Source organism: Sphingobium naphthae (assembly GCF_043589935.1).
Taxonomy (GTDB): domain Bacteria; phylum Pseudomonadota; class Alphaproteobacteria; order Sphingomonadales; family Sphingomonadaceae; genus Sphingobium; species Sphingobium naphthae_A.
The window spans coordinates 894,300-1,008,153 of record NZ_CP171454.1 but is presented as its reverse complement, the minus strand read 5'-3'; the positions used below and the strand labels follow the sequence as shown (position 1 = coordinate 1,008,153).

Annotated in this window: 100 protein-coding genes, 2 tRNA genes and 1 pseudogene (2 of these 103 only partly in view); 59 read left to right on the top strand and 44 right to left on the bottom strand. The window is 67.0% G+C overall.

Features of this window, described 5'->3' with window-relative positions; genetic code table 11:
- The 4 genes from ACGGKE_RS04930 to ACGGKE_RS04915 all read left to right on the top strand — a co-directional run.
- Positions 1-553: the 3' portion of an alpha-E domain-containing protein gene (locus ACGGKE_RS04930; RefSeq protein ID WP_394440561.1), read on the top strand. The gene continues 380 nt to the left of window position 1, outside the view; 553 of the gene's 933 nt are visible here — the last part of the coding sequence; its start codon lies off the left edge, out of view; its stop codon occupies positions 551-553.
- 21 nt (positions 554-574) lie between these two features.
- Positions 575-1,447, top strand: a complete 873-nt coding sequence (locus ACGGKE_RS04925) for a transglutaminase domain-containing protein (protein ID WP_394440559.1) — start codon at positions 575-577, stop codon at positions 1,445-1,447.
- 25 nt (positions 1,448-1,472) lie between these two features.
- A complete protein-coding gene (locus tag ACGGKE_RS04920; protein ID WP_394440557.1) occupies positions 1,473-2,210 on the top strand; it encodes a peptidase in 738 nt (245 codons plus the stop codon).
- 92 nt (positions 2,211-2,302) lie between these two features.
- The gene (locus ACGGKE_RS04915) at positions 2,303-2,683 is read left to right on the top strand and encodes an excalibur calcium-binding domain-containing protein (protein WP_394440555.1); all 381 of its coding nucleotides are present in this window, start codon (positions 2,303-2,305) and stop codon (positions 2,681-2,683) included.
- A 138-nt stretch (positions 2,684-2,821) separates the two neighbouring features.
- Here ACGGKE_RS04915 and clpA read toward each other — a convergent pair whose 3' ends face one another.
- Together clpA and ACGGKE_RS04905 are read right to left on the bottom strand one after the other, a co-directional pair.
- On the bottom strand, positions 2,822-5,152 hold the full coding sequence (clpA, locus tag ACGGKE_RS04910) for an ATP-dependent Clp protease ATP-binding subunit ClpA (RefSeq protein ID WP_394440553.1): 2,331 nt from the start codon (positions 5,150-5,152) through the stop codon (positions 2,822-2,824).
- A 153-nt stretch (positions 5,153-5,305) separates the two neighbouring features.
- Positions 5,306-5,503, bottom strand: coding sequence for a DUF1192 domain-containing protein (locus ACGGKE_RS04905; protein WP_394440551.1), 198 nt, complete (start codon positions 5,501-5,503; stop codon positions 5,306-5,308).
- A gap of 78 nt (positions 5,504-5,581) precedes the next feature.
- Here ACGGKE_RS04905 and ACGGKE_RS04900 point away from each other — a divergent pair, with 78 nt between their 5' ends.
- Positions 5,582-6,613, top strand: coding sequence for an NAD(P)H-quinone oxidoreductase (locus tag ACGGKE_RS04900; protein WP_394440549.1), 1,032 nt, complete (start codon positions 5,582-5,584; stop codon positions 6,611-6,613).
- Between the two features lie 26 nt (positions 6,614-6,639).
- On the opposite strand, the gene radC is transcribed toward ACGGKE_RS04900, so the two are convergent.
- Entirely contained in the window at positions 6,640-7,335 is a 696-nt protein-coding gene (gene radC / locus ACGGKE_RS04895; protein WP_394440547.1) for a DNA repair protein RadC, read from the bottom strand.
- Between the two features lie 138 nt (positions 7,336-7,473).
- On the opposite strand from radC, the gene ACGGKE_RS04890 reads away from it, so the two are divergent.
- From ACGGKE_RS04890 to trxB, 9 genes are all read left to right on the top strand, one after another.
- Positions 7,474-10,698, top strand: a complete 3,225-nt coding sequence (locus ACGGKE_RS04890; protein ID WP_394440545.1) for a YdbH domain-containing protein — start codon at positions 7,474-7,476, stop codon at positions 10,696-10,698.
- On the top strand, positions 10,695-10,883 hold the full coding sequence (locus ACGGKE_RS04885; RefSeq protein ID WP_394440543.1) for a YnbE family lipoprotein: 189 nt from the start codon (positions 10,695-10,697) through the stop codon (positions 10,881-10,883). The genes ACGGKE_RS04890 and ACGGKE_RS04885 overlap by 4 nt, the downstream gene beginning before the upstream one ends.
- Positions 10,884-10,891: 8 nt before the next feature.
- On the top strand, positions 10,892-11,284 hold the full coding sequence (locus ACGGKE_RS04880; RefSeq protein ID WP_394440541.1) for a YdbL family protein: 393 nt from the start codon (positions 10,892-10,894) through the stop codon (positions 11,282-11,284).
- A gap of 163 nt (positions 11,285-11,447) precedes the next feature.
- The gene (locus ACGGKE_RS04875; protein ID WP_394440539.1) at positions 11,448-11,771 is read left to right on the top strand and encodes an AtpZ/AtpI family protein; all 324 of its coding nucleotides are present in this window, start codon (positions 11,448-11,450) and stop codon (positions 11,769-11,771) included.
- A 47-nt stretch (positions 11,772-11,818) separates the two neighbouring features.
- A complete protein-coding gene (locus ACGGKE_RS04870; protein WP_228166636.1) occupies positions 11,819-12,604 on the top strand; it encodes a F0F1 ATP synthase subunit A in 786 nt (261 codons plus the stop codon).
- 53 nt (positions 12,605-12,657) lie between these two features.
- On the top strand, positions 12,658-12,885 hold the full coding sequence (locus ACGGKE_RS04865; protein ID WP_004207392.1) for a F0F1 ATP synthase subunit C: 228 nt from the start codon (positions 12,658-12,660) through the stop codon (positions 12,883-12,885).
- An 89-nt stretch (positions 12,886-12,974) separates the two neighbouring features.
- On the top strand, positions 12,975-13,469 hold the full coding sequence (locus tag ACGGKE_RS04860; protein WP_394440535.1) for an ATPase: 495 nt from the start codon (positions 12,975-12,977) through the stop codon (positions 13,467-13,469).
- Positions 13,462-14,076: a F0F1 ATP synthase subunit B gene (locus ACGGKE_RS04855; protein ID WP_394440533.1), complete on the top strand. Its 615-nt coding sequence runs from the start codon at positions 13,462-13,464 to the stop codon at positions 14,074-14,076. Before ACGGKE_RS04860 ends, ACGGKE_RS04855 begins: the two co-directional genes overlap by 8 nt.
- A gap of 193 nt (positions 14,077-14,269) precedes the next feature.
- Entirely contained in the window at positions 14,270-15,232 is a 963-nt protein-coding gene (gene trxB / locus ACGGKE_RS04850; RefSeq protein WP_394440531.1) for a thioredoxin-disulfide reductase, read from the top strand.
- Positions 15,233-15,253: 21 nt separating this feature from the next.
- On the opposite strand, the gene ACGGKE_RS04845 is transcribed toward trxB, so the two are convergent.
- Positions 15,254-15,541: an acyl carrier protein gene (locus ACGGKE_RS04845; protein ID WP_394440529.1), complete on the bottom strand. Its 288-nt coding sequence runs from the start codon at positions 15,539-15,541 to the stop codon at positions 15,254-15,256.
- 28 nt (positions 15,542-15,569) lie between these two features.
- Positions 15,570-16,580, bottom strand: a complete 1,011-nt coding sequence (locus tag ACGGKE_RS04840; protein WP_394440527.1) for a GNAT family N-acetyltransferase — start codon at positions 16,578-16,580, stop codon at positions 15,570-15,572.
- A gap of 83 nt (positions 16,581-16,663) precedes the next feature.
- On the opposite strand from ACGGKE_RS04840, the gene ACGGKE_RS04835 reads away from it, so the two are divergent.
- The 19 genes and pseudogenes from ACGGKE_RS04835 (at position 16,664) to ACGGKE_RS04745 (ending at position 41,259) form a co-directional block, all read left to right on the top strand.
- Complete coding sequence (locus ACGGKE_RS04835; protein ID WP_394441736.1) at positions 16,664-18,175, top strand: acyl-CoA ligase (AMP-forming), exosortase A system-associated; 1,512 nt, start codon at positions 16,664-16,666, stop codon at positions 18,173-18,175.
- Complete coding sequence (locus tag ACGGKE_RS04830; RefSeq protein ID WP_394440525.1) at positions 18,172-19,404, top strand: pyridoxal-dependent decarboxylase, exosortase A system-associated; 1,233 nt, start codon at positions 18,172-18,174, stop codon at positions 19,402-19,404. Before ACGGKE_RS04835 ends, ACGGKE_RS04830 begins: the two co-directional genes overlap by 4 nt.
- 129 nt (positions 19,405-19,533) lie before the next feature.
- A complete protein-coding gene (locus ACGGKE_RS04825; RefSeq protein ID WP_228166643.1) occupies positions 19,534-20,178 on the top strand; it encodes an XrtA/PEP-CTERM system exopolysaccharide export protein in 645 nt (214 codons plus the stop codon).
- A gap of 2 nt (positions 20,179-20,180) precedes the next feature.
- Positions 20,181-21,698 carry an XrtA system polysaccharide chain length determinant gene (locus tag ACGGKE_RS04820; protein ID WP_394440522.1) on the top strand — a complete coding sequence of 506 codons (1,518 nt, stop codon included), beginning with the start codon at positions 20,181-20,183 and terminating at the stop codon, positions 21,696-21,698.
- A gap of 14 nt (positions 21,699-21,712) precedes the next feature.
- Positions 21,713-22,633 carry a P-loop NTPase gene (locus ACGGKE_RS04815; protein ID WP_394440520.1) on the top strand — a complete coding sequence of 307 codons (921 nt, stop codon included), beginning with the start codon at positions 21,713-21,715 and terminating at the stop codon, positions 22,631-22,633.
- Complete coding sequence (locus ACGGKE_RS04810) at positions 22,630-24,234, top strand: hypothetical protein (RefSeq protein ID WP_394440518.1); 1,605 nt, start codon at positions 22,630-22,632, stop codon at positions 24,232-24,234. Before ACGGKE_RS04815 ends, ACGGKE_RS04810 begins: the two co-directional genes overlap by 4 nt.
- Positions 24,235-24,258: 24 nt before the next feature.
- Positions 24,259-25,374, top strand: a pseudogene (locus tag ACGGKE_RS04805) (XrtA/PEP-CTERM system-associated ATPase); the annotation flags it as partial.
- A gap of 619 nt (positions 25,375-25,993) precedes the next feature.
- The gene (locus ACGGKE_RS04800; protein WP_394440516.1) at positions 25,994-26,839 is read left to right on the top strand and encodes an XrtA system polysaccharide deacetylase; all 846 of its coding nucleotides are present in this window, start codon (positions 25,994-25,996) and stop codon (positions 26,837-26,839) included.
- Positions 26,836-27,906: a FemAB family XrtA/PEP-CTERM system-associated protein gene (locus ACGGKE_RS04795; RefSeq protein WP_394440514.1), complete on the top strand. Its 1,071-nt coding sequence runs from the start codon at positions 26,836-26,838 to the stop codon at positions 27,904-27,906. Before ACGGKE_RS04800 ends, ACGGKE_RS04795 begins: the two co-directional genes overlap by 4 nt.
- On the top strand, positions 27,903-29,138 hold the full coding sequence (locus ACGGKE_RS04790) for a TIGR03087 family PEP-CTERM/XrtA system glycosyltransferase (RefSeq protein ID WP_394440512.1): 1,236 nt from the start codon (positions 27,903-27,905) through the stop codon (positions 29,136-29,138). Before ACGGKE_RS04795 ends, ACGGKE_RS04790 begins: the two co-directional genes overlap by 4 nt.
- Positions 29,135-30,667 (top strand): exosortase A, encoded by a 1,533-nt coding sequence (gene xrtA / locus ACGGKE_RS04785; protein WP_394440510.1) that lies wholly within the window; start codon positions 29,135-29,137, stop codon positions 30,665-30,667. The genes ACGGKE_RS04790 and xrtA overlap by 4 nt, the downstream gene beginning before the upstream one ends.
- Before the next feature lie 11 nt (positions 30,668-30,678).
- Entirely contained in the window at positions 30,679-32,574 is a 1,896-nt protein-coding gene (locus ACGGKE_RS04780; protein WP_394440508.1) for an XrtA/PEP-CTERM system amidotransferase, read from the top strand.
- Between the two features lie 468 nt (positions 32,575-33,042).
- On the top strand, positions 33,043-34,374 hold the full coding sequence (locus ACGGKE_RS04775) for a sugar transferase (RefSeq protein ID WP_394441734.1): 1,332 nt from the start codon (positions 33,043-33,045) through the stop codon (positions 34,372-34,374).
- Positions 34,375-34,376: 2 nt separating this feature from the next.
- The gene (locus ACGGKE_RS04770; RefSeq protein WP_394440506.1) at positions 34,377-35,510 is read left to right on the top strand and encodes a glycosyltransferase family 2 protein; all 1,134 of its coding nucleotides are present in this window, start codon (positions 34,377-34,379) and stop codon (positions 35,508-35,510) included.
- Between the two features lie 62 nt (positions 35,511-35,572).
- Positions 35,573-36,310: a class I SAM-dependent methyltransferase gene (locus ACGGKE_RS04765; RefSeq protein ID WP_394440504.1), complete on the top strand. Its 738-nt coding sequence runs from the start codon at positions 35,573-35,575 to the stop codon at positions 36,308-36,310.
- Positions 36,307-37,629: a hypothetical protein gene (locus tag ACGGKE_RS04760; RefSeq protein ID WP_394440502.1), complete on the top strand. Its 1,323-nt coding sequence runs from the start codon at positions 36,307-36,309 to the stop codon at positions 37,627-37,629. The genes ACGGKE_RS04765 and ACGGKE_RS04760 overlap by 4 nt, the downstream gene beginning before the upstream one ends.
- Positions 37,626-38,771, top strand: coding sequence for a glycosyltransferase family 4 protein (locus tag ACGGKE_RS04755; RefSeq protein WP_394440500.1), 1,146 nt, complete (start codon positions 37,626-37,628; stop codon positions 38,769-38,771). The genes ACGGKE_RS04760 and ACGGKE_RS04755 overlap by 4 nt, the downstream gene beginning before the upstream one ends.
- Positions 38,768-39,514: an FkbM family methyltransferase gene (locus ACGGKE_RS04750; protein WP_394440498.1), complete on the top strand. Its 747-nt coding sequence runs from the start codon at positions 38,768-38,770 to the stop codon at positions 39,512-39,514. The genes ACGGKE_RS04755 and ACGGKE_RS04750 overlap by 4 nt, the downstream gene beginning before the upstream one ends.
- A 2-nt stretch (positions 39,515-39,516) precedes the next feature.
- Positions 39,517-41,259, top strand: a complete 1,743-nt coding sequence (locus ACGGKE_RS04745; protein ID WP_394440496.1) for an MFS transporter — start codon at positions 39,517-39,519, stop codon at positions 41,257-41,259.
- 15 nt (positions 41,260-41,274) lie between these two features.
- Here the strand turns inward: ACGGKE_RS04745 and ACGGKE_RS04740 are convergent, their stop codons facing one another.
- Positions 41,275-42,993, bottom strand: a complete 1,719-nt coding sequence (locus ACGGKE_RS04740; RefSeq protein ID WP_394440494.1) for an amidohydrolase family protein — start codon at positions 42,991-42,993, stop codon at positions 41,275-41,277.
- Complete coding sequence (locus ACGGKE_RS04735) at positions 42,990-43,859, bottom strand: NAD(P)-dependent oxidoreductase (protein WP_394440492.1); 870 nt, start codon at positions 43,857-43,859, stop codon at positions 42,990-42,992. The genes ACGGKE_RS04740 and ACGGKE_RS04735 overlap by 4 nt, the downstream gene beginning before the upstream one ends.
- 98 nt (positions 43,860-43,957) lie before the next feature.
- Here ACGGKE_RS04735 and ACGGKE_RS04730 point away from each other — a divergent pair, with 98 nt between their 5' ends.
- From ACGGKE_RS04730 to ACGGKE_RS04720, 3 genes are all read left to right on the top strand, one after another.
- Positions 43,958-45,205: a threonine ammonia-lyase gene (locus ACGGKE_RS04730; protein WP_228166659.1), complete on the top strand. Its 1,248-nt coding sequence runs from the start codon at positions 43,958-43,960 to the stop codon at positions 45,203-45,205.
- Positions 45,206-45,319: 114 nt separating this feature from the next.
- Positions 45,320-46,138 carry an arginyltransferase gene (locus tag ACGGKE_RS04725; RefSeq protein ID WP_394440489.1) on the top strand — a complete coding sequence of 273 codons (819 nt, stop codon included), beginning with the start codon at positions 45,320-45,322 and terminating at the stop codon, positions 46,136-46,138.
- A 115-nt stretch (positions 46,139-46,253) separates the two neighbouring features.
- Positions 46,254-48,752 carry a putative bifunctional diguanylate cyclase/phosphodiesterase gene (locus ACGGKE_RS04720; protein ID WP_394440487.1) on the top strand — a complete coding sequence of 833 codons (2,499 nt, stop codon included), beginning with the start codon at positions 46,254-46,256 and terminating at the stop codon, positions 48,750-48,752.
- A 14-nt stretch (positions 48,753-48,766) separates the two neighbouring features.
- Here the strand turns inward: ACGGKE_RS04720 and ACGGKE_RS04715 are convergent, their stop codons facing one another.
- Positions 48,767-49,909: an aspartyl/asparaginyl beta-hydroxylase domain-containing protein gene (locus ACGGKE_RS04715; protein ID WP_394440485.1), complete on the bottom strand. Its 1,143-nt coding sequence runs from the start codon at positions 49,907-49,909 to the stop codon at positions 48,767-48,769.
- Positions 49,910-49,950: 41 nt separating this feature from the next.
- On the bottom strand, positions 49,951-51,147 hold the full coding sequence (locus ACGGKE_RS04710; protein ID WP_394440483.1) for an MFS transporter: 1,197 nt from the start codon (positions 51,145-51,147) through the stop codon (positions 49,951-49,953).
- 172 nt (positions 51,148-51,319) lie between these two features.
- Between ACGGKE_RS04710 and ACGGKE_RS04705 the strand changes: the two genes are divergently transcribed.
- Complete coding sequence (locus ACGGKE_RS04705; RefSeq protein ID WP_394440481.1) at positions 51,320-52,204, top strand: EamA family transporter; 885 nt, start codon at positions 51,320-51,322, stop codon at positions 52,202-52,204.
- Here the strand turns inward: ACGGKE_RS04705 and ACGGKE_RS04700 are convergent.
- Genes ACGGKE_RS04700 through ACGGKE_RS04690 form a run of 3 tightly spaced genes read right to left on the bottom strand, consistent with a single transcriptional unit; the run spans position 52,201 to position 56,168 of the window.
- A complete protein-coding gene (locus ACGGKE_RS04700; protein ID WP_394441731.1) occupies positions 52,201-52,920 on the bottom strand; it encodes a L,D-transpeptidase family protein in 720 nt (239 codons plus the stop codon). The genes ACGGKE_RS04705 and ACGGKE_RS04700 overlap by 4 nt on opposite strands.
- A gap of 40 nt (positions 52,921-52,960) precedes the next feature.
- Positions 52,961-55,234 carry an NADP-dependent malic enzyme gene (locus tag ACGGKE_RS04695; protein ID WP_394440479.1) on the bottom strand — a complete coding sequence of 758 codons (2,274 nt, stop codon included), beginning with the start codon at positions 55,232-55,234 and terminating at the stop codon, positions 52,961-52,963.
- Between the two features lie 10 nt (positions 55,235-55,244).
- A complete protein-coding gene (locus ACGGKE_RS04690; protein WP_394440477.1) occupies positions 55,245-56,168 on the bottom strand; it encodes a LysR family transcriptional regulator in 924 nt (307 codons plus the stop codon).
- A 132-nt stretch (positions 56,169-56,300) separates the two neighbouring features.
- Between ACGGKE_RS04690 and ACGGKE_RS04685 the strand changes: the two genes are divergently transcribed.
- From ACGGKE_RS04685 to alaS, 5 genes are all read left to right on the top strand, one after another.
- A complete protein-coding gene (locus ACGGKE_RS04685) occupies positions 56,301-58,412 on the top strand; it encodes a malate synthase G (RefSeq protein ID WP_394440475.1) in 2,112 nt (703 codons plus the stop codon).
- 73 nt (positions 58,413-58,485) lie between these two features.
- Positions 58,486-59,112, top strand: coding sequence for a glutathione S-transferase family protein (locus ACGGKE_RS04680; protein WP_394440473.1), 627 nt, complete (start codon positions 58,486-58,488; stop codon positions 59,110-59,112).
- On the top strand, positions 59,105-60,358 hold the full coding sequence (locus ACGGKE_RS04675) for a M24 family metallopeptidase (protein ID WP_394440471.1): 1,254 nt from the start codon (positions 59,105-59,107) through the stop codon (positions 60,356-60,358). The genes ACGGKE_RS04680 and ACGGKE_RS04675 overlap by 8 nt, the downstream gene beginning before the upstream one ends.
- Positions 60,359-60,457: 99 nt before the next feature.
- On the top strand, positions 60,458-60,937 hold the full coding sequence (locus ACGGKE_RS04670) for a PilZ domain-containing protein (RefSeq protein ID WP_394440469.1): 480 nt from the start codon (positions 60,458-60,460) through the stop codon (positions 60,935-60,937).
- A gap of 82 nt (positions 60,938-61,019) precedes the next feature.
- The gene (gene alaS / locus ACGGKE_RS04665) at positions 61,020-63,674 is read left to right on the top strand and encodes an alanine--tRNA ligase (protein WP_394440467.1); all 2,655 of its coding nucleotides are present in this window, start codon (positions 61,020-61,022) and stop codon (positions 63,672-63,674) included.
- Between the two features lie 59 nt (positions 63,675-63,733).
- On the opposite strand, the gene ACGGKE_RS04660 is transcribed toward alaS, so the two are convergent.
- Positions 63,734-64,456 carry a GIN domain-containing protein gene (locus tag ACGGKE_RS04660; protein WP_394440465.1) on the bottom strand — a complete coding sequence of 241 codons (723 nt, stop codon included), beginning with the start codon at positions 64,454-64,456 and terminating at the stop codon, positions 63,734-63,736.
- Positions 64,408-65,151, bottom strand: coding sequence for a head GIN domain-containing protein (locus ACGGKE_RS04655; RefSeq protein WP_394440463.1), 744 nt, complete (start codon positions 65,149-65,151; stop codon positions 64,408-64,410). Before ACGGKE_RS04655 ends, ACGGKE_RS04660 begins: the two co-directional genes overlap by 49 nt.
- Positions 65,152-65,265: 114 nt before the next feature.
- On the opposite strand from ACGGKE_RS04655, the gene ACGGKE_RS04650 reads away from it, so the two are divergent.
- Positions 65,266-66,867, top strand: coding sequence for a M28 family metallopeptidase (locus ACGGKE_RS04650; protein WP_394440461.1), 1,602 nt, complete (start codon positions 65,266-65,268; stop codon positions 66,865-66,867).
- A gap of 41 nt (positions 66,868-66,908) precedes the next feature.
- Here ACGGKE_RS04650 and ACGGKE_RS04645 read toward each other — a convergent pair whose 3' ends face one another.
- A complete protein-coding gene (locus ACGGKE_RS04645) occupies positions 66,909-67,967 on the bottom strand; it encodes a hypothetical protein (RefSeq protein ID WP_394440459.1) in 1,059 nt (352 codons plus the stop codon).
- 136 nt (positions 67,968-68,103) lie between these two features.
- On the opposite strand from ACGGKE_RS04645, the gene ACGGKE_RS04640 reads away from it, so the two are divergent.
- Positions 68,104-69,036, top strand: coding sequence for a nitronate monooxygenase family protein (locus ACGGKE_RS04640; protein ID WP_228166677.1), 933 nt, complete (start codon positions 68,104-68,106; stop codon positions 69,034-69,036).
- On the opposite strand, the gene ACGGKE_RS04635 is transcribed toward ACGGKE_RS04640, so the two are convergent.
- Both ACGGKE_RS04635 and ACGGKE_RS04630 read right to left on the bottom strand, forming a co-directional pair.
- Positions 69,026-69,940 carry an alpha/beta fold hydrolase gene (locus ACGGKE_RS04635; protein WP_394440457.1) on the bottom strand — a complete coding sequence of 305 codons (915 nt, stop codon included), beginning with the start codon at positions 69,938-69,940 and terminating at the stop codon, positions 69,026-69,028. The two genes, ACGGKE_RS04640 and ACGGKE_RS04635, sit on opposite strands and share 11 nt — an antisense overlap.
- A 152-nt stretch (positions 69,941-70,092) precedes the next feature.
- The gene (locus tag ACGGKE_RS04630; RefSeq protein WP_394440455.1) at positions 70,093-72,054 is read right to left on the bottom strand and encodes a PAS domain S-box protein; all 1,962 of its coding nucleotides are present in this window, start codon (positions 72,052-72,054) and stop codon (positions 70,093-70,095) included.
- Positions 72,055-72,222: 168 nt separating this feature from the next.
- Here ACGGKE_RS04630 and ACGGKE_RS04625 point away from each other — a divergent pair, with 168 nt between their 5' ends.
- A complete protein-coding gene (locus ACGGKE_RS04625; protein WP_394441728.1) occupies positions 72,223-73,131 on the top strand; it encodes a sugar kinase in 909 nt (302 codons plus the stop codon).
- 47 nt (positions 73,132-73,178) lie between these two features.
- Positions 73,179-73,252: transfer RNA gene (locus ACGGKE_RS04620), tRNA-Gly, on the top strand.
- An 11-nt stretch (positions 73,253-73,263) separates the two neighbouring features.
- On the opposite strand, the gene ACGGKE_RS04615 is transcribed toward ACGGKE_RS04620, so the two are convergent.
- From ACGGKE_RS04615 to cyoA, 8 genes are all read right to left on the bottom strand, one after another.
- On the bottom strand, positions 73,264-74,295 hold the full coding sequence (locus ACGGKE_RS04615) for an alpha/beta hydrolase family esterase (RefSeq protein ID WP_394440453.1): 1,032 nt from the start codon (positions 74,293-74,295) through the stop codon (positions 73,264-73,266).
- A 71-nt stretch (positions 74,296-74,366) separates the two neighbouring features.
- Positions 74,367-74,900 carry a response regulator transcription factor gene (locus tag ACGGKE_RS04610; protein WP_317515399.1) on the bottom strand — a complete coding sequence of 178 codons (534 nt, stop codon included), beginning with the start codon at positions 74,898-74,900 and terminating at the stop codon, positions 74,367-74,369.
- Positions 74,890-76,215, bottom strand: a complete 1,326-nt coding sequence (locus tag ACGGKE_RS04605; RefSeq protein ID WP_394440450.1) for an ATP-binding protein — start codon at positions 76,213-76,215, stop codon at positions 74,890-74,892. Before ACGGKE_RS04605 ends, ACGGKE_RS04610 begins: the two co-directional genes overlap by 11 nt.
- A complete protein-coding gene (locus ACGGKE_RS04600) occupies positions 76,212-76,940 on the bottom strand; it encodes an SURF1 family protein (RefSeq protein ID WP_394440448.1) in 729 nt (242 codons plus the stop codon). The genes ACGGKE_RS04605 and ACGGKE_RS04600 overlap by 4 nt, the downstream gene beginning before the upstream one ends.
- The gene (gene cyoD, locus ACGGKE_RS04595) at positions 76,937-77,383 is read right to left on the bottom strand and encodes a cytochrome o ubiquinol oxidase subunit IV (RefSeq protein ID WP_394440446.1); all 447 of its coding nucleotides are present in this window, start codon (positions 77,381-77,383) and stop codon (positions 76,937-76,939) included. Before cyoD ends, ACGGKE_RS04600 begins: the two co-directional genes overlap by 4 nt.
- Positions 77,380-77,982, bottom strand: a complete 603-nt coding sequence (gene cyoC / locus ACGGKE_RS04590; protein WP_394440444.1) for a cytochrome o ubiquinol oxidase subunit III — start codon at positions 77,980-77,982, stop codon at positions 77,380-77,382. Before cyoC ends, cyoD begins: the two co-directional genes overlap by 4 nt.
- A gap of 32 nt (positions 77,983-78,014) precedes the next feature.
- On the bottom strand, positions 78,015-80,015 hold the full coding sequence (gene cyoB / locus ACGGKE_RS04585) for a cytochrome o ubiquinol oxidase subunit I (protein WP_394440442.1): 2,001 nt from the start codon (positions 80,013-80,015) through the stop codon (positions 78,015-78,017).
- A gap of 5 nt (positions 80,016-80,020) precedes the next feature.
- The gene (gene cyoA / locus ACGGKE_RS04580) at positions 80,021-81,148 is read right to left on the bottom strand and encodes a ubiquinol oxidase subunit II (RefSeq protein ID WP_394440440.1); all 1,128 of its coding nucleotides are present in this window, start codon (positions 81,146-81,148) and stop codon (positions 80,021-80,023) included.
- 188 nt (positions 81,149-81,336) lie between these two features.
- Here cyoA and ACGGKE_RS04575 point away from each other — a divergent pair, with 188 nt between their 5' ends.
- The gene (locus tag ACGGKE_RS04575; RefSeq protein WP_228166688.1) at positions 81,337-82,668 is read left to right on the top strand and encodes an MFS transporter; all 1,332 of its coding nucleotides are present in this window, start codon (positions 81,337-81,339) and stop codon (positions 82,666-82,668) included.
- Between the two features lie 113 nt (positions 82,669-82,781).
- Here ACGGKE_RS04575 and ACGGKE_RS04570 read toward each other — a convergent pair whose 3' ends face one another.
- From ACGGKE_RS04570 to ACGGKE_RS04530, 9 genes are all read right to left on the bottom strand, one after another.
- Entirely contained in the window at positions 82,782-83,627 is an 846-nt protein-coding gene (locus ACGGKE_RS04570; protein ID WP_394440438.1) for a glycosyltransferase, read from the bottom strand.
- Positions 83,628-83,632: 5 nt separating this feature from the next.
- Positions 83,633-84,904: an ammonium transporter gene (locus ACGGKE_RS04565; RefSeq protein WP_394440436.1), complete on the bottom strand. Its 1,272-nt coding sequence runs from the start codon at positions 84,902-84,904 to the stop codon at positions 83,633-83,635.
- A 294-nt stretch (positions 84,905-85,198) separates the two neighbouring features.
- Positions 85,199-85,275: transfer RNA gene (locus ACGGKE_RS04560), tRNA-Arg, on the bottom strand.
- Between the two features lie 74 nt (positions 85,276-85,349).
- Positions 85,350-85,739, bottom strand: a complete 390-nt coding sequence (locus ACGGKE_RS04555; protein WP_394440434.1) for a hypothetical protein — start codon at positions 85,737-85,739, stop codon at positions 85,350-85,352.
- A 52-nt stretch (positions 85,740-85,791) separates the two neighbouring features.
- Entirely contained in the window at positions 85,792-86,499 is a 708-nt protein-coding gene (gene nth, locus ACGGKE_RS04550) for an endonuclease III (protein WP_394440432.1), read from the bottom strand.
- The gene (gene dapB / locus ACGGKE_RS04545) at positions 86,500-87,264 is read right to left on the bottom strand and encodes a 4-hydroxy-tetrahydrodipicolinate reductase (RefSeq protein WP_394440430.1); all 765 of its coding nucleotides are present in this window, start codon (positions 87,262-87,264) and stop codon (positions 86,500-86,502) included. It abuts the gene before it with no gap.
- A gap of 75 nt (positions 87,265-87,339) precedes the next feature.
- Positions 87,340-87,867: a molybdenum cofactor biosynthesis protein B gene (moaB, locus tag ACGGKE_RS04540; RefSeq protein ID WP_394440428.1), complete on the bottom strand. Its 528-nt coding sequence runs from the start codon at positions 87,865-87,867 to the stop codon at positions 87,340-87,342.
- Entirely contained in the window at positions 87,867-89,654 is a 1,788-nt protein-coding gene (locus ACGGKE_RS04535; RefSeq protein WP_394440426.1) for a lytic transglycosylase domain-containing protein, read from the bottom strand. The genes moaB and ACGGKE_RS04535 overlap by 1 nt, the downstream gene beginning before the upstream one ends.
- A complete protein-coding gene (locus ACGGKE_RS04530) occupies positions 89,651-90,382 on the bottom strand; it encodes a uracil-DNA glycosylase family protein (protein WP_394440424.1) in 732 nt (243 codons plus the stop codon). Before ACGGKE_RS04530 ends, ACGGKE_RS04535 begins: the two co-directional genes overlap by 4 nt.
- A 130-nt stretch (positions 90,383-90,512) precedes the next feature.
- Here ACGGKE_RS04530 and ACGGKE_RS04525 point away from each other — a divergent pair, with 130 nt between their 5' ends.
- The 7 genes from ACGGKE_RS04525 to ACGGKE_RS04495 are packed head-to-tail and all read left to right on the top strand — an operon-like array spanning position 90,513 to position 98,352.
- Complete coding sequence (locus tag ACGGKE_RS04525; RefSeq protein ID WP_394440422.1) at positions 90,513-92,165, top strand: 4Fe-4S dicluster domain-containing protein; 1,653 nt, start codon at positions 90,513-90,515, stop codon at positions 92,163-92,165.
- A 28-nt stretch (positions 92,166-92,193) separates the two neighbouring features.
- Entirely contained in the window at positions 92,194-93,810 is a 1,617-nt protein-coding gene (locus ACGGKE_RS04520) for a tetratricopeptide repeat protein (RefSeq protein ID WP_394440420.1), read from the top strand.
- Positions 93,797-94,678 carry a 4-(cytidine 5'-diphospho)-2-C-methyl-D-erythritol kinase gene (locus ACGGKE_RS04515; RefSeq protein WP_394440418.1) on the top strand — a complete coding sequence of 294 codons (882 nt, stop codon included), beginning with the start codon at positions 93,797-93,799 and terminating at the stop codon, positions 94,676-94,678. The genes ACGGKE_RS04520 and ACGGKE_RS04515 overlap by 14 nt, the downstream gene beginning before the upstream one ends.
- Entirely contained in the window at positions 94,675-95,391 is a 717-nt protein-coding gene (locus ACGGKE_RS04510) for an N-formylglutamate amidohydrolase (RefSeq protein ID WP_394440416.1), read from the top strand. Before ACGGKE_RS04515 ends, ACGGKE_RS04510 begins: the two co-directional genes overlap by 4 nt.
- Positions 95,388-95,750, top strand: coding sequence for a hypothetical protein (locus ACGGKE_RS04505; protein WP_394440414.1), 363 nt, complete (start codon positions 95,388-95,390; stop codon positions 95,748-95,750). The genes ACGGKE_RS04510 and ACGGKE_RS04505 overlap by 4 nt, the downstream gene beginning before the upstream one ends.
- Positions 95,747-97,138, top strand: coding sequence for an NAD(P)H-hydrate dehydratase (locus tag ACGGKE_RS04500; RefSeq protein WP_394440412.1), 1,392 nt, complete (start codon positions 95,747-95,749; stop codon positions 97,136-97,138). Before ACGGKE_RS04505 ends, ACGGKE_RS04500 begins: the two co-directional genes overlap by 4 nt.
- Entirely contained in the window at positions 97,135-98,352 is a 1,218-nt protein-coding gene (locus ACGGKE_RS04495) for a class I SAM-dependent RNA methyltransferase (RefSeq protein ID WP_394440410.1), read from the top strand. Before ACGGKE_RS04500 ends, ACGGKE_RS04495 begins: the two co-directional genes overlap by 4 nt.
- A 49-nt stretch (positions 98,353-98,401) precedes the next feature.
- On the opposite strand, the gene ACGGKE_RS04490 is transcribed toward ACGGKE_RS04495, so the two are convergent.
- From ACGGKE_RS04490 to ACGGKE_RS04460, 7 genes are all read right to left on the bottom strand, one after another.
- Positions 98,402-99,610 carry a type III PLP-dependent enzyme gene (locus tag ACGGKE_RS04490; protein WP_394440408.1) on the bottom strand — a complete coding sequence of 403 codons (1,209 nt, stop codon included), beginning with the start codon at positions 99,608-99,610 and terminating at the stop codon, positions 98,402-98,404.
- Positions 99,611-99,760: 150 nt separating this feature from the next.
- Positions 99,761-100,933: a carboxynorspermidine decarboxylase gene (locus tag ACGGKE_RS04485; RefSeq protein WP_394440406.1), complete on the bottom strand. Its 1,173-nt coding sequence runs from the start codon at positions 100,931-100,933 to the stop codon at positions 99,761-99,763.
- A gap of 7 nt (positions 100,934-100,940) precedes the next feature.
- Entirely contained in the window at positions 100,941-102,032 is a 1,092-nt protein-coding gene (locus ACGGKE_RS04480) for an alpha/beta fold hydrolase (protein WP_394440404.1), read from the bottom strand.
- Between the two features lie 116 nt (positions 102,033-102,148).
- A complete protein-coding gene (locus ACGGKE_RS04475; protein WP_394440402.1) occupies positions 102,149-103,354 on the bottom strand; it encodes a saccharopine dehydrogenase family protein in 1,206 nt (401 codons plus the stop codon).
- Positions 103,355-103,522: 168 nt separating this feature from the next.
- Entirely contained in the window at positions 103,523-103,870 is a 348-nt protein-coding gene (locus ACGGKE_RS04470; RefSeq protein WP_394440400.1) for a GFA family protein, read from the bottom strand.
- A gap of 27 nt (positions 103,871-103,897) precedes the next feature.
- On the bottom strand, positions 103,898-105,481 hold the full coding sequence (locus tag ACGGKE_RS04465; RefSeq protein WP_394440398.1) for a cisplatin damage response ATP-dependent DNA ligase: 1,584 nt from the start codon (positions 105,479-105,481) through the stop codon (positions 103,898-103,900).
- A 94-nt stretch (positions 105,482-105,575) separates the two neighbouring features.
- Positions 105,576-106,568: a ligase-associated DNA damage response exonuclease gene (locus tag ACGGKE_RS04460; protein ID WP_394440396.1), complete on the bottom strand. Its 993-nt coding sequence runs from the start codon at positions 106,566-106,568 to the stop codon at positions 105,576-105,578.
- 145 nt (positions 106,569-106,713) lie between these two features.
- On the opposite strand from ACGGKE_RS04460, the gene ACGGKE_RS04455 reads away from it, so the two are divergent.
- Together ACGGKE_RS04455 and ACGGKE_RS04450 are read left to right on the top strand one after the other, a co-directional pair.
- Positions 106,714-107,946, top strand: coding sequence for a DUF3419 family protein (locus ACGGKE_RS04455; protein ID WP_394440394.1), 1,233 nt, complete (start codon positions 106,714-106,716; stop codon positions 107,944-107,946).
- Positions 107,943-108,587: a class I SAM-dependent methyltransferase gene (locus ACGGKE_RS04450; RefSeq protein WP_394440392.1), complete on the top strand. Its 645-nt coding sequence runs from the start codon at positions 107,943-107,945 to the stop codon at positions 108,585-108,587. The genes ACGGKE_RS04455 and ACGGKE_RS04450 overlap by 4 nt, the downstream gene beginning before the upstream one ends.
- 180 nt (positions 108,588-108,767) lie before the next feature.
- Here the strand turns inward: ACGGKE_RS04450 and hemA are convergent, their stop codons facing one another.
- The 3 genes from hemA to ACGGKE_RS04435 all read right to left on the bottom strand — a co-directional run bounded on the left by hemA (position 108,768) and on the right by ACGGKE_RS04435 (position 111,484).
- Positions 108,768-109,994: a 5-aminolevulinate synthase gene (gene hemA / locus ACGGKE_RS04445; RefSeq protein WP_394440389.1), complete on the bottom strand. Its 1,227-nt coding sequence runs from the start codon at positions 109,992-109,994 to the stop codon at positions 108,768-108,770.
- Positions 109,995-110,175: 181 nt separating this feature from the next.
- The gene (gene murI / locus ACGGKE_RS04440; RefSeq protein WP_394440386.1) at positions 110,176-110,979 is read right to left on the bottom strand and encodes a glutamate racemase; all 804 of its coding nucleotides are present in this window, start codon (positions 110,977-110,979) and stop codon (positions 110,176-110,178) included.
- Positions 110,980-111,037: 58 nt separating this feature from the next.
- Positions 111,038-111,484 (bottom strand): DUF4126 domain-containing protein, encoded by a 447-nt coding sequence (locus ACGGKE_RS04435; RefSeq protein WP_394440384.1) that lies wholly within the window; start codon positions 111,482-111,484, stop codon positions 111,038-111,040.
- A gap of 109 nt (positions 111,485-111,593) precedes the next feature.
- On the opposite strand from ACGGKE_RS04435, the gene ACGGKE_RS04430 reads away from it, so the two are divergent.
- From ACGGKE_RS04430 to dprA, 3 genes are all read left to right on the top strand, one after another.
- A complete protein-coding gene (locus ACGGKE_RS04430) occupies positions 111,594-112,136 on the top strand; it encodes a sugar O-acetyltransferase (RefSeq protein ID WP_394440382.1) in 543 nt (180 codons plus the stop codon).
- A 131-nt stretch (positions 112,137-112,267) separates the two neighbouring features.
- Positions 112,268-112,897, top strand: a complete 630-nt coding sequence (plsY, locus tag ACGGKE_RS04425) for a glycerol-3-phosphate 1-O-acyltransferase PlsY (RefSeq protein ID WP_394440380.1) — start codon at positions 112,268-112,270, stop codon at positions 112,895-112,897.
- On the top strand, positions 112,894-113,854 hold the 5' portion of the coding sequence (gene dprA, locus ACGGKE_RS04420) for a DNA-processing protein DprA (RefSeq protein ID WP_394440378.1). Its footprint extends 122 nt past the window's final position; only the first 961 of its 1,083 coding nucleotides appear in the window; the start codon lies at positions 112,894-112,896; the stop codon falls past the right edge of the window. Before plsY ends, dprA begins: the two co-directional genes overlap by 4 nt.

Sequence of the window (113,854 nt, the reverse complement as noted above, 5' to 3'; positions counted from 1 at the left end):
GCCCGCGCTGATCGACTGGGTGAAGACGCGCGTCATGACCTTTCGCGGGGCGGCGCATTCGGGCCAGCTGCGCAACGAGGGGCATGATTTCCTCCGCGCGGGCTCGGCGCTGGAGCGGGCGCAGATGACGCTGCGGCTGCTCGACGTCAAATATTATGTCCTGCTGCCCGAAACCGAAGTGATCGGCGGCAATCGCGACCATTATCAATGGACGTCGGTGCTCTATGCCCTGTCAGGCGCGCGGGCCTATCACCATGTCTATGGCGGCACCTACACGCCCTGGCAGATCACCGATTTCCTGATGCTCAACCGCCTGTTCCCGCGCAGCGTCGCCTATTGCTACGACCAGCTCGCCTATCGGCTCAACCGGCTGGCGGGCTGGCATGACGCCAAGGGGCCGTGCCATGACACGGTCAAGGATCTGGTCGCCGGGCTGGAGAGCCAGGACAGCGGCGAGATCTTCCGTCGCGGCCTGCATGAAACGGTGCAGAACGGGCTTATGATGACCAACAGGCTGGGCGCGGAAATCGCCCAGACCTATCATTTCGGCTGAGGCGGGACGGGAGCCGCTGCGATGAAGCTGATCGTCCGCCACCAGACCGTCTATCGCTACGCCACCTGCGCGGGGCGCGTGGCGATGCGCCTCAAGCTGATGCCGGTCGATACGCCCGCGCAGCAGGTGCTGGACTGGCAGGTCAGCATCAATGACGAGCCGCTCGCCGGCTTTCGCCCCAACAGCTACGGCGAAATGGAGGCGATCTGGATCCGGCACGACCGGCTGGACCATGCGGTGATCGTGGCCGAAGGGCTGGTGGAGACGCGGGAAAGCCATGGCGTCGTCGGTCATCTCAACAGCAAGGTCGATCCGCGCTATTTCCTGCGCGACACGCGGCTGACGCGCGTGTCGGACGCGATCGCGGCGATGGCGTGCGGTCTGCCGACCAGCGACGGGCCGCTGGCGACGCTGCACGCCCTGTCGGCGGCGGTCAGCGACGCGGTCCAGTATCGCGCCGGCGTCACCACGTCCGACACCTGCGCCGCCGACGCCTTCGCGCTGGGGGCGGGCGTGTGTCAGGATCATGCGCAGATATTCATCGCCGCCGCCCGGAGCCTGGGCATGCCGGCGCGCTACGTGTCGGGCTATCTGCTGGCGGGCGATGAAGAGGCGTTGCACGAAACCCATGGCTGGGCCGAAGCCTGGCTGCCCGACCTGGGCTGGATCGGTTTCGACCCGTCCAACCGGGTCTGCGTCACCGAACGCTATCTGCGCGTCGCCAGCGGCCTGGACGCGGACGAAGCCGCGCCGATCCGTGGGTCGGTGACGGTGGCGGGCGACATATGGATTGACGCCGACGTCCGTATCGCGCAGGCGCAGGACGGAGTCGAGGAACGGCAGCTGCAAAGGCAGCAGCAACAAAGCACCCCGCCGTCAGACTCAACGGGCTAGGTTTATTGCAGGAGGCCGGGGGGCCGTGACTTATTGTGTGGCCGTGCGCGTCGACCAGGGGCTGGTCATGCTGTCCGACACCCGCACCAATGCGGGCATGGACAATATCGCGCGCTTTCGGAAGAGCTTCACCTATCATGTGCCCGGCGAACGGGCCATCACGCTCCTCTGTTCGGGCAATCTGTCGATCACCCAAGGGGTGAAGTCGATGCTGAGCAAGGCGATCAAGGAATCGGGGCTGGACCCCGAGGTCGAGACCATCCTCAATTGCGAGAGCATGCACCGTGTCGCCCAGATTGTCGGCGCGGCGATGCAGAAGATGCAGCAGCGTTATCGCGAGAATATCGAGATGGGCGGATCGGGCGCCAGCGCGTCGATCATGGTCGCGGGCCAGCGCCGCGGCGGCAAGCCGCGCCTCTACCTCATCTATTCCGCCGGCAATTTCATCGAGGCGACGGAGGACACGCCCTTCTTCCAGATTGGCGAGCATAAATATGGCAAGCCGATCCTGGATCGGATCATCGCCCGCGAAACAAGCCTGGAGGATGCGACCAAGGCGGTCCTGGTGTCGATGGATTCGACGCTGCGCTCCAACCTGTCGGTCGGCATGCCGCTCGACCTGGTCGTGATCCCGACCGACGCCTATGATTTCAGCGTCCGCACCCGGATCGAGGCGGACAATGAGCAGTTCGCCATGATCTCCCAAAGCTGGAGCGCGGCGCTGCGCAAGGGGTTTGAGGATCTGCCGAACGTGCTGGATTGAGGGCGCGGGTAGCCGGCGAATGGGTTGAACCCTGCGCTATCGCTAGATCCTCGCTTAAGGTGCCGTTTACAAATTTCGTCTAAGTCGTCTCGATGTCGTTCCGCAAGCTGAACCAGACAAGGTCAATCAGACCGTCGCGTCGATATCCGCAAGGATACGCATCGCTTGGAAGTAACGAGACTCTGGGCGTTTTGGCAATTGCCGCCGTGGCCGGCCTCTTAGCGGGCGTCGCAAGTTTCGCTGCAACGGCAGAGGGGCGCACGCAGATCGCCAAAATGGCCGGAACTATGGCTGTCCGCTTGGGCGTTGTGCGAGCACGAACACCGCAAGTTGGTGACTACTGGCCCAATTGCGCATCGGCACGCGCGGCCGGCACCACGCCAATCTATCGCGGGGAGCCGGGCTACCGATTTGAAATGGACGGCGACAGCGATGGCGTGGCTTGCGAGCCCTATCGTGGCATGCGACGTTGACCTACGGCAGTATGGCTGTCGCTAGCCAGTTGGTTGGATTACGCACTGGCTGCAGATATCAGATGCATTCGCTACTCTGTTGCCCATAAAAAAGGCGGCCCGATCGAGCCGCCTCTTCTTCCACGCCGCTGATGGCGATTATTTCGTGCCTTCGGCGGCCTTCGCCTTGCCGCCCTTCTTGCCCTTCTTGGGGGCGGCGGGGGTGATTTCGAAGGCGAGGGCTTCGACGCCGTCGCTGTCCTTCATGCGGACATGGACTTCGCCGCCATGGACCAGCTTGCCGAACAGCAGTTCCTCGGCCAGCGGCTGCTTGATCTTTTCCTGCATCAGGCGGCCCATCGGACGAGCGCCGTACAGCTTGTCATAGCCCTTCTTGGTGAGCCACGCCTTGGCGTCCTCGTCCAGCGTGATGTGGACGTCGCGGTCGGCCAGTTGCAGCTCCAGCTGGAGCACGAACTTGTCGATGACGCGGGCGACGATTTCCGGCGGCAGATAGCCGAAGGGCACGATCGCATCGAGGCGGTTGCGGAATTCGGGGGTGAAGAGCTTCTTCACCGCATCCTCCTGCACGTCCTCGCGCGTCAGTTCGCCAAAGCCGATCGACTCCTTCGCCATGTCCGACGCACCGGCATTGGTGGTCATGATGAGGATGGTGTTGCGGAAATCGACCGTCTTGCCGTGGTGATCGGTCAGGCGGCCATTGTCCATCACCTGCAGCAGGATGTTGAACAGGTCGGGATGCGCCTTCTCAATCTCGTCCAGCAGCAGCACGCTGTGCGGATTCTGGTCGACCGCGTCGGTCAGCAGGCCGCCCTGATCATAGCCGACATAGCCCGGAGGGGCGCCGATCAGGCGGCTGACCGAATGGCGTTCCATATATTCCGACATGTCGAACCGCTGCAGCGGGATGCCGAGCAGGGTCGCGAGCTGCCGCGCCACTTCCGTCTTGCCGACACCGGTGGGGCCGGAGAAGAGATAGTTGCCGATCGGCTTGTCGGGATCGCGCAGGCCGGCGCGCGATAGCTTGATCGCGGAGGACAGCACCTCGATCGCCTTGTCCTGGCCGAAGACGACGCGCTTGAGGTCGGTCGTCAGGCTTTCCAGCACGCTCTTGTCGTCCGACGACACGGTCTTGGGCGGGATGCGCGCCATCGTCGCGATGACGGCCTCGATCTCCTTGGGCGTGATCGTCTTCTTGCGCTTGGACGGCACCACCAGCATCTGCATCGCGCCGACTTCGTCGATCACGTCGATCGCCTTGTCCGGCAGCTTGCGGTCGTTGATATAGCGCGCGCTCAGCTCCACCGCCGCCTTGATGGCGTCGGGCGTATATTTGACGTGGTGATGCTCCTCGAACGCCGAGCGCAGGCCCGTCAGGATCTTGATCGTGTCATCGACCGAAGGTTCGTTGACGTCGATCTTCTGGAAGCGGCGCAGCAGCGCGCGGTCCTTTTCGAAATGGTTGCGGAATTCCTTGTAGGTGGTCGATCCGATGCAGCGGATCGTGCCGCCCGACAGCGCCGGCTTCAGCAGGTTCGACGCGTCCATCGCGCCGCCGCTGGTCGCGCCGGCGCCGATGACGGTATGGATCTCGTCGATGAAAAGCACGGCGTGCGGCATCTTCTCCAGTTCGGTGACGACCGCTTTCAGCCGCTCCTCGAAATCGCCGCGGTAGCGGGTTCCGGCCAGCAGCGCGCCCATGTCGAGCGAATAGATGACCGCTTCCTTGAGGACGTCGGGCACTTCGCCCTCGACGATCTTGCGCGCCAGGCCTTCCGCGATCGCGGTCTTGCCCACGCCCGGATCACCGACATAGAGGGGGTTGTTCTTCGACCGGCGGCACAGGATCTGGATGGTGCGATCGACCTCGGCCGTGCGGCCGATCAGCGGGTCTACCTTGCCGCGGTCCGCCTTCTCGTTGAGGTTGACGGTGAACTGCTCCAGCGCGCTGTCCTTCTTGCCCTTGCCGTCCTGCACCTTCTTTTCCTCCTCGGCGGCGCCCTTGGTCTCCTGACGCTCGGGCGTGGGCGTGCCCTTGCCGACGCCGTGGCTGATATAGCTAACGGCATCGAGACGGCTCATATCCTGCTGTTGCAGGAAGTAGACGGCGTAGGATTCGCGCTCGGAAAACAGCGCGACCAGCACATTGGCGCCGGTCACTTCATCCTTGCCGGAGGATTGGACGTGCAGGATGGCGCGCTGCACGACGCGCTGGAAGCCGCTGGTGGGCGAAGGGTCGGACGATCCCTCCACCTTCAAACTGTCCAGTTCGGTGTCGAGATAATGAGTGACGGCGTCACCCAGTTCGCCCAGTTCCACGCCACAGGCCTGCATCACCTTGGACGCATGTTCATCGTCGATCAGCGCGAGCAGCAGATGCTCCAGCGTCGCATATTCGTGCCGGCGCTCCGACGCGTGCGTCAGCGCGTTGTGCAGGGTGGTTTCAAGGGCGGCTGCGAAAGACGGCATATTAGACTACTCCAGGCTCCCGGTCGGGGAGCGATATCGAACCTATGTCGGCATTGCTCGACAGCGGATCAAGGCATGTGCCCCGACCGCCGGAATTGCCAGACTGCCCATGCCCGGAAGAACCCTGAAGGGGCGAGGGGGCGGGGCGCCGGTTCACCGTTTGAAGAGCGCCTCGGCACTGGCCTTGTGAGTGGCGGCGCTTTCCATCTTGCGTCTGGTCCGCGCGATTTCCCCTTCCAGGGCGGCAACGCGCTTTTCCAGCTCGCTCATGGACAATGGCCCCAGATCCTGTTGCACCAGGCGGGCCAGCGGATCATCTCCCTTGCGTGGCAGATCGTCATCCAAGTCCATGACACCAATGTTGACCCTTGGGGACAGTCTGTCAATAAGGGCCCGCAAACGGCCTGCCGATTTGGGCGGGCCCCTGACATGAGCCAGAGGGCGGGGAACAGCGACATGGCGGACGGCTATTCCATTCCGGCGGAGATGACGGCGATCGGCATCGCATCGCCCGGCGGACCCGAGGCGCTGGTGGCGCAGCGCCGCCCCGTGCCCGCGCCCGGCGAGGGCGAGGTGCTGATCCGCGTCGCAGCGGCCGGCGTCAACCGGCCCGACGTGCTGCAGCGGCAGGGCAAATATCCCCCGCCGCCCGGCGCGTCGGACATTCCGGGCCTGGAAGTCGCCGGCACCATCGTTGCGGCGGGCGGCGGCGCGGACCAGCTGATCGGGCAGAAGGTCTGCGCGCTGCTGGCCGGCGGCGGCTATGCCGAATATGCGGTCGCGCCAGCGGGCCAGTGCCTGCCCGTGCCCGAAGGCTATGATCTGGTCGAGGCGGCGGCGCTGCCCGAAACGCTCTTCACAGTGTGGACCAACCTGTTCGAGCGCGCCTATGTCGCGCCGGGCGACACGGTGCTGGTCCATGGCGGCACCAGCGGCATCGGCACCATGGCGATCAGCCTGTGCCGCCTGTTCGACGTGACGATCATCGTCACCTGCGGCAGCGACGAGAAATGCGCGCAGGCGCTCGACTGGGGCGCGAGCAATGCGGTGAACTACAAGAACCAGGATTTCGTGGCCGAAGTGAAGCGGATCACCGATGGCAAGGGCTGCCAGGCGGTGCTCGACATGGTGGGCGGCGATTATGTGCCGCGCAATCTGGAATGTCTGGCCGAGGACGGCCGCCATGTGTCGATCGCCGTGCTGGGCGGGGCGAAGGCGGAAATCTTCATCCCGATGATCATGCAGCGGCGGCTGACGCTGACGGCGTCGACGCTGCGCGCGCGTTCGGTCGGCTTCAAGAGCCTGGTCGCCGACGAACTGGCCCGCACGGTCTGGCCCTTCGCGGCGGAAGGCCGCCTGCGCCCGGCGATGGACCAGCGGTTCGACATGACCGACGCGGCCAAGGCCCATGTGCGCATGGACGCGGGCGAGCATTTCGGAAAGATCGTGCTGACGATGTGACGGCGCACGGTGGCGGCTGCGGCAGGCTAGAGCAGGCCCTTGGCGCGCAGGCTGACATGGCCCTGGGCCGCGATGATGACATGATCATGGACGCTGATCCCCAGCCGCTTGCCCGCGTCGATGATCTGGCGCGTCACTTCTATGTCCTGGCGACTGGGTTCGGGCGATCCGCTGGGATGGTTATGGACCAGGATCAGCGCCGCCGATCCCAGGTCGATCGCGCGGCGGATCACCTCGCGCGTGTAGATCGCCGCCTGGTCGATCGACCCGTCGCCCATATGATCGTCGCGGATCAGCATGTTGCGGCTGTTGAGGTGCAGCACGCGCACCCGCTCCACGCCCAGATAGGCCATGTCGGCGCGGAGATAGTCGAGCAGTGCCTGCCAGCTGCCCAGCACCGGCCGAGCAGCCACATCATTGCGCAGCATCCGCAGCGCCGTCGCCTGCACGATCTTGATCGCCGCGACGCTGGTGTCGCCCATGCCCGGCACGCGCGCGATCGCCGCCCAGTCTGCGCTCATCAGGCCGCCGATCCCGCCAAATTCGCGCAGCAGCAGCTTGGCCAGCGGCTTGGTGTCGCGCCGGGGAATGGCGAGCGCCAGCAGATATTCGATCAGTTCATGGTCGAGCAGCGCGTCGCCGCCATTGTCGGCCAGCTTCTGGCGCAGGCGCGCGCGGTGGCCGGCGCCGTCATGCGGGGCTTTTGCATCCTGATCGGCCAAATTCCCGTTCCCCCCGCAGCGCCGGCGCCGACGCTATGCGTTGCGGAATCGCGGAGCAAGGATATTTAGGAGAGGCGGGACGTTATGGTCCCGTTACGGACCATGGGTGTCGCAGCTAAGCCGGGGTTGGCCATAGGAATGGAAGAAGAGGACGGCGAAGAAGCGGTTCGCCGGGCATGGCTGCGCTGGCTGGGCGTGGGCACCGGGTCGCTCGCCCTGGTGCTGATCGGCCTGTGGACTCAGCGCGCCCCCATCGCCGAGAACTTCATCAGCCGCGAACTCAACCGGCGCGGGGTCCAGGCCAATTACGACCTGGTCGATGTCGGACTGCGCACGCAGCGGATCGAGAACATCGTGCTGGGCGATCCGGCCCATCCCGACCTGACGGCGCAATGGGTGGAGGTGGACATCGCCTTCGCCGGCCTGACACCCAAGGTGGCGGCGGTGAGGGCAAGCGGCGTGCGGCTGCGCGGATCGCTGCGCGATGGCGTGCTGCGGCTGGGCGAACTTGACCGGTTCCGCGATCCCAGTTCCACCGCGCCCTTCAGCCTCCCCGACATCAAGGTGGGGCTGGCCGATGCGCGGCTGACGCTCGACACCGACGCCGGACGGGTCGGCATGCAGATCGACGGCGCGGGCAATCTTCAGTCGGGCTTCCGGGGCCGGCTGGCCGCCGCCATGCCGCGCGCGGCGCTGGCGGGATGCGGCGCGACGCAGGCGCGCGCGATGGTCGACGTGGCGATGCAGAGCGGCAGGCCGCATCTCAGCGGCCCGATCAGCGCCGATGCGCTGGCCTGCCGCGAGGCCGGGGCCGCGCTGGCGAAGCCGGCGGCGCGGATCGACCTCACTTTGGGCCAGGCGCTCGACCATTGGAGCGGCCATGTCGACCTGTCGGGCGACGCGCTGCGCGGCGGCGGCATGGTCCTGGCGACTCCGTCAGGCCGAGTGGATTTCGACGGCAGCGCCGCGCGCACCGCGGGGCAGCTGCGCCTCGACGCGGCGGCGCTGAACGGGCGCGGCGCGCTGCTGGGCACGACGATGCTGGCGGGACAATGGTCGATCGGGCCGGAGACGCGGTTCCAGGGGCAGCTGGACGGCGAGAATCTGCGCCTGTCGGGGCGCGATCCGATGGCCGGGCTGCGCAGCGCGGCGGTGGGCACGCCGGTCGCGCCGCTGGCGGTGAAGCTCGCCGATGCGGTCGAGCGCGCCGGAGCGGGCAACCGCGTGCGCACCAGTTTCGCGCTGGTGCAGAAACAGGGGGTCGGCAGCCTGGCGGTGACCGACACCGGGCTCGACGCGCGCAGCGGCGCACGGATCGGCATCGCGCAGGGCGGGCAGATGACGCTGGCCTGGCCGGGCAAGGCTGCGGGCGTTGACTGGGCGCTCGATGGCGCGATCACGGCGGAAGGCGGCGGCTTGCCGAAAGCGGCGCTGCGGCTCGCGCGGCGGCCCGGCGGCGGCTTTGGCGGGCAATTGTTCGTCGATCCCTATGCCGCCGGCGACGCGCGGCTGGCGATTGATCGCGTGCGCTTCACTGCCGATCGCGACGGCGCGACTCGCTTCCAGACCGCGGTGCGGCTGGACGGGCCGCTGCCCGATGGGCGCTTGCGCGGGCTCAGCCTGCCCGTGAGCGGCCGGGTCGCCGCCAATGGCGCGGTGTGGGTCAATCCCGATTGCGTGCCGCTCTCGCTGGTCGAGGCGCGCTATGGCAATTTCGCGCTGGGACAGACGCGCCAGACGCTGTGCCCGGTCGATGGCGCGATGCTCGCCATGGGGCCGTCGGGCCTGCGCGGCGGCGTCGATCTGAAGCAGGTCGACCTCGCCGGGCGCAGCGGCGACAGCCCGATGCGGCTGACCGCCGACCATGCCCGGCTGCTGCTGGGCAGGACCGGCTTCACGCTCGCCAACCCCGCGCTCACCATCGGTGCGCAGGATGCGCCGGTGCGCCTGACCGCCGCCAGCATGGACGGCGCGATGACGAAGGACGGGTTTGCGGGCCGGCTGACCGGCGCAGGTGGGCAGATCGGCGCGGTGCCGCTGATCGTCGAGCGGGGCGCGGGCGACTGGCGTTTCGCGCAAGGGACGCTCAGCCTCAAGGCGGCGATGACGGTGCGCGATTCGCAGGCGCAGGCCCGCTTCAACCCGCTGGCGGTGCCCGATTTCGCCTTGTCGCTGAAGGACGGGCGGATCGCCGCGACCGGCACGCTCACCGCGCCGCTTAATGGCGCGACGGTGGCGACGACCGGCATCGCGCATGATCTGGGCAGCGGCCGGGGTCATGCCGACCTCGCCGTGCCCGGCCTGACCTTCGACTCCAGCCTCCAGCCCGACGATGTGACGCCGCTGGCGCTGGGCGTCATCGCCAATGTGCGGGCCAAGGTGACGGGGGAGGGGCGGATCGACTGGACCGGCGCCACGGTGACGAGCAGCGGCACCTTCCGCACCGACAACGCCAATCTCGCCGCCGCCTTCGGCCCGGTCGAGGGGCTGAGCGGCGAGATCCACTTCACCGACCTTATCGGCCTCGTCACCGCGCCCGGACAGGAAGTGCGGCTGCGGACGGTCAATCCGGGCGTCGAAGTGCGCGACGGGGTCGTGCGCTATCGGCTGGAGGCCGGGCAGAAGGTGCGGATCGAAGGAGGCGGCTGGCCCTTTTCCGGCGGGCAGCTGGTGCTGTTGCCCACCACCATGGATTTCAGCGCCGATGTCGACCGCTATCTGACCTTTCGCGTGATCGGGCTGGACGCCGGCTCCTTCATCCAGGCGATGGAACTGAACAATGTGTCGGCGACCGGCACGTTCGATGGCATCATGCCGCTGATCTTCAATTCCAGGGGCGGGCGCGTCGCGGGCGGCGTGCTGGTGGCGCGGCAGGCGGGGATGGAACCGCTGCTGATGCCCGAAGGCGTGTTGCCGACCATCCCGTGCGATCCGACGCGGATCGGCGGCACGCTCTCCTATGTCGGTCCGGTCTCGAACGAGGATATCGGCGTCATGGGCAAGGTCGCCTTCGATGCGCTCAAGAATCTGCAGTATAAATGTCTGACAATCCTGATGGACGGCGCGCTGGACGGCGAAATGGTGACTCACGTCGTGTTTAACGGCGTGAACCGCGATCGGCTGGGCGCTGTCCCTCCCGGGCTGGCCCGCAATTTCACTGGCTTGCCCTTCATATTCAACGTGAAGATCGCCGCGCCCTTCCGCGGATTGCTGGGCACCGCCCAGTCCTTCATCGACCCGTCCGCGCTGGTGCAGGGCGAGATCGCGAAGGAAGCGCAGGACAAGATGCGCGCGCACGAACAGCAAGGCCTTGCGGTTCAGCCTCTGGACAGCGACAAGGTGGCAAATGGGGAGCCGAAATGAAGAGAATGATGATCATGACGGCCGGTCTCGCCGGTCTCGCGCTAGGGGGATGCATTCAGGTGAAGGCCCCGGACAAGCCGATCGAGATCAACCTGAACGTCAAGGTGCAGCAGGAAGTAGTTGTGAAACTGCAACGCGACGCGCAGGATCTTATCCAGAATAACCCGGAGTTGTTCCCGCAATGACAGGCAAGATGGCAAAATCCCGCTGGTTGACCGCCGCTATGCTGGCGCTGGCGGGCGGTATGGGCATGAGCGGCGCGGCCATGGCGCAGTCGGCCGATCTGGCGGCTGCCCTTTCCTCGGGCGCGGTGGGCGAGCAGGCCGACGGCTATATGGGCGTCGTCACATCGGTCAGCGCTCCGGTCCGCAAGGAAGTCGAATCAATCAATATCAAGCGGCGCCAGGCCTATACCGACCTTGCCGGCAAGCGCGGCGTGACGGTGCAGGACGCGGCCGCCGCCACAGCCTGTCAGACGCTGACGCGTCTGAAAGAGGGACAGGCCTATCGCATCGGCGGTGGCGCCTGGCAGACAAAGGGGGCAGGCGCGATCGCCCTGCCGTCCTATTGCGCGTCAGGGGGGTGAGATTTCCGCGGTAGCGGACTTTGGCGGAGGCTTCGTATCGGCGCGATATTCTCTGCCGCAACCATGGTTGACTATCCGCCATCCGCTTTCTAAACGGGCCGCGCCTTGACGGGTGCAGCCGCAAGCGCCATGCCGCCGCGACACATGGTCGCGGAGGAGTGGCATGGCAGCGGAAACACCCGGACAGGACCCGGCAGGGGAGGACGCGCGGATCGCTTCACTCGAGGAGCGGATCGCCCGGGCCGAACATGCCGAAAAGGTCAGGCAGGGGGCCACGGAGCAGCAGGCGGACGATGGATCGCGCCTGGGCAACAGGGTTCTTGCTGAACTGATCGGCGGTCTTGTCGGCGGTGCGTTGATCGGCTGGGTTCTCGACCGGCTGTTCGACACATCCTCATGGCTTCTGCTCGTCTTCCTCGGTCTCGGGATCGTGGCGGCGTTCAGGAACATCATCAGATTGACGACGACAAAGCGTCCCGACCAATAGGGACGCTTTTGTCATAGTCCGAAGGCTTAGGCGTTACAGGGGTCAACGTGGCAGAATCCGGCAAAATCGATCCGATGCATCAATTCGCTATCGAACCTTTGTTCGGTACGGATCATCTGTCGATCGGCGGCTTCAACATCGCCTTCACCAACAGCGCGCTCTACATGGTGCTCGCGGCCGTGGTGCTGTGGATCTTCGTGATCGGCGGCATGAAGCGCGAACTGGTGCCTGGTCGCTGGCAGATGGCGGTCGAATATATGACCGGCTTCATCAAGAACCTGCTGGTCGCCAATATCGGCGACAAGGGCCGCAAATATATCCCCTACGTCTTCTCGCTCTTCATGTTCATCCTGCTGGCGAACCTGCTGGGTCTGCTGCCGCTCGGGCTGTTCGGGTTGCACCCCTTCACCTTCACCAGCCACTTCACCGCCACCGGCGTGCTGGCGATCATGAGCTTTTCGATCGTGCTGATCGTCGGCTTCGCCAAGCATGGCCTGCATTTCTTCTCGCTGTTCGTGCCGCACGGCACCCCGGCGCTGATGGTGGTGCCGCTCTTCTTCATCGAACTCGTGTCCTTCATGGTGCGTCCGTTCAGCCTGGGCCTGCGACTGTTCGTCGCGATGACCGCCGGCCACGTGCTGCTGAAGGTGCTTGCGGGCTTCGTCATCAACAGCGCCAATGCGTCGCCGCTGCTGGGCCTGACCGTGGGTTCGGCCAGCTTCATCCTGATGATCGGCATCAGCGCGCTGGAAGTGCTGGTCGCGGTGATCCAGGCCTATGTGTTCGCGCTGCTGACCTCGGTCTATCTCAACGATGCCGAGAACCTGCACTAAGTTTCGCCAATTTCTTCAACATTATCTGACTGTTTAACAAGGGAGTTTACGACATGGACGCAGAAGCCGCAAAGCTGCTCGGTGCTGGCCTGGCCGCGATCGGTGCGGGCATCGCCGCTCTGGGCGTGGGCAACGTGTTCAGCAGCTTCCTGGAAGGCGCGCTGCGCAATCCGGGCGCCGCTGACGGCCAGCAGGGCCGCCTGTTCATCGGTTTCGCCGCGGCGGAACTTCTGGGTCTGCTGGCGTTCGTTATCGCCATGATCCTGGTGTTCGTGGCCTGACACGCATTTGAAGCGGGCGGGGCGGCCATTGTGCCGCGCTCGCCCGTTTCCCTGACATTGACCGCCCTCTGACCGGACGGACCCGTAAAATGCCTCAAATCGCGCAAATCGCCGAAACCTACTCCAGCCAGATCTTCTGGCTGCTGCTGACCTTCGGCTTCGTTTTCTTTGTCATCGGCCTTGGCATGGTGCCCAAGGTGCAGGGCACGGCGGACGCGCGCGACGCGAAGATCAGCGGAGATCTGGACGCGGCGAAGGCGGCCTTCGCCCGCGCCGACGAGGCGGAAGCCGATTATCGCGAGCGCGATGCCGAAAGCCGCACCGCCGCGCAGGCGGTGATGGCCCAGGCGAAGGCGGAAGCGGCCAAGGCGTCCGAAGCCCGCCTCGCTGCGGCCGACGCCGACGTCGCCGCTCGCATCGCCGCGGCGGAAGCGCGCATCCAGGCCGCCAGCAGCGCGGCCATGGCAGAAATCGAAATCGTCGCCGCCGACGCGGCGCGCGACATGGTGGCGCGCATTTCCGGCGTGAACGCGTCGGACGAGGCGGCCCGCAACGCAGTAAAGGCGGCACTGGCCCATGGCTGAGGCAGCAGCACAGCATAATGAAGCGACCGCGCCCTCGCTGGGCGAGGCGATCCATGCCGAAGGGCTGGAGCCGGTCGGCACCGTCGCGCATGAAGGCGTGGCGCCCCATACCGATCCCAAGGCGGTCGGCATGGACGCCACCGCCTGGGTCAGCCTGGCGATGGCGGTGTTCATCGTCATCCTGCTGGTCAAAAAGGTGCCCGGCCTGATCGGCGGCGCGCTGGATGGCCGGATCGCGCAGATCAAGGAACAGCTGGCCGAAGCATCGCGCCTGCGCGCCGAGGCCGAAGTGCTGAAGGGCGAATATGAGGCGAAGCTGGCCGCCGCGGCTGGCGAGGCCGAGGCGATGCGCAAGGCGGCCGAACATGAGGCCGAAGGGCTGATCGCCGATGCCAGGGCCAATGCCGAGGATCTGGTCGCTCGTCGCCAGAAGATGGCGGAGGACAAGATCGGCGCCGCCGAACGCGCCGCCATCGCCGGCATCCGCGCCAAGGCGGTCAATGCGGCGACCAGCGCGGCCGCCACGCTGATCGCGCAGGGCCATGACGCGCAGGCGGACAAGGCGCTGGTCGACAATGCCATCGGGAAGCTCGGCGCGATCAACTGATCGAACCGGACGGACGGCAGAAAAAGGGGCTGGTGCGGACGACGCGCCGGCCCTTTTTCGTGGCGCCGGGCCGCGCCCACGGCCGGGGCGCCCAGCGCAGCTTCACCGCCCCCAAGCAAATCCTTCGCTTGCGCCCCGCGCCGCGCCGCCTATCTCTGACCCCCTGATCCGAATCGCAGTTTGAAGGCCCTGTATGACCGCCACCCACAGCACCCGCATGTTGATCCTCGGTTCCGGCCCCGCCGGCCTGTCCGCCGCCATCTATGGCGCGCGCGCCGGCCTCGCGCCGATCGTCGTGCAGGGGATGCAGCCGGGCGGGCAGCTGACCATCACCACCGATGTCGAAAATTATCCCGGCTTTCGCGACGTCATCCAGGGCCCTTGGCTGATGGAGCAGATGCAGGCGCAGGCCGAGCATGTCGGCGCGCAGATGATGTATGACCAGATTGTCGACGTCGACCTGTCCGAGCGGCCCTTCCGCCTGCGCGGCGACAGCGGCACCCTCTATGTCGCGGACACGCTGGTCATATGCACCGGGGCGCAGGCCAAATGGCTGGGCGTCGAGGGTGAGGAACATCTGCAGGGCAAGGGCGTGTCGGCCTGCGCCACCTGCGACGGCTTCTTCTATCGCGGCAAGAAGGTGGTGGTCATCGGCGGCGGCAACACCGCGGTCGAGGAAGCGCTCTACCTCACCAATCACAGCCATGACGTGACGCTGATCCACCGGCGGGATTCGCTGCGCGCGGAAAAGATCCTGCAGGAACGGCTGAAGGCGCATCCCAACATCAAGATCCTGTGGAACAAGGCGGTCGAGCGGTTCGTCGGCGGCGGCGCGCCCGAAGGGCTGGTGGGCGTCGACCTCATCGACACGGTCACGGGCGCGAAGAGCCATGAGCCGACCGACGGCGGCTTCGTCGCCATCGGTCATCATCCCGCGACCGAGCTGTTCACCGACAAGCTGCCGCTCGACGAAGGCTATATCCTGGTGGAAAAGGGCACGACCCGCACCGCCATTCCCGGCGTCTTCGCGGCGGGCGACGTCACCGACAAAATCTATCGCCAGGCGGTGACGGCGGCTGGCATGGGCTGCATGGCCGCGCTCGATGTCGAAAAGTTCCTGGCCGAACAGGATTTCGAGGAACTGGTGGAGGCGTAGGCGACGCCCCGGGGGCGAGGGTCAGCCGACCTTCGCCGCTGCAAAGGCGACCAGCGAGCCGAAGCTTTCGAACGTGTCGCCGTCAATATCCTCATCCTCGATGAGGATGCCGAAGCGATCCTCCATCTCGGTCAGCAGGCCCGCAACCGCCATGGAATCCAATTCCGGCAGTGCGCCGAACAGCGGGGTGTCGGCGTCGAACCCATCGACCCGCTCCTGCGAGAGGCCGAGCGCGTCGCGCAGCAGCGCCCGCATCTGGGTTTCGATATCGATGGACTGGCCTGTCGGCTGAGGATTGTGCGCCCGCATGATGCGCGCCTAACTAATGTCTCGCTTGCTAACCTACAAGCGCCGAAATCGCCGCCCGCGCCGCCGGCAACCAGCTGGCGGGGCTGCGCGGGTTGAAGGCGTCGAGACGGTAGAGCGGCAGGCGCTGCTCCATCCAGTCGGCCTTATAGTCATTGTCGCCGGTGCCATAGTCGATCAGCGTCACACCGTCGCCGTCGATAGCCCGGGCGAACATCGCGTGGCTCAGCAGTGTGCCGGGCGACTGCGCGTCGAAGGCGCGGTCATGCGCCAGCTTGTGGATCAGCGCGACGCCCGCTTCGATCGTCCAGAGCTGCGTCGCGACCGCGCGGCCCTGCGCCCGCGCGAACCCCAGCCGCAGCGTGCCCGCCGCGCTTTCCCGCTCGGCGAGCGCGCGCAGGAAGGCGATGCCGCGCGCGGGCTCCGGCCCCTGCCAGCTGCGCGCCTGCACATCGACATACTCGTCCCACAGCTGGGGCGTCAGTTGGTCATGGATCGACAGGGCAAAGGGGCTGCCCCGACCCTTGCGGCGGATCAGGTTGCGCAGCCGGCCGGGCCGGTCGGCCCAATAAGCGGCAAAGTCCCGCCCGCGCAGCGGCAGCAGGTGGCGACCGCCCATGGCGCGGCGCACGGTCCACCAGCCGGCGTGGCGCAACGCCGCCGCCAGCGCTGCGCCATCCTCGATCGGATAGAGGTCGATCCGGGAGCAGCGCGCGCGCAGATGCCGGGCGATCGCCGTCAGCATCTGATGCTGGGTCGCTGCGTCCACCGCGCCGATAAAGATCGGCGCCCAGGCGAAGCTGTAATAATTGGCGAGCGCGCGCAGCCGACCGGGGGCGGGCGCGAGCAGGAACAGCCAGGCGTCGCCCTGCGCGGCCGACACGGTCAGGATGCGCAGCGGCATGTCGGGAAAGCAGTGGCGGTGCAGCGCCTCCATCCAGTCCAGCCGGTCGAACAGGCGCGGCCTGTCGGCGCGGTCGAGCCGTCCGGCCAGCGCCTGCCGCATCTCGGCAAACCTGTGATATTCCCTTGGCGCCTGCAACCGACTATCTCCGCCCCAGTCGCCGCACCCTTAGGAGAAAATTCTTCACATGGCGTTAAGCATCCGTGGCTGAAGTGCTTTCCATGATCGACGGCGCGCCGGTGCGGCCGATCGACCATCTGCTGCTGCGCGGCGATCCGGCCGCATCGGCGCTGGACGGACGATCAGGCCAGTATAGCTATGCCGAACTGGAACAGGCGCTGGCGCGGCTGGCGGCCTGGCTGGCTGGTTGCGGGCTGGAGCAGGGGGCCCGGGTCGCGAGCTGGGTGGCGAAGGGGCCGGTCGCCGCGCTGATGCCGCTCGCCGCACCGCGCGCGGGCCTCATCCATGTGCCGGTCAACCCGCTGCTCAAACATCGTCAGGTCGCCCACATCCTGGCCGACAGCGGCGCCGCGATGCTGATCGGCACGGCGGCGCGGATCGACAGCCTGGCGCCCGACGACGTGCCCGTCGGCTGCCAGCTGCACCGGGAGGATGATGTCGCCTGCGCGATGAGCGGCGGCGATGGCATCGGCCCGTCCGATGCCGAGCCGCAGGCGCTGGCCGCGATCCTCTACACCAGCGGATCGACCGGCCGGCCCAAGGGGGTGATGCTGACGCACGCCAATCTCTGGCTGGGCGCGGTGGCGGTGGCCGACTATCTTCGCCTCGCGCCGGACGATCGCACCGCCTGCGTCCTGCCGTTCAGCTTCGACTATGGCCAGAACCAGCTATTGTCCACCTGGTATGCGGGCGGCTGCGTCTATCCGCTCGATTATCTGACGCCGCGTGACGTGCTGAAACTGGTGGATCGCCGCGACATCACGACGCTGGCGGGCGTGCCGCCGCTCTGGGTGCAACTGGCGGAACTGGAATGGCCGGCGGAGATTGCCGGCAAGCTGCGGCGGCTGACCAACAGCGGCGGCGCGCTCACCCGGCCACTGGTGGCGCGGCTGCGCGCCCTGTTCCCGCAGGCCGACCTCTATCCCATGTATGGTCTGACGGAAGCCTTCCGCTCCACCTATCTGCCCCCGGCGCTGGTGGACGATCATCCCGATTCGATGGGCCGCGCCATTCCCTTCGCCGAAATCCTGGTGGTGCGCCCCGACGGGAGCGTCACCGACGATGGCGAGCCGGGCGAACTGGTCCATTGCGGCCCGCTGGTGGCGCAGGGCTATTGGCGCGACGCCGATCGGACGGCGCAGCGGTTCAGGCCGGCGCCGGCCGCATCGCGCTATGGCGGCATGGCGGTCTGGTCGGGCGACACGGTGCGGCGCGATGCGCAGGGGCTGCTCTATTTCGTCGGTCGCGACGACGCGATGATCAAGTCCGCCGGCAACCGCATCAGCCCGACCGAGATCGAGGAAGCCGCCCTCGCCGTGCCGGGCGTTGCCGAAGCGGTGGCGCTGGGCATCGCTGACGAACGGCTGGGGCAGGCGGTGCGGCTGTTGCTGCGCGGGGACGATCGCGCGATCATCGACGCTGTCGCCACGCATCTGAAAAGCGAACTGCCCAATTTCATGCAGCCCAAGGACATCATCGTGCTTCCCGAATTTCCCCGAAATCCCAATGGCAAGATCGACCGGGTGGCGCTGGCCCGGGAGCATGGCGCATGAAGCCGATGGGACCCGTGCCGCCCTGGTTTTCGGCCGAACAGGGCATGTTGCTGATCGGCGGATGCGGCGCGGAAAGCCTGGTGGACGAAGCGGGCGACACGCCGCTCTTCGTCTATGATATGAGAATCGTGGAAGCGCAGGTGCGGCGGTTCCGCGCCGTCATGCCCGAAGCGATCGACCTTCATTATGCGGTCAAGGCCAATCCATTCGCGCCCCTGCTCGCGCGCATGGCGGTGCAGGTCGACGGCTTTGACATCGCGTCGGGTGGCGAGCTGGAAATGGCGCTGGAAGCGGGCATGGCGCCCGATCGCATCAGCTTTGCGGGGCCCGGCAAGCGCACCGACGAACTGACCGCCGCCATTTTCGCGGGCGTGACGATCAACCTGGAATCCGAAGGCGAAGCGCACCGCGCGATCGCGGCCGGCGCGGCGATCGGCAAGACGCCGCGCCTGGCCGTGCGGGTCAATCCGGATTTTGACCTCAAGGGGTCGGGGATGCGTATGGGCGGCGGGGCCAAGCCTTTCGGCGTCGACGCCGACCGGGCCGCCGCGCTGGCGCGCATGGTGATCGAAGCCGGGGCGGACTGGCGCGGCTGGCATATCTTCGCCGGCAGCCAGAATCTCGATCCGCAGGCGATCATAGAGACGCAGGCGGCGACCATCGCGCTCGCCGCGCGGCTGTCCGACGCTGTCGGCGCTACCCCGCCGCTGGTCAATCTGGGCGGCGGCTTTGGCCTGGCCTATTTCCCCGGTGACATGCCACTCGACATCCATCCGATCGGCGTTGCGCTGGGCAAGGCGCTGGCGACGCGCGCGCCCATCCTGCAGGGCAGCCGCTTTGCGATCGAACTGGGCCGCTGGCTGGTGGGAGAGGCGGGCGTCTATCTGACGCGCGTCGTCGACGTGAAGGACAGCCAGGGCGAACGCTTCGCCGTGGTCGATGGCGGGCTGCATCACCAGCTCGCCGCCAGCGGCAATTTCGGCACGGTCGTGCGGCGCAACTATCCGATCGCGGTCGCCAACCGCTTCGACGCCGCGCCGGCGGATGGTCCGGTCACGCTGGTCGGTTGCCTCTGCACCCCGATCGACCGGCTGGGGGACAAGGTGGCGCTACCGCCGTTGGAGGAAGGGGATCTCATCGCCATCTTCCTGGCGGGCGCGTATGGCGCGTCGGCCAGTCCCACGGCCTTTCTCGGACATCCTCCGCCCCGGGAGCTTTTGCTCGGCTGATCGCCACGCACTTGACTCCTAACGCTATCTTTACCCTTTACGGGCATGACCTTTCCCAAAGCCCTTGCGGAATCCTGCGCGATCGATCGATGGCGGCGGACAGGCGAGGGTGCGAAAAGGGGTGAGAACATGCGTTTCGTGTCGGTTTCCAGGCTTCTGATCGGGGCATCGCTGCCCGCCGTCGCCTTGTCGGGCTGCGCCTCCGCGCCGTCCGGACCGCAGCTTCCGCCGGCGTCCTTCGTCTCGACGCAGGAAGGGCCAGGCGAGGAATATGTGATCGGGCCGCTCGACGACCTCACCATCTTCGTCTGGCGCAATCCGGAACTGGGCGCCAAGGTTCAGGTCCGGCCCGACGGCCGCATCACCACCCCGCTGATCACCGACATGCCCGCGGTGGGCAAGACGCCCAAGATGCTGGCCGACGACATCAAGCTGGCGCTCTCGCAATATATCGAGAACCCGCTGGTTTCGGTCATCGTCAATAATTTCAGCGGCACGTTCAGCCAGCAGGTGCGGATCGTGGGCGCGACGGAAAAGCCGGCCTCCATCCCCTATCGCGCCAACATGACGCTGCTCGATGCGATGATCGCGGTCGGCGGGCTCAGCGAATTCGCCGCGGGCAACCGCGCGCGCCTGGTCCGCTTCGACAAGAATAGCGGCAAGCAGAAGGAATATCGCGTCCGCCTCAACGACTTGCTGAAGCGCGGCGACACCAAGGCGAATGTGATGCTCGCCCCCGGCGACGTCATCATCATCCCCGAAAGCATGTTCTGACCATGGCGGGCCTGTTCGACGAACTGCGCGTGCTGCTGCACGGCATCTGGAATCGGCGCTGGATCGCGCTGGCGGTCGCCTGGGGCGTCGCCATGCTCGGCTGGCTGGGCGTGGCGCTGATCCCCAACAGCTACCAGTCCAAGGCGCGCGTCTATGTGAATACCCAGTCGCTGCTGGAGGATCGCATGGGCATCACCCAGGTCCAGTCGCAGCAGGATCTCGATCGCCTGCGCAGCACGCTCGCCAGCGCGGAAAATCTGGAAAAGGTCGTGCGCGGCACCGACCTGTCGCAGACCGTGTCCGGCCCGCGCGACATCGCTGCCAAGATCACGACGCTGCGCGAAAATATCACGGTGATGGCGCAGGCCGACCCCAGCATGATCGACATCAGCGCGGTCTCGGCCGATTCGACCCTGTCGGACGGCGCCAACGCCCGCATCGCCCAGCAGGTGGTGCAGAAGCTGATCGACATTTTCCAGGAAGAAAATCTCTCCGGCGATCGCCGCGAGACCAAGCAGAGTCTGGCCTTCCTCGACGAGCAGATCGCCGGCCGCGCCAAGCAGCTGGAAGCGGCCGACCAGCGCCGCGTCGAATTCGCCCAGCGCTATGCCGGGCTGCTGCCAGGCGCCGGCTCCATCAGCCAGCGCATGGACGCGGCGCGGATGGAGATCAACACCATCGAATCGCAGCTGGTGCAGGCGCAGAGCGCACTGTCGGCGATGAACGGCCAGCTGGCCGGCACGCCGCAGACGCTGCCGGGCGTGGGTGCTTCGGGCGGCCCCTCGCCGTTGGCGCAGGCGCAGGCTAATCTCGCGTCGATGAAGGCGCGCGGCTGGACCAGCAGCCATCCCGACGTCATCGCCGCCCAGCGCGAAGTGGAAGCGCTGCGCAAGTCCGGCGGCGGCAGCGCCGGCGGCGGCGGAACGCCCAATCCCGCCTATCTGTCGATCAAGTCGATGCAGGCCGAACGCGCCGCCACGGTGCAGGCGCTGCAAGCCCGCAAGGCTCAGCTTCAGGCCGATCTCAACGCGATGATGTCGCGCCAGGTCGATGAACCGGGCATCGCGTCTGAGCAGGAAAAGCTCGATCGCGACTATGAAGTGCTCAAGACCCAATATGACAAGCTGCTCGCCGATCGCGAGGAAATCCGCCTGCGCGGCGAGGTGAAGACCGAAACCGGCGCGGTGCAGTTCCGCGTGATCCAGCCGCCCAGCACGCCGACCGCGCCGACCGCGCCCAACCGGCCGCTGCTACTGCTGGGCGTGCTGGTGCTGGGCATCGCCGCGGGCGTCGGCGTCGCCTTCGCGCTCGGCCAGCTCAAGGGCAGCTTCTCCACCGCCACGCGGCTGGAGCGGGCGATCGGACTGCCGGTCGCCGGGTCGATCAGCCAGGTGCGCAGCGCCGCACAGCAGGCGGTCGAAAAGCAGCGCCTGAAATGGTTTGCCGCCGCGAGCGGAGGGCTGGCGGGCGTCTGCCTGCTGCTGATCGCGGTCGAATTTGTCCAGCGCGGCATGGCGTGAAGGAGCGCGATCCCATGAACCAGCATAGCTCCATCAAGGGCCGCGGATCGCTGATCGAGCGCGCGACCGAGATTTACGACTTTTCCGCCGCGCTCAAGGGCCGCGCCGCGCCCGCGGTGGACGTGCCCGCCGACGCGCCGCCGCCCGTCGTGCCGGACGCAGCGCCGCTTGACCCCGTCGCCGCGCCCGCGATGCGCGCGCCGGCCTGGACGGGTCCCGTCCAGCCGATCGATCGCGATGCGCTGGCGCAGGGTGGCTTCCTGCTGCCCGAAGGGCCGGTCACCGTGATGAGCGAGGAGTTCCGCCTGCTCAAGCGCGACCTGCTGGCGCAGCTGCGCGACAATCCGCGCGGCAACCGCATCCTGGTCTGCTCGCCCAACAGTGGCGAGGGCAAGAGCTTCTGCGCGATCAACCTGGCGCTCAGCCTGGCGGCCGAGAAGGACCATGAGATATTGCTGGTCGACGCCGATTTTGGCAGTCCCTCGATCCCGGCGAGCCTGGGCCTTGATCCTGGTCCGGGCCTGATGGACGCGCTCGCCGATCCGCTGATCGCGATCGAGGATTGCATCATCCGCACCGACTTGCCCTCGCTCGCGGTCCTGCCCGCCGGCCAGCGCAGCAACAACGACACCGAATATCTCGCCTCCGCCCGCACCCAGCAGCTGCTCGCGCGGCTGACCGAGGGGCGGCCCGATCGCATCCTGATCTTTGATTCGCCGCCGCTGCTGGCCGCATCGCCCGCCGCCGTGCTCGCCAGCCATGCGGCCATCGCATTGCTGGTGGTTCAGGCCGACAGGACCAGCGAAAGCGCGCTGCGCGAAGCCGTCGCGCTGCTGAAGGGCGGGGCGCAAGTGCGCCTGTTGCTGAATGCGGTGCGCTTCACCAGCGGCCGTCGCTTCGGCCATTATCAGGACAAGGGGGAGGGACGCGGATGACGCCATCCCGCGTCCTGCTGCGCGCGTCGGCCGCGCTCGCCGCGCTGGCGGCCAGCCCGCTCGCGGCGCAGGAATCGCGCGCCGACCGCCGTGTCGATGTCGTGCCCTATCTCGGCATCGACCAGGTGGTGATGGCGCCGCTCAAGGGCGGCGGCGACGTGCTGACCTATACCAACCTTACCGCCGGCGTGACCGCCGAAGTCCGCGACCGCCGGGTCGAGGCGGTGATCGACGCGCAATATAATCACAGCTTCGGCTGGGGCGATCAGGCGGTCGACCAGGATGCGCTGAGCGGCATCGCCAGCGCCAGCGTCAATGTCGCGCGCGGTCTCACGCTGCAGGCCGGCGGACTCGCCAGTCGGGTGCGGACCGATGGCCTGTCGGGCGCGCTGACCCAGCGCGACACCTATACCAGCCAGGTCTGGGCCGCCTATGCCGGACCGTCCTATACGACACAGCTGGGCGACCTCAACGTCAACGCCTCCTATCGGCTGGGCTATGCCCGGGTCGATGATGACGTGAACCAGAATTTCGACGGCGCGACGCCGACCGGCTCCTTCGCCGACAGCTGGACGCACAGCCTGCTCGGTTCGGTCGGCTTTTCGCCCGACACGCTGCTGCCGGGCGTCGGCCTCACGGCGAGCGCGGGCTATGACCGGGAAGATGCGCACCAGCTCGACCAGCGGTTCGAGGACGCCTGGGGCCGCGTCGACGCGACCGTCCCGGTGTCGCCCACGGTCGCGCTGGTCGGTGGCGTTGGCTATGAGGATATCGAGATCAGCCAGCGTTCGCCGCTGCTCGACGAGGATGGCCAGCCCGTCATCCGCAACGGCCGCTATGTGACGGACGAAAGCTCGCCGCGCGCGCTGATCTACGATTTCAGCGACATCATCTGGGACGTGGGCGTGCTCTGGCGCCCCAGCCGCCGCACATCGCTGCAGGCGCGGGTGGGCCAACGCTATGGCGGCATGACCTATCAGGGCAGTTTCCTGTGGCAGGGCCAGGACAGTCATTTTGCGCTGACCGTGTTCGACGGTATCGACAGTTTCGGGCGGGTAATCACGTCCAATGTCGCCGCCCTGTCGGGCAACAGCTTCGACGTCCCGCGTAATCCCTTCACCGGCGACATCACCGGCTGCGCCTTCTCCGTTACGGGCGGGGGGCAATGTTTCAACGACGCGCTGTCGGGCATAACCGCCGCCAATTTCCGCTATCGCGGCGTGGCGGCGCAATATGCGCTGCGGCGCGGGCCATGGGGCTGGGGCTTGGGTGCGGGCTACTCGCAGCGCAAGTTCATCACGCCGCAGGGCGAAATGGTGCTTGTGCGTGGCTCGCGCGACGAAAACTGGTATGGCAATGCGTCGATGAGCTATGCCTTCAGCGATCGCGACAGCATGGATGTGGTCGCCTATCTCAACTATTTCGACGCCAGCGGCGGACGGCCGGACGTGCTTAACTATGGCGCGTTCACTAGCTATTATAAGGGGCTGAGCCGGCGCTTGTCGGCATCGGCCTCGCTGGGCCTCGACGGGGTCCAGGCGGACGATTTCGAAACGGTTATCAGCGCCATGGGGCAGGTCGGCCTGCGCTACAGCTTCTAGCGCGACGGGCACGGAGACGAGCGTATGTACGAGCAATATTATGGACTACAGGGCCGCCCGTTCCAGCTGACGCCGGACCCGCATTATTATTTTGAGAGCGCGACTCATCGCAAGGCGCTCTCCTATCTGGGCTATGGTCTGGCGCAGGGCGAAGGCTTCATCGTAATCACCGGCGACATTGGCGCGGGCAAGACGACGCTGGTCGGCCACCTGATGCAGACGATCGACCCGGCGCGCCTGACCGCGGTCAAGATCGTGTCGACGCAGGTGGAGGGCGACGACATGCTGCGCCTCGCGGCGCAGAGCTTTGGCCTGGCGACGGAGGGCTTCACCAAGGCCGCGACGCTGCAGAAGATCGAAGCCTATCTGCATGGCCAGGCGCGCGCCGGACGGCGTTCGCTGCTGATCGTCGACGAAGCGCAGAATCTGGGCGTCTCGGCGATCGAGGAGCTGCGGATGCTCTCCAATTTCCAGCTGGGCGGCCAATCGCTGCTGCAGATATTCCTGCTGGGCCAGCCGGAATTCCGCGATCTGCTGCGCTCGCCGGATCTGGAGCAGCTGCGCCAGCGAGTCATCGCCACCCATCATCTGGAACCGATGCTGCCGAGCGAAGTCGAACCCTATGTGATCCATCGCTTGGGCATCGCCGGCTGGGCGGGCGATCCCGCCTTCACGCCCGCCGCCTTCTCCGCGCTCTATGCCGCGACCGGCGGCGTGCCGCGCCGGCTCAACGCGCTGATTAGCCGCGTGCTGCTGCTGGGCGCGATCGAGCAGATCCATGAGATCGACGCCGACGCGGTTGCCGTCGTGGTCGCCGACATGGGCCTCGACATCGACGTCATGCCCGCGCCGGTCGCCGCCTCCGCGCTGGACGATGTCGCGGAAGCCGACATCGTGGAAGCGGCCGAGGAGAGCGTTGCGCGCGAGCCCGCCGACGCGGACGTTCCTGGCGCCGACGCCACGCCGGCCGAACCGGTCGCGCGCGCGACGTGGGACGATGCCGCAGAGGCGGACGAGGACACCGCCCCGGCCGAACTGGTCGAGGGCGAGATGTGGGACGTTGATGCGGCCGAGGTGGACGAGGACGTAGCGTCCCACGAACCGGTTGCCGAGCAGGAAGAGCCGCTGCCCGCCTGGACGCCCGGGCCCTTCGCCGCGCCGGCCGATCGCATCGCGCCCTTCGCGCCGCCTGCAGATGTCGCCGACCGTCAGCTCGAAGAGGCCGAGGCGGAGGAGTGGGATGACGACGCCTGGACCCGGCCCGCGGCCGCGCCCTTCGCCGCGCCGGCTGCTCCCGGCGGCCGTTGGGACATGGATGCGCAGATCGCCGACATGCAAGGCGCGCTCGACACGTTCGACGAGGAGGATGCGTTGACCGAGGTGCACGCCCCCGACGACGCCAGCATCGCCGTCGATGCCGATGACGATGCCGGCGACCGGGCCGAAGACACGGCCGGCCTGCGCCGCGACATGCAGGATGAGATCGCCGCGCTGCGCGCCGAAATCGCATCGCTGCGCGCGATGCAGTCGCATGCGCCCTTCAACCCGCCGCAGACCATCGACCCCGAAGCGCTCAAGGATTGCTTCACCCTGATCGAGGAGCGGCTTGCCTCGCTCGAATTCCGGGCGGAGGAGCATGATGCGGCGCTGCGCCGGGTGCTCACCATGCTGGTCGAATGGGTCGAGCGCGAGGATCGCATGGACGATGTCGCGCGGGACGCCGCCGTCGCCTGAACCGCGCTGCCCTGAGGTGTCCGTGATGCGCAATGCCCTGTCGGTCGATGTCGAGGACTGGTTCCAGGTCGGCGCGTTCGAACGCACGATCCACCGTGCCGACTGGGACGGGCTGGTCCACCGCGTCGAGCGCAACACCGATGCGGTGCTGGATCTGTTCGGGGAGGCGGGCGTCCACGCGACCTTCTTCACGCTTGGCTGGGTGGCGGAACGTTATCCCGCGCTGATGCGCCGCATCGTCGATGCCGGGCATGAAGTCGCCAGCCATGGCTATGACCATGCGCGCGTCTTCACCCTCACCCCCGACCAGTTCCGCGCGGATCTGGCCAGGGCGCGCGCTCTGCTGGAGGATGCGAGCGGGCAGGCGGTGACCGGCTATCGCGCGCCCAGCTTCTCCATCGACGCGCGCACGCCCTGGGCGCATGCGATCCTGGCGGAGGAAGGCTATCGCTATTCCTCCAGCGTCGCACCGATCCGGCACGACCATTATGGCTGGCCTGACTCGCCGCGCTTCGCCTGGAAGCCGCTGCCCGATTCGCCGCTGGTCGAACTGCCGGTAACGACCGCCAAATGGGGCAAGCGCACGCTGGCGGCCGGGGGTGGGGGCTTTTTCCGCCTGCTGCCCTACGGCTTTTCGCGCTGGGCGATCCGTCAGGTCAACGAACAGGCCGGGCGGCCCGCGATCATCTATTTCCACCCCTGGGAAATCGATCCCGACCAGCCGCGCGTCACGCATGCGCCGCTGCGCTCGCGCCTGCGCCATTACAGCAATTTGTCGGTCATGGCCGACAAGCTGCGGCGGCTGACGCGCGACTTCGCCTGGACGCGGGTCGACGCGCTGGCCGACGCCGAAGCCGCCCGCGCATCATGATAGAGGGCGCGCCCGCCGACCTGTCCGTCACCACGCTCGACCTGCGCGATCCCGCCGAGGTGCAGGCGGCGGACGATTATGTCCTCGCCCATGCCGACTCGACGCCCTTCCATCGCCCCGCCTGGCTGCGCGCGGTCGAGGAGGCGACGGGCAATCGCGCGCTGCTGCTGGCGGCGGTCGAGCCATCGGGGCGGATCCGCGGCCTGCTGCCGCTGCACCATATGAAAAGCGCGCTGTTCGGGCAGGCGCTGGTGTCGAGCGGCTTTGCCGTCGATGGCGGCATCCTGGCCGACGATGCGCGCGGCGTGGCGCTGCTGGCGCAGGCGGCGCGCGATAGCGCCCGGGCGCGCGGCGACCTGTCGATCGAGTTGCGCGGCGGTCCGGCGCCCGGCGGCGACTGGGACCTGCGCGAAGGGCAGCATCTGGGCTTTTCCCGCCCGCTCGCTTCGGAGGAGGAGGCCGAACTGCTCGCCATTCCGCGCAAGCATCGCGCCGAATTGCGCAAGGCGCTCGCCAATCCGGCGCTCCGCTATGAGGTCGGGCGCGACCGGCGGCATCTGCGCGACCATTATCGTGTCTATGCCACCAGCGTGCGCAACCTTGGCACACCAGTCTTTCCCGCACGGCTGTTCCGCGCGGTGCTGGAACGCTTCGGCGCGGATGCCGACATCCTGATCGTGCGCGAAGACAAGCGCGCCGTGTCCGCGGTGCTGACGCTCTATCATCGCGGCCGCGCCATGCCCTATTGGGGCGGTGGCATCGGCGATGCGCGGCGGCTGCGCTCCAACGAGCTTCTCTATTTCCGCCTGATGGGCCATGCCCGCGCGCGGGGCATGCGCATCTTCGACTTCGGCCGGTCTAAGGTCGGCAGCGGCCAGGCGGCGTGGAAGAAGAGCTTCGGCTTCGAACCCGTCCCGCTCGCCTATCATGGCTGGTCGCCCGGCGGCGCTGTGCGCGACATCGACCCCAACAGCGCCAAATATCAGCGGCGGATCGACCTGTGGAAGAAGCTGCCGCTGCCGGTCGCCAATCTGGTCGGCCCGCTGATCGCGCGGGGCCTGGGATGAGCGGCGACATTCTGTTCCTCTGCCACCGCGTGCCCTTTCCGCCCGATCGCGGCGACAAGATCCGCTCCTGCCACATGTTGAAGCGCCTGGCGCAGATCGCGCCGGTGCATGTTGGCTGCTTCGCCGATGATGATCGCGACATGGGCTTCGCCGCCGATCTGGCGCAGGTCGCGGCCAGCCAGCGCGTGCTGCGGCGCGACCGGTCCAAACTGGTCGCGGGCCTCACCGGCCTCGCCAGACGCCACTCGATGCTGGTCTCGCTGTTCGACCATCCCGGCCTGCATCGCTGGGTGCGGCAGACCCTGGCCGAGCGGCCGATCCGCGCGGTGTTCGCCTATTCCGCGCAAATGGCGCATTTCGTGCCGCCGCTCGCGCCGGGAATCCGCTTCATGATGGATTTCGTCGATTTCGATTCGGCCAAATATGCCGCTTATGGTCAGCAGGGCAGCGGCCCCATGGCCTGGATCAACCGGCGCGAAGGGCGGTTGCTGTTCGATTTCGAACGCCGCGTCGCCGCCCGCGCGGACCTGTCCAGCTTCGTGAGCGAGGCGGAAGCCGCGCTGTTCCGCGCCGCCACCGGGCTCGACGCGCAGCGAGTCGTCGCCATTGAAAACGGCGTGGCGCTCGATTATTTCGATCCCGCCGCGCCGATCGACCCGATCGATCCGGTGCCGGGCGGGCAGGGGCCGCTGCTCGTCTTCACCGGACAGATGGACTATCGCCCCAATGTCGAGGCGGTCGACAGCTTCGCGCGCGACGTGCTGCCGCGCATCCGCGCCGTCCATCCCGACGCCTGCTTCGCCATCGTCGGGCGCAACCCGGCCGCATCGGTGCAGGCGCTGGCCGATCTGCCCGGCGTGATCGTGACCGGTGGCGTGCCCGACGTGCGCGGCTGGCTCGCCGCCGCGCAGGTTGTCGTCGCGCCGCTGCGGATCGCGCGCGGCATCCAGAACAAGGTGCTGGAGGCGATGGCGATGGCGCGCCCGGTCGTCGCCTCGCCGCAGGCGGCCGAGGGGATCGACGCGCGTGACGGCGATCATCTGCTGGTCGCCGCCGATCCCGCGCAGGAAGCAGAGCGCGTCCTGGCCCTGCTCGCCGATCCCGCCCGGGCCCAGGCGCTGGGCCTTGCCGCCCGCGCGCGCATGGAGCAGCGCTATCGCTGGAGCGCGACGCTGGCCGACTTGCCCGACATGCTGCTTGGCCCCGCGCCGGCGGCCCGGGCTCGCGCATGAGCAGCAGCGCCATCGCCGCCCCGAACACGGCGCCGCCGGCCGCCGCCGGCTGGCGTGCGCCGCTGCTGGCGCTGGGCTTCGTCGCCTTCGCCATCCTCGCGCTCTTCTTCCGCGAGGTGGCGGACATGGTGTCGATCTGGTGGAACGCCTCCACCTTCGGCCATTGCCTCTTCGTGCCCTTGCTGATCGGCTGGCTGGTGCAGCAGCGGCTGCCGGGCCTGCGCCAGTTGCAGCCGGTCGCCTGGGCGCCCGGCCTGTTGTGGCTGGGGGCGGGCGCGCTGGTCTGGCTGCTGGGCGCGGCGGCGGGCGTCGCGCTGTTCCGCCATGGCGCGCTGGTGCTGATGCTGCAGGGCGCGACCATCGCGCTGCTGGGGCCGGCGGTCGCGCGCGCGCTGCTCTTCCCGCTCTTCTATGCCTTCTTCATGGTGCCCTTTGGCGAGGAGCTGGTTCCGCCGCTGCAATTGCTGACCGCGCGCATCGCTATGCTGCTGCTCGACCTCACCGGCGTGCCCGCGCATCTGGAGGGCATCTTCATCACCACGCCGACGGGCTATTTCGAAGTCGCCGAAGCCTGTTCGGGCGCGAAATTCCTGATCGCCATGGCGGCCTATGGCGTGCTCGTCTGCAATGTCTGCTTTCGTCGCTGGAGCCGCCGCATGCTGTTCCTGGCCGGCGCGCTGGGGCTGTCCATCCTCGCCAACGGCGTGCGCGCCTATGCCACCATCCTGGTCGCGCACCTCACCACCGTCGATGCGGCGGTCGGGTTCGACCATGTCGTCTATGGCTGGGTCTTCTTCGCCATCATCATGATCCTGGTCATGGCCGTCGCCTGGCCCTTTTTCGACCGCAAGCCCGGCGACCCCTGGTTCGATCCGCGCGCCTTGCAGGGCCGCGCCGCCGCCAGCCCGATCAGCAGCGTCACCGCCGGCGCGCTGGCGCTGGTGATCGCCGCGCCGCTCTGGCTCGCCGCCACCGCCGCCACCGCCCGGCCGCTGCCCCCCGTGCTGGCGCTGCCCGCGGTCGATGGATGGAACCGCACCGACGCGCCCCAGGCCTATCCGTGGAAGCCGCGCTTCGACGGCGCCGATCATGTCGTCAGCGGCCGGTATCGCAATGCCGACGGGCAAGTGGTCGATCTCGCCATCGCCACCTATGCCCGCCAGGCGGAGGGGCGCGAACTGGTCGGCTTCGCGCAGGGCGCGGCCGATCCCGACAGCCAGTGGGTCTGGTCCTCGCCCGCGCCCGCGCCCGCCGATGGCCTGGGCGAACAGATCACCGCGCCCGGCCCGGTCGTGCGCCATGTCGTGACCGTCTACGCCGTAGGCGACGGCGCGCTCACCGGCAGCAAGCCCGCCGTCAAGCTCGCCACGCTCAAGGCCCGCCTGCTGGGCCGGGACCAGCGCGCCGTCGCCATCCTGATCTCCGCCGAACAGCGCGACGGGCAGGATGCCGACGCCGCCATCGCCGCGTTCCGCGCCGATTTGGGCGCGATGCGGCTTTTGGCTGACCGCGCCATCGGTATCCGCTAGAGCCTTCCTCCATGTGCGGCATAGCGGGCATCTTCCACCTCGAAACGGCAAAGCCCGTCGATCCCGCGCGGGTGCGCGCGATGCTGGACGCGATGCCGCATCGTGGCCCCGACGGCAGCGGCGTCTGGACCGCGCCGGGCGTGGGCCTGGGCCATTTGCGCCTTTCGATCATCGACCTCGCGGGCGGCGCGCAGCCGATGCTGACCGAGGATGAGAGCCTGGCGGTCGTCTTCAACGGCGAAATCTACAATTTCGCGGAAGTGCGCGCCGAACTGGAGGCGAAGGGCCATGTCTTTCGCACCCATAGCGACACCGAAGTCATTCTTCACGGCTATCGCCAATGGGGCGAGGAGTGCGTCCATCGCTTCAACGGCATGTTCGCCTTCGCGCTGTTCGATGCGCGCGCCGGCGCGCTCTGGCTGGCGCGCGACCGGCTGGGGGTGAAGCCGCTTCATTATGCACTGCTGTCGGACGGCAGCCTGATCTTCGGATCGGAATTGAAGAGCCTGCTCGCTCATCCGCTGCTGCGCCGCGCGCCCGACCTGTCTGCGGTCGAGGATTATATGGCCTATGGCTACATCCCCGATGACGCCTGCCTGGTCGCGGGCGTGCGCAAGCTGGGCGCGGGCGAGACGCTGCGACTGGTGCGCGGCCGGCCGCTGGCCCAGCCACAACGTTATTGGGATATCAGCTTCGCCGAGCGCAGCCGGGCAACGCCGCAAGCGCTGGAGGAGGAACTGGTCGCGCTGATGCGCCAGGCGGTGCGATCGCGCATGGTTGCCGACGTGCCCTTGGGCGCGTTCCTCTCGGGCGGGGTCGACAGCAGCAGCGTCGTCGCATTGATGGCCGAATCCTCGCGCCATGCAGTGCAGACCTGCACCATCGGCTTCGACGTCGCCAGCCTCGATGAAACCGCTTATGCCGATCGGGTCGCGCGGCGGTTCGCGACCGATCACCGCACGCGCATTGTATCACCCGATGATTATGGCTTGATCGACACGCTCGCCTTTCATTTCGACGAACCATTCGCCGATGCGTCGGCTCTGCCCACCTATCGCGTCTGCGAACTGGCGCGGGAAAAGGTGACGGTGGCGCTCTCGGGCGATGGCGCAGACGAGGCGTTCGCCGGCTATCGCCGCCACCGGTTCCAGATGCAGGGGGAAAGGCTGCGCGGCCTGATCCCCGCATCGGTGCGCCAGCCGCTGTTCGGCGCGCTGGGGCGCTATTATCCCAAGGCCGACTGGGCGCCGCGGATGCTGCGCGCCAAATCGACCTTGCTGGAACTGGCGGGGGAGGGCGGGGACGCCTATGCCGCTTCGGTCGGCGTCACGCCCCATGGCCTGCGCCAGCGCCTGTTCAGTCAGGAGATGAAGAGCCGCCTGGGCGCCTATCGGGCCGAGGACCGCTATGTGAAGATGATGGCGGCCGCCCCCGCGCGCGATCCGCTCGACCGCGCGCAATATGCCGATCTTCGCATCTGGCTGCCCGGCGACATTTTGACCAAGACCGACCGGATGAGCATGGCCGTCAGCCTGGAGGCGCGCGAGCCGCTGCTCGACTATCGCCTCGTCGAATTCGCCGCCCGCCTGCCGGTCGCCCAGCGCATTCGCGGCAACAGCGGCAAGGTGCTGATGAAGAAGGCGATGGAGCCCTTCCTGCCGCAGGACATACTCTACCGCCAGAAAATGGGCTTCGTCACGCCCATCAGCGCCTGGTTCCGCGGCGCGCTGGCCGGCGAAGCCACGGCGATCGCCGGCGGATCGGCCCTGGCGAAAACCGGCTGGTTCGACGCCCGGATGCTCGCCAGGGTCGCCGCCGACCACAAGGCGGTCGTGGCGGATCATGGCCGGCTGCTGTGGCAATTGCTGATGCTCGACAAGGCGCTGGGGCGGTTGTTCGGGGGGTGAACTACGCGGCGCGCTGCTGCTCGCGCCACTGGCTGAACGCGCCGCCTGACTTGGGTTCCTGCCTGCGCAGCAACACGATGCATGTTTCCCAACCCCGGGCGCGAGCGACACAATGATTGAGGAAGGCGCAGTGATTTCCGGCGCCCTCCGACAATAGCCGCGGCACGTGCTCCTGCGCAGGCAGGAGCCCAGCTCTGCCCCTTCAACTAGGCTCCTGCCTGCGCAGGAGCACGCCACGTTTATGGCTCTCTGGAGTGGGTTATCACCTCAGAGAAAGGCATGAGCAGATCGCTGGAATGCGCGAGAGGAGCTGATCCTGTCCCGACCCAATCCCTCCGTCTCAACCAGTCCCCGCCCGCGCGCCACCAACGGAACTCGCCTGCGCTTGCCCCCTTGCAACCCGCGTCCGCCGGTGCCAACGGGGCACATGACGATGATCGGGGCGCAGGCGTGACAGTTTCCAAGGAAATGGTGCGGTTGCGCCTTTATGCGCTGTGCCTGGCGGGCGACATGGCCGGACTGTTCTGCGCCTTTCTCGCCGCCAATTATTTCGTGCTGGGCGCGCTCTGGGGCGAGCCGGGAAAGCCGCATGGGCTGGTGATGTTCGCCATGGTCGCGCCGCTCTACGCGCTGCTGGCGGTGCAGGGCGGCGCCTATGGCATCAACACCATCGACCATCTGCGGCGCGGGATCGTCCGGGCGCTGTGGGCGCTGGCGCAGGCGGCGCTGCTGATGCTGCTGATCGTCTATCTGGGCAAGATCGCCGAGCAATTGTCGCGCCTCACCTTTCTTATCGGGCTGATGCTGGGCGCGCTGGCGCTGGCGCTGGTGCGGATCGCGGTCGCGCGGCTGGCGGTCAACCTGCTGGGCGGGGTGCCGCATCTCACCGCCGTCATCATGGATGGCATCGCCATCGCCACCGGATCGCACGCCAGCGTCATCAGCGCGGACGCCGCCAATCTCCATCCCGAACGGCATGATGCCGACATGGCCGCCCGGCTGGCCGGCGCGGTGGGCATGGCCGAGCGCGTGATCGTCGCCTGCCCCATGGACCGCATGGACGACTGGTCGGCGGCGCTCAAGTCGCTGTCCGCGCGCGGCGAGATCGTCGTGCCCGAATTGCTGCGCTTCGCCCCGGCGCGAGTCGATCAGTTCGACGGCCAGCCGACCATCATCGTCGCCGGTGGCCCGCTCCAGTTCCGCGACCGGCTGATCAAGCGGCTGTTCGACCTGGTGGTGGCGGCCGTCGCCATCATCCTCTTGTCGCCGGTGCTGATCGGCGCGGCGCTGGCGGTGCGGCTGACCAGCCCCGGCCCGGCACTGTTCCGCCAGCCGCGCATCGGCAAGGACGCGCGTCCCTTCGCCATCTACAAGTTCCGCTCCATGCGTACGGAGGCGAGCGATCACCAGGCCGCGACCCTGACCCGGCGCGACGATGATCGCGTCACTCCCGTCGGCGCCTTTCTGCGACGCACGAGCATTGATGAATTGCCCCAGCTTTTCAACGTGTTGAAAGGCGACATGAGCATCGTCGGGCCGCGCCCCCATGCCGCCGCAGCCAAGGCCGGCAACAGCCTCTATTGGGAAGTCGATGCGCGCTACTGGGCCCGCCATTGCATCAAGCCGGGCATGACCGGCCTTGCCCAGGTGCGCGGTCATCGCGGCTCCACCGACCATCATCAGGACCTGATCGACCGGCTCCAGTCCGACCTGGAATATGTCAGCGACTGGTCGATCTGGCGCGACCTGCGGATCATCGTTGCCACGCTGGGCGTGCTCGTCCATCACAAGGCTTATTAAGGATGCCGGTGATCGACCTGATATTGCTGGCCATTCTGGCCTTGTGCCTGATCGCGGTCGCGTGGCCCTTCCTTTGCTACCCGCTGATCCTGCGCGCGCTGCCCACTCGCCCCGAGCGGCCAGTCGCCTCGCCCGCGCCCAGTGCCTCGCTGCTCTTCTGCGCCTATAATGAAGCAGAGGCGATGCCGGACAAGCTCGCCAATCTGGCGATGCTCAGGCGCCGCCATCCCGATCTCGAATGCCTCGCCTTCGATGATGGATCGACCGACGGCACCGGCGATCTGATCGCCGCGCGGGGCGATCATGTCACCCTGCTGCGCGGCCCCGGACGCAGCGGCAAGGCCCATGGCATGAAGCAGCTCGCCGCCCGCGCGCGCGGCGACGTGCTGATCTTCACCGACGCCAATGTGCTGCTCGACGAACAGGCTATCGAGCGCTTGCTCGCCCGCTATGCCGATCCGGACATTGGCGGGGTGCTGGGATCGCTCCACTATGTCGGCGCCGACGAAAGCGCCACCGCCTCGGTCGGGTCGCTCTACTGGCGGCTGGAGGAACGGCTGAAGGACGAGGAATCGCGCACCGGCAATGTGCTGGGCGCGGACGGCTCCATCTTCTCGATCCGCCGCAGCCTCTATCCCGTCTTTCCCGACAGCGTGCTCGACGACCTGACAGTGTCCATGGCGGTGCTGTTCGCTGGCAAGCGACTGGTGAAGGCCAGCGACGTCATCGCCCGCGAACGGCTGGTGACGGCGCGCGGCGACGAATATCGGCGCAAGGTCCGCATCGCCGCGCGCGCCTGGCACACGCACCGGTATCTGCGCCCGCAATTGCGGCGCATGACCGGGATCGACCGCTTCAAATATGCCTCGCGCAAGATCGTGCGCTGGTTCGGCGGGGCCTTCATCCTGCTGGGCGCGCTGGCCGCAGCGATCCTCGCCTGGCGCGTGTCACCGCTGCTGTTCGGCGCCGGCCTTGCTCTTGTCGCCTTCGCTGTCCTGATTGGCCTGCGCGCGCGGCGCGGCCCGCTCGCCGCGCTGGTCGACATGCTGATCGCCTATGCCGCCACGCTGCAGGGCGTTGCGAAGGCCATGCGCGGCAACACCGTCACCATCTGGAACCCGGCCAAGTCGCGCTGACCCTCTCGCTTATGCCGGGCGATATAGTATAGGCGCTTGCCAGACCCCATGCGGAGAATGACGTGATTACTGTCCAGCGGGTGGCTAAGGCCGCCGGCAAGCATCTGACCCGGACGACGCTGATAGTGCGCAAGGCGCTGGGCGCGCGCGCGTCGCGCGGCTGCCCGGCCTGCGGCAAGACGGTGGTGGGTTTCTTCCGCTATGGCGACAATGGGGAATGGGGCTGCCCGGAATGCGGCGCATCCCCGCGCGAGCGGCTGATGAACTGGCTGATCGGCGAAGGCCGCCTGACCGTGCCGGCGCAGGGCACGATCCTGCACATGGCGCCCAATGAGGACAGCCTGGTCCGCCGCTTTTCCGTCGCGGCCGACTATGTGCCGGCCGATCTCGATCCCGCGCGCTACACCGTTCCCGGCATGCGGCGCGTCGATCTGATGGAACTGGCCGACGTCGATCGCTACGATCTGTTCTACGCCAGCCATGTGATGGAGCATGTGCCCGACGACGCGGCGGTGCTGCGCAACATCCTGCGCGCTCTCAAGCCGGGCGGCGAAGCCTGGCTGATCGTCCCGCTCTGGGACAAGCCGACCGAGGATGGCAGCTTCGCCATGCCCCCGCGCGAGCGCGAGCGGCGCTTTGGCCAATGGGATCATGTGCGGCAATATGGCCCGGATTTCGCCGATCGCATCCGCGCCGCCGGCTTCGACCTGGAAGAGATCGACGCCGCCGCCGTCGATCCCGACCTGCGCCATTTCTATGCGCTCGACGACCGGCTGTTCAGGGCGCGCAAGCCCGCATGAACCGTCTCGCGCGGATGGAGGGCAGCGCCCGCATCCTTGCCCTCGTCAAGCTGGCCAATGTCGGGCTGGTGCTGATCTGGGGCTTTGCCGTCACCTTCGTGTTCGTGCGCATCCTGCCGATCGCCGAGTTTCAGGCCTTCCTGCTGCTCGTCGCCTTCGGCAACTTCACCGTCTCGGCCGAATTCGGCCTCACCAGCATCATCTATGCGCGGCTGCGGCGGCACTGGCTGGGGCAGGATGCGGGGGGCATGGGCAGGAAGGCGGTCGCGGCGGATGGCGGGTTCCGGCTGGAGGAAATGGGGGTGCTCTTCCTCTTCCTCGCGCTGCTGGTCGCGGGCGGCGCGCTGATCCTGCTGCTGGCGCTTGGGCTGGGCTGGCTGGAAACGGGGATGCCCTTGCTCTTCCTGCTCTTCTTCCTGTCCGCCTGCCTCAACCTGCCGGCCTTGCTCGCCAAGCGGGCGCTGGCGGCGGTCGACGGCAATTTCCTGTGGGAAATGCTGGATTGCGCCCGGCGCGTGGCGACCATCGGGCTGCTGCTCGCCATCCTCGCGGGCCTTGATCCCCGCCTGTCGGTCGCGCTGCAACTGGCGGTCAGCATGGCGGTGATCGGCTTTGCCATCGGCCATGTGCATCGACGCCTCGGGATGCGCCGGCGGCACTGGCTGGCGGTGCGGGTCGGCGGTGGCCATGTCCGCGCGCACTATCTGCGCGACATCGGCGCGTCGGCGGCTTTCACCCTGTCCGACATCATCGCCTATAACGCGCCCTATTTCACGATCGCCGCCGCGACGTCCGATCCGCGGCCGATGCTGGTGTTCGACTTCTTCTTCAAGATGGCGCGCGCTTTGTCGATGCTGGTGCGCGCGCTGGTGGAGGCCGCCCTGCCGCGCATCACCCGCGCCTATCATGCCGGCGACCGGCAGAGGATGCGGCAGTTGCTCGCGCGCGCGCTGGGCGCGGCGATGCTGTTCGCGCTGCTGCTGGGCGGCGTGCTGCTGGTCGCGGGCGACCGGCTGTTCGCCATCCTGTTCGACGGCCGGGCCGCGATCGACCGGGCGGACATCGGCCTCATCCTGCTGGCGCTCGCCGCGCTGACGATCCTTAGCGTGTCGGTCTATGTCCAGGCGGCGCTCGGTCGCTTCACCCATTTGCTGGCGCGATCGCTGCCGTTCCTCCTGGGATCGCTGGCCAGTGCGCCGCTGGCGCTGCTGCTCTGGCCCGGTCGCTTCGACCTCGCCTTCCTTGCGCTGTACGCGCTCACCCTGCTCGGCGTCGCCATGCTGCACCTGGGCTCGCTCAAGCGGCTGGCGCGCGCATGAAGGTTGCGATGGTCGATCCTTCGCTCTTCACTGGGCGCTATGACGACAGCCTGTGCGCGGCGCTGGCGGATCAGGGCGCGCAAGTGACGCTGCTCGGCCGCCCGATGCGCGCCACGGATGCGATCGTGCCGCAGGGCTATCGCTACAGCCCGCATTTCTTCCGCCGAAGCGAAGCGCTGCGCGATCGGCTGGGGGAAGGGCGCGCCTTTCGCCTGGCCAAGGCGGCGGACCATGCGATCGCCTGCGCTCTGGGCGACCTGCGCCCGCTGGCCACGGCCGACATCGTCCATGTCCAGTGGCTGCCGCTCGCGCCCGCCGACCAGCTGATGCTGAAGCGGCTGGCGGGGCGCGTCGCCCTGGTCCACACCGTCCATAATGCCGACGCCTACCATGCCGATGCGGGCCTTCAGGGGCGCGGCTATCGCGCGCTGCTCGATCGCTTCGACGCGCTGCTGGTCCATGGCGACACCACGCACGACGCGCTGGTGGGGCAGGGGGTCGACCCCGCCCGCATCCACCGCACGCCCCATCCGCCCATGCGCCTTGCCCCGGCGAGCGCGACCGATCTTGCGGCCGTCCCGCCGCCGGTGGTGCCGCGCCTGCTCTTCTTCGGCACGATCCGCCCCTATAAGGGCGTCGACCTGCTGGTCGACGCGTGCATCGCCCTGTGGCGCGCCGGCCATCGCTTCGAACTGGCGATCGCAGGCAAGCCATTCATGAATGTCGCGCCGATGGTCGACGCGGTCGCGCGGGCGGGCTTCGCCGACCGGCTGGTCACCGATTTCGGCTTCCTGACCGAAGGCCGGCTCGACGCGCATATGGCGTGCGCGGACATTCTGGTCTTCCCGTATCGCCATATCGATTCGAGCGGCGCCTTCCTCTCTGCGCTGCATCATGGCAAGCCCATGGTCACGTCCGACGCGGGCATGTTCGGGCAATTGCCCGACGGCGTGGCGGTGCGCGCGCCGGCCGGAAATGCCCCGGCGCTGGCCCAAGCCCTCTTGCCGCTGATCGAAAGCGCGGCCATCAGGCGGGATCAGGGGGCGCGGGCGCGCGCCTATGGGGAAGATATGGGATCCTGGCGGGATATGGCGACACGGACGATCGACATCTACAAGGCGCTGCTGGCGGCGCGCGCATGAACCGCTATCTGCGCGAACTTGGCGACCGTGCGCTGGCGTTGCGCCTGGCGGCGGCCGGCCGCGTCCACCAATATCCCGAGGTGCAGGCGCTGCGCCGTTTCCTTGCGGCCTTCGCGGTCGACTGCCTGTTCGACGTGGGCGCCAATCGCGGCCAATATGCGACGATGGCGCGCCGCGATGCGGGCTACAAGGGGCTGATCCTCTCCTTTGAGCCCAATCCCGACATCTTCGCGCCTCTGGCCAGGCGCGCCGCCGGCGATCCGCGCTGGCACGTCTTCAACATGGCCCTGTCCGATTTCGACGGCGCGGCCAGCTTCAACATCATGGCTGCCGACCAGTTCAGTTCGCTCAAACGCCCCTCCGGCGCGCAGGACGCCATCTTTGCCGATCGCAACAAGGTGACGAAGACGGTCGACATGCAGTGTCGTCGGCTCGACACGCTGCTGCCCGAACTGGTGGCGCGGCATGGCTTTGCCCGGCCCTTCCTCAAGATGGATACGCAGGGCCACGACCTGTCGGTGTGCGAAGGGGCGGGGGATGCGATCGGCCGGATGCTGGGCGTCCAGACCGAATTGGGCGTCCGCCCCATCTATGAAGGCGGCGCGGGCTATCGCGCGATGATCGACTGGCTGGACGCGCGCGATTTTGCGCCCTCCGCTTTCTTCGCCAATAACAAGGGCCATTTCCCGCTGCTGGTCGAAATGGACGGCATCTTCGTCAATCGGGCGCTGGTCCGGGATTGAAGATGGGCACCGGCTCGCCCCAGATGGATGCGCGTCGCCTGTTCCTGCTGGGCGCGCTCGGCCTGGCCTTCTGGCTCTACGCCACCTTCCTCTGGCACGTCACCTACCGGCACGGGGTCAGTCTGGCCGTCATCCTGCTGCTGGACCAGGATCTGCCCGCGCTGCTCGGCGCGCTCGCGCTGATGGCGCTGGCGGCGCCCTGGGCGGAAGGGAAGGGCTTCCATCTGCCGCCTCCGACCGCGCGCATCGTCGTGCCGCTGGTCGTGCTGCTTGGGCTTGTCGCCTGGGCCGGCCACTATGCCCTCTTCCAGGATTATGCGATCAGCCGGGACGAGGAAGTCGCTCGCTTCGCCGCCGCCTATATGCGCGAAGGGCTGTTCGCGCGGCCGATCCCGATCGAATGGGAGCCCTATCGCCGGGCGATCATGCCCGAATTTTTCTCGCCCTTCGGCGCGGCCGATTACTGGACCGCCGCCTATCTGCCGGTGAACAGCGCGATCCAGGCGCTGTTCTGGCAGCTGGGCGACCCCAATTTGGCCGGGCCCGTGCTGCTGGTGACAGGGCTTCTCGCGCTCTGGCGCATCGCGCTGCGGCTGATGCCGGACCGTCCCGATGCCGTCTGGGTGACGCTGCTGCTTGGCCTGTCGTCGAGCCAGCTGTGGGTCACGGCAATGACGCCCTATGCCATGACCGGCCATTTCGCGCTCAACCTCGTCTGGCTGGCGCTGGTGCTGCGCGGCGGCTGGCTGGGTCATGGCGCGGCGGGGCTGGTGGCGCTGATCGCGGCGGGCCTGCATCAATGGCATTTCCCGCCGCTGTTCATCGCCCCCTTCATCCTCTGGATGCTGCTGGCGCGGCGCTGGGGCGCGGCCGCCTTCCACGCGCTGACGCTGGTCGCGATCGTCATCGTCTGGGCCAAGCTCTGGCCCGGCTTCCTGCTCCATGCGCTGGGCGCGCCGGCGGATGTGCGGCCCTCGGCGGGCGTCGCGGACAAGATCGGCAGCCTGTTCGAACGGCTCGGCGATCGCTGGCAGCCGCTGGTCAATCTCAGCCGCTATATCGCCTGGAACAATGTCCTGATGGTGCCGCTCGCTGCACTAGGCGTCGCCGCGATGCGCTGGCGCACGATGCTGCGCGGGCGTGAGATCGCGCTGCCGCTCGCGCTGGGCTGCATCGCGGGCTGCGGGCTGGCGCTGGCGCAGGGCTATGGCTGGGGGTTCCGCTACGCCCATGGCTTCATCGGTCCCTTCTGCCTGCTGGCCGGGCTTGGCTGGGCGCGCTTCCGCCCGCAGGGAGCGATGCGGCCGCTGTTCATCGGCCTGCTGATCACGATCCTGTCGAGCGGTTTCCTCGTCTGGCGCACCTATGAATTCGTCGCGCCCTACGCCGCCAGCCATCGCCTGATCGATTCGAGCGAGGCGGACGTGGTGCTGGTCGACCCGCGCGGCGGCCTCTACGTCACCGATCTGGTGCGCGGCCGCAATGGCGTGCCGGGGCGGCCGATGGTCATGAACCTTGGCATGCTGACGCTCGACCAGGTGGACGAACTGTGCCGCAACTATGTCGTGCAACTGTTCGAGCGCGCCGATTTCCGCCCGCTGGGCGTGCCGCTCGCGCGCTGGAATCTGGGTCGCATGGACGTGCTGCGCGCACATATGAAGGAAGCGGGCTGCGACAAGCCGATTCAGCCGCCGCTGCCCGAGACCCTCGACGACGCCTTCAACGCCGCCGACAACGCGATGTGAGCGCGGGGAAGGGGCCTATTGCCCCTTCACATAGACGCGCTTGCCCCCGATCCAGGTTTCCAGCACCTGCGTCGCCCGTATGTCGGCCGGCTGCGCGCTGGAAATGTCGCGGTCGATCAGCAGGAAATCGGCGCGCTGGCCAGGAATGAGGCTGCCGAACTTCTTTTCGGCAAAGCCCGCATAGGCCGCCTGCCGCGTAAAGCCGTCCAGCGCCGCCTGAAAGCTCACGCGCTGCTGCGGCATCCACCCGCCGACAGGCTCGCCCTGGGCGTCCTGCCGGGTCATCGCTACGGCGATGCCGGGGAAGGGATTGGCGCTTTCGACCGGCACATCGGAGCCGAAGGCGAGCGGCACGCGATTGTCGAGCATCGCCTTCCACGCATAGGCGCCCTGCAGCCGCGCTTCGCCCATGCGCGCCATCGCCATGCGCCAGTCCGACGCCAGATGCACCGGCTGCATCGATGCGACCACGCCCAGCCGGCCGAAGCGCGGCAGGTCGGCCGGATCCACGATCTGCGCATGTTCGATGCGCCAGCGCCGGTCGCCCTTGTAGGTGTCGCCCAGTTCCTCGACCGCATCGAGTATCTCGCCATTGGCGGCGTCGCCGATGGCGTGGACGGCGACCTGGAAATTGTCCATCGCCGCGCGGCTCATGATGTTGCGCAGCGGCGTGCCGGGGATCATGTTGAGCCCGCGCTGGCCCGGCGCATCGGCATAGTCGGCCTTCAGCCACGCCCCGCGCGAACCCAGCGCGCCGTCCAGCAGCAGCTTGATCCCGCCCATGCGCAGATGGTCGTCATACAGCCAGGGCGTGGGCTCGGGGCCGGCAATCAGCACCATATTGTCGAGCCCCGCGGCATAGGACATGATCCGCACGCGCAGCGCGCCGCGATCGGCCGATCGGCGGAAGGCCTGCCAATCCTCGATGCTGGTGCCCATGTCGGCGATGCCGGTGATGCCCATCGACAGCAACGCGCGCTGCGCCTTTTCCAGCGCCAGGTCGCGATCCTTGGGCGCGGGCGGCGGCACCACCTTCTGCACCAGGTCCATCGCCTTGTCGACGAAGACGCCTGCCGGCTTGCTGCCCGCCATCTCGATCCGGCCGCCCGCCGGCGCCTTGGTCGCTGCGGTCACGCCCGCCGCGCGGATGGCCGCGCTGTTGGCCCAGCCGGCATGGCCGTCGATCCGCTCCAGCCAGACCGGAATGTCGCCGACCGCCGCGTCCAGCTCGGCCGCCGTGGGGAAGCGGCCAAGCCCCCATTGCTCCTGGTTCCAGCCCGTGCCGATGATCCATTTGCGGCCCGGATTGGCGGCGACATAGGCGCGAATCTTCTCCTGCGCCTGCGCCAGCGACCTCGTGTCGGACAGGTCCAGCGTAATCAGCGAGAGGCCCAGGCCCATGACATGGCCGTGCGCGTCGATCAGGCCGGGGATCAGCGTCTTCCCGCCCGCATCCAGCTTGAACGCCAGGCCCTTGGGCGGCTCGGGCCAGGGTTCGCCCTTCTTGCGCTTCTTGGGCCGTTTATATTCCGGTTCCTTGTAGCGGCCCTGGATCAGCTTCTCGACCTTGCCGTCATCGTCGATCAGCAGCGCGCCGAAATGCACGATGGCGCCATTGGCATCGAGCGCGATGCCGTTCACATTGTCGATGACGCCCGCGGCCAGCGCGGGCAGGGGGCACAGGGCGAGCGCCATCGCGGCGCCGGCCAGCGCGCTCGAAACGTAATTCTTCATGCTCGGGTCAGTCTCCGCACCAATGCGCTCGTGTCCTGCCGATGGCCGCCCATGGCCTGCACGTCGGCATAGAATTGATCGATCATGGCCGTCACCGGCAGGGTCGCGCCATTGGCCCGCGCCTCTTCCAGCGCAAGGCCCAGGTCCTTGCGCATCCAGTCGACGGCAAAGCCGAAATCGAATTCGTCACGCGCCATCGTTCCCCAATAACGGTCCATCTGCCAGCTTTGCGCCGCGCCGCCCGAAATCGCCTCGAACACCGCGTCCAGGTCCAGTTCGGCCGCCTGGGCGAAGCGCAGTGCCTCGGACAGGCCCTGGATAACGCCGGCGATGCAGATCTGGTTCACCATCTTGGCGGTCTGGCCCGCGCCCGCGCCGCCGACGTGGACGATGCGCGCGGCATAGGCCTGCATCACGATCCGCGCCGCCGCCACCGCCGGCTCGCTGCCCCCGCACATGATCGACAGGCGGCCGTCCTGCGCGCCCGAATGGCCGCCTGTGACTGGCGCGTCGACGCTGTGAATGCCCCGGCTTTCGCCTTCGACGAACAGTTGCCGGGCGATGCGCGCGGACACGGTCGTATGGTCGATGAACAGGCCGCCCGGCTGCATCAACCGGAACGCGCCTTCGCGGCCCAGCGCGACCTGCGCCAGATCATCGTCGGTGCCCACGCAACTGATCACGATCTCGGCGTCCTCGGCCGCCTTGGCCGCGCTGATCGCCACCTGCCCGCCATAGGCTTCGGCCCAGCTCTTCGCCTTGCCGATCGACCGGTTGTAGACAGTCAGCTCATGACCGGCCTTCGCCAGATGTCCCGCCATCGGACCACCCATGGTCCCCAGCCCGATAAACGCGATCCTAGCCATCCAGCCTCTTAGATTTGCGCATGCTTGTCCCTGCCATAGGGCCAGTGTCGGGACAGTTCCAGTTTCTTCACCGGCAATTTTCGTCTAGGGCGCAGGGCATGAACACGCTCGCCAAGATCGAAAGCGCCCTGCCGCTGCCCGTCACCGTCGATGACATACTTGCCGCCCGCACCCGCATTGCCGGGTCGATCGTCAAGACGCCGACGCTGATCAGCCAGACGCTGTCCGACATGCTGGGCTGCAAAGTCTATCTGAAGTTCGAAAATCTCCAGTTCACCGCCGCCTACAAGGAACGCGGCGCGCTCAACCGCCTGCTGCAACTGGATGACGCGTCCAAGGCAAAGGGCGTGATCGCCGCGTCGGCCGGCAATCATGCGCAGGGCCTCGCTTATCATGGCAAGCGGCTGGGCGTGCCCGTCACCATCGTCATGCCGACCACGACCCCGATCGTGAAGGTGACGCAAACGCGCGGCCATGGCGCCACCGTCGTGCAATTTGGCGAGAAGTTCGACGACGCCTATGCCCATGCCCGCAAGCTGGAGGTGGAGCAGGGGCTGACCTTCGTCCACCCCTTCGACGAGCCCGACATCATCGCCGGCCAGGGCACGGTCGCGCTCGAAATGCTGGAGGATGCGCCGGAAATCGACACGCTGGTCATCCCGATCGGCGGCGGCGGCCTGTTTTCGGGCATGGCGACGGCGGCGCGCGCGATGAAGCCGGACATCCGCCTGGTCGGCGTCCAGGCCGAACTTTATCCGTCCATGTATGACTTCATCAAGGGCGCGACGCTCGCCTGCGACGGCGACACGCTGGCCGAAGGCATTGCGGTCAAGCAGCCGGGCGATGTCACGCGTCGCTTCGTCGAGCGGCTGGCCGACGATGTGATGCTGGTCAGCGAACGGCGGCTGGAGGAATCGCTCAGCCTGCTGCTTCAGATCGAAAAGACCGTGGTCGAAGGGGCGGGCGCGGCGGGCCTCGCTGCGCTGCTCACCCATCGCGAGCAATTTGCCGGCCGCAAGATCGGGCTGGTGCTGACCGGCGGCAATATAGACACCCGGCTGCTCGCCAATGTGCTGCTGCGCGACCTGGCGCGGTCGGGCCGTCTGGCGCGGCTGCGCATCATCCTGCAGGACCGCCCCGGCGCGCTGTTCCATGTCGCGCGCATCTTCGACCAGGAAGCGGTCAACATCCTTGAGTTGTCGCACCAGCGCATCTTCACCAACCTGCCGGCCAAGGGGCTCAGCCTCGATGTCGAATGCGAAACGCGCGATCGCGACCATCTCCAGGGGCTGCTCGCGGCGCTGCGCGAAGCTGGCTATGAGGTCGCGCCGATCGAGGTCGCATAATGGGACGGCTTGCCCCCGCATTTTGATAGTAAATGAACTTTTCTTGCGCGTGCGGGGACGGCATAGTCGGCGCATGACGCACGGGCATGGCAGCGCAGCATCGGGGGGAGGAGCGTGACCGCGCCTTTCCGCTTTCCGCGTTTCTTCGTGACCAATCCCAGTCCCTGCCCCTATCTTCCGGGCAGGAGTGAGCGCAAGGTCTTCACCGAACTGAGCGGCGACAACGCGTCGGAACTCAACGACGCGCTCGGCCGCATCGGCTTTCGCCGCAGCCAGAATGTCGCCTATCGGCCAAGCTGCACCGACTGTACCGCCTGCGTGTCGGTGCGCGTGGTGACGCAGCAGTTCCAGCCCAACGCCACCCAGCGCAAGCTGCTGCGCCGGAACGAGGATTTGGTGATCAGCGCCTGCAAGCCCTGGTCGACCGAGGAGCAGTTCGCGTTGCTGCAACGCTATCTCAACGCCCGGCACGCGGGCGGCGGCATGACCGAAATGGATGAGATGGATTTTGCCGACATGGTCGAACAGACCCCGGTCGACACGCAGATCGTCGAATATCGCGAACCCGGCGTCGACGGGCGCGTCGGCAAGCTGGTCGGCGCTTGCCTGACCGACCGCCAGGGCGACGGCCTGTCGATGATCTACAGCTTCTTCGACACGCAGCTGCCGCATCGGCCGGGCCTCGGCAACTTCATCATCATGGACCATATCCTGCGCGCGGCGGCGGCGGGCCTGCCCTATGTCTATCTCGGCTACTGGGTGAAGGGGTCGGCGCGGATGCAGTATAAGGTCCGCTATCAGCCGCTCGAGAAACTCGGCCGCGATGGCTGGACTCGCTTCGATCCGGTCGAGGGGGACGCCGCGCTGAGCGAAGCTCCCGCTTCGTCCTCCTCGCCCCGACAGGTCGAACTAGCGACGATCCTGCGGAAATGACGGCGATTGTCACATAGGTTGCATCGAAATCGCAGCTGCGGTGTCTAAAATCTTTAACCTTTTGCTCTAACGCTCTTCCCAATGAAGAAGGATTTTGTACCCAGGGAGAGGCGCGGTGGACCGGTTCGCTGACCGCCGCTTCTACGATGGATGGCGTCTGATAACGCACGATCCCCTGGCTGATGCTCGCAACGAAACCCTCCCGGCTGCGGCGTTCGACGATGTTGCACCCAGTCTCTACCGCTGGATTGCCGACGGCCGGGGGCGGCTGCTGCTCTGGCGCCGTGTGGCCGGACCCGATCTGCTGCGCCTGGGCGCAGGAGCGCAGGGCCTGTCCTGGCGCGGCGCGCTCGACCGCATGGACCGCCGCAAGCTGATCGAGGCGGCGGCGCAGGACGCGCCCGCGCCGCAGACGGTCCGGCTTGAGCTGGCGGAGGGGGAGCGGCGCCGCTGGCGCATCCGCATGCGCCGGACAAGAGCAGCCGATGGCGCGACGTTATTCGTCGGCACGGCTGAGGATGTCGAGGAGGCTCAGCAGGCGCTCGACGCCGCAGTCGCGGAAAGCCGCGAGGATTATCGCTGGTCCGTCGCTCTCAGTCCGCAGGTGCCATGGACTGCATCGCCGGACGGCCTGATTGAACAAGCAGGCCCGCTTTTTACCGCCCTGACCGGGCTGCAATATGAAGATGTGCTTGGCGTTGGCTGGGCACAGGCCATGCATGACGAGGATGCCCCCCGTGTGATGGCGCGTTGGGCCGACTGTCTGGCAAGTGGCGCGCCCTTGGACATCCAGTATCGCATTCGCCTGCGGGAAGACGATTATCGCTGGATGCGCGCGCGGGCGGCGGCGCGCCGAGATGAAGACGGGCGCGTGGTGCGCTGGTATGGCACGCTGGAAGATGTCCATGACCGCCATGAAACCGAGCGGGAACTGGCGGAAAGCGAGGAGCGGTTCCGACTGGCGGTCCAGTCGGCGCGGCTGGGCATCTGGGATTTCGATACCGCGAGCGGCAAGCGCAGCTGGTCGGCCGAACTGCGCGCCATGCTGGGTGTGTCGCCGGACGTCGAACCCACGGCGGAGCTGGCGCTCTCCCTCGTCCATCCCGACGATCGCGACCGGCTGCGGGTGGTGCTGGAAGGCGTCGCCACGGGCGCGGTGCCTCCGCATTTCGAGGATATGCTGCGCATCCATCGTGCGAACGACGGGGCGCTGCGCTGGATCAGGAGTACGGGCTGGACCATGCGCTGCGACGCGGACCGCTCGACCCGTATCGTCGTCACCTTCTTTGACGTGACCGAGGAACAGCTGAGCGAGGAGCGGATTCGCTGGGCGGCGACGCATGACGCGATGACCCGCCTGCCCAATCGCGCGCTGTGGCAGGAAAAGCTGGATGCCATGGCGGAAGCCGCCAAGGTTTCGGGCGAAAGCTTCGCGCTGCTGCTGCTCGACATCGACGATCTCAAGCGCACCAATGATTCGCTTGGTCATGACGCCGGTGACGCCCTGCTGCGCGCCTTCGCCAAGCGGCTGGCCGCCGCTGCGCCACCCGATGCGGTGATCGGCCGTCTGGGCGGGGATGAATTCGGGCTCATTTCGCCGGCCTTGGGCAGCGCGGCGGAACTGGAGGCATGGGGCAGCGCCCTGATCGAGGATCTGCGCCGCCCGCATGTGCATGAAGGACGGTCGCTCGACTGCGGCGTCAGCATGGGCGCGGCGCTGTTCGGCGGCGATGCCGGCGACCAGGGCGATGAATTGTTCAAGGCGGCGGACCTGGCGCTCTACGCCTCCAAGTCGGCGGGACGCGGGCGGTTGACGCTGTTCCATTCCAGTCTGCGGTGCGAGGCGCAGCAACGCAGCTCCATGATCCGCATGGCCCGCCAAGTGATCGCCGACGACTTGCTGATGCCCTATTATCAGCCCAAGGTGGACCTGCGCACGCGCCGGGTCACGGGCTATGAGGCGTTGCTGCGCTGGTGCCATCCGCGCCTGGGCGTCCAGTCGCCCGCCAGCATCGTCGCGGCTTTCGATCATGGAGAGATCGCCGTCGCCCTGACGCGCAAGATGCTGGATGCGGTGCTGCGCGATCTGGTGCGCTGGCTCGATGCCGGGCGTGATCCCGGCAGCGTCGCGATAAACGCGTCAGCCGCCGATTTCACCCATTCGGGCTTCGCTGACTCCGTGCTCGAACGGCTGGTCGCCGCCGGCGTGCCCACGCGCCACCTGGAAATCGAGGTGACGGAAACGGTGTTCCTGGGCCGAGGCGCGGATCAGGTCGCCACCGCGCTGCGCTGCTTCGCGCAGGAAGGCGTCCGCGTGGCGCTCGACGATTTCGGCACCGGCTACGCGTCGCTCAGCCATCTCAAACATTATCCCGTCGACGTGCTCAAGATCGACCGCAGCTTCGTCAGCAATATGGACCAGGACGCCGGGGACGCCGCGATCGTCGACGCCATCGTCAAGCTCGGCGCCAGCTTCGGCATGGAAGTGGTCGCCGAAGGCGTCGAGACGGAGGGGCAGGCCCAATTGCTGCTCGCCCATGGCTGCCCCATCGGCCAGGGCTTCCACCTGGGCCGCCCGCAGCCCTTCGACGTGATCACCCAACAGATGCGCTGAGCGATCGTGGCTCCTCAGCCGCCGGTATCGACCTGCGCCGGGCCGAAATGGTCGATCGCCTGAAATAACTGCGTAAGCGCCATGCGCTCCTCCGGGGAGATTTCGGGCCGCCAGATTTCGAACAACAGCACCACGCGCGTTTCCGCGCTGCGGTTCCAGGCTTCATGCTCGATACTGTCGTCGAACAGCAGCATCTCGCCCTTGCGCCATTCCCGCGTTTCCGCGCCCACGCGCAGGGCGCAGCCCTCCGGCGTCAGCAGCGGCAAGTGGCAGATGAGGCGGGTGTTGAGCAGCCCATGATGCGGCTGGATGTGCGTGCCGGGTTCCAGCAGCGACCATAGCGCCACGGGGGATCGCCCTTCGATGATGGGCATCGGGGCCTGCGCCAGCGCCGCCATCACCGCCGGGCAGCGCGCCGCATTCTCCGCAACCGGGGCGCCATTCTGCCAGAAATACAGCGCGCTCCATCGCGCATCGTCGCGCAAGGGATTATTGGGCGCGGGACGCAGCGGCGACGCTTGGACATAGGGGGCGAAGGCTGCCTCCTCCTGCGCGCGCACCGCCTCCAGTTCCGCGACGATCGCGTCTGTCATATCCTCGACCGCCGGCACCCAGTCGAACTCCGACCGTTCGCAGAAAGCGCGCTGCGGCAGTTCCGGAAAATAGAACATGCTCGGCTGCTGCAGGAACAGCGTCCGCTTGCCCAGCATCAGGTCGGTCGCCAACTGGACGCGGGGCAGGGGCGGCAGGTCGCTCATCGCAGCGGTCAGATGATCCTCGAAACTGCGGCTCGACTGGGCGATGCTGGCCTGCGCCTGTTGCAGCAGCGGCTGAAGCTGCGGCGGCGCGCCCGTCGCGGCCGCCTGCGCCAGTGCGGAGCGAAACCAGCTGGTGGCGCCGCGCGCATCACCCCGGCGCTGCGCATTCTGCCCCATGGCGAGCAGCGCGGGCAGGTTGCGGATGTCGCTGTCCAAGATCCGGCGCAGCGCCGCTGCCTCGCCGTCCAGATCGCCGCTGCGATTGCAGGCCTGGGCCAGCAGCATCGCCGGGGGATCCCGCATGTCGCGCAGCGTCGCCAGCGCCCCCGCCGCATCGCCTCGCCGCAGCGCCGCCATGGCCGCATCGGCCAATATCGTTTCCCGGTTATCATCCCCCATTGCGCCAGCTTATCGAGCGCGCGGCTAATGCGGAAGCGGCTTTATTCGGCGGCTGCTGCGATAACCGGGGCGGCGCGTCGCTCCAGGTCGATGGCGATCAGGAACACCGCCAGGCCGCCCAGCGAAAGCGCCGCGCCGATCCAGCCGGTCGATACCAGCCCATGGCCCGCCGCGATCGACAGGCCGCCGAGCCAGGGGCCGACCGCATTGGCGACGTTGAAGGCGCTGTGGTGCAGCGCCGCCGCCAGCGTCTGGGCATCGCCCGCCACGTCCATCAGCCGCGCCTGCAACGGCGTGCCCAGCCCGCCGCCCAGGCCGATCATGAAGATGACGAGGCCCAGCGTCCAGACATTGCCCGCCAGCAGTGGGAACAACGCCAGCGACGCGGCGCTCCACAGCATGATGCCAATGACCGTGCGGTTCAGCGCCCGATCCGCTGCCCATGCCGACGCGAGATTGCCCAGCGTCATGCCGACGCCGAAAATGGCCAGGATCAGCGGCACATAGGCTTCGGACACATGCGTCACCTCGATCATGGTTGACGCGACATAGGTGTAGACGGCGAAGAGCCCGCCAAAGCCGATCGCCCCGGTCAGCAGTGTTAGCCATACTTGCGGGCGCTGCAGCGCGGTCAATTCGCGCATCGGGCTGGCCTTGGGGTCGCCGCCGTCGCGCGGGGCATGGATAGCGACCAGCGTCACAGTGGCGAGCGCCAGCACGGCGACCACGCCAAAGCCCCAGCGCCAGCCGAGCGCCTGGCCCATCCAGTTCGCCACCGGCACGCCGATGATCGTGGCGACGGTCAGGCCGGCAAACATGCGCGCGATCGCCTGCGCCCGCTTTTCGATCGGCACCAGGCTCGCCGCCACCAAAGCGGCGACCCCGAAATAGGCGCCATGAGGTACGCCGGACAGGAACCGGAACAGCAGCATCCAGTGATAGCTGGGCGACAGCGCCGACAGGCCGTTGGCCAGCGCGAACATCGCCATCAGGCCGATCAGCAGCGTGCGCCGCGGCAAGCGCGCGCCGAACGCGGCGATGACCGGCGCGCCGGCGACCACGCCCAGCGCATAGGCGCTGATCGCATGGCCCGCCGTCGGCGCGTCGATCCCCAGATCGCGCGCGAAGAAAGGCAGCAGGCTCATCGCCGCGAATTCGGTCGTGCCGATCGCGAAGGCGCCGACCGACAGCGCGAAGAGGACAAGCGCGGGATGCGCCTGATGAGGGTGAGCGCTCATCGCGGGCTCCATGTTGCATAGCAATATGCGGAAGCTCCGCAGATGGGCGCGATGACAGCGCTGGTCAATCCCGCATTCGTATGACTTTGTTGCATCTGCCGCTGCGGCCGATGCAATCGCCGGCCGACAAGGGGCATGGCGCGCCGCCTGCGATGCTCTATAGCCGCCACCCATGGGCAGGCACGAACAGCACGCGCGCGGGACGATGATTGGGACGGGCGCGGTGCTGCTCTCGCTCCTGTCGATGAACCTCGGCGCCGCCTTTGCCAAGACGCTCTTTCCGCTGGTCGGGGCGCCGGGCGTCGCAGCGCTGCGCATTCTGCTGGCGGCGCTGCTCCTCCTGTTCTTCCGCCGGCCTTGGCGGCGCAGGGTGCCACCGGCGCTGCGCTGGCCGCTGCTTGGCTATGGCGCGACGCTCGCGCTCATGAACCTGCTGATCTATCAGGCTTTCGCGCGCATACCGCTCGGCACCGCGATCGCCATCGAAGTCACCGGGCCGCTCGCCATCGTGCTGTTCGGCTCGCGCCGCCCGCGCGATTTCCTGTGGCTCGCGGCGGCCATCGCGGGGCTGTTGCTGCTGCTGCCGATCCGGCCCGACGCCCGGCTCGATCCGCTGGGCGTCGCCTTTGCCTGCGGCGCGGCGATCTGCTGGGCGCTCTATATTGTGGCGGGCAAGCGGGTCTCGGCCGGGATCGGCGGCGACGCCGTGGCCTGGGGCATGCTGGTCGCCGCCATCCTCATCAGCCCGGCCGCGGTCGGGCCGGTCGGCGCCGCGCTCCATGCGCCGCATCTTCTACTTGTCGCCTTCGCCGTCGCTTTCCTGTCGAGCGCCTTGCCCTATTCGCTGGAGATGGAAGCGATGCGGCGCTTGCCCGCGCCGGTCTTCGGCCTGCTGCTCAGTTCCGCGCCCGCGATCGGCGCGCTGGCGGGCTTCGTGGTGCTGGGCGAGCGGCTGAGCGCCATCCAGTGGCTGGCGATCCTCAGCATCATGGTCGCCTCGGCTGGCAGCGCCCTCACCGTCGCGCACCGGCCCCGGATCGAGGACGCCCCGCTTTAGGCGCCGACCTGCGCCTTGCCGACGTTCAGCATCTTGCCATTGGTAATGACGACGATGTCGCCCAGCTTGGTCACGCCGAACAATTTCTTGGCGAACGCGGTGGGCACGCCGATGCAGCCATGCGTGCCGCGGCCATATTCGACATCGCTGCCATGGATGAACACGCCGTCGCTGGTCAGCCTCTGCGCATAGGGCATGGGCGCGTCATACAGGTTCGACACATGGTCGGCGTCCTTCTGCGTGATCGGGAAAGCGCCCAGCGGGCTCGGCTTGTCGGTCGCGCCATACAGGATCACGGCCGCGCCAATCTCATATCCGGCGCGAAAGACGGACAGCGTCTCGGCCTTGAGGTCGATGGTGATGATGACCGGCCCGCTCGCCGGCGCGCCCTTTTCGTCCCAGACATAGTGGCCATGGCGGAACGGGCCGTCGATCGCGAGCACGCGCTTCACCGTCAATGCCCGCGGGTCGATCGCCATCGGCTGGTCGCTGCGCCGCTCGGCGGGCTTGGTCGGGGCCGCGCTGGCCGGGGCAGAGGCTGGAGCGGGGGCAGGCGCGGCCGCCGTGTCGACCTGCGGATCGCTCGCCGCTGCTGCGTCGCGCTCGGCCGGCCACTCCAGCACATGCATGGCGGCCCACGCGCCGCCGCCCAGGGCTAGGCCGATCGCCAGCTTGGGACCGATGCTTTTCGCCAGTGCCTTGATCAACGCTGCCATCATCATGCCTCCTGTCGGGGCGCAGGATAGGGCGGAAAGGTTAAGCGACGCCTTCCCGCGCCACCTCGGCCGCCGCGATCGCCGTCAGGTTGAGGATGCCGCGCGATGTGACGCCGGGCGTCAGCACATGAATGGGCTTGGACAGGCCCATCAGCATCGGGCCCACCGTCGGCGAGCTGGACGATGCCGACAGGGCGGTCAGCGTGATGTTGGCCGCATCCAGATTGGGCATGACCAGCAAATTGGCCGACCCTTCGAACCGGGAATCGGGGATCAGCCGCTCGCGCAGCGCCTGGCTGAGCGCCGCATCCGCATGCATTTCGCCATCGACCGCCAGATGGGGCGCCATGTCGCGCACCATCTTGTAGGCGCGGCGCATCTTGCGCGCGCTGTCGGTATGCGACGATCCGAAATTGGAATGGGACAGCAGGGCGACGCGCGGCTTCAGGCCGAAATGCGCGATCTCCGCCGCCGCCGCGATCGTCATTTCCGCGATCTGGTCGGTGGTGGGATCGGGCACCATATGGGTGTCGGTGATGAACAGCGCGCCTGCGTCCAGGATCAGACCGGACAGCGCATAGACGCGGCTGTGGCTCGGTACCCGGTCGATGATGCGCAGCACATGTTCGACCTGCCCCCAATATTCGGACCGGCCGCCCACCAGCGCGGCATCGACGCGCCCGGTGCGCAGCAGCATGGCGGCGGTGACGGTCGGGCGGCGATAGACATGGCGCAAAATCTCGTCGGCCGGCACGCCCTTGCGCGCGGCAACGGCGCGATAGGCCTCGACCAGTTCGCCCATCACCAGATGGTCGGTTTCCGGATCGACGATCTCGACATCGCGGTCCAGGTCGAAGCTCAGCCCCAGTTCGGGCAGCTTCTGTTCCAGGATGCGGCGACGGCCGACGATGGTCGGGCGGACGATCCCTTCGTCCAGCGCGTCGCGGATGGCGCGGAGCACGCGGTCATCCTCGCCCTCGCCATAGGCGATGCGCGTGCCGCTGCCGCGCGCGGCTTCGAACACCGGCAGCATCAACTGCCCCGACCGGGTATTCTGGTGTGTCAGGCTGCGCTTATACTCCTCGAGGTTCAGCGTCTTCTTCGCGACGCCGCTGTCCATCGCTGCCTTGGCGACGGCCACGGCGATCTCGCCGATCAGGCGCGGGTCGAAGGGCGTCGGGATGATATAGTCCGCGCCGAACACCAGCTTGCGGCCGCCATAGGCCTGCGCCACGCTGTCATGGGCGGGCATGCGGGCGAGGGCCGCGATGGCGTCGGCGGCGGCGACCTTCATCGCCTCGTTGATCTGCGTCGCCCCGACGTCCAGCGCGCCGCGGAAGATATAGGGGAAGCACAGGACATTGTTGACCTGGTTGGGATAGTCCGACCGGCCGGTGGCGATGATTGCGTCCGGCCGCACCTCGCGTGCGGCTTCCGGGCGGATTTCCGGCTCGGGATTGGCGAGCGCGAAGATCAGCGGATTGGGCGCCATCAGCGGCAGCCATTCGGGCTTCAGCACGCCCGGCGCCGACAGTCCCAGGAACAGGTTCGCGCCCGGCAGCACGTCGGGCAGGGTGCGCGCATTGGTGGAGCGGGCATAGCGCGCCATGTTCGGCAACATGCCCTCTCGCCCGGCATGGATGACGCCATCCTTGTCGGTCATGGTGACATTTTCGATCGGCAGGCCCATCGACACCAGCAGGTCGACGCAGGCCAGCGCCGCCGCGCCAGCGCCCGACGTCACCAGCTTCGCATCGGCCAGCGTCTTGCCCTGCAGCACCAGCGCGTTGCGCACGGCGGCCGCGACGACGATGGCGGTGCCATGCTGGTCGTCATGAAAGACCGGAATGTTCATCCGCTCCTTCAACCGGCGCTCGATCTCGAAACATTCGGGCGCCTTGATGTCTTCCAGGTTAATGCCGCCGAAGGTCGGCTCCAGCAGCGCGACGGCCTCCACAAAGGCGTCGGTGTCGGTGGTGTCGACCTCGATGTCGAACACGTCGATGTCGGCGAATTTCTTGAAGAGGACGGCCTTGCCCTCCATCACCGGCTTGGACGCGAGCGCGCCGATCGATCCCAGGCCCAGCACCGCCGTGCCGTTGGAGATGACCGCGACCAGATTGCCGCGCGCGGTATAGTCCATCGCCTTGTCGGGATCGGCGGCGATCTCGACGCAGGGCGCGGCGACGCCGGGCGAATAGGCCAGCGCCAGGTCGCGCTGGTTTACCATGCGCTTGGTCGGCTCGATGCGGAGCTTGCCGGGTTGCGGATAGCGGTGATAGTCGAGGGCTGCGCGGCGGGTATTGTCGTCCATGGGCGCGGCCTTAGTGGCTTGGTTCCGCTAGGGCAATGGCCGAACGCTCCCAGGGGGGAACAGGCGCATAGAGGCCGGCCAGAAAATCGATGAACACGCGCATCGTGCGCGGCAGATTGTCCTGCGGCAGCCATAGCGCGAACAGGCCGACATCCGCCGATCCCTGATGGTCCGGCAGGATCTGACGCACATGCCCGGCGGCCAGCGCGTCGCTGACGTCCCACAGCGATCGCAGCGCGATGCCCGCGCCCGACAGGCACAGTTCGCGCACCATTTCGCTGCTGTTGGTGCGCACGATGCTGCGGCCGTCCACCTGCACGGGGCCGCGCGGTCCGACCAGCCGCCACGGCAATTGCCCGTCGGCGGCGAGCAGGCGATGCCGGCGCAGGTCGGACAGGCGCGCGGGCGCGCCATGGCGGGCCAGATAGTCCGGCGCGGCGCACAGGATGCGGCGATTGTCCGCCAGCCGCCGCGCGCCCAGGCTTCTCCCCGGATCGGCGGCGATGCGGATGGCGATGTCGACCCGCGCGTCGATCAGGTCGACATAGTCGTCGCTGAGGTCGATGCTTAGGTCGACCTGCGGGTGGGCGTCGAGGAAGCGGTGCAGATGCGGCGCCAGGTGCATGCGGCCAAAGGAGGTGGGCGCGGTCACGCGCAGCGGCCCCGCGGCGATCGCCGCCGCTCCGGTCACGCGCCGCTCCGCCTCGTCCAGCGCGGCCAATATGCCGCGCAGGTCGGCATGCAGCCGCTCGCCCGCCGGCGTCAGCGCCAGCCTGCGCGTCGTGCGATGCACCAGCTTCGCGCCCAGCCGTTCCTCCAGCCGGGACAGGCGCTTCGACATCATCGCCGGCGAAATATGCAGACGCCGCCCGGCCGCCGCCAACCCGCCTTCATCCACTACCGTTACGAACAGTTCATGGTCGGCATCCATCATATTCGTTCACCACAGGAATGACTATGTTCGCATAATAGCGTCTATACGGCATAATGTTAATCGCCTACATAGGCGTCGATGCCGTCATCCGCGCTGGCGCGAAACAGACGGGGTGATGGTGGGAGATGCTGAATGACCGACCGCATGATCGACAAGTCCGGCCTGAAAGTCGCGGCGCCGCTCGCCGATTTCATCGACACGCGCGCCTTGCCGGGCACCGGGATCGCACCCGATGCCTTCTGGGCGGGCACAGCCGCGATCCTGGCGCGCTTCGCGCCGGAGAATGCCGCCCTGCTGCGCAAGCGCGATACGCTGCAGGCGCAGATCGACAGCTGGCATGAACAGCGCCGGGGCCAGCCCCATGACGCCGCCGCCTATCAGCAGTTGCTGCGCGACATCGGCTATCTGGTCGCCGAACCTGCGCCCTTCGCCATCGCCAGCACCCATGTCGATGACGAAGTCGCGCGGCTTGCCGGCCCGCAGCTGGTCGTGCCGATCCTCAACGCCCGCTTCCTGCTCAACGCCGCCAATGCGCGCTGGGGCAGCCTTTACGATGCGCTCTACGGCACCGACGCGATCCCCGGCGCGGCGGCGGGGAAGGGCTATGACCCGCAGCGCGGCGCGCAGGTCATCGCCTGGGCCAAGGCCTTCCTGGACGATGCCATCCCGCTGGCGAGCGGCAGCTGGGCAGACCTGTCGAGCGACGACATCCGCCTCGCCGATCCGTCGCAGTTCGTCGGGACGAGCGAGAAGGGCAAGCTCTTCCGCCACAATGGCCTGCATATCGAGATCCTGTTCGATCGGGACCATCCCATCGGCGCGGCCGATCCCGCGGGTATTGCCGACGTCATCCTCGAATCCGCGCTCACCACCATCTGCGACCTGGAGGATTCGGTCGCCGCGGTCGATGCGGCGGATAAGGTCGCGGCCTATGCCAACTGGCTCGGCATGATGCGGGGCGATCTTACCGATACGTTCGAAAAGGGCGGGGCCATGATGACTCGCGCGCTCAACCCGGATCGCGCCTACACCGCGCCCGACGGCAGCGCCTTCGCCTTGCCCGGCCGCAGCCTGCTCTTCGTCCGCAATGTCGGCCATCTGATGACCACGCCGGCCGTGCGCTTGCCGAACGGGGACGAAGCGCCCGAAGGGCTGATCGACGGCATCGTCACGAGCCTGATCGCGCTCCACGACATCCATGGCCGCAACGCCAACAGCCGCGCCGGCAGCGTCTATATCGTCAAGCCCAAGATGCACGGGCCGGACGAAGTCGCCTTCACCGACCGGCTGTTCGACGCGATCGAAGATATGCTGGGCATGGCGCGCCACACCATCAAGGTCGGCGTCATGGACGAGGAACGTCGCACGTCGGCCAATCTCGCCGCCTGCATTCATGCGGTGAAGGACCGCATCGTCTTCATCAATACCGGCTTCCTCGACCGCACCGGCGACGAGATGCACACGTCGATGCAGGCCGGCCCGATGATCCGCAAGGGCGAGATGAAGACGAGCGACTGGATCACCGCCTATGAGGATCGCAACGTCCAGATCGGCCTCGCCTGCGGCCTCAGCGGCAGGGCGCAGATCGGCAAGGGCATGTGGGCCGCGCCCGATCGCATGGCCGACATGCTCGAACAGAAATCGGGCCATCCCCGAAGCGGCGCCAATACCGCCTGGGTTCCCTCGCCCACGGCCGCGACGCTGCACGCCACTCATTATCATCGCATCGACGTGTTTGCGCGCCAGCAGGAGCGACAGGCGGAGGGCATCGCCCCGCTCGCCGCCTTGCTGACCATCCCCGCCGCTGTCGGCCGCAACTTTTCCGAAGAGGAAATCGCGCAGGAACTGGACAATAACGCCCAGGGCATCCTCGGCTATGTCGTGCGCTGGGTCGATCAGGGCGTGGGCTGCTCCAAGGTGCCAGACATTCACGACATCGGCCTGATGGAGGATCGCGCGACGCTGCGTATCTCCTCGCAGCATATGGCTAACTGGCTGCTGCACGGGGTCTGCACGGCGGATCAGGTCGATGCCGCGCTGCGCCGCATGGCGGCAAAGGTCGATGCCCAGAATGCGGGCGATCCGCTCTATCAGCCGATGAGCGGCCGCGAGGAGGCAAGCCTTGCCTTCCAGGCCGCGCGCGCGCTCGTGTTCGATGGCGTCGCTCAGCCCAGCGGCTATACCGAACCGCTCCTCCACGCTTTCCGCGCCAGGAAGAAGGCGGAAGCGCTGGAGATGGCCTGACGGCCTTCTTCTCCAACTTGGCAAGCCTGCCGGGCTGCGTTAGCCCTCGCCGGCAGGCAGCCTGGGAGGCATCATGACCATCATCGTCCATCATCTGAACAACAGCCGGTCGCAACGCATCCTCTGGCTGCTGGAGGAACTGGGCGAACCTTATGAGGTCCGCCGCTATGAACGCGATCGCAAGACGATGCGCGCGCCCGCCTCGCTGCGCGCCGTCCACCCGCTCGGCCGCTCCCCGGTGGTGGAGGTCGACGGCCATCGCCTGATCGAGACCGGCGCGATCATGGACTATCTCGTGGCCCGCGCCGGCAACCAGTTTGGCCCGCCCGCCGATGCGCAGGGCGCGATCCGCTATCGCCAGTTCCTCCATTATGCCGAAGGGTCGATGATGCCGCCGCTGCTGGCGCTGCTCGTCGTCGGCAAGCTCGGCCTGTTGGGCCGTCCCGCCCGGCCCACCGTGCAGCGGATGCTCGACGATCATCTCGACTGGCTCGAAAGCGAACTGGCGAGCCGCCCCTATTTCGCCGGCGACGCCTTTACGGCCGCCGACATGATGATGAGCTTCCCGCTGGAAGCGTCGCGTTCGCGCGGCGGTCTGGACCAGAGCCGGCCCAGCCTGATCCGCTGGCTCGACGACATGCATGCGCGCCCCGCCTATCAGGCGGCGCTGGCGGCGGGAGGCCCCTACGCCTATGCGTGATCGGCGCAGCATCCTGCACATGGCTGCTGTCGGCTTCGCTGTCGGCGTCGTCAGTCCGCGCCTCTTCGCGCAGGAGCGAGCGGCCGAAGCCCTGCGCCCGCTCACCGGCGGCGTCACGCCGATCGGCAAGGCCGAACGCGCCGATCGCCTCCGGCGCGCGCAAGCGATGATGCAGCGGGAGGGGATCGACGCGCTGCTGGTCGAACCGGGGGCGACCCTGATTTACTATAGCGGCATACGCTGGCACCGGTCGGAGCGTCTGACCGCCGCTGTCATTCCCGCAAGCGGCGCGCCGCTCATCATCTGCCCCTTCTTCGAAAAGCCCTCGATCGACGAATCGCTGGCCATCCCTGCCGACGTGCGCGTCTGGCAGGAGCATGAAAGCCCCTATGCCCTTATCGCCGACTTCCTGACTACCAAGGGTCTTGCCAAGGGCCGCATCGCGATCGAGGAAAGCGTTCGCTACTTCGCCGTCGATGGCCTCCAGGCTGCGCTGCCCGCGGCGACGCTGGTGCGTGATCCGGTCACGCGCGCCTTGCGGATGCGCAAGACGGCGGCGGAAATCGCCCTGATGCAGGCGGCGGCGGACGTCACCATGGCCGCCTATCGCTGGACCTATCCGCAGGTGAAGGCGGGCATGATCCCGGCCGACATCGGCGCGCTGATGAGCGCGGCGACTCAGCAGCTGGGCGGCAAGGTCGAATTCAACCTGGTGCTGCTGGGCGAGGCGGCCGCCTATCCGCATGGATCGGGCAAGCCGCAGGCGGTGCGGGCCGGCGAGGTGGTGTTGATGGACTGCGGCTGCACGGTGGAGGATTATCAGTCCGACATCAGCCGCAGCTGGATTCACGATGCGACGCCAACGCCGCAGCAGCGCGCCGTCTGGAACGACGTGGCGCGGGGCCAGGCGATCGCGATCGAAGCGGCGCGTCTGGGCGTCCCGGCGGGCGCGGTCGACGATGCGGTGCGCGCCTTCTACGAACAGCGCGGCTACGGCCCGGGCTACACGCTGCCGGGCCTTTCCCACCGCACCGGCCATGGCATCGGTATGGAGGGGCATGAGCCGGTCAACCTCGTCCATGGCGAGACGACGCGGCTGGACGTCGGCATGTGCTTCTCCAACGAACCCGGCCTCTATCTGCCGGGCGTCATGGGCATGCGCATGGAGGACTGTTTCCACATGACCCCGCAAGGCCCCGCCTGGTTCTCCCACCCACCCGCCTCGATCGAGGCGCCGATCGGGTGAGCTTATCGGCAAATAGCTGGTTTTCCTAAAGTTTCGCCGCGATCTGTCGTTATTCAAGCAACTTGGCCGGCGCAGCGCTGGAAACTTTGGGATATTGGCATGAAGGAGCGTGAGCCGCGTATATCGACGTCCGTGCCAGCGCGCGTGCGGCTTGGCGACGGCTGGTTCGACGTGACCATCATGAACGTTTCGCTGCACGGCATGATGCTGCGGGTGGCCAACCCGCCTCGCCGCGGGAGCTATATCGAAGTACGCCGTGCATCGCAGGTCGTCATCGGGCGTGTCGTGTGGAGCAAGAGCGGGCAATGCGGCATACGGGCCCAGGACATGATCGACACCATGGCCCTGACCGGCGCGTCAGCGATCGCTGCACCCAAATGGACGCCGGGCGACCCGGATCGGCGCGCTGCGGAGCGTCGCACCATCGAACACAGCAGCGCGCGTAGCCAGAAGATTGCGCGTCAGCTTCAGTTCATGGTCGTCGTCGCCTTCCTGGTCCTTGCCGCCGGCATGATCTTGCAGTTGCTGAAAGCCACTTTCGAGGCAGCGCTCAGCCAGGTGACTCAAGCTCTTCTGTAGCGGCCGATCAGCGGGATGGACCGATCACATAGGACGAAAAGCGCCGCTTGTGCGGCGGACCGCTTGGCACTAAATCGCCCCCATGACTTCGACCAACGACATTCGCCGCTCCTTCCTCGACTATTTCGGGGGCAACGGCCACACCATCGTTCCCTCGGCGCCGCTGGTGCCGCACAACGACCCGACGCTGATGTTCGTCAACGCCGGCATGGTGCCGTTCAAGAATGTCTTCACCGGGCTCGAAACCCGTCCTTACCAGACCGCGACGTCGAGCCAGAAATGCGTGCGCGCCGGCGGCAAGCATAACGACCTCGACAATGTCGGCTATACCGCGCGGCACCATACCTTCTTCGAAATGCTGGGCAATTTCAGCTTCGGCGACTATTTCAAGGAACAGGCGATCACCCATGCCTGGACCCTGCTGACCAAGGAATGGGGGCTGCCGGCGGACCGGCTGACCGCGACCGTCTATCATACCGATGACGAAGCGTTTGAGCTGTGGAAGAAGATCGCCGGGCTTCCCGAACACCGCATCATCCGCATCCCGACCAAGGATAATTTCTGGGCGATGGGCGACAGCGGTCCGTGCGGGCCTTGCTCGGAAATCTTCTACGATCATGGCGACCATATCTGGGGCGGCCCGCCCGGATCGCCGGAGGAGGATGGCGATCGCTTCGTCGAAATCTGGAACCTCGTCTTCATGCAATATGAGCAGGAAGCGAACGAGATCGTCGGCGAATTGCCCAAGCCCAGCATCGACACCGGCATGGGGCTGGAGCGCATCGCCGCGGTGATGCAGGGCGTCACCGACAATTATGATACCGACACGTTCAGGGCGCTGATCGCCGAAAGCGGCGCGCTCAGCAGGACCGCGACCGATGGCGCGCACAAGGCGAGCCACCGCGTGATCGCGGATCATCTGCGCTCGGCCGGCTTCCTGATCGCGGACGGCGTTCTGCCCGCCAATGAGGGGCGCGGCTATGTGCTGCGCCGGATCATGCGCCGCGCCATGCGTCATGCGCATATCATCGGGGCGAAGGAGCCTCTGATGTATCGCCTGGTCTCCAGCCTCGTGTCAGAAATGGGCGGCGCCTATCCCGAACTGGTCCGCGCCCAGCCGCTGATCGAGGAGACGCTGCTGCGCGAGGAGACACGCTTCCGCAAGACGCTGGAAAATGGCCTGCGGCTGCTGGACGAGGCGACAGTCGATCTCGGCGAAGGCGGCACGCTGCCGGGCGAAACCGCGTTCAAGCTCTATGACACCTATGGCTTCCCCTACGACCTTACCGAAGACGCGCTGCGCTCGCGCGGCTTGACCGTCGACCGCGCCGGCTTCGACGCCGCCATGGCCGAACAGAAGGCAGCGGCGCGCGCCGCGTGGAAGGGGTCGGGCGAGAAGGCGTCGGACGAAATCTGGTTCGATATCGCCGAAAAGGCCGGCAACACCGAATTCATCGGCTACAGCTCGACACAGGGCGAGGGCGAGGTTCTGGCCATCGTCAAGGACGGTGTGAACTTCGACAGCGCGACGGCTGGCGAGACGGTGACAATCGTCACCAACCAGACGCCTTTTTACGGAGAAAGCGGCGGTCAGATGGGCGACGCGGGCCGGATCACGACGCAGGGCGGCTTTGTCGCCCTGGTCGATGACACGGCCAAGCCGCTCGGCCGTGTTCATGCCCATCATGCGACGGTCGAGGCGGGCAGCATCAAGGTCGGCGACACGGTGCATATGATCGTCGATGTCGATCGCCGCGATCGCATCCGCGCCAACCACAGCGCCACCCATTTGCTGCACGCCGCGCTGCGCAAGGAACTGGGCGCGCATGTGACGCAGAAGGGCAGTCTGGTCGCGCCGGACCGGCTGCGGTTCGACTTTTCGCATCCCGAAGCGCTCACCCATGCGCAGATCGCCGCGATCGAGGCGGATGTGAATGCGCAGGTTCGCCATAATGAGGAGGTCACGACCCGCCTTATGACTCCGGACGATGCCGTCGCCGCGGGCGCCATGGCGCTGTTCGGCGAGAAATATGGCGATGAGGTCCGCGTCCTGTCGATGGGCAGGGGCGACGACGCTCATTATTCCGTCGAACTGTGCGGCGGCACGCACGTCCGCGCCACCGGCGACATCGCCCTGTTCAAGATCGTGTCGGAAAGCGCAGTCTCCTCGGGCGTGCGCCGGATCGAGGCGCTGACTGGCGAGGCTGCCCGCTTGTGGTTGGTGGAGCGCGACGACAAGCTGCGCCAGACCGCCGCGGCGCTCAAGACCACGCCGGAGGACGTGCCCGCGCGCATCGCCGCGCTGGTCGAGCAGAGCCGCAAGCTGGAGCGGGAGCTGGCCGAAGCGAAGAAGGCGCTGGCGCTTGGCGGCGGCGGCGCGGCCCAGGCCGCCGGGCCGGAGAAGGTCGGCAACATCGATTTCTTGGGGCAAGTCATCGACGGCCTTGATCCCAAGGAATTGCGCGGCATCGTCGATCAGAACAAGGCGACGCTGGGCAGCGGCGTGTCGGCCGTGCTCGCCGTGGTCGACGGCCGCGCCAGCATCGCCGTCGGCGTGACCGACGATCTCAAGAGCAGCATCAGCGCCGTCGATCTGGTTCGCGCGGGCGTGGAAGCGCTCGGCGGCAAGGGCGGCGGCGGCCGGCCCGACATGGCGCAGGGCGGCGGGCCCGATGGCGACAAGGCGCAGGCCGCGCTCGACGCCGTCAAGGCTGCGCTGGCAAGCGTCCCGGCGTAAAGACGGGCCATGGCGGTGGATACCGCCATGATGCTGGTGAGGCCGCTATCGGCGCGGGCTCAATAGGCCTCGCCGCCGCACAGCACCCGGCCGGTGCCGCGATGGTCCACGATGCAAGCGGCCTTGCCCGCCACGATCACGTCGCCTGATCCGCTGGCGACGACCCGCGCGTTGACCTCCGCCGTCAGCGCGACATTGCCGGGGCCGTCATTGCCGATCTCCGCCTGCCGTGCCCGCAAGGCTTCGGCGGCGACCGCTCCGGGACCTGTCACATGAATAGTGGCGACGCCGGTCCGCCCGGCCAAAGTCGCGCGGCCGCCGCCGGCCAGCATCAGGTCGATGCGGTCGAGTTGAACGTCGCCGACGGCTATGTCGCCATTGCCCCCCAGGACGATCTGGCCGCGCAGGCCCTTCAGCCGGTCGATGCTGATCGACCCGCCGCCCGTCAGCATCACGCGGTCGAGCATCCCCGTCGACACGCGCACGATCGCAGTGCCGCCGCCCTTTTCGCCCGAGCGCAGCCGGTCGGCGGTGATGCTGAGCGTGCGCCCGGATACATCGACATGCAGCCGGTCGAGCATGGCCTGGTCCCCCTCGGCGCGCGCCGAGGGGCCCTGCCCGGTGACCAGCGTGACGGTGACGGGCGCATCGACGCGGATGCTGTCGAAGCTGGTGATGGTGAAGCCGCGCGTTGCCGCGGCGGCGGGCGACGCCATCGCCAGACCGGCGAGGATCAGGGTGCGCAGTGCGCCTCGCCGGGGCCTACGCCTGTGGTCGTGCATTGCGCCTTGCCTTTCACCGTTACGTCGCCGGGCCCCATGATGCTAATAGCGACCCGGCCGTCGGATGCGAAGTCGATGTCGCCCGCGCCCAGGATCGACACGTCGGCGCTGCCGACCTTCAGCGCCTCCGCGTCAATATCACCGGCGCCCGTGATGGACAGCTTCGCCGTATCGGCCGTGCCCGCGATCCTGACCGATCCCGCGCCAGTGATATCGGTGGTCAGCGACTTGAGCTTCACCGTGCGGACGCGGAAATCGCCCGCGCCGGTCAGCGAGAGGGCGAGGCTGTCGCCCTCCGCCTTGTCCAGATCGAAGTCGCCGGCGCCGGTCAGGTCCGCGCCGCTGATCGCCGGCATGGTCACATGCACGGTCGCGCTGTGATCATTGCTGTCATCGTCCCAGTTCCACTTGGACTTGCGGCCGATCACCAGCTTGCCGTCCTTGACCTGGATGTCGAGATCCGCGACCGCGTCGGCATTGCCTTGCGCCTTGACCGAGAAGTCCGGCGCGATGGTCACGGCGACATGGTCCGGACCCGTCGCCTCGATCGCGGAGAAGTCGCGAAGGGACGACCAGTCCTGCGCCGTCCGTGCGACTTCGTCCGCAACCGGGGATTCATCGGTGCGCGAGCAGGCGCTGGTCGACAGCAGCAGGCTCGCCGTGGCCAGAGCAAGAAAGGGGAGGGACCGGGACATCACAATCTCCTGATGTGTATTGCTAATACAATACACAAGATGGTGGGGGTTCCAAGCCTCTTGTTCGTCGCACCATATCGATCATGATAGATGATTGAAAAAGCGGAGTCTCCCATGAAGCGCCTGTCTGTCACGCTGCCCTTCGTCGCGCTGCTGCTGGGGCCCGCCGGCGTGGGCGCCCAGGCGGATCCGCAGATGGACGCGGACGGCGCCCGCTGGTGGCGTCATGTGCAGGCGATCGCCAATGACGGCATGGAGGGGCGGGGCACCGGCACGCCGGGCTATGACCGCGCGGCGGAATATGTGATCGGGCAGTTCCGGGCGCTCGGGCTCAAGCCCATGGGTGTCGATGGCTACAAGCAGCCGGTCGCCTTCGTCGAGCAGGTGGTGCAATCGGACCGGAGCAGCGCCACGCTGGTCGGGCCGCAGGGGCAGACACCCTTGTCGGTGCCGGGGGACCTCATCTTTTCGGGCAGCGGCGGCCCCGTTCCCGCAGCGATGGATGCGCCGCTGGTCTTCGCCGGCTACGGCCTGCATCTGCCGGAGGCGGGACATGATGATTTTGCGGGCCTGGACCTCAAGGGGAAGATCGTGGTGGTCCTGTCGGGCGGCCCCGCGAACATCTCGGGCGCGCTCAAATCTCATGCCCGGTCGGAGCGCGCCAAATATCTGGCATCGCAAGGGGCCGTCGGCCTCATCAACCTGGTCACGCCGGCGCAGGTCGAAATCCCGTGGAAGCGGCGCGTCGACTTGGCTGGCGCGCCGTCGCTCTATTATGCCGATGCGGCGCTGCGCGAAAGCGATCGTCCCTTCCTCACCGCGCAACTCGACCCGGCCCGTTCGTCGCTGTTGTTCGTAGGATCGGGCCATGACTTTGCGGCGGTTGCGGCAGCGGCCGATGCTTCCGCGCCGGTTGCGAACTTTCCTCTGGCGCAGCGCCTCAAGGCCCGGGTCGAAGCGATGCGGCGGGACCTGTCCTCGCCCAATCTTATCGCCGTGATGCCGGGCAGCGATCCCAGCCTCCGCGATGAATATGTCGTTCTGTCCGCGCATCTGGACGGCTACGGCATCGGCACGGCGGTCAAGGGCGATGCCATCTACAACGGCGCCTTCGACAATGCCTCGGGCGTGGCGAGCCTGCTGGAAATCGGCCGCGCGCTGCAGGCCGCCAAGGTGAAGCCCAAGCGCTCCATCCTCTTCGCCATCGTCACGGCGGAGGAGAAGGGGCTGCTCGGCTCCCGCTATTTCGCGCGGCGTCCGACCGTGCCCGCAGCCGCCATGGTGGCCGATCTCAATTTCGACATGGCGCTGCCGATCTTTCCGCTGACCAGCGTGACGCCCATCGGCTATGACCAGAGTTCGCTGGGGCAGGATGCGGCGGCGGTCAGCGCGGCGATGAACCTGCCGATCACGCCCGATCCTTTCCCCGATCGCAACGTCTTCATTCGATCGGACCAATATGCCTTCATCCGCGAAGGCATTCCGGCGCTCTTCTTCAAATATGGCTTCAAGGCGAATAGCCCGGAGGCGGTCACCGAAAAGGCGTGGCGCGCCAATCTCTACCACTCGCCATTCGACGATCTGGATCAGCCCGTGATGCCGGCGGAGACGGCCAGGCTCAACGCCTATGTGACGGCCGTCACCTTGCGGGTGGCCAATGCGCCGACACGGCCGCAATGGAATGCGGACAGTTTCTTCAAACGTTTCGCCAAATGAATTGGGGTGCGGAAGGCATTGCGCCTCCGCCCCCCTTTGGATCAGGCAGCTGCCCGGTCGAGATAGGGCAGACGCTGCGTCAGCGACGGAGGCAGGCCGTTGACGATCAGGGCCCGCGCCTGGTGCCAGAGCGCGGACAGCAGCAGCAGCGCCGACCCGATGACCAGGCTGGTGAGCGCCCAGGACAGTTCGACCGCGCCCGCCTGGCGGAACAGGGCGTAGAGGGCGAAGAGCACATAGGCCAGGCTGGACACCAGCAGCGCGCGGCGGTCGATGGCGAGCGCTACCAGCCCGAAGGCGATGTAGAGGGCCACGACCAGCAGGGCGCGCCCGCCGCCAATCTCGTCGCCGTTCAGCACGCCCAGCAGGTGAAAGAGCGAATGCGCGATCATCGGCGCGGCGGCGAGGTGCAGCCAGAAGGCGACGTCGGAGCGGCGCGTCAGCCGCGCCCGATCGGTCATGTCCCAGCGCATCGCCAGCAGGAAGATGGCCAGGCCCGACGCCAGGAGCAGCACGAAGGGCAGCGTGTCATTGTCGGGAAAGGCGGCGAGCACCAGCCCAGCCAGAACGCCGGCCGCGGCGGCTGCGCCGGCCGCGACGGTGATCGGCACCATGAAGCGCCGCCAGTGCAGCGCCGCGCCGATCGCGCCGACGGCCGCCGCGCCCGACAGGATCAGCGATGCGGCGCGATCGCCGGCGTCGGGCCAGATCTGCGCGCCCAGCGCGCACGCCGCGAAGGCGATGCCGCCCACGAAACCGCAGAGCAGCAGGATGGACGGGAGCGCCATGCGACGCTGGCGCGTGAAATATTCGGCTAGGCCCCAACTGGCGGCGGCGACCAGCAGGCCGGACATGAAGGCGGGATGATGTTCGGGTGCGCCGAATCGAAGGCTGTTGCCCAGCCAGCCGAGCGCGATCAGCAGGATGACGCTGGCGATGGCGACGAAAATATCGTTGAAGCCGGTCAGCAGCCGGAAATGTTCTTCGTCCACCGCGCTGGTCGCCCGCGACCGCGCGACATGGTCGCGCAGCGCCTGCGCTGCTTGCGGCGAGAGGACTCCGGCCGTTACGGCATCCTGCAAATCGCTTTCGCTATACATGGCTCATGCTCCCATCAGGGTCAGGTGCGGCCATGCTATCACCGCTGTATTATTACATCAATACAGTTGTTTTTCGGCTTTTTCTGCGGCTTTGACGATGTTAGCGCGGGACGAATTATAAGAGAGGACGCTGTTCATGACCCTGCCGCCGCTGCTTCGCGATCGTCTGTCGCTGCCGCTGATCGGCTCGCCGATGTTCATCATCTCGCAGCCCGATCTGGTCATCGCCCAGTGCCGCAGCGGCATCGTCGGCGCCTTTCCTTCACTCAACGCGCGTCCGTCGGGCATGTTCGAACGCTGGCTGCAGCAATTGGGGGAGGCGTTGACCGAGCAGGACGCGCCCTTTGCGGTCAACCTGATCGTCCATCGCACCAACACGCGGCTGGAGGAGGATCTGGAGCTTTGCGTGCGCTACCGCGTGCCGATCGTGATCACCTCGCTCGGCGCGCGTGAGGATGTGAACCAGGCGATCCACAGCTATGGCGGCATCGTCCTGCACGACGTCATCAACAATATGTTCGCCAGGAAGGCGGTGGAGAAGGGCGCGGACGGCCTGATCGCCGTGGCGGCCGGAGCGGGCGGCCATGCCGGCACGCTCTCGCCCTTCGCGCTCGTCCAGGAAATCCGCCAGTGGTTCGACGGCCCGCTCGCCCTGTCGGGCGCCATCGCCACGGGCCGGGCGATCGCCGCCGCGCGCATGATGGGCGCTGATCTGGGCTATATGGGCACGCCCTTCATCGCCACGCAGGAGGCGAATGCCGAAGCCGCCTACAAGCAGATGATCGTCGATGGCAGCGCGGCCGACATCGTCTATTCCGACGTCTTCACCGGCGTGCTTGGCAATTATCTGCGGCCCAGCATCGTTGCGGCGGGGCTGGACCCCGATGCGCTGCCCAAGGCCAAGGACATGGATTTCGCGAGCCTGACAGGCGGCGAAAAGAAGGCCTGGCGCGATGTCTGGGGCGCGGGCCAGGGGATCGGCGCGATCGCGAAGGTCCAGCCTGCCGCCGATTTCATCGCGGGACTGAAGGCGCAGTATCGCGCCGCGGTGGAGGGCTTTACGGCCTGACGCCGGCCACTGCGCTCGGCGCTGCCGCGGGCTGCAGGAAGGCGCGCAGTTCCGCCACGAAGCGATCGAACTGATCGTGGTGCAGCCAATGGCCGGCATCGTCGAACTCGACCAGATGGGCGTCGCGGAAATGCGCCATGCGCCCGTCCTTGGCGGGGTTGGAGGCCCAGCTGTTTCGGCCGAGGCACAGCAGGGTCGGGCAAACGATGCGCTTCCAGAATTCGGGCAGCTCCGCATCCGACGCCGCTTCGGGCGCAGTTCCCTTGAGATAGGGGTCGAATTTCCAGCTGTAGCTGCCATCCTCGTTGCGGTTCACGTCATGCTGGGTCAGGTGCATCGCCTGTTCGAGCGAAAGCGCTTCGTTGCGCTCGCGCATCCGGCCGACGGCTGCCTCGATCGTCGGATAGGAGCGGGGCGTGCGCCGGGCCCGGTTGCGGCGACCGCTGATCCAGTCGCGCCAGATGTCGGGCGCCGCCCGGTCCGCCTGTTGCCACAGGCTGTCGGGTGATCGCCCCAGCCCTTCGATCGCCACGATCTTCTGCACCTTCTCGGGATACAGGCCGGCGAAGCGCAGGCTGATCGACCCGCCGAGCGAATGGCCGACGATTGTTACCGGCGCGCGATCGAGCAGGTCGACCAGCAGCGTCAGGTCATAGACGAAATGGGCGATCGGATAAGCGCCGGTCAGGGACCAGGCGCTGTCGCCATGGCCGCGCAGGTCGGGCGTGATGACATGATAGTCCTGCGCCAGCGCGCGCGCCGTCCAGTCCCAGCTGCGGGCATGATCGAAGCCGCCATGGACCAGGATCAGCAGCGGCGCGGACGGATTACCCCAGTCGAGATAGTGAAGGCGCGTCCGCAGCGAGGTGAAGAAATGCGAGGTAGGGGTCGGAACGGGCGGCATGTCCAGGGTCCTGCGATAACGGGCTGCGCTGTCGCCAATCCATTGGCCAGCCCGTTCCTTCTTGCAAGCGCGAATGGGCAAATGCCCGTCTTTTCCGCGATTTCGCATTTCTTGGCGGCAGATTTATTGCTCTGCGATGAGGGAATGCGCGGCTAGAGCCGGTCGACGGGCGGCGAGAAATAGATCATCCCGTTCTGGCGCGATGGCGCGCGCACGCTGTTCACGGCGCGGGCCAGTTCGGCCTGGCGGAACGGCTTGTCCAGCCGCGGGCGGCTGCTGGCGTGGGGCGGCAATTCCGCAAAGCCGGTGATGATGATGACCGGCAGGCCCGGATGGGCTTCCTCGATCGCGTCGGCCAGTTGCGCGCCGGTCATGCCAGGCATGGCATGATCCGTCACCACCATATCGACACGGGACTGTTGCAGCATGCGCAGGGCGTCGGTCGCGCTGCCGGCCTGGAAGACGGTATGACCCAGATCCTCCAGCATGCCCGCCGTGTTCATCAACACCAGATTATCATCGTCCACCGCCAGGATGACCAGCGGCGTTTCCGCTTCTTCCGCCGAGTGCATGTCGCTGTCGAACGCATCTTCCGGCGCGTGCTGCGACACCGGCAGCCACAGCGAGACGGTAGTGCCCAGGCCGACCACGCTTTCGATCGTCAACGCCCCGCCGCATTGTTCGGCAAAGCCGTGAACCATCGACAGGCCCAGGCCCGTACCCTTGCCCACGCCCTTGGTCGTGAAAAAGGGTTCGCCCGCGCGTTCCAGCGTCGCTTCGTCCATGCCCTCGCCATCGTCGACCACCGACAGCTTGACATAGGCGCCAGCGCCGAGGCCTGGCAATGCGCCTTCCGCGGTGAGCATCTCGCTCGCTTCGATGATGATGCGGCCGCCCTCCGGCATGGCGTCGCGGGCGTTAACGGCCAGGTTCAGCAGCGCCAGTTCCAGTTGCGCAGGGTCGGCATAAGCGGGCGGAAGGTTGCCGGGGAAGAGCGTGTCGATAGTCACGCTCGGCCCGATCGTGCTCTGCAGCATGTCGGCCATGCCCTGCACCAGCCCCAAGCAATCGACGCTTTGCAGCTTCAGTTCCTGCCGGCGCGCAAAGGCCAGCATGCGCTGGGTGAGCGTCGCGCCCCGCTCGGCCGCGGCCATGGCGTTGTCGAGGAAGCGCTCCACTTCGCCCCCGCTGGCGAGGCGCATGCGCGCCAGGTCCAGGCTGCCGACGATCACCGCCAGCAGATTGTTGAAATCATGCGCCACCCCGCCGGTCAGCTTGCCGATGGCGTCCATCTTCTGCGCCTGCATGATGGCGATGCGCGCATCCTCCAGCGCCTGTTGCGATTCGCGCCTTTCGGTCAGGTCGCGCGTGACCTTGGCGAAGCCGATCAGCTTGCCGGTGGAATCGCGGATCGCATCGATGACCGCATTGGCCCAGAATCGCGTCCCATCCTTGCGGATGCGCCAGCCTTCCGATTCATAGCGCCCGTCGCGCTCCGCGCCGTGCAGCGCGCGCGAGGGCAGGCCGGCGATCCGGTCCTCCTCGGTATAGAAGCGGGCGAAATTCTCGCCCAATATCTCCTCGGCCTTATAGCCCTTGGCTCGTTCCGCGCCGCTGTTCCAGCTGGTGATCGTGCCGACCGGATCGAGCATGTAGATCGCATAGTCGGTGACGCTTTCCACCAGCAGGCGGAACCGTTCCTCGCTCTTGCGCAGCGCTTCCTGCGCCGCGCGGCGATCGGTCAGGTCGCGCGTGACCTTGGCGAAGCCGATAAGCTGGCCGGACGGATCGCGAATCGGGTCGATCACAACATTGGCCCAGAAATGCGTGCCATCCTTGCGCACGCGCCAGCCTTCCGCTTCGAAGCGGCCCTCCTGCTTTGCGGTGGCAAGCGCGAGCGCAGGGATGCCGGCGGCTTGATCCTGCGGCGTATAGAAGCGGGAGAAATGCTCGCCGATAATCTCTGTGGCCTCATAGCCCTTGAACCGGCGTGCGCCCGCGTTCCAGCTGACGATCTGGCCGTCTAGATCCAGCATGAAGATCGCATAGTCGGTAACGCTCTGGACCAGGAGCTCGAAGCGATTGCCGCTATAGTCCGACGAAGCAGTAGTCATCCATTCCCCGATCAGCCCCGCCGATATGTGGCACGAGCCCTTTTGCTACCGCAAAACGCCGCCGGATCGGGATCGTTCCAGATCATGCGGCGGATCGAGACGACTTGACTTGCGCGACGGCTCTGCCCACCACGCGACCGACAGTCAGGAGCAGGATGGGGCATGGGCATGGGGCCAGACGCGACGATTACGGTCATTGGTGAAGCGATGCTGGAACTCAGCCGGGGGGCGGGCGACAGCTGGAACCTGCGTTATGGCGGCGACGTGATTAACACGGCGGTGCATCTGGCGCGCTTCGGCGACACGGTGCGGTTGGCGAGCGCCCTGGGATCGGACCCGATGAGTGCGGACCTCCGGGCCCAATGGCAAGCCGAGGGCGTGGACACCAGCCTGGTGCTGGCGGCGACTGACCGTCTGCCGGGCCTCTACGCGATCGAGACCGACGCCACGGGCGAGCGGACATTCCATTATTGGCGCAGCGAGGCGGCGGCGCGGCGCATGTTTGCGCTGCCCGACAGCGACGCTCTGATTGCCGGCGCCGCACAGTCGGACCTGCTCTATTTCTCTCTGATCACGCTGGCGATCCTGCCGGACGAGGGTCGCGAGGCCTTGCTGGCCTTGTGCGATCAGGTGCGGGGGAGGGGCGGACGGGTGGCGTTCGACGGCAATTATCGCGCGCGCCTCTGGACGGACGCCGCAACGGCGCGGCACTGGCGCGACCGGGCGATCGCTCTTTGCGACATGGGCCTGCCGACGCTGGCGGATGAGGTCGAGATGGGCGAGGCGGACGACGCGGCCGATGCCGCCGCACGCTGGGGTGCAGGGCAGGGGCGGGAAATCATCGTCAAGCTGGGCGGCGAAGGCTGCCTGGTCGGCGATCAGGTGGTCGCACCGCCACGCCGCATCGACGTGGTGGATTCGAGCGGCGCCGGCGACGCCTTCAACGCCGGCTATCTCCATGCGCGGCTGGCCGGCGCATCGCCACAGGAAGCTGCGCTGTCGGGTCATCGCCTCGCCGGGTGGAACATCGGCCACCGCGGCGCAATCCCTGCCAGGGATGCCGACGCGCCCTATTAAGCGCCGTTGACAGCGTCCGGCGGCTGCGCCATGGACGCTGGCGCCGTGCGGGTGTAGCTCAATGGTAGAGCAGCAGCTTCCCAAGCTGACGACGGGGGTTCGATTCCCCTCACCCGCTCCACGCCTTTCCGATCAGCTATGCCGTCGCCGGGCGAGGAAGAAGCGCAGCATTTCACGCGAGGCGTCGGGGCCTCCCGGGTCAGTGTGGGAGGCCATGGGACTGCCCCCGGACCAGCTATGGCCGCTGCCGTGGATGGTCCAGTCCTCCAGCAGCACCGTTCCCAACCGATCCTGATAGACGCGCCGGCTGAAGTCGCGCCCGCCATCGGACTTGCCGGGAAGGGATCGCAGCGTCAGCGGCCCCATGCCGGCGCGCTCCAGATTGTGGAGGAAGCCGCCGGCATTGGAGGGGTGGACGACCTTGTCCTGGTCGCCATGAAAGACGATGGTGGGCAATTGGCGCGGCAGCCTGGCGGTGGGCATGGCGCCCGCTTTTCCCTGCATCGCGGCCAGCGCGGCGCGCAGCGACCGAATGTCCCCGCGCGGAACGCCCGAATGCACGCCCACCGCAACGAACAGATCGGGATAGGCCGCGCCGACGATCGCCGCCATCGCGCCCCCGGCCGAAATGCCGGCGATGTAGACGCGCGTCCGGTTGGCGTTGCACAGGGTGACGACATGACGGGTGAGGGCGGCGATCATGCCTGCCTCGCCGCTGCCCCGACCTTGATTTTCGGGCGCATGCCAGTTCCAGCAGCGCGCGAAATTGGCCTTTTGCGACTGTTCGGGATAAAGGACGAGGAAGCCCAGTTCGTCGGCCAGGCGGTTCATCCGCGTGCCGATCGCGAAATCCTCGGCAGTCTGGGTGCAGCCATGCAGCATCACCACCAGCGGCAGGCGGCGGCGCGTCGAGCCCGTCGGCGTGTAGAGCCGGTAGGCGAGCGCGCCATGGCGGCCATCATGCCGTTCGCTGATGAAGCTGCCCGCCGCGGGGCGTGTCGGCTTGTAGCGCGCGCCGGCGGCGCGCGGCGCCTTGGCGCGCTTGCGCGCGGGCTTGGGGAACGGCGGCGTCAGCAGGTCCTGGAATGCGAGCGCGGCCGACAGGGGGTGCCGCTTCTTCACCAGTCTTCTGGCCTTGCGCCACGTCTTCAGCAAATCGGTCATGCCGTGCCCCCCATCATGCCCATTGGCATGTTGCGACTAACGTTGCCGGGCGGACAATGATCCTTGGCCCTTCAGCCCACTTGTCGCTTGGCGAGCTTGCGGGCGAGGGTGCGGCGGTGCATCCCCAGTCGGCGCGCGGCCTCCGAAATGTTAAATTCGCTGTCCTTGAGCACTTCGTGAATATGCTCCCATTCCAGCGTCTTGATGCTGGTGGGACGAGGCGCGAGCGGCGCGTCCGGGTTGCCGCCCGATCGCGCGAAGGCTGCCTCGATATCGTCGGTGTTCGACGGTTTCGCGAGGTAATGAGTCGCGCCGAGCTTGATCGCCTCGACCGCAGTGGCGATGCTGGCGAAGCCAGTCAGAACGACGATGAGCATGGCCGGATCGTGCGCGTGCAGCGCCTGGACGCAGGCCAGGCCCGACTGCGGGCCGAGCTTCAGATCCACGACCGCAAAGCCCGGCCGGTGGCTGCCAAGCAGGGCGGTGACCGTTTCCAGACTGTCGGCGAGCAGCACGTCATAGCCGCGCCGCTCGAACGAGCGCTTGAGCGTGCGGGCGAAGCCCTCGTCATCCTCGACGATCAGAAGCTGCTTCTCATGCGCCATCGTTCACCTCCTCCAGCGCCAGGGTGGCGAACGGCAGGCGCAGCTGGATCATTGCGCCGCCATCCGCGCCATTGCTGGCGTCGACGCGCCCGCCCAATTTGCGCACCACATTCACCACCAGGAACAGGCCCAGCCCACTGCCCTGCCGATCCTTGCTCGACCGATAGGGCTTGCCGAAATCGACCAGCATGTCCGGGCTGAAACCCCGGCCATTGTCCCGGACCGCGATGTGCAGCCACTCCCGGTCGCGACTAACCATCAGGTTGATGTAGGTGGCGCCGGCTTCCCGCGCATTGTCGAGCAAATTGGTCACCGCCTGGCGAATGACCGGATCGGCGATGATGCGAGGATATTCATGCGGGCCGAAGTCGCAGCGCAGCGGCATGTCGGGATTGGCCCCGCGCCAATCCTGCGCGATGCCGTCGATGAAGCTGCGCACGTCGGTGACGGTGGGCGCTTCGCCGCGCGCTTCGCCGGCGGACAGGAGAATGCCGCTCAATATGCCCTTGCAGCGGCTGACCGCCGCCTGCATCTCGACGACTTCCTCGACCAGGACGGGATGGCGGGTCACTTCGGGCATGTGCCGCCAGTCGCCCAGCACCACCGCCAGCTGCGCAAGCGGCGTGCCCAGCTCATGCGCCGCACCCGACGCCAGTAGCCCCATGCGCACGATATGCTCCTCCTCGGCCGCATGCTGGCGCAGCTGCGCCATATAGGTTTCGCGATCCTGCAGGTTGCGATTGATCCGGGTCATGAACAGGACCAGCAGCACCGCGATCATCACGAAGCAGATCCATGTGCCAACGATGTGCAGGTCGAACAATCGGCCTTCCAGCAACTCGCTGAGGTCGAGCGGGCGATAGGCAAAGGCCAGCGCCCCCGCGCAGATCGCGGAGACGGTGACGATGCCCCAGGCGCTCCAATGATGCAGCAGCATCGCCCCCAGCGCCACCTGCACCAGATAGAGCGAGATGAAAGGATTGGTCGCTCCGCCGCTGAGGTAGAGCTGCGTCGTCAGCGCGATCACGTCGAACAGCAGCGCCAGGAACAGCTCGGCATGGCTGATGTCGGTGCGGCCGCGCACGATCATCAGGCTGCCGATGTTCATGCCGATGGCGATGCAGGGCACCACCAGCATCGGCAGGACGGGCAGGCGGATGCCCATGCCGAAATGCACGATCAGGATGGTGGCGACCTGCCCGGCGATGGCGATCCAGCGCAGCTGGACCAGCAGCACCATATTCTTGCGCCCGGCGGCATCGGCCGGCCAGCGGCTGGGCAGCCAGCGCGCGCGGGTCGGCGCGGGCGCGGTCATGTCCGGCGGTCGGGGGCCGTCTGTCGCAGGACGATGATGTAGGCGCCCACGGTCATGATCGCCAGAGCGAACCAGGTGATCGCATATTGCAGGTGGTTATTGGGGAAGCGGATGACGGTAAGCCCGCCGATCGGCAGCCGGCTGCCCGACCGGGAGTCCGCCTGCGCGTCGATGAAATAGCTGGTGATGGCCGGCGCCAACCGGCGCGCGGCGGCGATGGCGGCGATGTCGCGCGAATACCAGCGGTCCGCCGCGGGATCATTGGCACGCAGGAAACCGCCGCCCGGCTCGGTCAGCCGCAACAGGCCGGTGACTCGTATTTGGCCCTGCGGCCGGTCAAAATCGGTCTTCGCCGCTGGCGGCACGAAGCCGCGGTTGACCAGCAGGACAGCGCCGCCTGGTTGCCGCAGAGGCGTGAGCACCCAATAACCAGCGCCATGGACCGTGGTCGCCTGCACCAGCGTGCTGTGGTCGTGCAGGAAGGTGCCGGTGGCGGTGACGCGGCGATATTCGTCATCGCGGGTGGCCCGGGCGGGGGCGGGAACCGGGGCTGCGTGGACGCGGGCATCGACGCGCGCGATCAGGTCGCGCTTCCAGCCGAGGCGCTGGACCTGCCAGGCGCCAAGGGCGCAGAAACCGGCGAACAGCAGAAGGGCGATCAGCGTCAGGCCGATCAGGAAGCCCGGGGAACGCCGGCGGCGCTCCCCGGTCTCGAAAGATGTCACGGCATCTCGCTCATGTCGTTGGACAGGCGCATTTCCTGCGTGGAGCCCATGTCCATTTCCATCTGCGGATGCGGCATCATGTTGGCGTTAAGGTGGTACATAACCCACATCGAACCCGACAGGACGATGACCACCAGCACGATCGTCAGCATCATCGCCATGAAGGACCAGCCGCCTTCGACGCGGCTGTTCATGTGCAGGAAGTAGATCATGTGGACGACCACCTGCACGGCGGCGAAGGCCAGAATGATGAAGGCCGTCAGCTGCGCGTCGGCCAGCGTGCCGGTCATCACCAGCCAGAAGGGAATGGCCGTCAGGATCACCGACAGGCTAAAACCTATCATATAGCTGCCGAAGCTGCCATGCGATCCTGCTTCATGATGGTCGTCATGATGATCATGCCCATGTCCATGGGCATCGTGGCTATGGACAGCGTCGCTCACCGCAGGACTCCCATCAGATAGACAAAGGTGAAGACGCCGATCCAGATGACGTCGAGGAAGTGCCAGAACATGGAGAGGCACATCAGCCGGCGCTTGTTCGCGGGGATGAGGCCCTTCTTCGCGACCTGCACCATCAGCGTCACCAGCCAGATCGAACCGAAGGTGACGTGCAAGCCGTGGGTGCCGACCAGCGTGAAGAAGGCCGATAGGAAGGCCGAGCGCGTCGGACCCGCTCCCTCGTGGATGAGGTGCGAGAATTCGTAGAGCTCGATGAAGAGGAAGGCGCCGCCGAACAGCAGGGTGACGAACAGCCAGCCCTGCGTCGCGCTGATCCGGTTCTTCTCCATCGCCAGCATGGCAAAGCCATAGGTGATGGACGAGAAGAGCAGCATCGCGGTGTTGAGCGCGATGAGGTTCAGGTCGAACAGGTCCTTGGGGCCCGGGCCGCCGGCATAGCTGCCGCCCAGCACGGCATAGGTGGCAAACAGGATGGCGAAGATGAGGCAGTCGCTCATCAGGTACATCCAGAAGCCCAGCATGGTGCTGTGGCCTTCATGGAGGTGCGGCTCCTCGGGCAGATGATAGGCCCGAGGTTCCATGGGCGCGTTTGCAGTTGCGCTGCTCATATGGGTCAGACTCCCGCCGCGAGGATGCGCGTGCGCTCTTCCTCGGTGCGCGTCACTTCCTCTACGGGGATGTAGAAGTCGCGCTTGTAGTTGAAGGTGTGGACGATCGCGACCGCGACGATACCGATGAAGCTGAAGCCCGCGAGCCACCAGATATACCAGATCAGCGCGAAGCCGCAGAGTGTCGACAGGGCGGCCAGAATGACGCCGGTGCCGGTGCTGCTGGGCATGTGGATCGCCTTGAAGCCGGTCAGCGGGCGCTGATAGCCGTTCTTCTTCATGTCCGCCCAGCTGTCGGCGTCATAGACGACCGGCGTGAAAGCGAAATTATATTCCGGCGGCGGCGAACTGGTCGCCCATTCGAGCGTGCGGCCATCCCAGGGATCGCCCTCGACCGCCAGTTCTTTGCGCTTCCAGATCGACCAGGCGAACTGGACGAGCATGGCGCCGATGCCGGCCGCGATGATCGCGGCGCCGATCGCGGCGACGACGAACCAGATCTGCAGCGACGGATCGTCGAACACGCGCATGCGGCGAGTGACGCCCATCAGGCCCAGCACATAGAGCGGGCCGAACGCCAGCCAGAAGCCGATATTCCAGCACCAGAAGCTGACCTTGCCCCAGAACTGGTTCAGCCGGAAGCCGAACGCCTTGGGCCACCAATAGTTGATCGCCGCGAACAGGCCGAACAGCACGCCGCCGATGATCACATTGTGGAAGTGCGCGATCAGGAACAGCGAATTGTGCAGCACGAAGTCCGCTGGGGGCACCGCGAGCAGCACGCCGGTCATGCCGCCGACCGTGAAGGTCAGCATGAAGGCGACCGCCCACATCATCGGCAGCTCGAACCGGATGCGGCCGCGATACATGGTGAAAAGCCAATTGAACAGCTTGGCGCCCGTCGGGATCGAGATGATCATCGTCGTGATGCCGAAGAAGCTGTTGACGCTGGCGCCCGAACCCATGGTGAAGAAGTGGTGCAGCCACACGAGGTAGGACAGCACCATGATGCAGCAGGTCGCGTAGACCATGGAGGTGTAGCCGAACAGGCGCTTGCTGCAGAAGGTCGACACGACTTCGGAGAAGACGCCGAACAGCGGCAGGATGAGGATATAGACTTCCGGGTGGCCCCAGATCCAGATCAGGTTCACGTACATCATCGGGTTGCCGCCGAAGTCGTTCGTGAAGAAGTTGGTGCCGACATAGCGGTCCAGCGAGAGCAGGACCAGGGTGGCAGTCAGGATCGGGAAGGATGCGACGATCAGGATGTTCGCGCAGAGCGATGTCCAGGTGAAGACGGGCATCTTCATCAGGCTCATGCCCGGCGCGCGCATCTTCACGATGGTCGCGATCAGGTTGATGCCGGACAAGGTCGTGCCGACGCCCGCCACCTGCAACGCCCAGATATAATAGTCGACCCCTGTCGCCGGGCTGTAGTCGATGCCAGACAGCGGCGGATAGGCAAGCCAGCCGGTCTGGGCGAATTCGCCCAGGAACAGCGAAGCCATCACCAGCACCGCGCCGCCCGTCGTCATCCAGAAGCTGAAATTGTTCAGGAACGGGAAGCTGACGTCGCGCGCGCCGATCTGCAGCGGGACGATATAGTTCATCAGGCCGGTGATGAACGGCATCGCCACGAAGAAGATCATGATCACGCCATGAGCGGTGAACACCTGGTCATAATGGTGCGCGTTCAGATAGCCTTCGGACCCATTGAAGGCCCAGGCCTGCTGCAGGCGCATCATGATGGCGTCAGCAAAGCCGCGCAGGAACATGATGAGGCCCAGCACCATGTACATGATGCCGATCTTCTTGTGATCGACGCTAGTGAACCATTCCTTCCAGAGATAGCCCCAAAGGCGGAAGTAGGTGAGGGCGCCGACGACCGCCGCGCCGCCCAGGACGACGGCGCAGAAGGTCGCGACGACGATGGGCTCATGCCATGGGAAGCTGTCCCATGTCAGACGACCGAAGATCATCTGCGTTGTTGTGAGTGTGCCAGTCATGGGCCTTACCGATGCTGCGCGTGCGCGTCAGCGCCGCTGGGGTTGGTGTGGTCGATCGCCGGTTCGTGGTGCGGACCGGGCGCGCCAGGGGCGTCGGGAGCGCTCTCCTGGCCTTTATTCTGGTCGCTCTGTTCGATCACATGGCTGTTAGGGAAGTCATATTGCAGCCCCTTCGTGTCATGCGCCGACTCCTTGCCCGCGCCGCCCATCATGTCGATGTGCATCAGCTCACCCATGCAGCGCTGGCCGGGCTTGGGGCAGAGGTTGACGACTGCGTCGAACAGCTTGGGATCGGTCGCGCCGAAATAGGCGACCGGGGCCTTCTCGCTCGGCTTCGCCAGCGCAAGATAGACGTTGCGGTCCAGCATCGTGCTGCTGGCCTTCACCCGCGCCGCCCAGGCGTCGAACGCGCCCTGGTCCATCGCCTTGTAGGCGAAGCGCATATGCGTGAAGCCCGCGCCCGAATAGTTGGCCGAAAAGCCGGTGCCGGTCGCGGCCTTGTTGGCGACGGCGTGCAACTGCGTCTTCATCCCCGGCATGGCGTAGATCTGGCCGGCGAGTTCGGGAACGTAGAAGCTGTTCATGACGGTCGAGGCGGTGATGTCGAAACGCACCGGCACATTGGTGGGCAGCGCCAGTTCGTTGACGGTCGCTACGCCCAGGTCGGGATAGATGAACAGCCATTTCCAGTCGAGCGCGACGACCTGGACCGTCAACGGCTTGACCTTCGGGTCAACCTTGGTTTCGGCATCGATCCGGTCGAGCGGGCGATAGGGGTCCAGCTTGTGCGTGCTCACCCAGGTCAGTGCGCCGAGCGCGATGATGATCAGCAGCGGCGCGGACCAGATCAGCAGCTCCAGCTTGGTGCTGTGATCCCAGTCCGGATCATAGTCCGCATCGGTCGCCTTGTTCGTGGCGCGGTAGCGCAGCGCGAAGAAGACCACCAGGGCCATGACGGGCAGGACGATGAGGAGCATCAGCGCGGTCGAGATCAGGATCAGATCGCGCTGCTGCACCGCAATATCGCCCGTCGGGTTCATCACGACCCAGTTGCAGCCCGCCAGCGGCGCTGCGAGGATCGGAGCGGACCAGCGCAAAAGCCTGATCCATTGAGGTGAGTGTGGCTGTGACATGGACGCGCGCCTACCTTGTCCGCAACGAGTCTGCCAGTGGGCAATTTGTCCGAACATGTGCAGACGCAAAAAATGTTAACGACGGGGGATACCGCTTAGACTCTATCAGTTTTCTGCTATGTTGCCATTCCCTGGCCGCTGGAAGACGAGCATACCGCACCGGCGGCCCAGCCAAGGAGCGGATGTATATGAGTTCAGGGGCCATAGCCTTCACCTCCACGCCACTTGAGGATGATGCGCGCAAGATCAACGCGCGCGACCACAAGGTCGCGCCGGGGGACATCTCCATCGGTGTGATCATCGGTCGCACCTCCGAATTTTTCGACTTCTTCGTTTACGCCATCGCTTCGGTGATCGTGTTCCCCAGCCTCGTCTTCCCTTATGTGGATGCGCTGACCGGCACGCTCTATTCCTTCGCCATCTTCGCCGTCGCCTTCGTGACGCGGCCGATCGGCTCGCTGATCTTCATGGCCATCGACCGCCACTACGGCCGCGGCACCAAGCTGACCGGCGCGCTGTTCCTGCTCGGCAGTTCGACCGTCGCGATCGCCTTTCTACCCGGTTATGAGACGATTGGCCATTATGCCGCAGTGGTGCTGATCGTCCTGCGCGCGGCGCAGGGTATTGCTCTTGGTGGCACCTGGGATGGCCTGGCTTCGCTGCTGTCGCTCAACGCGCCGCAGCATCAGCGCGGCTGGTATGCGATGGTGCCGCAGCTCGGCGCGCCGCTGGCGTTGCTGGTGGCGAGCGGGCTGTTCGCCTTCTTCCTGCTCAACCTGTCGGAAGCCGATTTCCTCAGCTGGGGCTGGCGCTATCCGTTCTTCGTCGCCTTCGCGATCAACGTCGTCGCGCTGTTCGCGCGCCTGCGCATCGTCGTGACGCATGAGTTCGAGCGGCTGTTCGAACAGCGCGACCTCGTCCCCTCGCCGGTGCTCCCGACGGTGAAGCGCGAAGGGCGCAACATCATCCTGGGCGCCTTCGCTCCGCTGGCGAGCTTCGCGCTGTTCCACATGGTCACGGTGTTCCCGCTGTCCTGGATCGCGCTCTACACCGAACAGCCGATCGAACGTTTTCTGGTAATCGAGATGATCGGCGCGTCGGTGGGGCTGCTGGCGATCGTCGTGTCCGGTTTCATCGCCGACCAGATCGGTCGCCGCTCGCTGCTGGGGTGGTCGGCCGGCGGCATCGCGATCTTCGCGCTGATGGCGCCGCTGCTGCTGGATGGCGGGGATCTGGGCGAAGTCGCCTTCATGATTCTGGGCTTCATGCTGCTGGGCCTGGCCTTCGGCCAGTCGTCGGGCGTGGTCGCCTCCAACTTCGCGACCGAGGCGCGCTATACCAGTTCCGCGCTGACGTCGGACCTGGCATGGCTGGTCGGCGCGGGCTTTGCGCCGCTCGTCGCCCTGCTGCTGTCGGTGAAGTTCGGTCTGGCCGCGTCGGGCATCTACCTGCTGTCGGGCGCAGTGGCGACCATGGTGGCGCTCTACATCAACAAGGAACTGGCCGGCCGCGATCGCTGATCGCCAAAGGTAAGGTTCTTGTCACTGACATCGACGCAGCATCTCCCGCGCCGCCCCGACGAACCGATCGGGCGGCGCGTCCTGTTTTGGCGCGGCGGGGCTTTGCGGTACGGCTATTGCGCCTTGCGCATCCTGGCGAGTGCCTTGCGGTCGAACCAGCCGACCAGGCCGGGGCGCGGCCGCCAGCGCAGCAGCCATGCGCCATACAGGCTGGCCATCCGGCGCGGCAGGCCTTGCGGTCCTTCGCGCGCCATGATGTCGGACACGATCCGGTTCTGGTAGAAGCGGACGGAATAGTTGATCAGCCGCTTATATTGCATCTGCCAGGTGGATGGGCGCGCCAGACTGACCTGTTCGGCGAAGAAGCCAGCGCCCTCGCACGCCAGCACGCGGTCATGCGCCCACTGGCTGTCATCCTCCAGATCGGTATGCGCCCAGGCGGCAACCAGCCCATCGTCGCCGATCAGGTCGTCGGGCAGGCGCAGGCCGCGCATGCGGATGGCGGCGACGAAGCCGCCGGACAGGGCGTAGAGATCGCCGAACAACCCGCCTTCGGCGCGCAGCCCGGCGCGATATAGCTCCACCTTGCGGCCGTTCATCGGCATGCCGGCGGCCGCGTTCGCGCCTGGCCGCGCGGCAAGATCGGCGATCAGCGCGTCGATCGATCCGGCGGCGATTTCCGCGTCCCCATCCATGAAGATGACGGCGCTTTCCCGCCCGGTCAGCAGATCATGGACAAAATGGTTCCAGGTCCGCGCCTTGCCGCCCTGCGCGATGTCGTGGACGATCACATGGGGCCGGTCAGCGGCGGCCGCCCTGGCGCGCGCCGCCGTGGCGTCGCTGGTGCCGTTCACCAGCACATGAAAGATCGTGTCGGGGCGATCGAGCGGCAGCGAGGCGAGGCAGGCGGCGATCCGCCGTTCCTCCTGATGCGCAAAGATGCCGACCGCGACCGTCATGGCGATCAGCGGAAGTCCCAGCCCTGTTCGCCATGCTGCGCGGCGTCCAGGCCTTCGGATTCCGCCTGCGCCGTGACGCGCATCGGCAGGATGACGGACACGGCAAGCGCGGCGATGGCGCTGCCGACCACGGCCCAGAGCGCGACCACGGCCAAGCCGATGCCCTGGCTGACCAGTGCGTCGGTGACGCTGATGCCCGCTTCGAACCCGACGCCGCCCAGCCAGGGCAGGACGAAGAGCGGCAGCAGCAGCGCGCCCGTCGCGCCCCCCAGGCCATGGATCACGAAGATGCCGGCGCCATCGTCCACGCGGCGCCGCAGGAAGCCGAGCCCCAGTCGCGACAGCAAGGCTGCGATGCCGCCGATCAGCATCGCGCCGCCGCTGCCGACCAGCGCGGCACAGCTGGCGATCGCGGCGATGCCCGCCAGCGCGCCGGCCATCACGCCGGTGGCGCTGGCGCGGCCGCGCAGGATGCGATCGACCAAGGCCCAGCACAGCGCACCGGCGCAGGCGGCGAAATGATGGTTGAGCAGGGCGGTGGCGGCGTCATCCGTTGCGCCGAGCGCCCAGCCGCCGACAAGGCCGGACAAACCGATCCACAGCAGCGCGCCGCCGGTCAGGCTAAGGACGGGGCTGTGCCCCGCACCGGCGGCTTCGCGCCTGGCCCCGACGATAAGGGCGAGCGCGAGCGCCGAAAATCCCGCAGTGGCGTGCACGACCAGAGCGCCGGCAAAGTCCATCACCCCCAGCGCGGCGAGCCAGCCGCCGGCCCAGACGGCGTGGGCAATGGGCACATAGACCAGCAGCATCCAGAGCGGCGCGAAGGCCAGAAACCAGCCGAGCGACGTGCGTTCGGCGACCGCGCCGATCAGCAGGCCGGCGCTGACCAGCAGGGCCGCCATCTGGAAAAGTATGAAGGCGGATTCCGGAATGGTCAGCCCTTCGCGCAATGCCGCCAGATTGGCCAGCATCAGATTGGCGCTGCCCCCCAGCCAGGCGCCGCCCGGCGCATAGACCAAGCTGTAGCCGGCGATCGCCCAGCCGAGTGAGAGGATGGCGACGACGCCTGCCCCCTGCGCCATCACGGACAGCGCATTGCGGACATTGACCTGCCCGGCATGCCGCAGCATCAGCCCCGGCAGCGCCGCCGCGAGCAGCAGCACGGAGCAGACGAGCGACCAGCCCGTATCGCCGCTGTCCGCAGCCACCACCTGGGCGAAGGCGGGCCGGGGCAGGGCGATCATCAGGAACAGAAGCAGGGCAGGCAGGTGGCGCATCGCGGATCCCGGCTGAGGTGTCTGCGTCTTCCTAGCGTCGCCAGGGTAAAGACTTCAATAAGCCGGATGGCTCGGAAATCGACTGCTGGGGATCGGCGTAGCGCGCCCTGGGGCAATAGAATCTCGGTCCTGCCATTAATTTCAGCGCGCTATGGCGCTGAATTAAGAGTTGCTCGACACTGCAGTCCAGGAGCAATGACTGAATCAGCCTTTTGCGCAGTGTCCGTAGCGCTGGCATATACCAATACGTCCGCTTGTGATCTTGCGTCTGAGACGCTGAATCCTGGCGGTGTATGGCGCACCCAAGAGGATTCGAACCTCTGGCCTTTGCCTTCGGAGGGCAACGCTCTATCCAGCTGAGCTATGGGTGCGTGACGCAGGTCAGAAGCGGCGCTTAGCAAAGCCTGCCGGGCTGCGCCAGCACCAAAATCACTTCGCTTGCCGCTTATTTCGCCGGCTTTTCCATCGGCTGGAATTTGCCCAGGCCGCAACTGGCGCCGGGCTGCAGGCCGGGACCGGCGTTCCACAGCACCGTGATGATGTCGACCGAACAGAGCTGCGAAATGCTGGTGCGGTAGGAAAAGCGCTTTTCGAAGCCCAGGCTGGGGCAACTGTTGGGCAACGTGTTGCGATAGATTTTCCGGCTGTTCACCACGAAGTCGATGGTGCGGTCGTCGCGGACGCTGGACGAACGAATGGAGCGAATGTTGATGCAATCGACCGGATCGCCCTTGGCGACATAGGGGTCGGGCTTGTCCTTGGCGATGGCCGGCTGGGCCAGCATGGTGGCGGCGGCCAGGGTCGTTAGCAGGGCGATCGGGTGACGGACGGCCATGATGTCTCTCCTCATCTCACGCCGAATCGACGGCGCGCCGCAGGGGCTTCCGTCATGATTTGGCGGATGGCGCCTGAACGGGGCGAGAACGGGCGCGCGCTGCCGTGGTTCCGGACGTGGCGCCGGGGGCCGGCGTCTTGGGTTTGTAGCGGCACAGGTCGGCGACGATGCAGCGCCAGCATTCTGGCCGCCGCGCCTTGCACACATAGCGTCCGTGCAGGATCAGCCAGTGATGCGCATCGCGGCGAAAGGGAGCGGGCACGCGCTTGTCCAGCTTCTGCTCGACCGCGAGGACAGTTTTGCCGGGCGCCAAACCCGTGCGGTTGCCGACGCGGAAGATATGCGTGTCGACGGCGAAGGCTTCCTGACCAAAGGCGGTGTTGACCACGACATTGGCGGTCTTGCGGCCGACGCCGGGCAGGGTGGTCAGCGTATCGCGGTCCTGCGGCACCTGCCCGTCAAAGTCGCGGACCAATATCTCTGACAGGGCGATCACATTCTTCGCCTTGGCGTTGAACAGGCCGATGGTCTTGATATGCTGTTTCAGCCCGTCCTCGCCCAGGTCGGCCATCTGCTGCGGCGTCCGGACGTCGCGGAAAAGCGCGCGCGTCGCCTTGTTGACGCCGACGTCGGTCGCCTGGGCGGACAGCACCACCGCCACCAGCAACTGATAGTCGTTGCCATATTCCAGCTCGGTCTGTGGGGCGGGGTTGGCTTCGGCGAGGCGGCTGAAAAAGTCGAAGATCTGCGCCTTGTTCATCTACAGGCCCAGCACGCCCTTCATGTCATAGCGGCCGGCGGGCTGGCCCAGCAGCCAGCGCGCGCCCTTGACCGCGCCGCGTGCGAAGATGGAGCGGTTTTCGGCGCGATGGCCAATCTCGATCCGTTCGCCCTCGGTCGCGAAGATGACCTGATGATCGCCAGCCACCGATCCGCCGCGCAGCGCGGCAAAGCCGATCGCGCCAGGTTTGCGCGCGCCGGTGATGCCGTCGCGGCCGCGATCGCTATGGTCGGCGAGCGCGATGCCGCGGCCCCGCGCCGCCGCTTCGCCCAGCAGCAGCGCGGTGCCGGATGGCGCGTCGACCTTGTGCCGGTGATGCATCTCGACAATCTCTATGTCCCAATCCTCGGCCAGGCCAGCCGCGGCCTGTTCAACCAGAGCCGCTAGCAGGTTGACGCCGAGCGAGGTATTGCCCGTCTGCAACACGGGGATGAGCGCGGCCGCTTCGTCGATCAGGGCATGATGCACCGCTTCCAGGCCCGTGGTGCCGATCAGGATCGGCTTGCGCGCGGCGATGCAGGCGTCGAGATGAGCCGAGAGCGCGCCCGGCACGGAAAAGTCGATCAGGACCTCGGCGCGCTCGGCCAGGGCCAGCGGATCGGCGGAGATGGCGATGCCCGGCGCGATTTCGCCCTCCGGCGCTCGGTCGGTGCCGCCGGCGATCGGAAGGCCGGCCTCCATCGCGACGGCTGCGATCGCGCGGCCCATACGGCCGCCTGCTCCAAAGATTCCGATGCTGGTCATGGCTCCTGCCTTAGTCGGCGGAGCGGCGTGGTGTCGAGAGGGTGGTTGCGAGCGGCGCAGAACGGCGCCGCACGATCATCTTTCGGTGAGGCGCGGCATCAGCTCGACGAAGTTGCAGGGGCGAAAGCGGCTGTCGAGCTGGCTGGCGAGGATGCCGTCCCAGGCGTCCTTCACCGCGCCGGTGGAGCCGGGCAGCGCGAAAATATAGGTGCCGCGCGCGACGCAGGCGGTGGCGCGCGACTGGATGGTCGACGTGCCGATGGTCTGAAAGCTCAGCCAGCGGAACAGTTCGCCAAAACCCGGTATTTCCTTGTCCTGCACCTGGTGCAGCGCTTCGGGGGTCACGTCGCGGCCGGTGACGCCGGTGCCGCCGGTGGTGAGGATGACGTCGACCTGCGGATCGTCGATCCAGGCGTGCAGCCGGGCGACGATCGCCGCCTTGTCATCCCGCTCGATATAGCGGGCGGCGAGGATATGGCCGGCGCTTTCCAGCCGCTCCACCAGCGCGTCGCCCGATCGGTCGTCGGCCGGGCCGCGCGTATCGGACACCGTCAGCACGGCGATGCGCACGGGCACGAACGGCCGGCTTTCGTCGATCGGCATCAGTCGCTGCCGCCGCCGATGCTGCCCTGGCCGTCCGCCTTGCTCAAGCGCACGAGCTTCATGCCCTTGGCGGTGGGGAAGGTCGGCCACAGCCCCTGCGCCATGCCGGTGAGGCATTCGGCGCTGCCCTTCGCGTGGATCTGGTACATCCAATAGTTGCGCATCACGATGTTCACATAAGCGCGCGTTTCATAATAGGGCAGCGATTCCATGAAGAGCAGCGGATCGCCATTGTCATGGACCTGGGTGTTCCAACGCTGCACCGGCTGCGGCCCGGCATTATAGGCGGCCATGACCTTGGGCAGCAGCCCGCCGGTCGCGCTCATGTCGCGCAGGCTTTCCAGATAACGCTGGCCAAATTCCATATTGGTGGACGGCACGAACAATTGGTCGGCGGAACTCAGGCCCATGTCGCCACCGGTGCCCGGGCGCACCTGCATCAGGCCACGCGCGCCCGCGCTGCTGACGACATTGGTGCGAAATCCCGATTCCTGCAGCGTATGGGCATAGATGAGCGACGGATCGACGCGCCAGCCGCCATCGGGCCGCCAGTCGGGCGCGGGGAAGCGCGCAAAGCTGTCGGGCTGCGTCCCGGCCGGGCCATTATGAGCGAACCATAATTGCGTCGCGGGAAGATTGAGGCTGCTCGCCAGGCGCAGCAGAGCGTCATATTGCGCGGTGCCGCCCAGCTTCGCCTGATAGCGCAGCAATTCGTCGGCCTGGTCGCGTTCGCCGATGGCGGCCAGCGCGATCGCGGCCCGGGCATTGGGGCTGTCCTTCAGCTTCTGCCATTCGCTGCTGCCGAAGCGCGCGGCCATGGGCGCGCCGCCCAGCGGCATGCCCAGCGATTCGCGCGCGAGCAGGCCGTAGAAGGTTTCATCGGAACGCGCCGCAAGCTTCAGATAATTCTCGACCTTCTCCGCCTCGCCGCAGACCATGTAGGCGCGGGACGCCCAATAGGCGCCGGCCGCGCGCATGTCGGCATTGCCCGCCAGCGCGGCGACATTGGCGAAGGCAGGCGCGGCGGCCCGGCAGTCATTCTGGCGCCAGGCGGCAAGGCCGGTGGTCCAGTGCGCCTGCACCGTCCAGTCGCCGCCGGTCCGGGTTTCCAGCGCGCGCGCGGCCATGCGGCGCGCATTGCCGTCGTCATTTTCGATATAATAGGCCCAGGCGACGCGCTGGCGCACTTCGGTGAGCCCCTCGGGCGACAGGCCGGCTTCGCCGGTCGCCAACAGCCCTTCCGCGCCGATCGGATCGTCGGCGTTGATGAAGCCCTGGATCTTGCCCGTCAGCGCCTGCGCCAGCATGTCGGTCTTGACCGCCGCGACATATTGGCGGCGTGGCGCGGAGCCCAGCCACACCATCTTCTGGATCTGGGGCAGGGTAGGCAGGATGGTCGCGCCGCGCTTTTGCGCGAGGCGGGACAGTTGGTCGGCCTTGGGCAGCCAGGCCGCCTTGTTGATGAGGTCCAGCAGGTCGAACAGTTCGACGCGCGGCGAATTGCGGGCGAGATACAGTTCCGACAAGGCGACGGGGCGCACCGCATCCTGCGGATCGAGCGCCAGGATCATCGCCTTCGCCTCCGCCCAGCGTTCGGCGTGCAGCGCGCCGAAAATGGCGCTGTAGCGCGCCTTGTCGCCGTCGTGCAGGTCGAAGGGCGAAGCACCGGCGCCGATGGTCGACATGTCCGGCAGCACGTCGGCGGTCTCGGCACGGGCTGCCGGCGCCGTCATCATCGCAGCGGCCATCAGGGCAAGGCAGGACAGGCGGGTCGCGGCTCGAATCACGGACGATTTTCCTCGATCAGGCTTTGCAGGGCGCGCCAGCATTCCGCCTTGGCCGCGGGCTGGCTGAGCAGCAGGCGCGGGTGGAATGTGGCGACGGCGGGCAGGATGCCGCCATCATGATTAAAGTTGCGTAAACTATTGCCGCCCGCCTCTCCGCTGGCCGGCATCAGCGCACGGGCCGTCCGATCGCCGAGCAGCAGCAGGCGGCGCGGGCGAGCGAGATGGACATGGGTGCGCATCCGGTCGGCCGCCGCGCTGAGGTCCGCCGCCTCCACCATGCCGCCCGGCGGACGGCGGAAGAAGAGCGCGGCGACATAGACCTGCGCGCGGTCGAGGCCGATCGCGCGCAGCATCGCGTCGCATAGAGCGCCGGCGCGATCGGCCAGCAGCGATCCGGCCTCCAGGTCGGCGGGATCGGGCATGTCGGTCACGATCATCAGTCGCGCGTCGGCGGCGCCCGTCGGAAGAATCGCACGGCCCGGCCAGCGCTGCTCGGGATGCGGCGATTCGCCCTGCAGCCAGAGATGGAACGATTCCAGGTCCTGAGGTTTTGGTTCGGTGATGGCAGGGACGACAGGCTGGGCGGCGCCGCCCGAAATCGGCGCAACTGCAGGGCGCAGCCAGTTGACCGGCGCTTCCGCTACGGCGCAATCCACGCCGGCCAGTCGCCACCACGCCAGATAGGCGCTGGCGGCATTCTCGCCATGATCCTGCATTATTCCCCGCATCGCGATCATCTAGGGCCAGAGGTTGACGAGGGGGTCAAGCTGCTTCATCGCCTTGAATGACAGACTGTTGGACTAATGCGGTGATCGGACGACCGGGGTGCAGCCCGCCGATCACACCAAGGAGGGATGAATGAGCGAACGGGAATCGATGCCTTATGACATCGTGATCGTGGGTGGCGGTCCGGCTGGCCTTTCCGCCGCGATCCGGCTGAAGCAACTCGCGAATGACGCGGGGCAGGAACTGGCGGTCTGCGTCCTGGAGAAGGGGTCGGAAATCGGCGCCCATATCCTGTCAGGCGCCGTCATCGATCCCAAGGCGCTGGACGAACTTCTGTCCGACTGGCGCGATCAGGGCTGCAGCCTGGCGGAAACCCCGGTGACCGACAACCAGCACTGGTTCCTGACCAAGAGCGGTAAGATCAGCATGCCGCACCTGCTGACGCCGGGCTGGATGCACAACAAGGGCACCTATACCGGGTCGCTAGGCAATCTGTGCCGCTGGCTGGCCGAGCAGGCCGAAGGACTGGGCGTCGAGATATTCCCCGGCTTCGCGGCGGCGGAAATTCTCTATAATGAGGATGGCAGCGTGAAGGGTGTCGCCACCGGCGACATGGGCATCGACCGGGAGGGCAATCGCAAGCCCGACTATCAGCCGGGCCTGGAGCTTCACGCCAAATATACCTTCTTCGCCGAAGGCGCGCGGGGCCACCTGACCAAGATATTGAAGCGCCAGTTCGCGCTGGACGCGGAATGTGAGCCGCAGGTCTATGGCCTGGGCATGAAGGAATTGTGGGACATCAATCCCGATATGCACCAGCCGGGCCTGGTCATCCATAGCCAGGGCTGGCCGCTGACCGACGCCTATGGGGGCGGATTCCTGTATCATCAGTCCAATGGGCAGGTGGCGATCGGCTTCGTCGTCGGCCTGGGCTATCGCAACCCGCACCTCTATCCGTTCGAGGAATTCCAGCGCTGGAAGCAGCATCCGGACATCCGCAAATATCTGGAAGGCGGCCGGCGCGTCTCCTACGGCGCGCGGGCGATCAACGAAGGCGGCTGGCAGTCCATCCCCAAGCTGATATTCCCCGGCGGCGCGCTGATCGGCTGTTCGGCGGGCTTCGTCAACGTGCCCCGGATCAAGGGCACGCATACGGCGATGAAGTCGGGCATGCTGGCGGCCGAAGCGGCGTTTGAGGCGATCCAGCAGGAGAGGGCGCGCGACGTCCTCAACGATTATGAGGATCGGCTGCGGACCAGCTGGATCGCCACCGAATTGCAGCTGGTGAAGAATGCCGAGCCGCTGCTGTCGAAGTTCGGCAACACCATCGGCACGCTGTTGGCGGGCATCGACATGTGGATGCGCACGCTCAAGATCGGCCTGCCTTTCACCATGAAGCACAAGCCCGACCATGCTAAGATCTGGCGCAAGGAACAGTGCGAGAAGATCGCCTATCCCAAGCCCGACGGCGTGATCAGTTTCGATCGTCTTTCGTCCGTGTTCCTGAGCAACACCAACCATGAGGAGGACCAGCCGGTTCATCTGCAGCTCAAGGATCCGGCGATCCCGATCAGCTATAATCTGCCCCTTTATGACGAGCCGGCGCAGCGTTATTGTCCGGCGGGCGTCTATGAGGTGGTGGGCGAGGAAGAGGGCGATCCCCGCTTCCAGATCAACGCGCAGAATTGCGTCCATTGCAAGACGTGCGACATCAAGGACCCAACGCAGAATATCAACTGGGTCGTGCCCGAAGGCGGCGGAGGACCGAATTATCCCAATATGTAAGCGCATCATCCCCGTCCTGATTCTGGCCATGCCGGCGGCCGCCGGCGCGGCGGTCGATCCCGACAGCGCGCTGCATGCCTATGCGCGGGCCCGGCTGGCGGACGGGGATGGCGCTTTGCAGGCGGCGGTGGCGAGCTACCGCGCGGCGATGACGCTCGACCCCGACAGCATCGCCATCGCGCGGCGATCCTTTGCGCAGGCGCTGGAAAGCGGCGACGAGGCGCTGGCGCTGCGCGCGGCGACCATGCTGGAGGCGCAGGCGATGCTGCCGCGCGACGGAACCCTCCTGCGGATCGGCGAGGCGCTGGAGCATCAGGATTGGGCGAGCGCGGGGCAACTGACCGACCGGATGGAGGAAGAAGGCAATTTCGCCTTCCTGGCGCCGATGATCCGCAGCTGGATCGCGCAAGGCGAAGGACGCGCCTCGCCGCCGGTGATCGCCGACAAGGATCCCTTCGCCAGTCTGGCGCGCCGCTATGTCGACGAACATGTCGCCTTGCAGGCGATCGGCCGCGGCGACCTGGCGGCGGCGCTGCCGGCGGCACGGCGGGCGCTGGCGCTGCGCGGGGGCGGCGATGGCGCGGCATTGCGGCTGAGCTTCGCGGGCCAGCTGGCCGCGCGCGGGTATCGCGACGAGGCGCTGGCGATGCTGCCGGAAGGCGCGGCCGATTTCGCCGCCGCCCGATCGGACCTGAAGCGCGGCAAATATCCCAGGGGCAAGCGCGCCCTGCTCGATCCGGCGCAGGGCTATGCGCGGCTGCTGTCGCGGCTGGCGGCGGATATCGCCACGGATCAGGGCGGCGTGGCGCTGGGCATGCGGCTGGCGCGGATCGCGACCTTCGCTGATCCGGACAGCGCCGAAGCGCACATCATCGCCGCCCGGCTGCTGACCGCTGCAGGCTATCCCGCCTTCGGCGTCGCCGAAGCGCAGAAGGTGGCCGCGGACCGATGGTATGGCGCGCTGGGTCAGGCGGAGCTGGTCGTCGCCATGGCGGAAGCGGGCGATCGCCCCGGCGCCATCGCGCTGGCGCGGACGCTGGCGCAGATGCCCGGCGCCGACGCGGCGCGGCATGTGCAACTGGGCCGGCTGCTCGCCGACCAGAAGGATTTCGACGGCGCAGCGGCGGCTTTTCGCGCGGCGCAGGCGGGCTATACGCCTGAGACCGTGCCCTGGTCGCTGCTGCTGTTCGAAGGCAGCGCGCTGGAACAGGGCGAGCATTGGGACGAGGCGCGCGCCGTGCTGGAAAGGGCGGCGAAGCTGGCCCCCAACGAGCCGGTGATCCTCAACTATCTGGGCTATGCGCAGATCGAGCGGCGGCAGAATGTGGACGAGGCGCTGGCGCTGCTGCAACGCGCCAGTGCGCTGAAACCCCAGGACGCATCCATCACCGATTCGCTTGGATGGGCCCAATATGTGACCGGAAATGTGGGCGCGGCGGTGCCGGTTCTGGAACGGGCGGCCGCCGGCGCGCCGGACGACCCAACCGTGAACGAGCATCTGGGCGATGCGCTGTGGAGCGCCGGGCGGCGCTATGAGGCGCGCTATGCCTGGAATGCCGCCGCCATCTTCGCGGAGGGCGACGTCGCGGAGCGTCTGGCGGCGAAGACGCGCGAAGGATTGAAGCCCGAATATGCCGCACCCTGACGTGGAGGCGCAGGCCGACCTGCTGGTCGAAACGGGCTATGCCAAAGTGAATGTCGCGCTGCATGTGCGGGCGCGGCGCGATGATGGCTATCATGCGCTGGAAAGCGTGTTCGTCTTTGCCGAGCATGGCGATCGCATCGAGGGCGCGGCAAGCGACGATGGCGCCATCGACCTGGCGATCGACGGGCCGTTCGGCGCTGGGCTGGATGCAGGACCCGCCAATCTGGTGATGCGCGCGGCAAAGGGGCTGCAGGCCTATCTTGGCTGCCAGCATGGGGCGCGGCTTCGCCTTACCAAGCTGCTGCCGGTGGCGTCGGGCATAGGCGGCGGGTCGGCCGACGCCGCGGCCACGCTGCGCCTGCTGGTGCGCCTGTGGGGCGTGCGCATCGATGCGGAGGAACTGGCGGCGCTGGCGCTCGACCTGGGATCGGACGTGCCTGCCTGCCTCGCCAGCGTGACGCAGTTCGTCACCGGGCGCGGCGAGTGGCTGGCGCGGCATGATGTCGCGGGGCTGGAGGGATCGCCGATGCTGCTGGTCAATCCCGGCGTTGGCCTGTCCACGGCGCATGTGTTCGCGGGATGGGATCGACAGGATCGCGGCGCTCTGTGCGCGGAAAGCCTGGAGCGGTTGATCGAGGCGGGGCGCAACGACCTGCAAGCGCCCGCCGTCGCGATCGCGCCGATGATCGCGGACGTGCTGGCGGCGCTCGATGGCGCGGACGGGTTGCGACTGGCGCGCATGTCGGGATCGGGCGCGACCTGCTTCGCCCTGTTTGATAGCGAGGCCGCCATGGCGCGGGCGGCCGAAACGATACGGGCTGCTCGGCCTGGCTGGTGGATATTGGAAACACGGATAAGGACCGCATGACGCAAGCCTTCACCCGCATCGATGGCGGGCCGCTCGACCTGCTGATCGTCGCCGACCATGCGTCGAACCATGTGCCCGCGGATGTCGACCTGGGCATCGACCCGGCGCTGCTTCATGATCATATCGCCATCGACATCGGCGTGGCGGAGGTCAGCGCGCTGCTGGCCGAGCAACTGGGCTGCACGGCCATTCTGGGCGGCGTATCGCGGCTGGTGATCGACCTCAACCGCGAGGATGATGCGCCGGGCCTGCTGCCGGTGATGAGCGACGGCCATGCCATTCCCGGCAATCGCGGCGCGGATCTGGCCGAACGGATGATCCGTTTCCATCATCCCTACCACCATGCGGTGGGCGCATTGCTGGCGGACATGGCATCGCCCTTCATCCTGTCCGTCCACAGCTTCACGCCCAGGCTGGCGAGCGATCCCACGCAAAAGCGCCCCTGGGACATCGGTATTCTCTATAATGCCGACGATCGCGCGGCGCGGATCGCCATTCCGATGCTGGAGGCGGCGGGGCTCATGGTTGGCGACCAGCTTCCTTATTCCGGGCGGCTGCTCAACGCGACGATGAACCGCCATGCAGAAGCCAATGGCATCCCCTATCTTGGCATCGAGATGCGGCAGGATCTGGTCAGCGAGGCGGCCGGGCAGAAGCGGTTCGCGGAGATCATCGGACCGGTCGCGCTGGCGTGCCGGAGCCGCCTGGCATGAGGTGCTGGCCGGTGGCCTTGGCGCTGTTGCCGATGCTGGCGGCGTGCGGCGGCGATCGCAACGGGGCGGAAGAGGGCGACGCTGTTCAGACAGCGAGCGCGGAGCCCGCGTGCAGCGTCGATGGCGCGGCTGACTGGTCGTCCGATTGCACTCTGGAGCGCGAAGGCGACCTGCTGACGATCCGTCATCCCGATGGCGGGTTCCGGCGCTTTCGCATCCTGTCCGACGGGCGCGGGCTCAAGGAAGGGGACGGGGCGGAACAGGTCAGGCTTCGCATCATCGACGGCCACATGATCGAAGCTGCCGTTGGCGACGACCGCTATCGCCTGCCTGCCAGGATCGCCGGGCAGGGTCGGTGAGGGGGGGCGCGATCCTGACGGCGTCGCAGATGCGCGCGGCCGAGCAGGCGGCCTTCGATGCCGGGATCGACCCCTATGACCTGATGGAGCAGGCGGGCGCGGCAGCGGCGGAGATCATCTGGCGCGCCGGGCATATGCGCGATGTGCTGATCCTGTGTGGGCCGGGCAACAATGGCGGCGATGGCTTCGTGGTCGCGCGGCGGCTGCGGGAGCGCGGGCTTTCGGTGAGGGTCGCGGCGCTCGGCGAAAGCCGCACCAGTTGGGCGCAGCGGGCGCGGAAAGCCTGGGACGGCCCGGTCGAGGATATGATGACCGCCGCGCCGGCGACGCAACTGGTCGACGCGCTGTTCGGCACCGGCCTCAGCCGTGGCCTTGATGAACCGGTTGCCGAGCAGCTGTCCGATCTGGTCGCGCGCGCCACGGCATCCTACGCGATCGACTTGCCGAGCGGGGTGGAGACGGACAGCGGCGCGCTCTTGTCGGCGACCCCGCGCTTTGGCGCCTGTATTGCGCTTGGCGCGTGGAAGCCGGCGCATCTCCTCCATCCCGCAGCCGGACATTGCGGCCGGCTGATGCTGGCCCCGCTCGACATGGCTCCAGACAGCGACGTGCAGCGTCTGGGTGCGCCGCGGCTGGCGGCGCCGGCGGCCGATGCGCATAAATATAGCCGCGGCCTCGTGGCGGTGGTCGGCGGCGGAATGCCGGGGGCGAGCCTGCTCGCCAGCGAAGCGGCGGCGCGGTCCGGCGCGGGGTCGGTGCGGCGGCTGGCGGCGGACATGCCGACCAGCGGGCCACATGCGATCATCAACCGGCAGGTCGATCGTGCCGACGCGATCGCCGAGCAGTTGACGGACAAGCGGATCGCGGCGCTGCTGGTCGGGCCGGGACTGGGCCTGGACGATGGCGCGCGAGCGCGCCTACGCGCGGCGCTGGACAGTGGATACCGGCTGGTGCTGGATGCCGACGCGCTGACGCTGCTTGGCGAAGAGGGTGAAAGGACAATTGGGCGCGACGCGATTTTGACTCCGCATGAAGGCGAGTTCCGGCGGCTGTTCGGCGACTTGCCCGGCAGCAAGATCGATCGCGCATGCGCGGCGGCGCACAGCTCGGGCGCGGTCGTCGTTTACAAGGGCCCGGACAGCGTGATCGCCGCGCCGGATGGGCGCGTAGCGGTCGCAGGCGGCGCAACGCCCTGGCTCTCCACCGCGGGCACGGGTGATGTGCTGGCGGGCCTGGCCGCGGGCCGGCTGGCGGTGACGGGTGATCCCTTCCGCGCGGCGTGCGAAGCGGTATGGCTGCATGGTGACGCGGCGCGGCGGTGCCGCCCCGCCTTTGTCGCGGATGATTTGCTTGCTGCGCTGCCAGCGGCTATCGCCGCGCGATTGTGACCGACAACAAATCAGACAGCGAAACCGACAGCATCATCCGCATCGCTGCGCGCGGCGATGGCGTCACCGCCGATGGCCGGCATTTCCCCCTGACGGCGCCGGGCGACTGGATCCGGCCGGATGGCAGTGTCGCGTTCGGTGTCCATCATGCGCAGCCGCCCTGCATCCATTTTCCCGCCTGCGGGGGATGCCAGCTCCAGCATCTGGACGAGGAAAGCTATGCCGATTTCGTCACGGCGCGTGTGACCGGCGCGCTGGCGGGCCAGGGCGTGACGCCCGGCGCGCTGCTGCCGCCGCATATCTCTCCGCCGATGACGCGTCGGCGCGCGTCGCTGCGCGCGGCGCGCGCGGGCAAGCGCGTCACCATCGGCTTCGCCGAGGAGGGCAGCCACAGGCTGATCGACCTGCAGATGTGCGCGGTGCTGGACCCGCGGCTGTTCGCGCTGGTAGCGCCGTTGCGGGCGTTGCTGGCGGCCATCCTGCCGGACAAGCGCGCCGCGCATGTGAAGATGTCACTGGTCGACCAGGGCGTCGACCTGCTGCTGGAAGGCGTGCGGGTCGAAGGGCTGTCGGCGGACGAGGCGCTGGGCGACTTTGCTCGCGCGCAGGCATTGGCGCGGCTGACCATCGATGAGGGCGACGGGCCGCAGACGCGCTGGGAGCCGGAGGCGGCGACGGTCAGCTTTGGCGGCGCAGCGGTCGGCTTTCCGCCCTTCGCCTTCCTGCAGGCGACCCCCGATGGCGAGGCGGCGCTGGTGGCGGCGGTCCGCGCCGCCATCCCGGACACCGGGCCGGTCGCCGATCTGTTCTGCGGCCTTGGCACCTTCGCGCTGGCGCTGGGCGAGGCGCGGCCGGTCTATGCGGCAGAGGCGGCGCGGGACGTGATCCTGCGGCTCAAAGTGGCGGCGGGGCGAGCGCAGCGGCGGCTGGCGGCCGATCATCGCGACCTGTTCCGGAGGCCGCTGACGCCGGCGGAGCTGGATCGCTTCGCCGCCGTGATCCTGGATCCGCCGCGCGCGGGCGCGCGCGAACAGGTGCTGCAGCTGGCCATGTCCAACGTGCCGCTGATCGCCTATGTGTCCTGCAATCCGGCGAGCTTCGCGCGGGATGCGGCGCATCTGACGGCGGCGGGCTACAGTCTGGAGAGCGTCCAGCCGGTAGGCCAGTTCCGTTGGTCGACCCATGTCGAACTGGTTGGCATCTTCCGCAAATAGGAAAAACCCCCGCTGCCGGCTGGTAACGGGGGCTTTTGCGTCTGGTGGGTCAGAGCGAGGAGCCCAGCTTCACCACATTTGCGCGGCGGCGGGTCGGCAGCGCTTCGGTATAGAGGCTGGCCATCGGCTCGTCCTCGACCTCGATCGTCGACTCCGACGTGAAGCCGTTGAAGCCGGTGCGCATCGCCGCGCCGTAGGCGCCCAGCATGCCGATTTCGATATAGTCGCCGGCCTTTACGTCCGAAGGAAGCATGAAGGGGCCGACCATATGGTCCATGTCGTCGCAGGTCGGGCCGTAGAAGGAAAAGCCCTCCAGCGTTTCCAGACTTGGCTCTTCGCGCAGCAGCTCGACCGGGAAGCGCCAGCCGATATGCGCCGCGTCGAACAGCGCGCCATAGGCGCCGTCATTGATGTACAGCTCATTGGCGCGGCGACGCTCGACGCGCACCACGACCGAGCTATATTCGGCCGACAGCGCGCGGCCGGGCTCGCACCACAATTCCGCCGAATAGCTGATCGGCAGGCTTTCGAAGCCGCGATGGATGGCGTCGAAATACCGCTCCAGCGACACCGGCTCCATGCCTGGATAGACCGACGGGAAGCCGCCGCCGACATCGATAATGTCGACCGTGACCGCAGCATCGACGATCGCGGCGCGGACTCGCTCGATTGCGTCGCTATAGGCCTGGGGGCTCATCGCCTGGCTACCGACATGGAAGCAGATGCCCAGCGCATCGGCCGCCTGGCGCGTGGCCATCAGCAGTTCGCGCGTCTCGCCCAGTTCGGCGCCAAACTTCGACGCGAGGCTGAGTTCGGAATGTTCGGAGGACACGCGCAAGCGCACGCACAGCTCCAGATCGGTCGCGTCGCCAGTGGCGCGCATGATCTTTTCCAGCTCGTCGATCGTGTCGAGCGAGAAGGTGCGCACGCCATGCACATGGTAGGCTTCCGCGATCGCTTCCTCGGCCTTGACGGGATGCATGAAGCACAGTTTCACGCCTTCCTCGCCGGCCAACGCATCGGCAACCAGCCGCACTTCGGCGATCGAGGCCACGTCGAAATGCGTGATGCCCGATGCGAACAGCGTGCGGATCAGATCAGGAGACGGGTTCGCCTTCACCGCATAAAGCGAGCGGCCCGGAAACTTCTCGACAAAGAAGCGGGCAGCCCGAGCAGCGGCGTCGGGGCGAATCAGCGTTACCGGTGCTGCCGGTTTGAGGGTGGTCGCTACCCCCAGCGCGCTATGATGCTTGTGCAATTCAAGGGACCTCCAGTGTAGTCGTTGGCAGTAAGAAGCTGCCTTGCGGTGGAAGTCCCATGGGGCAGCGGACGGCCGATATATGCGGCAGGGTCCCCCCTGTAAAGCGCCTGTGGAAATTTTGTTGCGCGGCGAACCGTGAGGCGTGCGTCAGGAGAGACGAGCCTTGAAATCCTCATAGGAAAAGGACCGAATTTCCGTGAGTTCGTCCGTATCGCTGTTCCATAGCCAGATGGAGGGCAGCGGAACGCCGTTGAAGGTGTTGGTCTTCACCATCGAATAATGGGCCTGATCGAGGAAGGCGATCCGCGCCCCTGGTTCGGCCCCGCCGGGGACTCGATAGTCGCCGATAATGTCGCCCGCGAGGCAGGACGGCCCCCCGAGCCGCGTGACTGGTCCTTCGCTGGCTTCATGCAGCATGGCGGGGCGATAGGGCGCTTCGATCACGTCGGGCATATGGCAGGTGGCGCTGATGTCGGTGATGGCGACGGGCATCCCGTTATGGATGACATCGAGGATTTCACCGACCAGGATGCCGGCGTCGAGCGCCATGGCTTCACCCGGTTCGATATAGAGGTCGAGACCGGTCTGCGCCTTAATCCGCTGCAGAAAGGCGACGAGGTCGTCGATCTGGTAATCGGCACGGGTGACATGGTGGCCGCCGCCGAAGTTCAGCCATTTGAGATCGGCGACATGGGGCATGACGCGTGACTCGATCGCGCCCCAGGTGCGCTGAAGCGGCAGGAAATCCTGTTCGCACAGATTGTGGATATGGAGGCCATCGACGCCGTCGAGATGTTCGGCGCGCAGCTGGTCCACCGGAAAGCCGAGGCGGCTGTGCGGCTGCGACGGGTCATATTTGGGCACTTCGCCTTCGGCATGGAGCGGGTTGAGGCGCAGGCCGATGTCGAAGTTCACACCGTCCTTGCGGGCAGCGTCGATCACCGGCTTCATGCGCGCGATCTGGCCGGGGCTGTTGAAGATGACATGGTCGGAAATGCGCAGGATTTTGGCGAGATCGTCGGGTTTGTAGGCGGCGCAGTAGGTCGCCACCTCACCCTTATATTCCTCGCGACCCAGGCGCGCTTCATAGATGCCCGACGCGCAGACGCCGTCGAGATATTCGCCAATCACCCCGCCCAGCGACCACATGGAAAAGGCCTTGAGCGCGCCCAGCACCTTGATCCCGGCGCGATCGCCGATGTCGCGCAACACCGACAGGTTGCGCCGCACCGCCGCTTCGTCGACCACGAAGGCAGGCGACGGCACACGATAAAGGTCGAAGCGGGCGAAGGCGGCGGGATCGCCGGCGCGGGTTTCCATGAAATAGCTACTCCTGATCCGCCAGCGGGCGGACATCGTTGATCAGGGCCTTGAGAACCAGGCCGGGTTCCTCGACCATCGGCATGTGGGCCGAATGTTCGAACCAGATGGTCTTCTTAGCGGGCGCCTTCAACCGGTCCATCCACTGCGCGGCCAGCGGGGAGGGCACGGTATAGTCGGTCCGGCCGAGCAGCATGAACACCGGCAGCTTCAATTCGCGAACCTGCGTGAAGCTGATGTCGGCGACGCGCGGCCACAAGATAGTGGTCGAAAACTCGCTGCCCGCTCCCCAGGCCTTGCGGTCCTCCGGCGTATATTCAGGTGAGAGGCGCGGGGTTCGGAAATAGAGCGTCGGATCAGGCCGATCGGCCATCAACGATCCATAGCGGATGGCGTAACGACGCCAGCCGTCGGCCTTTGCAATGGTGAAGGGCTCGGAGGCAGGATAGGGAGCGAGCGCCTCAATTGCCTTGACCGCTTCGGCGTCGCCGGCCTTCTTCGCCTGAGCAATAGTCCAATCCATGCCCATGCGTTCGCCGGCGCGGAAATCGATCGCCTGACCCATGCCGACATAGGCATAGAGCAGGTCGGGGCGTTTGATCGCGACCGACAGCCCCACCGCCGAGCCCCAGCTATGGCCCAGCAGGAAAATCTTGCGCTTCCCATAGCGGGTTTTGAGATAGTCGATCAATTCGATGGCGTCGTCGCGATAGCGATCCAGCGTCATGGTCGGCGCGATCGCCTCGGGATCGCTCAGCGCGTAGCTTTTTCCAGCCCCACGCTGATCCCATTGGACGACGGTGAAGAAATCCTCCCACGGCCGCTGAAACGACCAGGCAAAGGGCATCTCCACTGCGCCCGGACCCCCATGCACGTACAGAAGAATGGGGTTATCCCGGTCCGCGCCGCGCACATTGATCGCCTGCGGCACCCCGCCGAGCGTGACAACGAGATTTTCCTGCACGCCATTGGGCGTGACGATCCGATTAATGTCGGCGACGATCTCCTTCGCCGGAGCATAGGGATCGGCAGGCGGTTGGGCCGATGCGGAAGAGACGCAAAGAGAGAGGGCCATGAGGATCCGCATGAGATTTCGCATTCCAGTCCACTCCTTTATCCCTGCGCAGGCGGACATATACCGCCCTCCCCATTTCCGGACAGATCGTCGGAAATGGGTCCAGCGTGCGCGGGAAGGTTGCAGCGAGAAATCGCCGTTCAGAAGTCCAGCGGCGCGTCCAGTTCCTTTACCTGCCAGGGCAGGCCGTGCTTGTTGAGCATGTCCATGAAGGGATCGGGATCGAACTGTTCGATGTTGAACACGCCTTCGCCGCGCCACGCGCCGGTCAGCATCAGCGCCGCGCCGATCATCGCAGGCACGCCGGTTGTGTAGCTGACCGCCTGGTTGCCGGTTTCGGCATAGGCGTCCTCATGATCGCAGACATTGTAGACATAGACGGTCTTTTCCTGACCGTCCTTCTGACCCGTCGCGATGTCGCCGATATTGGTCTTGCCCTTGGTGGTCGAACCGAGGCTGGACGGTTCGGGCAGCACGGCCTTGAGGAACTGGAGCGGAATGATTTCCTGACCGTTATACATCACCGGGTCGATGCGGGTCATGCCAACATTCTGGAGCACTTCCAGATGCTTGAGGTAAGCGTCGCCGAAGGTCATCCAGAAACGGATGCGCTTGATTTCGGGATAGTGGGTGGCGAGGCTTTCCAGTTCCTCATGATACATGAGGTACATGTTCTTTTCGCCGACCTGATCGAAGTCGAACACCTGCTTGTGGCTGAGCGCCGGGCCTTCCACCCATTCGCCATTGGCCCAGTGGCGCGAGGGCGCGGTCACTTCGCGGATATTGATTTCCGGGTTGAAGTTGGTGGCGAAATGCTGGCCATGATCGCCGCCATTGCAATCGAGAATGTCGAGCGTGTCGATCCGGTCGAGCAGATGCTTCTTGATGTAGGAGGCGAAGACGCTGGTGACACCGGGGTCGAAGCCCGAGCCGAGCAGCGCCATGATGCCCGCTTCCCTGAAACGATCATGATAGGCCCATTGCCAGCTATATTCGAACTTGGCGGTATCGCGCGGTTCGTAATTGGCGGTGTCGAGATAGTCGGTCTTGGTCGCGAGGCAGGCGTCCATGATCGCCAGGTCCTGATAGGGCAAGGCGAGGTTGACGACGAGCTTGGGCTGCACCTTCTGGATGAGGGCGATGGTTTCCTCGACATTGTCGGCGTCGACCTGCGCCACGTCGATGGTGACGCCGGTGCGCGCCTTCACTGATTCGGCGACATTCTCGCAGGAAATAAGGCGGCGGCTCGCGAGCGTGATATGGCTGAAAATATCAGGATTCATCGCCATCTTGTGAACCGCGACAGAGCCGACGCCGCCCGCGCCGATGACCAGAACCTTGCTCAATATCGTCTCCCTGACTCAGGCGCGCGACACCGCGCGAAAGCGCCCATATAGGAGCAGGAGGTGACATCGCAAAGTCAGTGTGTCGGACGCTGCGGGGCGTCTGTCCTCTCCCGCTCGCGTCCGAGCCTGCCAGGGGGCTTCGCTGGGCCAAAGGCGCCGCCGCTCCATCTAGAAACTGGCGCCGTCGATGTGCTGGATGGTGAGGGTGTCGATATCGACCTCCGGCACGCAGCGCAGGTTGATCGCGCGCATGTCGCCCTCGGGCGATTGGCCGAGGGCGAATGGCTCCGTGCCGCATGTCCGGCAGAATTGATGCGTGATGGCGTGCTTGTAAAAGAGATAGTCGGTCAGCCGATCCGCGCCGCTGTCCAGCGTGAACTGGTCGGCCGGCACGAAGGTGAGGACGAAGCCTTTCCGGCTGCAATGGGAACAGTTGCAGGTCATGGCTTCGCTAGGCGCGTCGGCGGCGACGGTGAAGGTGACCGCGCCGCAATGGCAGCTTCCGCTATAAGACATGCTTGTTCTCCTTATGGTCCTTATGGATCAACTCACCAGCTTCTTCAATCCCTCGACCGTGTCCGCCTCATGCGCGGGTTTGTCCTTGCGGATGCGGGCGATGCGGGGGAAACGCATGGCGAGGCCGGATTTGTGACGCTTGCTGTCGTGGATGCTGTCGAACGCAACCTCCAGCACCAAGGTCTTTTCCACCTCCCGCACCGGGCCGAAGCGGTTGACGGTGTTCTGGCGGACAAAGCGGTCGAGCCATTTCAGTTCCTCGTCGGTGAAGCCCGAATAGGCCTTGCCCACCGGCAGCAGCTCACCATCCGGGGTCCAGCAGCCGAACGTATAGTCCGAATAGAAGGAGGAGCGCTTGCCGTGGCCGCGCTGCGCATACATCATGACGCAGTCGGCGGTGAGCGGATCGCGTTTCCATTTATACCAGAGCGCCGCCTTGCGCCCGGCGACATAGGGACTGTCGCGGCGCTTGAGCATGACGCCTTCGATCGCGGCGTCGCGCGCGCCGGCACGGATGTCGGCAAGGGCTTCGAAGTCGGGCGCCTCGATCAGTTGCGACAGGTCGAAGCGATGCGGGTCGAGCGTCGGCACGAACCCCTCCAGCCGGGCGCGACGCAGATGCCAGGGCAGGGCGCGCAAATCCTCCTCGCCGTCGATCAGCAGGTCGTAGAGGCGGACGAAGGCGGGATACTCCTCCATCATCTTCGTGGTGACGGCCTTGCGCCCGAGCCGCTGCTGAAGCGCGTTGAAGCTGGCGGCTTCCCCTCCCTGAAACTCGCCCTTCACCAGCAATTCGCCGTCCAGCACGGCATGACCGGCGAAGGCGGCGGCGATTTCGGGGAAGCTGCCGGAGATATCATCGCCCGCGCGACTGTAGAGGCGGGTTTCGCTCCCCGTGCCGACGATCTGGATGCGGATGCCGTCCCATTTCCATTCGGCGGCATAGTCAGTGAGGTCGACGCTGTCGGCCTCCAGCGGATGGGCGAGCATGAAGGGCCGGAAATAGGGCGTGCCTTCGGGATCGGGGCGGCCGCTGCGCCCCTCCGCCCAGTCGAACAGCGCTTCATAAGGGGGCGAGAGGGCGTGCCAGACCTGCTCCACATCATCGACATCGAGGCCGAACCCCTGGGCAAAGCCGGTCTTGGCGAGCCTGGCGGAAATGCCCACGCGCAGGCCGCCGGTGGCGAGCTTGAGCAAGGCGAAGCGGCCCGACGAATCGAGATGGTCCATCATCTGCGCCAGCGCCTGGGGCGCGGCGGCGCGGCTGACGCCATGGAGCCGGTCGATGACGGCTGAGAGGCTCAAGGAGCCGTCGTCCACTTCGGCGGGCTGGTCCTCGCTTTTGGGCCAGAGCAGGGCGACGGTTTCGGCAAGGTCCCCCACATAGTCGCGGCTCATTTCATAGAGGACCGGATCGGTGCGGGAGCGGATCATCTCGCCGATGGCGGAGGATTTGACCGCCTTGAGATCGAGATTGCCGGTGAGCGCGGCGAGCGCCCAGCCGCGATCGGGATCGGGCGCGTCGCGCATATAGGCGGCGATGAGGTCGAGCTTGCCGTTGCGCGAGCGGGTGTAGACGAGGCCGTCGAGGAGTTGGGAGAATTGCCTCACTCTATCTCTCCCGTTCGGTTCGAGCTTGTCGAGAACGGGGTCGCGAGCCTTCTCGACACGCTCGAACCGAACGGATGGGCGGGTGCGCGGCGCATCATCCCTCGTCCTCATCTTCCCGCCCGACCAGCGCAAGGGCGCGGGCGCGGATCTGGTGAGTCATGCACCAGTGCAGCAGCGCTTCCTCCCGCCCATGGGTGATCCAGGTTTCGGAGGGCGCGACTTCGCGGATGGTGTCGGTCAGTTCGTCCCAGTCGGCATGGTCGGAAATGACGAGGGGCAACTCGACATTCTTCTGCCGTGCGCGCTGGCGCACGCGCATCCAGCCCGACGCCATGGCGGTGATCGGGTCCGGCAGGCGGCGGCTCCAGCGATCGTTGAGCGCGGAGGGCGGCGCAAGGATGATGTGGCCGCGCATCTCCTTCGCCGGCACGCCGGTCGCGGGGCGCAGTTCGCCCAGATCGATGCCGAATTCCTGGTAGAGGGCGCACATCCGCTCCAGCGCGCCGTGGATGTAGATGGCGTCATGATGGCCGCGCCCGCGCAATTCGCTGATGACGCGCTGCGCCTTGCCCAGCGCATAGGCGCCCACAAGGACGCAGCGATCGGGATTGGCGTGGAGCGCGGCGAGCAGGCGGTCCATCTCGCTGCCGGTGTCGGGATGGCGGAAGACCGGCAGGCCGAAGGTCGCTTCGGTGACGAAGATGTCGCAGGGTATTGGTTCGAAGGGCAGGCAGGTGGGATCGGGGCGGCGCTTATAGTCGCCGGTTACGACCACGCGCTCGCCGGCATGTTCGAGCAAGATTTGCGCCGATCCCAGCACATGGCCAGCCGGCACGTAGCGGATCCGCACGCCGCCCAGCCGCACCTCCTCGCCATAGTCGACCGCCGTGCCGCTGGCGGTGCCGTAGCGCAGGCCCATGATCGCCAGGGTCTCGCGCGTCGCCCAGACATGGCCATGGCCGCCGCGCGCATGGTCGGCATGGCCATGCGTCACCAGCGCGCGCTCCTGCGGAAGGGAGGGATCGATCCACGCATCGGCGGGGCGGACATAGATGCCGGTCGGGTGCGGTTCGATCCAGTGAGCCATGGGGACAGAAGATGGGAAGGGGCGGACCGGTTCCGCAAGTCCGACCAGAAAGGCGAGTCATCGCCGAGTCACGGGCGCGTCACGCCGCCGACACGCCACTGCCCTATCGCGCGCGGACACGAACGCGCAGCGGGGAGTCGCGAACATGGCTGTGTCAGCCCACAGGAACATCACCAAGGCCGTGCATCGGCACCGCCATCTGTCGAAGCAGGGCCTGCTGGAGCGCGCCTTCACCTTCGCCTTTCGCGGGCTGGTCTACGCCCAGATCTGGGAGGACCCGGCGGTCGACATGGACGCGCTGGCGATCCAGCCCGACAGCCATGTGGTGACGATCGCGTCGGGGGGCTGCAACGTGCTGTCCTACCTGACTGCCAATCCGGCGAAGATCACGGCCGTCGACCTCAACACCGCGCATATCGCGCTCAACAAGCTGAAGCTGATGGCGGCGCAGACGCTGCCCGATCATGACAGTTTCCACCGCTTCTTCGCGCAGGCCGACAATCGCGCCAATGTCGCGGCCTATCGCAATCTGGTCGCGCCGCACCTGGACGAGGCGACGCGCCGCTATTGGGAAGGGCGCGACCTGATCGGCCGGCGGCGGATCGGCGGCTTTGCGCGCGGCATCTACAAACATGGGCTGCTGGGCCGCTTCATCGGCGCGGCGCACCTGCTGGCGCGGCTGCACGGCGTCAATCCCAAGCGCATGCTGGATGCGCGCACGCGCGAGGAGCAGCTGGAGATTTTCGAGCGCGAACTGGCGCCGATCTTCGACAAGGGGTTCGTGCGCTGGCTGACCAGCCAGCCGGCCTCGCTCTTTGGCCTGGGAATCCCGCCCGCGCAGTTCGAGGCGCTGGCCGGGGACGACCGGATGGACGCGGTGCTGAAGGCGCGTCTCAAGAAGCTTGCCTGTGACTTTGATCTGAAAGACAATTATTTCGCGGTGCAGGCGTTCGGCCGGGGCTATGCCGCCAAGGATGCGCAGGCCAAGGGGCCGTTGCCTCCCTATCTGCAGGCGGCCAACCATGCCGACGTGCGCGCCCGCGCGGCGCGGGTCGACGTGCGGCACGTCAACTTCACCGACTTCCTCGCCAGCCAGCCGGCCGCGTCCTGCGACCGCTATATCCTGCTCGACGCGCAGGACTGGATGGACGACGACCAGTTGAACGCGCTGTGGGCGCAGATCACGCGGACGGCAAAGCCGGGCGCGCGCGTGCTGTTCCGCACGGCGGGCGAGCCGAGCATCCTGCCGGGCCGGGTCAGCGACGCCGTGCTGGGGCGCTGGGACTATCGCGCCGACGCGTCGCGCGACTATACCGCGCGCGACCGCTCGGCCATCTATGGCGGCGTCCACCTCTATGTGCTGAAGGACGCTGTGTGAGCGACCATAAGGGGCTGATGGACGGGGTCTATCGCTACCAGCGGCACATCTATGACCTGACGCGCAAATATTATCTGCTGGGGCGGGACGGGCTGATCGCAGATCTGGACGTGCCTGCCGGCGGCGCGGTGCTGGAAATCGGCTGCGGCACGGGACGCAACCTGATCGCGGTCGGCAAGGCCTGGCCGCGGGCGGCGCTATATGGCGTCGATATTTCGGAGGCGATGCTGGCGACGGCGCGCGCCTGCGTGGCGAAGGCGGGGATCGGCGATCGCGTGACGCTGGCGCAGGGCGACGCTTGCGGCTTCGACGCGCAGGCGCTGTTCGGGCGCGCGACCTTCGACCGGGTGTTCATCAGCTATGCGCTGTCGATGATCCCGAACTGGGAAGCGGCGCTGCGACAGGCGGCGCGCTGCGTGGCGCCGGGCGGCCGGCTGGAGATCGTCGATTTCGGGCAGCAGGAGCGGCTGCCGGGGCTTTGGAAGCGCGCGCTGTTCGGCTGGCTGGGGGCGTTCCATGTGTCGCCGCGCGCGGGCCTGCACGCGGCGGTCGAGCGACTGGCGCAGGACGTCGGCGGCGTGGCGCAGAGCCGGGCACTCTATCGCGGCTATGCGATGCGCGGCGGGTTGATCCGGGCTTGATGGCAGGCGCAGCCCAAGAAGATTGCAGCATCTGAGCGGGCTGCTCGTCGCGAGCATTGCCGAGGGCGATTCGGCTGCCGTCAAACGCACGAAATCGACAAGCGCCATGAGGCGAGCGTCAGTGCGTGTCCTTCGACAGGCTCAGGACGAACGAATGTGGGGAAGATAGTTCCCTATGTCTCAGGCCGCCTGGCGTTCCAGCAGTTCCAGGTCCAGCCGGTCCCAGATTTCCACCAGAGCCCCCACCAGATCGCGCATCATCGCTTCGGTATGCGCGGGGCCGGGAGTGAAGCGCAGGCGTTCGGTGCCGCGGGGGACCGTGGGATAGTTGATGGGCTGCACATAGGCGCCATATTCGGCGAGCAATATGTCGCTGATCCGCTTGGCCTTGACCGGATCGCCGACCATCAGCGGGACGATATGAGTGACCGACGGCATGACCGGAAGGCCAGCCTCCGCCATCAGGCGCTTGAGGATGGCGGCGGAGGCCTGCTGGCCTTCGCGTTCCGCGCTGGAGCCCTTGAGGTGGCGCACGCTCGCCAGCACGCCCGCGACCAGCACAGGGGAGAGGGAGGTGGTGAAGATGAAGCCGGGCGCATAGCTGCGGATGACGTCGACGATCATCTGGTCGGCCGCGATATAGCCGCCCATGACGCCGAACGCCTTGCCCAGCGTCCCTTCGATGATGGTGACGCGACCGGCGACATCGTCGCGCTCGGAAATGCCGCCGCCGCGCGCGCCATACATGCCCACGGCATGGACTTCGTCGAGATAGGTCAGTGCGTTATATTCGTCGGCCAGATCGCAGATGGCGGCGATGGGGGCGATGTCGCCATCCATCGAATAGACGCTTTCGAAGGCGATCAGCTTGGGCGCGTCGGGATCTTCCGCGGCGAGCAGTTCGCGCAGATGATCGACGTCATTGTGGCGGAAGACGCGTTTTTCGCAGCCCGAATTGCGGATGCCCGCAATCATCGAGGCATGGTTCAGTTCGTCGGAGAAGATGACGCAGCCAGGCAGCAGCTTGGCGAGGGTGGAGAGCGTCGCTTCGTTCGAGACATAGCCCGAGGTGAAGAGCAGGGCCGCTTCCTTGCCATGCAGGTCCGCAAGCTCGGCTTCCAGGTCGACATGATAATGGGTGTTGCCGCCGATATTGCGCGTGCCGCCAGAGCCGGCGCCGACGTCATGCAGCGCTTCCTCCATTGCGGCGACCACCTTGGGATGCTGACCCATGGCGAGATAGTCGTTGGAGCACCAGACGGTAATCGGCTTGGGGCCGTTATGGCCGTGGAAGCAGCGCGCATTGGGGAAGGCGCCCTTGTTGCGCAGGATGTCGATGAAGACGCGATAGCGGCCCTCGCTATGGAGCCGGTCGATCGCCTGCGAAAAGATGTGCTTGTAGTTCACTTGGCCTGTCTTCCCGTTTGCTCGCGCGCTTCTTGTCTTCTGGTGGCGCTGATCCTCTGCCTGTGACGCCGCATTACCTGCGCGGTTCCATCATGGCCAGCGATAACCGCTCGCAAAGCCGCCAAGAATAGCTATCAGACTGATTGAGGAAATTGGCCATTGGACAAATGGCCTACCCCATTCAGAGCGCGTCGAGCCGATCGAGACCGTAGCGCGCCAGCGCGGGGCGAAGCGCCTGCTGGGCGGCATCAAGCCGCGTGAATACCGCCAAGCCAGGCGACGGGGCGGCGGGCCAAAGCTGGTCGCGGGTGAGGTAAGCGATGCGGCGCGCAATGCCCTCGCCGCCATGGACGAAGCCCATCGGATGCGGCGCCGCGGCGGCCAGTTCGGCCTCGACCAACGGAAAATGGGTGCAGGCAAGGACCACCATGTCCATCCGATCGCCGCCCGGCTGGATCGTGAGGCCGGCGAGCGCGGCGCGCGCCACCTGCGGGTCGAGCGCCTCGCCGCGCAGCTTGGCTTCGGCGAGTTGCACCAGCGCGGCCGAGCCATGGCGCAACACGGTGCAGTCGGCGCCATGTTCGGCGGCAAGGCGATCGACATAGGGCTGGCGCACGGTGGCGTCGGTGCCGAGCACGCCGAAGACGCGGCTGCGCGACAGCAGGGCGGCGGGCTTTATCGCCGGGACGGTGCCGACGACCGGGATGTCGAGCGCGGCGCGGACGGGCGCGAGCGCGATCGTCGAGGCGGTATTGCAGGCGATGACGGCCAGGCGTGGACGATAGCGCTCCACCAGCCGGCCGAGCAGCGCGGGGACGCGCGCGGCGATCTCCGCCTCGCTCTTGGTGCCATAGGGGAAGCCGGCGCTGTCGGCGGCGTAGACGATCGGCGCGGTCGGCAGCAACGCGCGGGCGGGCGCCAGGATCGACAGGCCGCCCACGCCGGAGTCGAAGAAGAGGATGGGGGCATCAGGCGCGACCGTCATGGCGGTTCCTGTCGCGGCAGCCGGCCCCCATGTCAACGCTGTGGGTCAGGGCCGTCGGTCAGGCCGCGCGCGTGACCGCCAGGCCGCCGGCGAGCACAACGGCATCCTCGACCACGCCGGTCGGCACCTGGCCATAGTCGCGCATCGCCTTCTTGCGCAGGGCAAGGCCTGCATAGGCGCTGGCGATGGCTACCGTGACGGCGGTGGCGGCGCCGAGCGCGCCCTTGCCGCGCGGGGCGAGCACGGCGCCCGCGAAGGCGGCCGTCATGACGCGCACGGCGAGGCCGCGCTTGACCGTGCGGTCGGGCGCGCTGTCCATCTTGTCCCCCGCCATTTCGAGGCCGGCAAGCGCGACCGCGCCCGATGCGATCAGTGGATTGCCGAGCAGCCGGGCCGCGCGGGGGGCGTCGGGCAAGAGCCCGTCGCGCGCCGCGCCCGCCAGCACGGCCAGCGGCGTGAGTGACCGCTGGCCGGCAACCAGGCCGATAAGGGCGGATCGAAGCATCGGGCGGACTCCATCATGGTCGAAAAAGGAAATGGATAAGCGCCTGAGCGGACAAAAGGATGCGGCAGCGACGCAGCATGCTATGCCGGCCGCTGCAAAGGAGAGCGGCATGAGCGAACGCAGCATGAAGCAACGCATGATTGCAGGCGAACCCTATCGCGCCGATGATCCCGAAATCATCGCCGACCAGCTTGCGGCGGCCGCGTGGATGCGAGCGTTCAACGCGACGTTGCCGCCCGAGCGGGAGGCGCTGCTGCGCGCGCGCTTGGGCGCGATCGGCGCGGGATCGACCATCCGGCCGCCCTTCCATTGCGATTATGGCTTCAACATATTCCTGGGCGAAGGCGTGTTCCTGAACTTCAACTGCGTGATCCTGGACGTGGTCGAGGTATCGATCGGCGATGGGACGCAGATCGGGACGGGCGTGCAGATACTGACCGCCGATCATCCGCGCGATGCGGCCGAGCGCGCTACCGGAATCGAATGGGGCCGGCCGATCCGCATCGGCCGCAACGTCTGGATCGGCGGCGGGGCGATCATCCTGCCGGGCGTGACAATCGGCGACGATGGGCTGATCGGCGCGGGGAGCGTGGTGACGCGCGACGTGCCGGCGGGGGCGACCATGGTCGGCAACCCGGCGCGGCCTCGCTGACCGTCGATCCTGCGGCGGCAGATCGTCGAGCTGGCGCGCAGCACGGCAAGCATATCCCCTTGGCGCAGCTTGGCCATTGCCCCGCGCGCCCGTCACGCTATGGTCGCGGCCACATTCTATCGGCGACCCTCATGACACATTATTGGCTTCTTCCTTCTGCCGTCCTGCTGCTCGGCTATCTGCTGGGCTCCATTCCCTTCGGCCTGCTGCTGACGCGCTTCACCGGCGCGGGCGACCTGCGGCAGATCGGATCGGGCAATATCGGCGCGACCAACGTGCTGCGCACGGGGCGCAAGGGGCTGGCGGCCGCGACCTTGCTGCTCGACCTGGCCAAAGGCGCGGCGGCGGTGCTGATCGGCGCGGCGATCGCCGATGGCGGCGGGCCGATGGCGGGCGCGATGGCGTTTATCGGCCATTGCTACCCCGTGTGGCTGCGCTTTGCCGGTGGCAAAGGCGTGGCGACGATGATGGGGGTGGTGACCGCGCTCTACTGGCCGGCGGGGATCGTGTTTGCGCTGCTGTGGCTGGGCATGTTGTTCGCGACGCGCTGGTCGTCGGTCGGCGGCATGTCGGCGGGGATCAGCGCGCCGATCGCGATGTGGGCGTTCGGCCGCATCGACCTGGTGCCGGTGAGCCTGGCGATGGCGCTGATCCTGCTGTGGCGGCATCGCGCCAATATCGCCCGGCTGATGAAGGGCGAGGAGCCGAAGGTCGGCCGGTCCAAAGCGGCGCCTTCGGCAGAAGAGCCGTCCGCCGAATGAGCGAGCGGGAGCGGTTCGAGCGGTTGCGGCTCATCCGCTCGCCGCGGATCGGGCCGGTCAGCTATCGGCAATTGCTGGCGCGCTTCGGCAGCGCTGGCGAGGCGTTGCGCGCCATCCCGCATCTGGCGGAGCGCGGCGGCGGCCGCGCCAGCGTCGCCGATGCGGCCGCCGTGGAGCGCGAGATCGCCGCGACGCGAGCGCTGGGTGGACGCTATCTGTTGATGGGCGATGCGGAATACCCCGCCTTGCTGGACCAGATGGAGGGCGCGCCGCCTGCGCTGATCGTGCGCGGCGACGGGGCGCTGGCGGCGCGGCCCTGCGTCGCGATCGTGGGCGCGCGCAACGCGTCGGCGGCCGCGTGCCGCTTCGCGCGCAGCCTGGCGCAGGAACTGGGGCAGCGCGCAGCGGTGGTCGTCTCCGGCCTGGCGCGCGGCATCGATACTGAGGCGCATCGCGGGTCGATCGACACCGGCACGATCGGCGTCATCGCCTGCGGCATCGACGTCATTTTCCCGCCGGAAAATGCGGGCTTGCAGGAGGATGTCGCCGCGCGCGGGCTGATCGTCACCGAGCATCCGCCCGGCGTCCAGCCGCTGGCCCGCCATTTTCCGGCGCGCAACCGCATCATCGCGGGACTGGCGCTGGGCACGGTAGTGGTGGAGGCGGCGCCCAGATCCGGGTCGCTCATCACGGCCAGACTGGCGGGCGAAGCGGGGCGCGAGGTGATGGCGGTGCCGGGATCGCCGCTCGATCCGCGCGCGCAGGGATGCAACATGCTGATCCGCGACGGCGCGACGCTGGTGCAGAATGGCGCGGACGTGATGGAGGCGATCGGCGGCTTCGACCCACGCATGGTGCGGCAGGGCAGCTTCGATTTCGTCGGCGAGCCGGTGTCGAGCGACGTGGCCGAGAGCGAGCGCGCCGCGGTGGTGGCGCTGCTTGGGCCGGCGGCCGCGC

Excerpts from the sequence above, each read along its gene's own strand:
- ACGGKE_RS04925 (WP_394440559.1), top strand. The coding sequence starts at position 575 with ATGAAGCTGATCGTCCGCCACCAGACCGTCTATCGCTACGCCACCTGC.
- ACGGKE_RS04915 (WP_394440555.1), top strand. The coding sequence starts at position 2,303 with ATGTCGTTCCGCAAGCTGAACCAGACAAGGTCAATCAGACCGTCGCGT.
- clpA (WP_394440553.1), bottom strand. The coding sequence starts at position 5,152 with ATGCCGTCTTTCGCAGCCGCCCTTGAAACCACCCTGCACAACGCGCTG.
- ACGGKE_RS04905 (WP_394440551.1), bottom strand. The coding sequence starts at position 5,503 with ATGGACTTGGATGACGATCTGCCACGCAAGGGAGATGATCCGCTGGCC.
- ACGGKE_RS04900 (WP_394440549.1), top strand. The coding sequence starts at position 5,582 with ATGAGCCAGAGGGCGGGGAACAGCGACATGGCGGACGGCTATTCCATT.
- ACGGKE_RS04890 (WP_394440545.1), top strand. The coding sequence starts at position 7,474 with ATGGAAGAAGAGGACGGCGAAGAAGCGGTTCGCCGGGCATGGCTGCGC.
- ACGGKE_RS04885 (WP_394440543.1), top strand. The coding sequence starts at position 10,695 with ATGAAGAGAATGATGATCATGACGGCCGGTCTCGCCGGTCTCGCGCTA.
- ACGGKE_RS04880 (WP_394440541.1), top strand. The coding sequence starts at position 10,892 with ATGGCAAAATCCCGCTGGTTGACCGCCGCTATGCTGGCGCTGGCGGGC.
- ACGGKE_RS04875 (WP_394440539.1), top strand. The coding sequence starts at position 11,448 with ATGGCAGCGGAAACACCCGGACAGGACCCGGCAGGGGAGGACGCGCGG.
- ACGGKE_RS04865 (WP_004207392.1), top strand. The coding sequence starts at position 12,658 with ATGGACGCAGAAGCCGCAAAGCTGCTCGGTGCTGGCCTGGCCGCGATC.
- ACGGKE_RS04860 (WP_394440535.1), top strand. The coding sequence starts at position 12,975 with ATGCCTCAAATCGCGCAAATCGCCGAAACCTACTCCAGCCAGATCTTC.
- ACGGKE_RS04855 (WP_394440533.1), top strand. The coding sequence starts at position 13,462 with ATGGCTGAGGCAGCAGCACAGCATAATGAAGCGACCGCGCCCTCGCTG.
- trxB (WP_394440531.1), top strand. The coding sequence starts at position 14,270 with ATGACCGCCACCCACAGCACCCGCATGTTGATCCTCGGTTCCGGCCCC.
- ACGGKE_RS04845 (WP_394440529.1), bottom strand. The coding sequence starts at position 15,541 with ATGCGGGCGCACAATCCTCAGCCGACAGGCCAGTCCATCGATATCGAA.
- ACGGKE_RS04835 (WP_394441736.1), top strand. The coding sequence starts at position 16,664 with ATGATCGACGGCGCGCCGGTGCGGCCGATCGACCATCTGCTGCTGCGC.
- ACGGKE_RS04830 (WP_394440525.1), top strand. The coding sequence starts at position 18,172 with ATGAAGCCGATGGGACCCGTGCCGCCCTGGTTTTCGGCCGAACAGGGC.
- ACGGKE_RS04825 (WP_228166643.1), top strand. The coding sequence starts at position 19,534 with ATGCGTTTCGTGTCGGTTTCCAGGCTTCTGATCGGGGCATCGCTGCCC.
- ACGGKE_RS04820 (WP_394440522.1), top strand. The coding sequence starts at position 20,181 with ATGGCGGGCCTGTTCGACGAACTGCGCGTGCTGCTGCACGGCATCTGG.
- ACGGKE_RS04815 (WP_394440520.1), top strand. The coding sequence starts at position 21,713 with ATGAACCAGCATAGCTCCATCAAGGGCCGCGGATCGCTGATCGAGCGC.
- ACGGKE_RS04810 (WP_394440518.1), top strand. The coding sequence starts at position 22,630 with ATGACGCCATCCCGCGTCCTGCTGCGCGCGTCGGCCGCGCTCGCCGCG.
- ACGGKE_RS04800 (WP_394440516.1), top strand. The coding sequence starts at position 25,994 with ATGCGCAATGCCCTGTCGGTCGATGTCGAGGACTGGTTCCAGGTCGGC.
- ACGGKE_RS04795 (WP_394440514.1), top strand. The coding sequence starts at position 26,836 with ATGATAGAGGGCGCGCCCGCCGACCTGTCCGTCACCACGCTCGACCTG.
- ACGGKE_RS04790 (WP_394440512.1), top strand. The coding sequence starts at position 27,903 with ATGAGCGGCGACATTCTGTTCCTCTGCCACCGCGTGCCCTTTCCGCCC.
- xrtA (WP_394440510.1), top strand. The coding sequence starts at position 29,135 with ATGAGCAGCAGCGCCATCGCCGCCCCGAACACGGCGCCGCCGGCCGCC.
- ACGGKE_RS04780 (WP_394440508.1), top strand. The coding sequence starts at position 30,679 with ATGTGCGGCATAGCGGGCATCTTCCACCTCGAAACGGCAAAGCCCGTC.
- ACGGKE_RS04775 (WP_394441734.1), top strand. The coding sequence starts at position 33,043 with ATGGTGCGGTTGCGCCTTTATGCGCTGTGCCTGGCGGGCGACATGGCC.
- ACGGKE_RS04770 (WP_394440506.1), top strand. The coding sequence starts at position 34,377 with ATGCCGGTGATCGACCTGATATTGCTGGCCATTCTGGCCTTGTGCCTG.
- ACGGKE_RS04760 (WP_394440502.1), top strand. The coding sequence starts at position 36,307 with ATGAACCGTCTCGCGCGGATGGAGGGCAGCGCCCGCATCCTTGCCCTC.
- ACGGKE_RS04755 (WP_394440500.1), top strand. The coding sequence starts at position 37,626 with ATGAAGGTTGCGATGGTCGATCCTTCGCTCTTCACTGGGCGCTATGAC.
- ACGGKE_RS04750 (WP_394440498.1), top strand. The coding sequence starts at position 38,768 with ATGAACCGCTATCTGCGCGAACTTGGCGACCGTGCGCTGGCGTTGCGC.
- ACGGKE_RS04745 (WP_394440496.1), top strand. The coding sequence starts at position 39,517 with ATGGGCACCGGCTCGCCCCAGATGGATGCGCGTCGCCTGTTCCTGCTG.
- ACGGKE_RS04740 (WP_394440494.1), bottom strand. The coding sequence starts at position 42,993 with ATGAAGAATTACGTTTCGAGCGCGCTGGCCGGCGCCGCGATGGCGCTC.
- ACGGKE_RS04735 (WP_394440492.1), bottom strand. The coding sequence starts at position 43,859 with ATGGCTAGGATCGCGTTTATCGGGCTGGGGACCATGGGTGGTCCGATG.
- ACGGKE_RS04730 (WP_228166659.1), top strand. The coding sequence starts at position 43,958 with ATGAACACGCTCGCCAAGATCGAAAGCGCCCTGCCGCTGCCCGTCACC.
- ACGGKE_RS04715 (WP_394440485.1), bottom strand. The coding sequence starts at position 49,909 with ATGGGGGATGATAACCGGGAAACGATATTGGCCGATGCGGCCATGGCG.
- ACGGKE_RS04710 (WP_394440483.1), bottom strand. The coding sequence starts at position 51,147 with ATGAGCGCTCACCCTCATCAGGCGCATCCCGCGCTTGTCCTCTTCGCG.
- ACGGKE_RS04705 (WP_394440481.1), top strand. The coding sequence starts at position 51,320 with ATGGGCAGGCACGAACAGCACGCGCGCGGGACGATGATTGGGACGGGC.
- ACGGKE_RS04700 (WP_394441731.1), bottom strand. The coding sequence starts at position 52,920 with ATGGCAGCGTTGATCAAGGCACTGGCGAAAAGCATCGGTCCCAAGCTG.
- ACGGKE_RS04695 (WP_394440479.1), bottom strand. The coding sequence starts at position 55,234 with ATGGACGACAATACCCGCCGCGCAGCCCTCGACTATCACCGCTATCCG.
- ACGGKE_RS04690 (WP_394440477.1), bottom strand. The coding sequence starts at position 56,168 with ATGATGGATGCCGACCATGAACTGTTCGTAACGGTAGTGGATGAAGGC.
- ACGGKE_RS04685 (WP_394440475.1), top strand. The coding sequence starts at position 56,301 with ATGACCGACCGCATGATCGACAAGTCCGGCCTGAAAGTCGCGGCGCCG.
- ACGGKE_RS04680 (WP_394440473.1), top strand. The coding sequence starts at position 58,486 with ATGACCATCATCGTCCATCATCTGAACAACAGCCGGTCGCAACGCATC.
- ACGGKE_RS04675 (WP_394440471.1), top strand. The coding sequence starts at position 59,105 with ATGCGTGATCGGCGCAGCATCCTGCACATGGCTGCTGTCGGCTTCGCT.
- ACGGKE_RS04670 (WP_394440469.1), top strand. The coding sequence starts at position 60,458 with ATGAAGGAGCGTGAGCCGCGTATATCGACGTCCGTGCCAGCGCGCGTG.
- alaS (WP_394440467.1), top strand. The coding sequence starts at position 61,020 with ATGACTTCGACCAACGACATTCGCCGCTCCTTCCTCGACTATTTCGGG.
- ACGGKE_RS04660 (WP_394440465.1), bottom strand. The coding sequence starts at position 64,456 with ATGCACGACCACAGGCGTAGGCCCCGGCGAGGCGCACTGCGCACCCTG.
- ACGGKE_RS04655 (WP_394440463.1), bottom strand. The coding sequence starts at position 65,151 with ATGTCCCGGTCCCTCCCCTTTCTTGCTCTGGCCACGGCGAGCCTGCTG.
- ACGGKE_RS04650 (WP_394440461.1), top strand. The coding sequence starts at position 65,266 with ATGAAGCGCCTGTCTGTCACGCTGCCCTTCGTCGCGCTGCTGCTGGGG.
- ACGGKE_RS04645 (WP_394440459.1), bottom strand. The coding sequence starts at position 67,967 with ATGTATAGCGAAAGCGATTTGCAGGATGCCGTAACGGCCGGAGTCCTC.
- ACGGKE_RS04640 (WP_228166677.1), top strand. The coding sequence starts at position 68,104 with ATGACCCTGCCGCCGCTGCTTCGCGATCGTCTGTCGCTGCCGCTGATC.
- ACGGKE_RS04635 (WP_394440457.1), bottom strand. The coding sequence starts at position 69,940 with ATGCCGCCCGTTCCGACCCCTACCTCGCATTTCTTCACCTCGCTGCGG.
- ACGGKE_RS04630 (WP_394440455.1), bottom strand. The coding sequence starts at position 72,054 with ATGACTACTGCTTCGTCGGACTATAGCGGCAATCGCTTCGAGCTCCTG.
- ACGGKE_RS04625 (WP_394441728.1), top strand. The coding sequence starts at position 72,223 with ATGGGGCCAGACGCGACGATTACGGTCATTGGTGAAGCGATGCTGGAA.
- ACGGKE_RS04615 (WP_394440453.1), bottom strand. The coding sequence starts at position 74,295 with ATGACCGATTTGCTGAAGACGTGGCGCAAGGCCAGAAGACTGGTGAAG.
- ACGGKE_RS04610 (WP_317515399.1), bottom strand. The coding sequence starts at position 74,900 with ATGGCGCATGAGAAGCAGCTTCTGATCGTCGAGGATGACGAGGGCTTC.
- ACGGKE_RS04605 (WP_394440450.1), bottom strand. The coding sequence starts at position 76,215 with ATGACCGCGCCCGCGCCGACCCGCGCGCGCTGGCTGCCCAGCCGCTGG.
- cyoC (WP_394440444.1), bottom strand. The coding sequence starts at position 77,982 with ATGGAACCTCGGGCCTATCATCTGCCCGAGGAGCCGCACCTCCATGAA.
- cyoB (WP_394440442.1), bottom strand. The coding sequence starts at position 80,015 with ATGACTGGCACACTCACAACAACGCAGATGATCTTCGGTCGTCTGACA.
- cyoA (WP_394440440.1), bottom strand. The coding sequence starts at position 81,148 with ATGTCACAGCCACACTCACCTCAATGGATCAGGCTTTTGCGCTGGTCC.
- ACGGKE_RS04575 (WP_228166688.1), top strand. The coding sequence starts at position 81,337 with ATGAGTTCAGGGGCCATAGCCTTCACCTCCACGCCACTTGAGGATGAT.
- ACGGKE_RS04570 (WP_394440438.1), bottom strand. The coding sequence starts at position 83,627 with ATGACGGTCGCGGTCGGCATCTTTGCGCATCAGGAGGAACGGCGGATC.
- ACGGKE_RS04565 (WP_394440436.1), bottom strand. The coding sequence starts at position 84,904 with ATGCGCCACCTGCCTGCCCTGCTTCTGTTCCTGATGATCGCCCTGCCC.
- ACGGKE_RS04555 (WP_394440434.1), bottom strand. The coding sequence starts at position 85,739 with ATGGCCGTCCGTCACCCGATCGCCCTGCTAACGACCCTGGCCGCCGCC.
- nth (WP_394440432.1), bottom strand. The coding sequence starts at position 86,499 with ATGAACAAGGCGCAGATCTTCGACTTTTTCAGCCGCCTCGCCGAAGCC.
- dapB (WP_394440430.1), bottom strand. The coding sequence starts at position 87,264 with ATGACCAGCATCGGAATCTTTGGAGCAGGCGGCCGTATGGGCCGCGCG.
- moaB (WP_394440428.1), bottom strand. The coding sequence starts at position 87,867 with ATGCCGATCGACGAAAGCCGGCCGTTCGTGCCCGTGCGCATCGCCGTG.
- ACGGKE_RS04530 (WP_394440424.1), bottom strand. The coding sequence starts at position 90,382 with ATGCGGGGAATAATGCAGGATCATGGCGAGAATGCCGCCAGCGCCTAT.
- ACGGKE_RS04525 (WP_394440422.1), top strand. The coding sequence starts at position 90,513 with ATGAGCGAACGGGAATCGATGCCTTATGACATCGTGATCGTGGGTGGC.
- ACGGKE_RS04520 (WP_394440420.1), top strand. The coding sequence starts at position 92,194 with ATGCCGGCGGCCGCCGGCGCGGCGGTCGATCCCGACAGCGCGCTGCAT.
- ACGGKE_RS04515 (WP_394440418.1), top strand. The coding sequence starts at position 93,797 with ATGCCGCACCCTGACGTGGAGGCGCAGGCCGACCTGCTGGTCGAAACG.
- ACGGKE_RS04510 (WP_394440416.1), top strand. The coding sequence starts at position 94,675 with ATGACGCAAGCCTTCACCCGCATCGATGGCGGGCCGCTCGACCTGCTG.
- ACGGKE_RS04505 (WP_394440414.1), top strand. The coding sequence starts at position 95,388 with ATGAGGTGCTGGCCGGTGGCCTTGGCGCTGTTGCCGATGCTGGCGGCG.
- ACGGKE_RS04485 (WP_394440406.1), bottom strand. The coding sequence starts at position 100,933 with ATGGAAACCCGCGCCGGCGATCCCGCCGCCTTCGCCCGCTTCGACCTT.
- ACGGKE_RS04480 (WP_394440404.1), bottom strand. The coding sequence starts at position 102,032 with ATGCGAAATCTCATGCGGATCCTCATGGCCCTCTCTCTTTGCGTCTCT.
- ACGGKE_RS04470 (WP_394440400.1), bottom strand. The coding sequence starts at position 103,870 with ATGTCTTATAGCGGAAGCTGCCATTGCGGCGCGGTCACCTTCACCGTC.
- ACGGKE_RS04460 (WP_394440396.1), bottom strand. The coding sequence starts at position 106,568 with ATGGCTCACTGGATCGAACCGCACCCGACCGGCATCTATGTCCGCCCC.
- ACGGKE_RS04455 (WP_394440394.1), top strand. The coding sequence starts at position 106,714 with ATGGCTGTGTCAGCCCACAGGAACATCACCAAGGCCGTGCATCGGCAC.
- murI (WP_394440386.1), bottom strand. The coding sequence starts at position 110,979 with ATGACGGTCGCGCCTGATGCCCCCATCCTCTTCTTCGACTCCGGCGTG.
- ACGGKE_RS04435 (WP_394440384.1), bottom strand. The coding sequence starts at position 111,484 with ATGCTTCGATCCGCCCTTATCGGCCTGGTTGCCGGCCAGCGGTCACTC.
- ACGGKE_RS04430 (WP_394440382.1), top strand. The coding sequence starts at position 111,594 with ATGAGCGAACGCAGCATGAAGCAACGCATGATTGCAGGCGAACCCTAT.
- plsY (WP_394440380.1), top strand. The coding sequence starts at position 112,268 with ATGACACATTATTGGCTTCTTCCTTCTGCCGTCCTGCTGCTCGGCTAT.